This is a genomic window from Pasteurella canis, from assembly GCF_900454865.1.
Classification (GTDB): domain Bacteria; phylum Pseudomonadota; class Gammaproteobacteria; order Enterobacterales; family Pasteurellaceae; genus Pasteurella; species Pasteurella canis.
On record NZ_UGTV01000015.1, the window covers coordinates 2,066,714 to 2,182,056 of the forward strand.

General features: G+C 36.4%; 113 protein-coding genes, 1 tRNA gene, 1 pseudogene and 1 other annotated feature (1 of these 116 cut by a window edge). Of the genes and pseudogenes, 36 read left to right on the forward strand and 79 right to left on the reverse strand.

Annotation, left to right across the window (positions count from 1 at the left end):
* Positions 1-110: 110 nt before the first annotated feature.
* Entirely contained in the window at positions 111-980 is an 870-nt protein-coding gene (locus DYE19_RS10365; RefSeq protein WP_115323478.1) for a pirin family protein, read from the reverse strand.
* 212 nt (positions 981-1,192) lie between these two features.
* On the opposite strand from DYE19_RS10365, the gene rsmE reads away from it, so the two are divergent.
* The 6 genes from rsmE to DYE19_RS10395 all read left to right on the forward strand — a co-directional run bounded on the left by rsmE (position 1,193) and on the right by DYE19_RS10395 (position 5,223).
* A complete protein-coding gene (rsmE, locus tag DYE19_RS10370) occupies positions 1,193-1,927 on the forward strand; it encodes a 16S rRNA (uracil(1498)-N(3))-methyltransferase (RefSeq protein WP_115323479.1) in 735 nt (244 codons plus the stop codon).
* 8 nt (positions 1,928-1,935) lie between these two features.
* Positions 1,936-2,493, forward strand: coding sequence for a YqgE/AlgH family protein (locus DYE19_RS10375; RefSeq protein ID WP_115323611.1), 558 nt, complete (start codon positions 1,936-1,938; stop codon positions 2,491-2,493).
* The gene (gene ruvX / locus DYE19_RS10380; RefSeq protein ID WP_049214705.1) at positions 2,493-2,924 is read left to right on the forward strand and encodes a Holliday junction resolvase RuvX; all 432 of its coding nucleotides are present in this window, start codon (positions 2,493-2,495) and stop codon (positions 2,922-2,924) included. The genes DYE19_RS10375 and ruvX overlap by 1 nt, the downstream gene beginning before the upstream one ends.
* Before the next feature lie 132 nt (positions 2,925-3,056).
* The gene (locus DYE19_RS10385; protein ID WP_115323480.1) at positions 3,057-3,812 is read left to right on the forward strand and encodes a cytolethal distending toxin subunit A/C; all 756 of its coding nucleotides are present in this window, start codon (positions 3,057-3,059) and stop codon (positions 3,810-3,812) included.
* Between the two features lie 15 nt (positions 3,813-3,827).
* A complete protein-coding gene (locus DYE19_RS10390) occupies positions 3,828-4,670 on the forward strand; it encodes a cytolethal distending toxin subunit B family protein (protein WP_115323481.1) in 843 nt (280 codons plus the stop codon).
* 10 nt (positions 4,671-4,680) lie between these two features.
* A complete protein-coding gene (locus DYE19_RS10395) occupies positions 4,681-5,223 on the forward strand; it encodes an RICIN domain-containing protein (RefSeq protein WP_115323482.1) in 543 nt (180 codons plus the stop codon).
* 188 nt (positions 5,224-5,411) lie between these two features.
* On the opposite strand, the gene eno is transcribed toward DYE19_RS10395, so the two are convergent.
* Positions 5,412-6,713, reverse strand: a complete 1,302-nt coding sequence (gene eno / locus DYE19_RS10400; RefSeq protein ID WP_115323483.1) for a phosphopyruvate hydratase — start codon at positions 6,711-6,713, stop codon at positions 5,412-5,414.
* Between the two features lie 307 nt (positions 6,714-7,020).
* Positions 7,021-8,649 carry a glutamine hydrolyzing CTP synthase gene (gene pyrG, locus DYE19_RS10405; protein WP_115323484.1) on the reverse strand — a complete coding sequence of 543 codons (1,629 nt, stop codon included), beginning with the start codon at positions 8,647-8,649 and terminating at the stop codon, positions 7,021-7,023.
* A gap of 307 nt (positions 8,650-8,956) precedes the next feature.
* Between pyrG and brnQ the strand changes: the two genes are divergently transcribed.
* Positions 8,957-10,264: a branched-chain amino acid transport system II carrier protein gene (gene brnQ, locus DYE19_RS10410; RefSeq protein WP_115323485.1), complete on the forward strand. Its 1,308-nt coding sequence runs from the start codon at positions 8,957-8,959 to the stop codon at positions 10,262-10,264.
* 304 nt (positions 10,265-10,568) lie between these two features.
* Here brnQ and zipA read toward each other — a convergent pair whose 3' ends face one another.
* A complete protein-coding gene (zipA, locus tag DYE19_RS10415; RefSeq protein WP_115323486.1) occupies positions 10,569-11,603 on the reverse strand; it encodes a cell division protein ZipA in 1,035 nt (344 codons plus the stop codon).
* A 323-nt stretch (positions 11,604-11,926) separates the two neighbouring features.
* Here zipA and cysZ point away from each other — a divergent pair, with 323 nt between their 5' ends.
* Both cysZ and cysK read left to right on the forward strand, forming a co-directional pair.
* On the forward strand, positions 11,927-12,742 hold the full coding sequence (gene cysZ / locus DYE19_RS10420) for a sulfate transporter CysZ (protein WP_049214697.1): 816 nt from the start codon (positions 11,927-11,929) through the stop codon (positions 12,740-12,742).
* 112 nt (positions 12,743-12,854) lie between these two features.
* Positions 12,855-13,805 carry a cysteine synthase A gene (gene cysK, locus DYE19_RS10425; RefSeq protein WP_049214696.1) on the forward strand — a complete coding sequence of 317 codons (951 nt, stop codon included), beginning with the start codon at positions 12,855-12,857 and terminating at the stop codon, positions 13,803-13,805.
* An 80-nt stretch (positions 13,806-13,885) separates the two neighbouring features.
* Here cysK and hemB read toward each other — a convergent pair whose 3' ends face one another.
* From hemB to murJ, 31 genes are all read right to left on the reverse strand, one after another.
* Positions 13,886-14,911, reverse strand: coding sequence for a porphobilinogen synthase (gene hemB, locus DYE19_RS10430; protein ID WP_115323487.1), 1,026 nt, complete (start codon positions 14,909-14,911; stop codon positions 13,886-13,888).
* Positions 14,912-14,955: 44 nt separating this feature from the next.
* On the reverse strand, positions 14,956-15,702 hold the full coding sequence (gene tatC / locus DYE19_RS10435; RefSeq protein ID WP_115323488.1) for a twin-arginine translocase subunit TatC: 747 nt from the start codon (positions 15,700-15,702) through the stop codon (positions 14,956-14,958).
* Complete coding sequence (gene tatB / locus DYE19_RS10440; protein WP_115323489.1) at positions 15,702-16,265, reverse strand: Sec-independent protein translocase protein TatB; 564 nt, start codon at positions 16,263-16,265, stop codon at positions 15,702-15,704. The genes tatC and tatB overlap by 1 nt, the downstream gene beginning before the upstream one ends.
* A complete protein-coding gene (gene tatA, locus DYE19_RS10445) occupies positions 16,265-16,489 on the reverse strand; it encodes a Sec-independent protein translocase subunit TatA (protein ID WP_049214692.1) in 225 nt (74 codons plus the stop codon). Before tatA ends, tatB begins: the two co-directional genes overlap by 1 nt.
* A 106-nt stretch (positions 16,490-16,595) precedes the next feature.
* Positions 16,596-18,179 (reverse strand): ubiquinone biosynthesis regulatory protein kinase UbiB, encoded by a 1,584-nt coding sequence (gene ubiB, locus DYE19_RS10450; protein ID WP_115323490.1) that lies wholly within the window; start codon positions 18,177-18,179, stop codon positions 16,596-16,598.
* A 3-nt stretch (positions 18,180-18,182) separates the two neighbouring features.
* Positions 18,183-18,824, reverse strand: a complete 642-nt coding sequence (locus tag DYE19_RS10455) for a ubiquinone biosynthesis accessory factor UbiJ (protein WP_167409476.1) — start codon at positions 18,822-18,824, stop codon at positions 18,183-18,185.
* Between the two features lie 12 nt (positions 18,825-18,836).
* Complete coding sequence (gene ubiE / locus DYE19_RS10460) at positions 18,837-19,640, reverse strand: bifunctional demethylmenaquinone methyltransferase/2-methoxy-6-polyprenyl-1,4-benzoquinol methylase UbiE (protein ID WP_115323491.1); 804 nt, start codon at positions 19,638-19,640, stop codon at positions 18,837-18,839.
* 318 nt (positions 19,641-19,958) lie between these two features.
* The gene (gene nhaA / locus DYE19_RS10465) at positions 19,959-21,143 is read right to left on the reverse strand and encodes a Na+/H+ antiporter NhaA (RefSeq protein WP_049214688.1); all 1,185 of its coding nucleotides are present in this window, start codon (positions 21,141-21,143) and stop codon (positions 19,959-19,961) included.
* Positions 21,144-21,318: 175 nt separating this feature from the next.
* Positions 21,319-23,268 (reverse strand): LTA synthase family protein, encoded by a 1,950-nt coding sequence (locus tag DYE19_RS10470; RefSeq protein ID WP_049214687.1) that lies wholly within the window; start codon positions 23,266-23,268, stop codon positions 21,319-21,321.
* Positions 23,269-23,475: 207 nt separating this feature from the next.
* The gene (locus DYE19_RS10475) at positions 23,476-24,837 is read right to left on the reverse strand and encodes a sulfatase family protein (protein WP_115323492.1); all 1,362 of its coding nucleotides are present in this window, start codon (positions 24,835-24,837) and stop codon (positions 23,476-23,478) included.
* A 9-nt stretch (positions 24,838-24,846) separates the two neighbouring features.
* Positions 24,847-26,346: a tripartite tricarboxylate transporter permease gene (locus DYE19_RS10480; RefSeq protein WP_115323493.1), complete on the reverse strand. Its 1,500-nt coding sequence runs from the start codon at positions 26,344-26,346 to the stop codon at positions 24,847-24,849.
* 8 nt (positions 26,347-26,354) lie between these two features.
* On the reverse strand, positions 26,355-26,807 hold the full coding sequence (locus DYE19_RS10485; protein WP_049214684.1) for a tripartite tricarboxylate transporter TctB family protein: 453 nt from the start codon (positions 26,805-26,807) through the stop codon (positions 26,355-26,357).
* A gap of 64 nt (positions 26,808-26,871) precedes the next feature.
* Positions 26,872-27,831, reverse strand: a complete 960-nt coding sequence (locus DYE19_RS10490; protein WP_115323494.1) for a tripartite tricarboxylate transporter substrate binding protein — start codon at positions 27,829-27,831, stop codon at positions 26,872-26,874.
* 126 nt (positions 27,832-27,957) lie between these two features.
* On the reverse strand, positions 27,958-29,049 hold the full coding sequence (locus tag DYE19_RS10495; protein WP_115323495.1) for an anaerobic sulfatase maturase: 1,092 nt from the start codon (positions 29,047-29,049) through the stop codon (positions 27,958-27,960).
* Positions 29,050-29,184: 135 nt separating this feature from the next.
* On the reverse strand, positions 29,185-30,492 hold the full coding sequence (gene paeA / locus DYE19_RS10500) for a polyamine export protein PaeA (RefSeq protein ID WP_115323496.1): 1,308 nt from the start codon (positions 30,490-30,492) through the stop codon (positions 29,185-29,187).
* A gap of 87 nt (positions 30,493-30,579) precedes the next feature.
* Positions 30,580-31,104: a DUF1523 family protein gene (locus tag DYE19_RS10505; RefSeq protein WP_049214680.1), complete on the reverse strand. Its 525-nt coding sequence runs from the start codon at positions 31,102-31,104 to the stop codon at positions 30,580-30,582.
* Positions 31,105-31,134: 30 nt separating this feature from the next.
* A complete protein-coding gene (locus DYE19_RS10510; protein WP_115323497.1) occupies positions 31,135-31,917 on the reverse strand; it encodes a YchF/TatD family DNA exonuclease in 783 nt (260 codons plus the stop codon).
* 7 nt (positions 31,918-31,924) lie between these two features.
* Entirely contained in the window at positions 31,925-32,905 is a 981-nt protein-coding gene (locus tag DYE19_RS10515; RefSeq protein WP_115323498.1) for a DNA polymerase III subunit delta', read from the reverse strand.
* Positions 32,906-33,547, reverse strand: a complete 642-nt coding sequence (gene tmk, locus DYE19_RS10520) for a dTMP kinase (protein WP_115323499.1) — start codon at positions 33,545-33,547, stop codon at positions 32,906-32,908.
* Between the two features lies 1 nt (position 33,548).
* Positions 33,549-34,595, reverse strand: coding sequence for an endolytic transglycosylase MltG (gene mltG / locus DYE19_RS10525; protein WP_049214676.1), 1,047 nt, complete (start codon positions 34,593-34,595; stop codon positions 33,549-33,551).
* Positions 34,596-34,757: 162 nt separating this feature from the next.
* Complete coding sequence (gene serA / locus DYE19_RS10530) at positions 34,758-35,990, reverse strand: phosphoglycerate dehydrogenase (RefSeq protein WP_049214675.1); 1,233 nt, start codon at positions 35,988-35,990, stop codon at positions 34,758-34,760.
* Positions 35,991-36,016: 26 nt separating this feature from the next.
* Entirely contained in the window at positions 36,017-36,676 is a 660-nt protein-coding gene (gene rpiA, locus DYE19_RS10535; protein ID WP_115323500.1) for a ribose-5-phosphate isomerase RpiA, read from the reverse strand.
* A gap of 141 nt (positions 36,677-36,817) precedes the next feature.
* Positions 36,818-37,969 (reverse strand): radical SAM family heme chaperone HemW, encoded by a 1,152-nt coding sequence (gene hemW / locus DYE19_RS10540; RefSeq protein ID WP_115323501.1) that lies wholly within the window; start codon positions 37,967-37,969, stop codon positions 36,818-36,820.
* Positions 37,970-38,293, reverse strand: a complete 324-nt coding sequence (locus DYE19_RS10545) for a YbjQ family protein (protein ID WP_049214672.1) — start codon at positions 38,291-38,293, stop codon at positions 37,970-37,972.
* Between the two features lie 90 nt (positions 38,294-38,383).
* The gene (gene rdgB, locus DYE19_RS10550) at positions 38,384-38,989 is read right to left on the reverse strand and encodes an RdgB/HAM1 family non-canonical purine NTP pyrophosphatase (protein WP_115323502.1); all 606 of its coding nucleotides are present in this window, start codon (positions 38,987-38,989) and stop codon (positions 38,384-38,386) included.
* A 127-nt stretch (positions 38,990-39,116) separates the two neighbouring features.
* Positions 39,117-39,455 (reverse strand): ComEA family DNA-binding protein, encoded by a 339-nt coding sequence (locus tag DYE19_RS11565; protein ID WP_115323503.1) that lies wholly within the window; start codon positions 39,453-39,455, stop codon positions 39,117-39,119.
* A 186-nt stretch (positions 39,456-39,641) separates the two neighbouring features.
* Positions 39,642-40,586 (reverse strand): 4-hydroxy-3-methylbut-2-enyl diphosphate reductase, encoded by a 945-nt coding sequence (gene ispH / locus DYE19_RS10560; protein ID WP_049214670.1) that lies wholly within the window; start codon positions 40,584-40,586, stop codon positions 39,642-39,644.
* A gap of 9 nt (positions 40,587-40,595) precedes the next feature.
* Positions 40,596-41,105 (reverse strand): signal peptidase II, encoded by a 510-nt coding sequence (gene lspA, locus DYE19_RS10565; RefSeq protein WP_115323504.1) that lies wholly within the window; start codon positions 41,103-41,105, stop codon positions 40,596-40,598.
* A 106-nt stretch (positions 41,106-41,211) separates the two neighbouring features.
* Complete coding sequence (gene ileS / locus DYE19_RS10570) at positions 41,212-44,022, reverse strand: isoleucine--tRNA ligase (RefSeq protein ID WP_115323505.1); 2,811 nt, start codon at positions 44,020-44,022, stop codon at positions 41,212-41,214.
* Between the two features lie 35 nt (positions 44,023-44,057).
* Positions 44,058-44,993 carry a bifunctional riboflavin kinase/FAD synthetase gene (gene ribF, locus DYE19_RS10575; protein WP_115323506.1) on the reverse strand — a complete coding sequence of 312 codons (936 nt, stop codon included), beginning with the start codon at positions 44,991-44,993 and terminating at the stop codon, positions 44,058-44,060.
* 88 nt (positions 44,994-45,081) lie between these two features.
* The gene (murJ, locus tag DYE19_RS10580; protein ID WP_115323507.1) at positions 45,082-46,656 is read right to left on the reverse strand and encodes a murein biosynthesis integral membrane protein MurJ; all 1,575 of its coding nucleotides are present in this window, start codon (positions 46,654-46,656) and stop codon (positions 45,082-45,084) included.
* Positions 46,657-46,955: 299 nt separating this feature from the next.
* Between murJ and rpsT the strand changes: the two genes are divergently transcribed.
* Positions 46,956-47,219, forward strand: a complete 264-nt coding sequence (gene rpsT, locus DYE19_RS10585; RefSeq protein ID WP_046339622.1) for a 30S ribosomal protein S20 — start codon at positions 46,956-46,958, stop codon at positions 47,217-47,219.
* An 87-nt stretch (positions 47,220-47,306) separates the two neighbouring features.
* Here rpsT and DYE19_RS10590 read toward each other — a convergent pair whose 3' ends face one another.
* Positions 47,307-47,993: a YtjB family periplasmic protein gene (locus tag DYE19_RS10590; RefSeq protein WP_115323508.1), complete on the reverse strand. Its 687-nt coding sequence runs from the start codon at positions 47,991-47,993 to the stop codon at positions 47,307-47,309.
* Positions 47,994-48,071: 78 nt separating this feature from the next.
* Here DYE19_RS10590 and serB point away from each other — a divergent pair, with 78 nt between their 5' ends.
* Positions 48,072-49,025, forward strand: coding sequence for a phosphoserine phosphatase (gene serB / locus DYE19_RS10595; RefSeq protein WP_115323509.1), 954 nt, complete (start codon positions 48,072-48,074; stop codon positions 49,023-49,025).
* Between the two features lie 6 nt (positions 49,026-49,031).
* On the forward strand, positions 49,032-49,523 hold the full coding sequence (locus DYE19_RS10600; RefSeq protein ID WP_115323510.1) for a YajQ family cyclic di-GMP-binding protein: 492 nt from the start codon (positions 49,032-49,034) through the stop codon (positions 49,521-49,523).
* Between the two features lie 55 nt (positions 49,524-49,578).
* Here DYE19_RS10600 and DYE19_RS10605 read toward each other — a convergent pair whose 3' ends face one another.
* The 5 genes from DYE19_RS10605 to rpsU form a co-directional block, all read right to left on the reverse strand.
* Positions 49,579-49,842, reverse strand: coding sequence for a GlsB/YeaQ/YmgE family stress response membrane protein (locus tag DYE19_RS10605; protein ID WP_049214662.1), 264 nt, complete (start codon positions 49,840-49,842; stop codon positions 49,579-49,581).
* 409 nt (positions 49,843-50,251) lie between these two features.
* Positions 50,252-50,328 (reverse strand) — tRNA-Ile (locus DYE19_RS10610).
* Positions 50,329-50,459: 131 nt separating this feature from the next.
* On the reverse strand, positions 50,460-52,328 hold the full coding sequence (gene rpoD / locus DYE19_RS10615) for an RNA polymerase sigma factor RpoD (protein WP_115323511.1): 1,869 nt from the start codon (positions 52,326-52,328) through the stop codon (positions 50,460-50,462).
* Between the two features lie 75 nt (positions 52,329-52,403).
* Positions 52,404-54,152, reverse strand: a complete 1,749-nt coding sequence (gene dnaG / locus DYE19_RS10620; protein WP_115323512.1) for a DNA primase — start codon at positions 54,150-54,152, stop codon at positions 52,404-52,406.
* 120 nt (positions 54,153-54,272) lie between these two features.
* A complete protein-coding gene (gene rpsU, locus DYE19_RS10625) occupies positions 54,273-54,488 on the reverse strand; it encodes a 30S ribosomal protein S21 (protein ID WP_005717672.1) in 216 nt (71 codons plus the stop codon).
* A 217-nt stretch (positions 54,489-54,705) separates the two neighbouring features.
* Here rpsU and tsaD point away from each other — a divergent pair, with 217 nt between their 5' ends.
* Genes tsaD through DYE19_RS10640 form a run of 3 tightly spaced genes read left to right on the forward strand, consistent with a single transcriptional unit; the run spans position 54,706 to position 56,585 of the window.
* The gene (tsaD, locus tag DYE19_RS10630) at positions 54,706-55,743 is read left to right on the forward strand and encodes a tRNA (adenosine(37)-N6)-threonylcarbamoyltransferase complex transferase subunit TsaD (protein WP_115323513.1); all 1,038 of its coding nucleotides are present in this window, start codon (positions 54,706-54,708) and stop codon (positions 55,741-55,743) included.
* Between the two features lie 17 nt (positions 55,744-55,760).
* A complete protein-coding gene (locus tag DYE19_RS10635) occupies positions 55,761-55,994 on the forward strand; it encodes a hypothetical protein (protein WP_115323514.1) in 234 nt (77 codons plus the stop codon).
* A 15-nt stretch (positions 55,995-56,009) separates the two neighbouring features.
* The gene (locus DYE19_RS10640) at positions 56,010-56,585 is read left to right on the forward strand and encodes a thymidine kinase (protein ID WP_049214657.1); all 576 of its coding nucleotides are present in this window, start codon (positions 56,010-56,012) and stop codon (positions 56,583-56,585) included.
* A gap of 100 nt (positions 56,586-56,685) precedes the next feature.
* On the opposite strand, the gene gorA is transcribed toward DYE19_RS10640, so the two are convergent.
* The 3 genes from gorA to DYE19_RS10655 all read right to left on the reverse strand — a co-directional run bounded on the left by gorA (position 56,686) and on the right by DYE19_RS10655 (position 61,633).
* A complete protein-coding gene (gorA, locus tag DYE19_RS10645) occupies positions 56,686-58,041 on the reverse strand; it encodes a glutathione-disulfide reductase (RefSeq protein WP_049214656.1) in 1,356 nt (451 codons plus the stop codon).
* A 109-nt stretch (positions 58,042-58,150) separates the two neighbouring features.
* Positions 58,151-58,996: a 23S rRNA (adenine(2030)-N(6))-methyltransferase RlmJ gene (locus DYE19_RS10650; protein WP_115323515.1), complete on the reverse strand. Its 846-nt coding sequence runs from the start codon at positions 58,994-58,996 to the stop codon at positions 58,151-58,153.
* A gap of 69 nt (positions 58,997-59,065) precedes the next feature.
* Positions 59,066-61,633, reverse strand: a complete 2,568-nt coding sequence (locus tag DYE19_RS10655; protein ID WP_115323516.1) for a penicillin-binding protein 1A — start codon at positions 61,631-61,633, stop codon at positions 59,066-59,068.
* Positions 61,634-61,768: 135 nt separating this feature from the next.
* Here DYE19_RS10655 and DYE19_RS10660 point away from each other — a divergent pair, with 135 nt between their 5' ends.
* The 8 genes from DYE19_RS10660 (at position 61,769) to DYE19_RS10695 (ending at position 68,083) form a co-directional block, all read left to right on the forward strand.
* Positions 61,769-62,554, forward strand: coding sequence for a type IV pilus biogenesis protein PilM (locus DYE19_RS10660; RefSeq protein WP_115323517.1), 786 nt, complete (start codon positions 61,769-61,771; stop codon positions 62,552-62,554).
* A gap of 18 nt (positions 62,555-62,572) precedes the next feature.
* Positions 62,573-63,088 carry a hypothetical protein gene (locus DYE19_RS10665; RefSeq protein ID WP_115323518.1) on the forward strand — a complete coding sequence of 172 codons (516 nt, stop codon included), beginning with the start codon at positions 62,573-62,575 and terminating at the stop codon, positions 63,086-63,088.
* Positions 63,089-63,095: 7 nt separating this feature from the next.
* Positions 63,096-63,623, forward strand: coding sequence for a hypothetical protein (locus DYE19_RS10670; RefSeq protein ID WP_049214651.1), 528 nt, complete (start codon positions 63,096-63,098; stop codon positions 63,621-63,623).
* Between the two features lie 5 nt (positions 63,624-63,628).
* Positions 63,629-64,018, forward strand: a complete 390-nt coding sequence (locus tag DYE19_RS10675) for a pilus assembly protein PilP (protein WP_049214650.1) — start codon at positions 63,629-63,631, stop codon at positions 64,016-64,018.
* 9 nt (positions 64,019-64,027) lie between these two features.
* Positions 64,028-65,338 carry a type IV pilus secretin PilQ gene (locus tag DYE19_RS10680; protein ID WP_115323519.1) on the forward strand — a complete coding sequence of 437 codons (1,311 nt, stop codon included), beginning with the start codon at positions 64,028-64,030 and terminating at the stop codon, positions 65,336-65,338.
* A 216-nt stretch (positions 65,339-65,554) separates the two neighbouring features.
* A complete protein-coding gene (gene aroK / locus DYE19_RS10685) occupies positions 65,555-66,082 on the forward strand; it encodes a shikimate kinase AroK (RefSeq protein WP_046339606.1) in 528 nt (175 codons plus the stop codon).
* A 15-nt stretch (positions 66,083-66,097) separates the two neighbouring features.
* Positions 66,098-67,186 (forward strand): 3-dehydroquinate synthase, encoded by a 1,089-nt coding sequence (gene aroB / locus DYE19_RS10690; protein ID WP_049214648.1) that lies wholly within the window; start codon positions 66,098-66,100, stop codon positions 67,184-67,186.
* Positions 67,187-67,189: 3 nt separating this feature from the next.
* Positions 67,190-68,083, forward strand: coding sequence for a Dam family site-specific DNA-(adenine-N6)-methyltransferase (locus DYE19_RS10695; protein WP_049214647.1), 894 nt, complete (start codon positions 67,190-67,192; stop codon positions 68,081-68,083).
* Between the two features lie 62 nt (positions 68,084-68,145).
* On the opposite strand, the gene DYE19_RS10700 is transcribed toward DYE19_RS10695, so the two are convergent.
* Positions 68,146-68,451 (reverse strand): DciA family protein, encoded by a 306-nt coding sequence (locus tag DYE19_RS10700; RefSeq protein WP_115323520.1) that lies wholly within the window; start codon positions 68,449-68,451, stop codon positions 68,146-68,148.
* A gap of 92 nt (positions 68,452-68,543) precedes the next feature.
* On the opposite strand from DYE19_RS10700, the gene secM reads away from it, so the two are divergent.
* From secM to mutT, 3 genes are all read left to right on the forward strand, one after another.
* Entirely contained in the window at positions 68,544-68,855 is a 312-nt protein-coding gene (secM, locus tag DYE19_RS10705) for a secA translation cis-regulator SecM (RefSeq protein WP_255313151.1), read from the forward strand.
* Positions 68,856-68,945: 90 nt separating this feature from the next.
* On the forward strand, positions 68,946-71,639 hold the full coding sequence (gene secA / locus DYE19_RS10710) for a preprotein translocase subunit SecA (RefSeq protein WP_115323521.1): 2,694 nt from the start codon (positions 68,946-68,948) through the stop codon (positions 71,637-71,639).
* A 94-nt stretch (positions 71,640-71,733) separates the two neighbouring features.
* Positions 71,734-72,144 (forward strand): 8-oxo-dGTP diphosphatase MutT, encoded by a 411-nt coding sequence (gene mutT, locus DYE19_RS10715; RefSeq protein WP_115323522.1) that lies wholly within the window; start codon positions 71,734-71,736, stop codon positions 72,142-72,144.
* A 92-nt stretch (positions 72,145-72,236) separates the two neighbouring features.
* On the opposite strand, the gene DYE19_RS10720 is transcribed toward mutT, so the two are convergent.
* From DYE19_RS10720 to mtr, 27 genes and pseudogenes are all read right to left on the reverse strand, one after another.
* The gene (locus tag DYE19_RS10720) at positions 72,237-72,503 is read right to left on the reverse strand and encodes a DUF5339 domain-containing protein (protein WP_049214642.1); all 267 of its coding nucleotides are present in this window, start codon (positions 72,501-72,503) and stop codon (positions 72,237-72,239) included.
* Positions 72,504-72,649: 146 nt separating this feature from the next.
* Positions 72,650-73,717: a DNA polymerase III subunit delta gene (gene holA / locus DYE19_RS10725; protein WP_115323523.1), complete on the reverse strand. Its 1,068-nt coding sequence runs from the start codon at positions 73,715-73,717 to the stop codon at positions 72,650-72,652.
* Positions 73,717-74,220: an LPS-assembly lipoprotein LptE gene (locus tag DYE19_RS10730; RefSeq protein ID WP_115323524.1), complete on the reverse strand. Its 504-nt coding sequence runs from the start codon at positions 74,218-74,220 to the stop codon at positions 73,717-73,719. Before DYE19_RS10730 ends, holA begins: the two co-directional genes overlap by 1 nt.
* A gap of 57 nt (positions 74,221-74,277) precedes the next feature.
* A complete protein-coding gene (gene leuS / locus DYE19_RS10735; RefSeq protein WP_115323525.1) occupies positions 74,278-76,860 on the reverse strand; it encodes a leucine--tRNA ligase in 2,583 nt (860 codons plus the stop codon).
* A 265-nt stretch (positions 76,861-77,125) separates the two neighbouring features.
* Positions 77,126-79,771: an autotransporter outer membrane beta-barrel domain-containing protein gene (locus tag DYE19_RS10740; RefSeq protein ID WP_115323526.1), complete on the reverse strand. Its 2,646-nt coding sequence runs from the start codon at positions 79,769-79,771 to the stop codon at positions 77,126-77,128.
* 217 nt (positions 79,772-79,988) lie between these two features.
* Positions 79,989-80,604: pseudogene (locus DYE19_RS10745) on the reverse strand (HI_0552 family protein).
* A 34-nt stretch (positions 80,605-80,638) separates the two neighbouring features.
* Positions 80,639-80,941 (reverse strand): heavy-metal-associated domain-containing protein, encoded by a 303-nt coding sequence (locus tag DYE19_RS10750; protein WP_115323527.1) that lies wholly within the window; start codon positions 80,939-80,941, stop codon positions 80,639-80,641.
* A gap of 11 nt (positions 80,942-80,952) precedes the next feature.
* Positions 80,953-81,306, reverse strand: a complete 354-nt coding sequence (locus tag DYE19_RS10755) for a hypothetical protein (RefSeq protein ID WP_115323528.1) — start codon at positions 81,304-81,306, stop codon at positions 80,953-80,955.
* Positions 81,281-82,384 (reverse strand): transglutaminase-like domain-containing protein, encoded by a 1,104-nt coding sequence (locus DYE19_RS10760; protein ID WP_115323529.1) that lies wholly within the window; start codon positions 82,382-82,384, stop codon positions 81,281-81,283. Before DYE19_RS10760 ends, DYE19_RS10755 begins: the two co-directional genes overlap by 26 nt.
* Before the next feature lie 184 nt (positions 82,385-82,568).
* A complete protein-coding gene (locus DYE19_RS10765; protein WP_115323530.1) occupies positions 82,569-83,138 on the reverse strand; it encodes a DUF3885 domain-containing protein in 570 nt (189 codons plus the stop codon).
* Positions 83,131-83,955 (reverse strand): bis(5'-nucleosyl)-tetraphosphatase (symmetrical) ApaH, encoded by an 825-nt coding sequence (apaH, locus tag DYE19_RS10770; RefSeq protein WP_115323531.1) that lies wholly within the window; start codon positions 83,953-83,955, stop codon positions 83,131-83,133. The genes DYE19_RS10765 and apaH overlap by 8 nt, the downstream gene beginning before the upstream one ends.
* A 20-nt stretch (positions 83,956-83,975) precedes the next feature.
* A complete protein-coding gene (gene rsmA / locus DYE19_RS10775) occupies positions 83,976-84,842 on the reverse strand; it encodes a 16S rRNA (adenine(1518)-N(6)/adenine(1519)-N(6))-dimethyltransferase RsmA (RefSeq protein WP_115323532.1) in 867 nt (288 codons plus the stop codon).
* Between the two features lie 84 nt (positions 84,843-84,926).
* Entirely contained in the window at positions 84,927-85,856 is a 930-nt protein-coding gene (locus DYE19_RS10780) for a peptidylprolyl isomerase (RefSeq protein ID WP_049214630.1), read from the reverse strand.
* A gap of 75 nt (positions 85,857-85,931) precedes the next feature.
* Positions 85,932-86,477, reverse strand: coding sequence for a bifunctional pyr operon transcriptional regulator/uracil phosphoribosyltransferase PyrR (gene pyrR / locus DYE19_RS10785; RefSeq protein WP_115323533.1), 546 nt, complete (start codon positions 86,475-86,477; stop codon positions 85,932-85,934).
* 152 nt (positions 86,478-86,629) lie between these two features.
* On the reverse strand, positions 86,630-87,247 hold the full coding sequence (hisIE, locus tag DYE19_RS10790; RefSeq protein ID WP_115323534.1) for a bifunctional phosphoribosyl-AMP cyclohydrolase/phosphoribosyl-ATP diphosphatase HisIE: 618 nt from the start codon (positions 87,245-87,247) through the stop codon (positions 86,630-86,632).
* Positions 87,247-88,020, reverse strand: coding sequence for an imidazole glycerol phosphate synthase subunit HisF (hisF, locus tag DYE19_RS10795; RefSeq protein ID WP_115323535.1), 774 nt, complete (start codon positions 88,018-88,020; stop codon positions 87,247-87,249). The genes hisIE and hisF overlap by 1 nt, the downstream gene beginning before the upstream one ends.
* On the reverse strand, positions 88,002-88,751 hold the full coding sequence (gene hisA, locus DYE19_RS10800; RefSeq protein WP_115323536.1) for a 1-(5-phosphoribosyl)-5-[(5-phosphoribosylamino)methylideneamino]imidazole-4-carboxamide isomerase: 750 nt from the start codon (positions 88,749-88,751) through the stop codon (positions 88,002-88,004). The genes hisF and hisA overlap by 19 nt, the downstream gene beginning before the upstream one ends.
* Before the next feature lie 43 nt (positions 88,752-88,794).
* Positions 88,795-89,385 carry an imidazole glycerol phosphate synthase subunit HisH gene (gene hisH / locus DYE19_RS10805; RefSeq protein WP_115323537.1) on the reverse strand — a complete coding sequence of 197 codons (591 nt, stop codon included), beginning with the start codon at positions 89,383-89,385 and terminating at the stop codon, positions 88,795-88,797.
* Positions 89,382-90,332, reverse strand: a complete 951-nt coding sequence (locus DYE19_RS10810; RefSeq protein ID WP_115323538.1) for an acyltransferase family protein — start codon at positions 90,330-90,332, stop codon at positions 89,382-89,384. Before DYE19_RS10810 ends, hisH begins: the two co-directional genes overlap by 4 nt.
* Positions 90,333-91,424, reverse strand: a complete 1,092-nt coding sequence (gene hisB, locus DYE19_RS10815) for a bifunctional histidinol-phosphatase/imidazoleglycerol-phosphate dehydratase HisB (RefSeq protein ID WP_115323539.1) — start codon at positions 91,422-91,424, stop codon at positions 90,333-90,335.
* A 36-nt stretch (positions 91,425-91,460) separates the two neighbouring features.
* Complete coding sequence (hisC, locus tag DYE19_RS10820) at positions 91,461-92,516, reverse strand: histidinol-phosphate transaminase (protein WP_115323540.1); 1,056 nt, start codon at positions 92,514-92,516, stop codon at positions 91,461-91,463.
* A 2-nt stretch (positions 92,517-92,518) separates the two neighbouring features.
* Positions 92,519-93,805, reverse strand: a complete 1,287-nt coding sequence (gene hisD / locus DYE19_RS10825; protein WP_115323541.1) for a histidinol dehydrogenase — start codon at positions 93,803-93,805, stop codon at positions 92,519-92,521.
* 78 nt (positions 93,806-93,883) lie between these two features.
* Entirely contained in the window at positions 93,884-94,123 is a 240-nt protein-coding gene (locus DYE19_RS10830) for a recombinase RecA (RefSeq protein WP_115323542.1), read from the reverse strand.
* Between the two features lie 2 nt (positions 94,124-94,125).
* Entirely contained in the window at positions 94,126-95,025 is a 900-nt protein-coding gene (gene hisG, locus DYE19_RS10835; RefSeq protein WP_115323543.1) for an ATP phosphoribosyltransferase, read from the reverse strand.
* Between the two features lie 36 nt (positions 95,026-95,061).
* Positions 95,062-95,189 (reverse strand) — a sequence feature (His leader region).
* 100 nt (positions 95,190-95,289) lie between these two features.
* Positions 95,290-96,045 carry a class I SAM-dependent DNA methyltransferase gene (locus DYE19_RS10840; protein WP_115323544.1) on the reverse strand — a complete coding sequence of 252 codons (756 nt, stop codon included), beginning with the start codon at positions 96,043-96,045 and terminating at the stop codon, positions 95,290-95,292.
* A gap of 1 nt (position 96,046) precedes the next feature.
* Positions 96,047-97,696 (reverse strand): bifunctional UDP-sugar hydrolase/5'-nucleotidase UshA, encoded by a 1,650-nt coding sequence (ushA, locus tag DYE19_RS10845; RefSeq protein WP_115323545.1) that lies wholly within the window; start codon positions 97,694-97,696, stop codon positions 96,047-96,049.
* A gap of 88 nt (positions 97,697-97,784) precedes the next feature.
* Positions 97,785-99,047, reverse strand: a complete 1,263-nt coding sequence (gene mtr / locus DYE19_RS10850) for a tryptophan permease (protein WP_115323546.1) — start codon at positions 99,045-99,047, stop codon at positions 97,785-97,787.
* Positions 99,048-99,260: 213 nt separating this feature from the next.
* On the opposite strand from mtr, the gene ppa reads away from it, so the two are divergent.
* Together ppa and DYE19_RS10860 are read left to right on the forward strand one after the other, a co-directional pair.
* Positions 99,261-99,788, forward strand: a complete 528-nt coding sequence (ppa, locus tag DYE19_RS10855; RefSeq protein WP_049214615.1) for an inorganic diphosphatase — start codon at positions 99,261-99,263, stop codon at positions 99,786-99,788.
* Positions 99,789-99,857: 69 nt separating this feature from the next.
* The gene (locus tag DYE19_RS10860) at positions 99,858-100,631 is read left to right on the forward strand and encodes a M48 family metallopeptidase (protein WP_115323547.1); all 774 of its coding nucleotides are present in this window, start codon (positions 99,858-99,860) and stop codon (positions 100,629-100,631) included.
* Positions 100,632-100,804: 173 nt separating this feature from the next.
* Here DYE19_RS10860 and DYE19_RS10865 read toward each other — a convergent pair whose 3' ends face one another.
* The 5 genes from DYE19_RS10865 to DYE19_RS10885 all read right to left on the reverse strand — a co-directional run bounded on the left by DYE19_RS10865 (position 100,805) and on the right by DYE19_RS10885 (position 104,833).
* Positions 100,805-101,602: an energy transducer TonB family protein gene (locus DYE19_RS10865; protein ID WP_115323548.1), complete on the reverse strand. Its 798-nt coding sequence runs from the start codon at positions 101,600-101,602 to the stop codon at positions 100,805-100,807.
* On the reverse strand, positions 101,599-101,988 hold the full coding sequence (exbD, locus tag DYE19_RS10870; protein WP_115323549.1) for a TonB system transport protein ExbD: 390 nt from the start codon (positions 101,986-101,988) through the stop codon (positions 101,599-101,601). The genes DYE19_RS10865 and exbD overlap by 4 nt, the downstream gene beginning before the upstream one ends.
* 8 nt (positions 101,989-101,996) lie before the next feature.
* Positions 101,997-102,452 (reverse strand): TonB-system energizer ExbB, encoded by a 456-nt coding sequence (gene exbB, locus DYE19_RS10875; RefSeq protein ID WP_115323550.1) that lies wholly within the window; start codon positions 102,450-102,452, stop codon positions 101,997-101,999.
* A gap of 217 nt (positions 102,453-102,669) precedes the next feature.
* Positions 102,670-103,929 carry an HlyC/CorC family transporter gene (locus tag DYE19_RS10880; protein ID WP_049214610.1) on the reverse strand — a complete coding sequence of 420 codons (1,260 nt, stop codon included), beginning with the start codon at positions 103,927-103,929 and terminating at the stop codon, positions 102,670-102,672.
* Positions 103,930-104,029: 100 nt separating this feature from the next.
* A complete protein-coding gene (locus tag DYE19_RS10885; protein WP_115323551.1) occupies positions 104,030-104,833 on the reverse strand; it encodes a cytochrome C assembly family protein in 804 nt (267 codons plus the stop codon).
* A gap of 139 nt (positions 104,834-104,972) precedes the next feature.
* On the opposite strand from DYE19_RS10885, the gene ffh reads away from it, so the two are divergent.
* Positions 104,973-106,349, forward strand: a complete 1,377-nt coding sequence (gene ffh / locus DYE19_RS10890) for a signal recognition particle protein (RefSeq protein WP_049214608.1) — start codon at positions 104,973-104,975, stop codon at positions 106,347-106,349.
* Positions 106,350-106,439: 90 nt separating this feature from the next.
* On the opposite strand, the gene plsB is transcribed toward ffh, so the two are convergent.
* Positions 106,440-108,869, reverse strand: a complete 2,430-nt coding sequence (plsB, locus tag DYE19_RS10895; protein WP_049214607.1) for a glycerol-3-phosphate 1-O-acyltransferase PlsB — start codon at positions 108,867-108,869, stop codon at positions 106,440-106,442.
* A 403-nt stretch (positions 108,870-109,272) separates the two neighbouring features.
* Between plsB and lexA the strand changes: the two genes are divergently transcribed.
* From lexA to rplI, 5 genes are all read left to right on the forward strand, one after another.
* Positions 109,273-109,911, forward strand: coding sequence for a transcriptional repressor LexA (gene lexA / locus DYE19_RS10900; protein WP_115323552.1), 639 nt, complete (start codon positions 109,273-109,275; stop codon positions 109,909-109,911).
* Between the two features lie 230 nt (positions 109,912-110,141).
* Complete coding sequence (gene rpsF, locus DYE19_RS10905) at positions 110,142-110,519, forward strand: 30S ribosomal protein S6 (protein ID WP_046339564.1); 378 nt, start codon at positions 110,142-110,144, stop codon at positions 110,517-110,519.
* Positions 110,506-110,832, forward strand: coding sequence for a primosomal replication protein N (gene priB / locus DYE19_RS10910; RefSeq protein ID WP_115323553.1), 327 nt, complete (start codon positions 110,506-110,508; stop codon positions 110,830-110,832). Before rpsF ends, priB begins: the two co-directional genes overlap by 14 nt.
* Positions 110,833-110,844: 12 nt before the next feature.
* The gene (gene rpsR, locus DYE19_RS10915) at positions 110,845-111,072 is read left to right on the forward strand and encodes a 30S ribosomal protein S18 (RefSeq protein ID WP_005717555.1); all 228 of its coding nucleotides are present in this window, start codon (positions 110,845-110,847) and stop codon (positions 111,070-111,072) included.
* 19 nt (positions 111,073-111,091) lie between these two features.
* Complete coding sequence (gene rplI / locus DYE19_RS10920; protein ID WP_049214604.1) at positions 111,092-111,541, forward strand: 50S ribosomal protein L9; 450 nt, start codon at positions 111,092-111,094, stop codon at positions 111,539-111,541.
* Positions 111,542-111,870: 329 nt separating this feature from the next.
* On the opposite strand, the gene glnA is transcribed toward rplI, so the two are convergent.
* Positions 111,871-113,289: a type I glutamate--ammonia ligase gene (gene glnA, locus DYE19_RS10925; protein WP_115323554.1), complete on the reverse strand. Its 1,419-nt coding sequence runs from the start codon at positions 113,287-113,289 to the stop codon at positions 111,871-111,873.
* Between the two features lie 110 nt (positions 113,290-113,399).
* Between glnA and DYE19_RS10930 the strand changes: the two genes are divergently transcribed.
* On the forward strand, positions 113,400-114,383 hold the full coding sequence (locus DYE19_RS10930; protein ID WP_255313152.1) for an alpha-2,3-sialyltransferase: 984 nt from the start codon (positions 113,400-113,402) through the stop codon (positions 114,381-114,383).
* 123 nt (positions 114,384-114,506) lie between these two features.
* A protein-coding gene (gene typA, locus DYE19_RS10935; protein ID WP_115323555.1) for a translational GTPase TypA crosses the window boundary here: on the forward strand, positions 114,507-115,343 show its beginning. The gene runs 1,014 nt beyond the window's last position; 837 of the gene's 1,851 nt are visible here — the first part of the coding sequence; it begins with the start codon at positions 114,507-114,509; its stop codon lies off the right edge, out of view.

Sequence of the window (115,343 nt, forward strand, 5' to 3'; positions counted from 1 at the left end):
ATTTTATCAGATTTTTGATTACTCTTTTTACTCTTTATAATTTATTTTCATCATCAAAAGATAAAAAAAGTGCGGTAATTTATACCGCACTTGAGTTTATTAGATAAGCGTTAATTAATTTTACCAAATTGACCATTTTGTACATCATACATTGCCTGTATAAGCTCATCGTTTGTGTTCATCACAAATGGGCCATAGCCAGCGATAGGTTCATTAAGTGGCTCACCTGTTAAAATGAGTAGTTTCACATCATTATTAGCTTCAATATGTACATTCTTGCCACCTCGCTCAAACGTAATTAATTCACCACGACGTGCTATATCCTCATTATTTACTTGTATTGTGCCATCAAGTACCAAAATAATCAGGTTATGGCTTTCTGGTACATTATAAGTGTAAGCTTTGCCTGCATTCATTTTTACATCCCACATATTGATTGGGCTAAAAGTTGTAGCAGAACCAGTGACATCATTTAATTCTCCCGCAATAATACGAACATAGCCTGCATTATCAGCCAATTCAATAACAGGAATATCTGTAGATTTAATTGCTTGATATTTAGCGGGGGTCATTTTATGTTTCGCAGGTAGGTTTACCCATAGCTGTACCATTTCAAACATTCCACCTTCACGTGAGAATTTCTCGGAATGAAATTCTTCATGCATAATGCCGGCACCAGCTGTCATCCATTGGACATCTCCTGTCTCAATGATACCGCCACCCCCAGTAGAATCAGCATGTTGGACTTCACCTTGATAAGCAATGGTCACTGTCTCAAATCCTCTGTGTGGATGTTCACCAACACCACGAAAATCACTTTTACGTCCACCATCAAAATAACGTGGAGGGTTATAATCCATTAATAAAAAAGGATCTACATTTTTTTCTTTATCTTGATAACTGAACATTGATTGGACATGGAAACCATTACCAACCCAATGTTTTGCTGGTGCATAGTGAACTTGTGCAACTTTTTTCATTTTGTCCTCTCTTAGTTAAGTCATTAATTTTTCTTAGCGATTTCGCATAAGTGTGGTTATTATATATTTTCATTTTTATTTATAAATGGCATATTTGTTTAAATATTATTAACAAATAGTTGATTATTGTGTGGGATATACACGGATTTATCTGACTGAAAATAGGCTTTTCTGATATGATAGCTAACAAGATAATTTAACGAATTAATATTATGAGAATACCAAGAATTTATCACCCAACTTTATTACAACAAGTGAAATATTGTACATTAAGTGATGATGCTGTTAATCATGTTAGTCGAGTTTTACGTATGCAAGTTGGTGAGCGGTTAGAATTGTTTGATAGCAGTAATTATACTTATGCGGCTGTTATCACTCAGTTAAGTAAAAAAATGGTGGAAGTTGAAATCTTAGATCAACAGTTAGATGATCGTGAAAGCCCTCTTAAAATTCACTTAGGACAAGTTATTTCACGAGGTGAGCGAATGGAATTTACCATCCAAAAATCTGTTGAGTTAGGAGTAAATATTATCACACCGTTATGGTCCGAACGCTGCGGTGTGAAGTTGGATGCCGAACGTATGGATAAAAAAATTCAACAGTGGCAAAAAATTGCAATTGCAGCTTGTGAACAATGTGGACGTAACATTGTGCCTGAAATTCGCCCAATGATGAAATTACAGGATTGGTGTGCAGAAAAAGATGGGAGTTTAAAGTTGAATTTACATCCCAAGGCCCAATATTCAATTCGTACTCTACCTGAAATCCCAGCAGAAGGCATACGGTTATTGATTGGGGCTGAAGGTGGATTATCTGCACAGGAAATTAGGCAAACTGAGCAACAGGGGTTTACTCAAATATTATTAGGAAAGCGTGTATTGCGTACTGAAACAGCTGCATTAGCAGCGATTACTGCATTGCAAATTTGTTTTGGTGATTTAGGATAAAAGAGATGATGGAATTACAAGACCATTTTTTAATTGCTATGCCACAAATGGAAGACGATTATTTTTCTCATTCTGTGGTCTATATTTGTGAGCATAATGAGCAAGGTACAATGGGGTTAGTTCTTAACCAACCCACTGATCTCAGTATTGCAGAACTTTGTGCCAAGATGAATTTTATGATGAAAACTAACCGCACTTATGGTGATGATTTAGTGTTAGCTGGAGGACCTGTCAATATTGAGCGTGGTTTTATTCTACATACTCAAGCTGGGCAAGATTTCAAACATAGTTATAAAGTAACAGATCATTTATCGCTCACTACTTCTGCTGATATTATTGATACTTTTGGTACACAAAATGCACCTGAAAAATATTTAGTGGCTTTGGGTTGTGCTAGTTGGACACCAAACCAGTTAGAAAATGAGATTGCTAATAATGATTGGTTAGTTGTCCCTGCTAATGATCGTATTTTATTTGACGTACCTTATGAAGAAAGATGGTTAGAGGCTAATTTGTTATTAGGTATTCGACATCATAATTTAGTCTATCAAGCGGGACATTGCTAATGGCGATTACTGCACTTGCATTTGATTTTGGTACAAAAAGTATTGGTTGTGCGGTAGGGCAAAGTATTACTGGCACAGCACAAGCATTACCTGCATTTAAAGCAAAAGATGGGATTCCTAATTGGCAACAAGTTGAACAGTGTTTAATGGAGTGGAAACCTAATATTATTATTGTAGGTTTACCCCTAAATATGGATGGTTCAGAACAAGATCTCACGCTAAGGGCAAAAAAATTTGCTAACCGTTTACATGGGCGATTTGGTATTCGAGTCGAATTACAAGATGAGCGTTTAACCACGGTACAAGCGAGGGCTGAAATTTTTGAGTATGGAGGTTATCGAGCATTAGATAAAAGCAAAGTCGACAGTATTTCAGCCTGCCTTATTTTAGAGAGTTGGTTTGAAGAAAATAATAGATTAAATAAAAATTAATCTTTAACTCATCGTACCTTTAATAAAATTGCTTCTTTTTGTCTATATTTTATCTAACTTTGGTTGATTTTATCAAAAAAAATTATAAAATTTGCGCCCCTTTAAGTTTAAGGATAAATATAAGGAGATGCAATGAAAAGGTTCTTACCTAGTCTTTTATTGTTGGGACTAGTAGCTTGTTCATCTAATCAGCAGATGTGTAATTGTCCTCAATCTGAATCTCAAACTCAAACTGATTTAGCTACACCATCTTCAACAGCAATACAATTTAAAACGTTACTCTCAAATATACCTTCAACACCATTTAATGTACTTCATTCATCTTATTCAGATGAACAACAGAAAGAAAAAACACCAGAACCTAGATTATTGAGTGGATTGACTCAGCCTGCTCCTCGTTCTAAAGGAGGGGATACGTTAGTATCGCCATCAGATTCATCAAATTTTATGACACTTATGGGGCAAAATGGCACCGTATTAACAGTGTGGGCTTTGGCAAAACGTAATTGGCTATGGGCATATGCCAATATAGATTCACAAGATTTTGGCATGATTCGCAATTGGAAAATGGAGCATGCTAAACATCGAGAGTTTTTTCGTTTTGTTAACCAATCTTTAGGTACATGTATAGAAGCTTATCAGAATGGTCTTATTCATGATACATGTAATCTCAATAAACTCGCTCAAGAGTTTGAGTTGTTGCCGACAGATAGTGGTGCATTTGTGATAAAAAGCGCGGCGCAAGGAAATTGTGTTACTTATAATCCAGTCAGTACAACAAATTATTCCACTATCACTTTATCAAAATGTGATGGTTCAACAACACCATTACGAGATCAAACATGGTACCTAGCTCCCCCGCTATTAAATGCGACTGCGATTAATTAAAACTAAGGAGTTAATATGCAATGGATAAAGCAATTAAGCCTCATTTTTTGTACTGTCTTAGTGAGTTTTTCAAGTTATGCTAATTTAAGTGATTTCAAAGTAGCGACTTGGAACTTACAAGGGTCTTCTGCCGCAAATGAAAGTAAATGGAATATCAATGTTCGTCAGTTATTATCGGGTGAACAGGGAGCTGATGTTTTAATGGTCCAAGAGGCGGGTACTTTGCCGAGTACCGCTGTTAGAACCTCTAGAGTGATTCAGCATGGAGGAACTCCGATCGATGAATATACTTGGAATTTGGGTACAACTTCTCGTCCAAATACAGTTTATATTTATTATTCTCGTCTAGATGTTGGTGCAAATAGAGTAAATTTAGCTATAGTATCTCGTCGTCAAGCAGATGAGGCTTTTGTTGTACATTCAGATTCTTCAGTGCTTCAAGCTCGTCCAGCAATTGGGATTCGTATTGGCACGGATGTCTTTTTTACAGTACATGCTTTAGCTACAGGTGGCTCTGATGCTGTGAGTTTAATTCGTAATATTTTTACCGCCTTTAATCAAACACCAGAAAGACGAAGATATAGTTGGATGGTTGTTGGTGATTTTAATCGCGCACCTGTTAACTTAGAGGTTGCCTTAAGACAAGAACCTTCAGTAAGTGAAAATACTATTATTATTGCACCAACAGAACCAACTCATCGTTCTGGTAATATTTTAGATTATGCGATCTTACATGATGCAAACCTACCACGTAGGGAGCAAGCTCGTGAGCGTATTGGTGCCAGTTTAATGTTAAACCAGCTACGTTCACAAATTACCTCTGATCATTTTCCAGTGAGTTTTGTTCGCGATCGTTAAGGTGGATATGATGAAAAAATATGTATTGAGTTTACTATTAAGTATGATATTTGCATTGCCAAGTTATGCAGAGTCTAATCCTGATCCGACAACTTATCCTGATGTAGAGTTATCACCACCTCCACGTATTAGTTTGCGTAGTTTATTTACGGGAGAACCAATTAGTAATGATCATTATGGAAAGAGTAGTCCTTTGAATAAACACTGGGAATTAGTGGATTATACAGGTACAGCTTATGAGAAACTACGGGATGGAGGAGTATTAGTTCAATTCAAAGTAGTTGGTGCAGCGAAATGCTTTGCTTTCCAAGGTGTAAGGAATTGTACAGATAAAGATAATACCGTATTCAGCCTTATTCCGACGAATACAGGTGCGTTTCTCATTAAAGATGTGATATTAGGATTTTGTTTAACAAGCCGAGATTTCGCTGATCTTAATCTTGAGCCATGTGGTCGCTCCGTGCGTGATCAATCTTTTTCATTAGCTTATCAATGGGGATTATTACCACCTTTTGGACCAAGTAAAATTTTAGTACCGCCTGTAAAGAAATAGCAGAATAAGATTTTTGATATGACTTTATTTCTTCAACTTAAGTGTTCAGTAAGGGAGTATCATTAAACAGTTTTGCGTACTTCATTTTGTTTTTAGTAACAAGTCACAAGGAAAGTGGATTGAAGTAAGTAAAAAAACACCGCACTGAAAAGTGCGGTGTTATTTTTTATCATTTTCTTAGCAATAAATTATGCTTGACCTTTAACTGCTTTTAATCCCAAGAAAGGTGCTTTATCGCCTAATGCTTCCTCAATACGGATTAATTGGTTGTATTTTGCAATACGATCTGAACGGCTCATTGAACCTGTTTTAATTTGACCAGCGGCAGTACCTACTGCTAAATCTGCGATTGTCGCATCTTCAGTTTCACCAGAACGGTGTGAAATAACAGCTGTGTAGCCTGCATCTTTAGCCATTTTGATTGCTGCTAATGTTTCTGTTAATGAGCCAATTTGGTTAAACTTGATCAAAATAGAATTTGCAATACCTTTTTCGATACCTTCTTTTAAGATTTTGGTATTAGTTACGAATAAGTCATCGCCTACTAATTGTACTTTATCACCTAATACTTTAGTTTGATATGCAAAACCTTCCCAGTCCGATTCATCTTGACCATCTTCGATAGATACGATTGGGTACTCTTTGCATAATTCTTCTAAATAGTGGGTGAACTCTTGAGAAGTGAATGATTTACCTTCACCTTTCATTTCATACATACCATTTTCTTTGTTGTAGAATTCAGATGATGCACAGTCCATCGCTAAAGTTACATCTTTACCTAATACATAACCTGCTTTTTCAACGGCTTCTTTGATACAAGCAAGTGCTGCAGCGTTTGACTCTAAGTTAGGCGCGAAGCCACCTTCGTCACCTACAGCAGTGCTTAACCCTTTGCCTTTTAATACTTTAGCAAGGTTATGGAATACTTCTGCACCAATACGAAGAGCTTCTTTTAATGTTTTTGCACCAACTGGTTGAATCATAAATTCTTGGATATCAACGTTGTTGTCTGCGTGTTCCCCACCGTTGATGATGTTCATCATTGGTAATGGCATAGAATATTGACCTGGAGTGCCGTTTAATTCAGCAATGTGAGCATAAAGAGGTAAACCTTTAGAGGCAGCTGCTGCTTTTGCGTTTGCTAGTGAAACTGCTAAGATTGCATTTGCACCAAATTTAGATTTGTTATCTGTGCCATCTAAATCGATCATGATTTGGTCGATTTCAGCTTGGTTTGATGCATCTTTCCCAACGATAGCTTGCGCAATTTCATTGTTAACTGCTGAAACAGCTTTTAATACACCTTTACCTAAGAAACGTGCTTTATCACCGTCACGTAATTCTAATGCTTCGCGTGAGCCTGTTGACGCGCCAGATGGTGCAGCTGCAAGACCAACAAAACCACCTTCTAAATGTACTTCAGCTTCGACAGTTGGATTACCACGAGAATCGATGATTTCACGACCAATCACTTTAACGATTTTTGCCATTTTGATTTTCCTCTTTAAATGAAAATTAAATTAAAACGAATATTTCTTATCTTAAAATAATTCATTTCGTTTGTCTTCTGGAAAATGCGGATTAATTGATTTACATCTAGTTTTTTATTTGAAAAAGAATAAGCAAAACATAATTTAAATGTTTATGCTGAAATCAGCTCATATAGTAAGAAGCTAGTAGTTATCACCTGTATTTTTTATAAAATAAACGGTTAGGAATCCATCTGATGAAATGATCTTTTATTACATAAAAAACCCTACAAAAATTTGTAGGGTTAATTTTATAGTATATAAAAATCTATTTTTTTTGATTTTCTTTTGCAGCTTTAATAAACCCTGCGAATAATGGATGACCATCACGAGGTGTTGATGTAAATTCTGGGTGGAATTGACATGCAATAAACCAAGGATGATTTGGCACTTCAATAATTTCCACTAATTTCTTATCCGCTGATAGGCCAGTAATTTTTAAACCTGCCTTTTCGATTTGTGGACGTAATACATTGTTTACTTCATAGCGGTGACGGTGGCGTTCTTCAATGGTTTCTGTGCCATAAAGCTCATATGCTTTGCTACCCTCAATTAGATGACATTGCTGGGCGCCTAAACGCATTGTTCCACCTAAATCAGAAGTATCTGAACGTGTTTCAATATTGCCCTCTGCATCTTGCCATTCTGTAATTAAACCCACGACAGGATAGTGACAAGTGCGGTCAAATTCAGTTGAGTTTGCATCAGCCAAACCTGCGACATTCCGTGCGTACTCAATGTAAGCGACTTGCATACCTAAGCAAATGCCCAAATAAGGTACATTATTTTCTCGTGCATATTTCGCGGTTAGTATTTTCCCCTCTACACCACGATGGCCAAAACCACCTGGTACTAAAATTCCATCGACACCCGATAAGACTTCTGTACCTTTTGTTTCGACATCTTGTGAATCAATATATTTGATATTCACGTTTAAACGATTCTTAAGGCCAGCATGTTTTAAAGCTTCGTTGACAGATTTATATGCATCAGGCAATTCAGTATATTTGCCGACCATCCCAATAGTAACATCACCTGTTGGGTTAGCTTCTTGATATAAGACTTGTTCCCATTCAGAAAGATCCGCTTCAGGACAATCGAAATGGAAACGTTGGCAGATGAAGTCATCTAAACCTTGCGATTTTAATAATGCAGGAATTTGATAAATTGAATTAACATCTTTTAATGAAATGACGGCTCTTTCTGGCACATTACAAAATAAAGCAATTTTAGCTCGTTCATTTGGTGGGATCATTCGATCTGAGCGACAAACTAATACATCGGGTTGAATGCCAATAGATAACAGTTCTTTTACAGAATGTTGCGTTGGTTTCGTTTTAACCTCACCAGCAGTTGGGATATATGGGACGAGTGTTAAATGCATAAATAAAGTGCGTTCACGTCCTACTTGCACTGCTAATTGACGCAAAGCTTCTAAGAAGGGTAACGATTCGATATCACCAACAGTCCCACCAACTTCAACAATTGCAATATCATGTCCCGCGGCCCCTTCAATAACACGGGATTTAATTTCATTAGTAATATGTGGAATAACTTGAATTGTTGCACCTAGATAATCGCCACGACGTTCTTTCCGTAATACTTCAGAGTAAATTTTTCCTGTCGTAAAGTTATTACGCTTTGTCATTTTTGTACGAATAAAACGCTCGTAGTGGCCTAAGTCTAAATCTGTTTCTGCACCGTCTTGAGTAACGAAGACTTCACCATGTTGAGTGGGACTCATTGTACCTGGATCCACATTAATATAAGGATCTAGTTTTAGCATGGTTACATTTAAACCACGAGCCTCTAAAATTGCTGCTAATGATGCCGCTGCAATACCTTTACCTAGGGAAGATACAACACCACCCGTTACAAAAATATAATTTGTAGCCATATGAAACCTAATTGTTGAGATGGAAAATAGATTGAATGAGTAATCAAGACGGGAGAGTAGTTTACAGTAAAGGCTACATTAACTCAATCGTTGTAATGTGTTTTCTCTTAAGTTGTTGTTTGAGGAAATAGAATAAACATCTTATTTTTACTGCTTATCTAGAGTATGTTCAAATATTTGAGATAATTTAAGCATATATATTTTAGTGTATTTTATAGGTTGTGGCTATTTTTTATAGTATAATCGAAAGTTTTTATATTCTATATAGATTAAAAGGCTTTTCTTTTTTATACGTTTGAGGTTTTATATGAACAAAAACACATTTATAGTTGGCTTTATGTTATTTGCCATCTTTTTTGGTGCAGGGAACTTAATTTTTCCACCTAAGTTAGGGTTTGAAAGTGGCTTAGGGTTTTGGCCTGCTATTTTGGGTTTTGTAACAACAGGAGTAGGGCTTCCATTATTGGGTATTTTAGTTGCAACTCGTTATGAAGGTGGATATAAAAAAGCGTTAGAAGATATTCATCCTTGGATTTCCATCTTATTATTAGGTGCAATTTATTTAACGATTGGTCCTTTTTTTGCTATTCCTCGTACAGCAGCCACAGCATTTGATATGGCAGTGATTCCTTTTATTGGGGGGGCTGACACTGTTGCGTTATTCCTTTTTACCCTCGTTTATTTTGGTATCACATTATGGGTTAGTTTAAACCCAACCAAAATGGTTGATCGTATCGGTGCTATTTTAACACCAGTACTGTTAATCGCTATTATTGCTCTTGTTGTTCGTATGGCAACAATTTTAATGGGAGGAGAATATATAAATACTTCAACAGGTATGAATAATCCATTAGTAACAGGTTTTATTGAAGGTTATCAAACAATGGATGTATTAGCCTCTTTTGCTTTTTCTGTTGTTGTTATGAATGCAATTCGAGCGAAAAGTGATAAAAACAGTAGCTTTATTAAGCAAGCAACATTAGCAAGTATTGTTGCAGCCATGGCACTTGCTTTCATCTATATTGCGATTGGTTGGATTGGTAACAACATGCCTCTAAGCACAGAGACTCTGGCTGAAGTATCTGAGAAAGGGCAAAACTTAGGGGTATTTATTTTAAATGAATCTACAACTCAATCTTTTGGTGCTTTAGGTCGGAGCTTACTTGGATTGATCGTAACTCTTGCTTGTTTAACCACTGCAATTGGTTTAGTTGTTGCGACGTCATCTTATTTTAATAGTATTTTCCCAAGAATTTCTTATCGTAATTATGCTATCTTATTTACATTAATTGGTTTTGGTCTAGCTAATCAAGGATTAAATGCAGTGATTAGTAAGTCGGTACCAGTATTACTTGTGCTTTATCCGATTTCTATGACAGCCATGTTGTTATTATTAGTTAATTTAGTAATGCCATTACCAAAATTAGCTAAAGGTTTGTCAATTGTACTTGTAGCCATTATTTCTATTCTTTCTGTGATGGGATCTCCATTAATCGACAATTTACCGTTAAAAGCTTATTCTATGGAATGGCTACCATTTGCTATTTTAGGCTGTGTGATTGGTTTGATTATTGCAAAAGTGAGAGCTAATCAACCATTAAATAAGGCTGTTTAAAATAATTTCTTTTTGATAAGAGTCATAATCTGCACTTTAAAGTTTCACTGTTAATTTGAGTGCAGATTTTTTATTCTGATTAAATGCTGAGCAGAATTAATAGTTTCACTACATTTTAGTCACAATAACACCGAAATGACCTGAGTTTGTAAGTGAATAATGAAATAATTTAAACAGTTATTCATGATGACCATGAATATAAAGTGGAAAATTAAAAAGGAGTAAATTTGATATTTTATCAAATTTACTCCTTTTTATTATGTCTGATGAAGGAAAGAGAGGTTACTTGTAGCACATTTCGTGCTTATTTCACTCGTGCTAAATAAGCTTTTTCTGCTTGCTCATCGAATATTTCTTGTTTATCAGTTAATACAAATCCCTCTAGTTCTTCTGCGATACTTTTTGCTGCACGAATCATCATACGCAGATTCATCAAATCATTTCCCTCAGAAGGAAGCTGCATAAATAGTGCAATCCCAACAGTTGAAAAATCATACATATTATAATCAAAAGTACCTGGTTGTTGGATATTCGCAACACTAAACAAGACTGGGCTATTTACACTTAAATCAGAATGACGATGGTAAATGTTATGTTCACCAAATAAAAATCCTAATTCATCAAGAATTTTTGCTAATTTTGCACCCTGAAATACATAATTTTCAGGTGCAACAACATACATCATTACAAAAGATGATTGTTCGTTTATCTCTGCGTTAGATTCGATTTTTTTCGCCTCATGTCGTTTTTCCTCTGCGATTTCACTTTCTTCTCGTAATGATGCAAGCGTGACAGAAGGCGATTGTTGTGCTAACTCAGCTAATTGTTGGCGTAATTCATCAGAGTGAGTATCAATGCCATCTTCTTGATCAGCATAGCTTTCAGCCTCTGCAATGGTCGTTAAAACGGGTGAGGGTGTTTGGGAAACAGGTTCAATACTCGCTTGATAAATAGGTTGTTCTATATTTGGTAGACTGATTTTAATGTTTTCAAGAGCTTGTTCAACAGCTTGTTGTTCATGTACAAGTTGCTGTTCTGCTTCAAAAGTAAAAGTATGCTGTTGTGGCTCTGGCGCTGTTTGGGTAGATAGATTATAAGTTTGTGTCTCTGGCGAAGGAGATTGAACAGATACAATTGTGTTTGACTCTGTAGCACTTATTTCTGATGTATTAGGTGCTTGGACATGTGCGGGCGGTTCTCTTAAACGAGAATCCCGAGTAAAGGTATTGGCATTTTTAAAGTATTGTGATTTTTCACGACGGTTTGCCCATAGCCCATGTACCACTAAGATAATTAAAGCGATAATACCTAAAATAATTAAAATTGTATTTAAATCCATTACCCATTCCTCGCCATTATTAAAGGGATAAAATCCGCATAAGCTTATCATATTTTCTAAAGCTTGTTTAACATTTGTTATCTGGATATTTTCATCTAAAAATAAACAGATTATCTAGTTATAGCGAGGATGTGAAAATAAGGTGAAGAGCAAGATGTATTTTGTATTCTGGAGAATGTGATGAGCTATTTATAGGAGATTAGAGGACTATTTTAAATCTTCACTATAGTGTGATATTTGTATCGATTAAGAAGCATGAGAAAATTGATTTTTTAAAGCGCACTTTGTATCCTAACTGCTTTGTGTATTTACGGGGAGCAATAATGTTACAACAATCTGAAGTTAAACAAGGGTTCCATTATTTTATGATGGGGTGGCATTTAATTACTCAAAAGGGGCTACGTCGTTTTGTCGTGATGCCAATTTTGTTAAATGTTGTATTACTAACAGGTCTATTTTGGCTATTCATTACGCAAATTGAGCGTATGATTGATAGCGTAATAAGTTACATTCCAGAATGGTTAAGCTGGCTGAGTTCGATTTTGCTAGTTTTATCTATTTTGATGATTTTAATTTTCTTCTATTTTATTTTCACAGCACTATCAGGTTTTATTGCTGCACCATTTAATGGCTTATTGGCTGAAAAAGTAGAAAAAATGCTTACTGGTGAGGTTGTTATTGAAGGAAGTATCTGGGATTTTCTCAAAGATATTCCTCGCATGCTCGCACGTGAATGGCAAAAGCTAACGTATAGTTTACCTAAGCTGATCGTTTTGTTTTTATTAGGACTTATTCCTTTTTTAGGACAAAGTATTATTCCTGTGATAACCACAGCTTTTACAGCTTGGATGATGGCTATACAGTATTGTGACTACCCATTTGATAATCATAAAGTCCCTTTTTTTGTGATGAAAGAAGAGCTTGCTACTAAGCGGACATTAAGTTTAACGTTTGGTGGTTTAGTTATGTTGTGTACATTTATTCCATTAGTGAATTTAGTCGTTATTCCTGTGGCTGTTTGTGGTGCTACAGCTATGTGGGTTGATAACTTTCGTGAGCATTTAGGATTGCATAAACAAATATTACCAACGAATACAGTGAGAGCTTTAAGTAAGGCTAGTTCAGAAATCGTAAAATAGTATTTAGTTATAAAATATAGCAAATGACTATTTTTTCTAGAAGTTAACTTATGTTAGAAATAACTTACTTAACATGTAATTTGCAATGGATTGAATCTAAAAGGAAAATAAAATGACTATTTATGCAGATAATTCTTATTCTATAGGTAATACCCCATTAGTACGACTAAAACATTTTGGTCAAAATGGCAATATTGTTGTTAAAATTGAGGGACGAAATCCAAGTTTTAGTGTCAAGTGCCGTATTGGTGCGAATATGGTATGGCAAGCAGAAAAAGATGGGTTACTTACAAAAGAGAAAGAAATTGTTGATGCAACTAGTGGTAATACAGGAATAGCATTAGCTTATGTGGCTGCTGCACGTGGTTATAAGCTCACATTGACTATGCCAGAAACGATGAGTACTGAACGTAAGCGTTTATTGCGTAGTTTAGGTGTAAATTTAGTACTCACTGAAGGCTCTAAAGGAATGAAAGGTGCAATTGAAAAAGCTGAAGAAATTGTCGCCTCTGAGCCTCAGCGTTATATCATGTTAAAACAGTTCGAGAATCCTGCTAATCCAGCAGTTCATCAACAAACAACAGGACCAGAGATTTGGCGTGATACTGAAGGTAAAATCGATGTATTAGTTGCAGGTGTCGGCACTGGTGGGACAATTACAGGTACTAGTCGTTATATTAAATTAGAACAAGGTAAACAAATTTTATCTGTTGCAGTTGAGCCTAAAGAATCACCTATCATTACTCAGGCGTTAGCAGGTGAGAGCTTACAACCCGGTCCACATAAGATTCAAGGCATTGGAGCAGGCTTTATTCCTAAAAACCTAGATCTTTCTTTAATTGATTTAGTTGAAACGGTGAGTAGTGATGAAGCTATTGCCACTGCGCGTCGTTTAATGGCAGAAGAAGGGATTTTAGGAGGCATTTCTTCTGGTGCAGCAGTTGCGGCAGCAGATCGTTTAGCTAAATTACCTGAATTTAAAGATAAATTGATTGTTGTTATTCTTCCATCTGCTTCAGAGCGTTATTTAAGTACAGCACTATTTGAAGGGATAGAGAGCTGATTTAATATTATCCTATCATGATAAGAGCGGTCGAAGTTTAACAAAATTTAGCCGCTCTTTTTTAGTCGAAATACTTGAATCTATTTATTCTGATGTTCTAAATAGAGCCATTCTGCAACTTGTTTTGCATAGTAAGTTAAGATTCCATCAGCACCTGCGCGTTTGAAGCAAAGTAATGACTCCATGATACATTCTTTTTCTTTTAGCCATCCATTTTGGATTGCTGCTTGGTGCATAGCGTATTCTCCAGATACTTGATAAGCAAAAGTTGGTACGCCAAAATGTGTTTTTACACGGTAAACTAAATCTAAATATGGCATACCAGGCTTCACCATCACCATATCAGCGCCTTCTTGTAAGTCCAAAGCAACTTCTTGTAGTCCTTCATCGCTATTAGCAGGATCGAGTTGATACGTTTTTTTATCGCTACCTTTTAAGTTAGCTGCTGAGCCGACCGCATCACGGAATGGTCCATAGTAGTGAGAGGCATATTTAGCAGAATATGCCATGATTAGTGTGTTAGTGAAACCATTATCTTCGAGTGAATGACGAATTTTTCCAATTCTTCCATCCATCATATCACTTGGTGCAACAATATCTGCGCCAGCTTGGGCATGAGAAAGTGCTTGCTTAACTAATATATCGCTAGTGATGTCATTTAGTACATAACCATTTTCATCAATAATACCGTCTTGACCATGAACAGTATAAGGATCAAGTGCGATATCAGTTAACACGCCTAGTTGTGTTGGATATTTGGCTTTTAAAGCTTTTACTGCGCGTTGTACTAATCCATTTGGATTGTAAGCCTCTTCTGCCATTAAGGATTTTTTAGTTTGCTCAATAACGGGAAAAAGAGCGATAACAGGAACGCCATATTTGACTAAAAAGTCAGCTTCAAGCAAAAGTTGGTCAATAGTTAATCGTTCAACGCCTGGCATAGAGGAGACTGGTTCACGATAATTCTCACCTTCAAGAATAAACACTGGATAGATGAGATCATCAGCAGTTAATTTATTTTCTGCCATCAAGCGGCGACTAAATTCTTGTTTACGCATACGACGTAATCGGCGTTGTGGGAAGCCTGTAAAAATTTGTTTAGTCATATTTATTCCTTACTGATGAGAAAAAGGGGCTGTTTGCCCCTTTGCTAATTTATTGATTGATCTTCAGTTTCATCTTTTGGACGGTAAAAACGTGCAAAAATAACACCTAGCTCAAACAGCAACCACATTGGTATAGCAAGTAGAGTTTGTGAAAAAATATCTGGTGGTGTAAGTAGCATACCAATAACAAATGCAGCTACGATAATATATGGGCGTTTTACTTTTAAATCCTCTGGAGTAGTGACACCTGTCCAACAAAGCAAAATGATAGCGATAGGGACTTCAAAACAAACACCAAAAGCAAGAAAAATTGTCAATACAAAATCTAAGTAACTACTGATATCTGTTGCAATAGCAACACCCGCAGGGGCCGTTTTTGTTAAAAAGCCGAATACTAATGGAAAGACTATATAATAAGCAAAAGCCACACCTAAATAAAATAACAATGTACTAGAAAATAGGAGTGGATAAATAAGACGCTTTTCATGTTGATATAAAGCGGGCGCAACAAATGCCCACAGTTGATATAACAAATAGGGTACAGAAATAAAGACTGCAACAACGGCTGTTAATTTTATTGGAGTAAAAAAAGGTGTTGCAATATTAGTTGCTATCATGCTGGCACCAGATGGCAACACATCGACCAATGGTGAGGCAACAAAGTTATAAATATCATTAGCAAAATAAACTAACCCACAAAATACGACCGCCACAAAGATAATAGATCGTAATAAACGATCACGTAATTCCATTAAATGGCTAATTAGGGGCTGAGATTCTTCAACGCTCATTATATTTTCTTATCTTGAATTTCAGTTTGAGGTTTAAGTTCAGTTGCAAGTATAGACGCATCATAATCATCGGTATAGTACTGTTGAATATGTGCCATTTCATCATGTTCTTCAGCTAACTCTGCTTGCTCTGCTGGAGAGAGCTCAGCAAATTGTTCCTTTTCTGCAGACTCAATATTGTTTGGTTCTGAAGATGGTATTGATTGCTCTGCCACTGTTTTCATTTGTTTGATTTGTTCTTCAATTGTCGTATTCGTTTCTGCTGCTTTTCGTTCCAGTTCTACACGCATTTTTTCAGCAGAAGCTTTTAGATCTTCGACCGTTTGACTTAAATCAGGTGAGAGTTGTTTTAAATTAAATTCTTCCGCCTTTTTTATGCTTTCTTGTAATTCTTGCAATTTGAGCTCTTGTTTAAGTTCATTTTGCACATTTGACGCTAAACCACGGATAGTTGCAACCCACCCCATCACTGTTCGAATTGCAACAGGCATACGTTTAGGACCAAGTACAACTAAGCCTATTATAAGAATCAGAAAGAGTTCAGAAAAACCAATGTCAAACATTATACTTGTTCTTTATCTTTTACTTTTTCTGTATTTGTCGCAGTTTCACTTTCGTCTTTTAAAGATTTGAATTCTGCATCTTTTGGTTCATCCGCCATTGCTTTTTTGAAACCTTTTACAGATTCGCCTAAATCAGAACCAAGAGTTCTTAATTTTTTTGTGCCAAACAATAAAACGACGATCGCGACAACGATAAGGAGTTGCCAAATACTAATGCCACCCATATTTTTTCCTTCTTTTGTTTTAAAAAATAACCGTTCGTGAATATAGCGGTTTTAGCGCTTTTGAACAATAGTCAATTCACATTATTTTATATTTTGTTGAGTTTGATCAGCTCAATATAGTTGTAAGTAGCCAAAATGCTATGCCACAACTTAAACCGAGTAAAAAGAATTTTAATCGACCGTTTTGTTGTTTTCGCATTAACGTTTGGTTAATTGAGGTTAACTGTTTGGCGATAATTTTTTGTTGTTGTAATGCCTCCATGATATTTTCAGGAAGATCAACAACATGCTCACGCCAATAAGGTAGCTTTTGTCTGACTGACTTTGCAAAAGCTTTAACTCCCATTTGCTCATCTAACCATTTTTGTAAAAAAGGTTTGGCAGTGTCCCATAAATCAAGTTGTGGGTAAAGTTGTCTGCCTAACCCTTCAATATATAACAAAGTTTTTTGTAACAGTACTAATTGTGGCTGAACCTCCATATTATATTCTCGCGCAACATTGAATAGGTTTAACAGTACATGTCCGAAAGATATTTCTGACAGAGGCTTAGCAAAGATAGGCTCACATACTTCACGAAATGCTTGTTCGAAATGATCAATGTTGGTGTCTTTAGGTGTCCAGCCTGATTCAACATGCATTTGTGCTACACGACGGTAATCACGGTTAAAAAAAGCCACAAAACTTTCTGCTAAATAGCGTTTGTCATGGTCATTTAAGCGCCCGACGATACCACAATCAATACCGATATATTGCGGATTTTCTGGATAATTTGGATTAACAAAAATATTACCAGGATGCATATCTGCGTGGAAGAAACTATCCCGAAAAACTTGGGTGAAGAAGACTTGGACACCGCGTTCAGCAAGCAGTTTCATATTTGTCCCATTTGCTTGCAATTCAGCAATATTTGACACAGGGATGCCATAAATACGTTCCATAACAATCACATTTTTATGGCAGAATTGTTGATACATTTCTGGTATATATAACATAGGACTATTTTCAAAATTTGCTCGTAGTTGAATTGCATTTGCCATTTCACGTCGTAAATCGAGTTCATCGCGTAATGTCTTTTCATATTCTCGTACTACTTCTACTGGACGCAAGCGATGTCCTTCGGTATTTAAACGAGGGATCCAACTCGCGAGCTTATACATCAAGCTAAGATCAGAGTCGATCATTTGTTGAATATGAGGTCGTAGTACTTTGAGTACGACTTCTTTGCCTGCGATATGCGTATTTAAGTACGGTCCGTTTTGTTTAAATTTCGCAGTATGAACTTGTGCAATTGATGCAGAGGCTAACGCATTTTCATCGAAATGCTCAAACCAAGTTTCTAATGGTGCGCCTAGTGCTTGTTCAATTTGAACACGTGCAATTTTGCCATCAAAAGCTTCAACTTGATCTTGTAATAAAGCCAGTTCATCAGCAATTTCAGCAGGGAATAAATCACGGCGGGTAGAGAGCATCTGTCCTAATTTAATCCAGACTGGGCCGAGCTCTTGTAGTGCTAGGCGTAAACGTAATCCAAAGGATTTTTCTTGGTGTTGATTGCGTAGCCAAAATAAGCTTTTGCGCCAACAACGAATGGGACGAGTGTAGTGATTTTGTGGTAATGCCTCATCAATACCATAACTTAAGAAAGTTTTGATGATTTTATATAAGTGTTTGATGTCATTTAAGTGCATTATTTATCCATTTTTCTGTGCGTTTTGTGCATAGAGTTTGTTAATTTTTTGCTCTAAAAGTATAGTATCTTTTTCTAACGTGTTAACTTGGTCACAAAAATCGGCAATTGCTAAACTTGGTGAGACAACTTGCCACTCTTCCGTTAAACGCTCGCTCCAAAATTGTTGGCTTTGTGATAGTTTATGTTGCATGATTTGGTGTAATTTTTTAAAAAAATCTACCGCACTTTGTGCTGGGACATCGCCAATATAGCGTGATAACAATTCAGCGGGATCCTTTTCTAAAAATTCAATGAGTGCAACGAAGTCTTGTAATACTTGTAAATCACCTTGCAACAAAATTGATTTATCATTGATAAATTGGCTGAGTTGAGATTTCTTGGGCAAATGTAGGAGTAAACTTGGTGCAATATTAATTGCACAATCGCTTTCTCCCTCATACTGATTGAGTAAATCGATCCGTTGTAATGAGAAGAGGAAATAGATAGGTAATTCTAATTTTTGTAATTTGACTTGTAATACTTTGTTATTAAGCTTGCGCAAATAAGGCTCACATTGGGTGGTATGTTGGATAAAGTGGTTTAATACACTTTCTAATGTGCCATTAATCAGTTGCGGTAGCATGAGTTGTTGTAAAAACGTCATTCATCCTCCAGATTAAAATTTATAGCCTCGATGTAAGGCAACAATTCCAGCACTTAGATTGTAATAATTTACTTGTTCAAAACCTGCCTCAGTCATCATTTGTTTGAGTATATCTTGTTCAGGATGCATTCGAATAGACTCTGCTAAGTAGCGATAACTCTCACCATCATTTACTACAACTTCGCCAATTTTAGGTAGAATATTGAAAGAATAAAAATTATAAATTTTGCTCAATGGATCCAAGATTGGTTTTGAAAATTCGAGGACTAATAAGCGACCACCTGGTTTTAATACGCGAAACATGGAACGTAGTGCTTTGTCTTTATCTGTTACATTACGTAAACCAAAGCTGATGATGACACAATCAAACGTATTGTCAGGGAAGGGAAGAGCTTCAGCATTAGCTTGAACATAATTCACATTACCAACTACGCCGAGATTACGTAGTTTTTCACGTCCAACGCGTAACATCGAGTCATTAATATCAGCGAGTATGACTTCCCCAGTGTCCCCCACTATACGTGAGAATTTTGCAGTAAAATCACCTGTACCACCTGCCAGATCTAAGACTTTATGGCCTTTACGAACACCACTACAATCGATCGTAAAGCGCTTCCAGACACGATGAATACCGAAAGAGAGTAAGTCATTCATCAGATCGTATTTACCTGCAACAGAATGAAAGACATTTGCGACCATTTTTTGTTTTTCTGATTTTGCAACAGTTTTAAACCCAAAATGGGTCGTTTCTTCATTGCTATCGAATTGTGGTTGTTGACGCGGCTGATCTTGTTCTAGATTTGTTTGGTTTGTCATAAATATTGTCCATAGAACTGAAAATTGTTCTAAGGATAGCAAAAAATAGCAGATAATGCCGCTCTTTTTCTATTCTCTATGCACATCGTATTAGAGTATGTAACATTTCATTTACGAATGTTTACTACAATAGTTCTAATAATGACATTATGAGCGTTTTTTTAACGAAAAATATTGTTTGAGATAGCCTAAAGTTAGCTTATATAGAGTTAAATTTTCCTGAAAGAAGAAATTTTGATGTTATAAGTGAAAGTTTGGGAGGATAAGCCGCCATAAGACTTTTTTATGGCGGCGATAGTAATTAAATAAAGTGTTGAACTAGACTTCTGCTTCAGAAGTATTCTTAGTACATAATTTTAATAAGAAATAGCCTAAAAGTGCAGAGAGACCTGAGCCCATCAGAATACCTAGGCGGGCTAATGCAGTGACATTTTCATTACTTGTTTCACCGCCAAACGCTAGCCCTGCAAGGAACATTGACATTGTGAAACCAATACCACAGAGTACGGAAACTGCAAAAATTTGCTTAAAGTTAATACCTTCTGAGAGTTTCGCAATACCAAGTTTTACCGCAATAAAACAGAATGAGAAAATTCCTAATGGTTTACCTACTAAAAGACCTAGTGCAATGCCTACAGGTAATGTTGATGTCAGATTATCTATGCCCATGCCTAGTAGGGAAACACCAGCATTACAGAAAGCGAATAATGGTAAAATAGCAAAAGCACTCCAAGGTGAAAGGGTATGCTCAAAGTCATCTAATGGACGCTCACCTTTTTTACCATTAAGCGGAATACAAAAGCCGATGATAACACCTGCTAATGTGGCATGTACGCCTGACTTTAATACGGATGCCCAAAGGATGATGCCTACAATGCCATAAGCGGACAGAGCAGTGATTTTTAAACGATTCATTGTAATGAGGATGGCGACAGCAATACCAGCAAAGAGAAATGCCTGTGGACTTAAATCATGAGAGAAGAATAGGGCGATCACAACGATTGCGCCTAAGTCATCAATAATTGCTAACGCAAGTAAGAAAATTTTCAGTGCTAAAGGAACGCGTTTACCTAATAACGCGACTACACCTAAAGCAAAGGCAATATCTGTTGCCATTGGGATAGCCCAACCTTCTTGATATTCTGGATGCCCTGAATTGAATAAAACAAAAATAACTGCTGGAATAACCATTCCGCCAATAGCAGCAATGGCTGGGAAAATTGCACGTTGGTAGCTTGATAATGATCCCTCTAGTAACTCACGTTTAACTTCCATTCCAACTAACATGAAGAAGATTGCCATTAAACCATCGTTTACCCACATAAGTAATGGCTTATTAATAATGAAGGTGCCTATTTGTACACTGACAGGAGTTTGTAAAAAACTAAAATAAAGATCGCTTAAAGGCGTATTAGCTAAAATAATCGCTAATGTTGCAAAGATAAAAAGTAAAATGCCTCCCGCGGCTTCTTGTTTTAAAAAATTATGGATTGGTGTTAACATTTTTCCCTCTTGTTTTATTTGTAATCTTGTTATTTATATCACTTTTTGTGCTGAAAAATGAAATAAAATAACCTGCAATTGCCTGATTATTTGTAATTTTATCCATTTATTTTAATTTTTTGTACATAATTCAATCTTTTAAGTTCGTAATAAGTAAGATTGTTCCTATTTTAAGTTATTTTTTATCTTCCGATTTATATAACCGATTCTTATATAAATAACTACCTAATAATGCATGAGCTAATGCTTCTTTTTTTAGTTCATCAGGAAGAGATTTCTCGGTGAATTCAGCTGTGTGGCGATCATAGTGGTAGCCTCTAGGTTCTGTTTTAGGTGTTAAAATCACAACATCTGAACCTTTCATCATCGCTTGCGTTTGATCATATTGCATGAAAGCTCGATTTGGATTGACATCTTTTGTTAAGTCATAGCCAATCATTGGGTAATTTCCACTAATACCAGCAAGTGAAAGTAGTGTTGTTGGCATATCAATTTGGCTGACTAAACGAGGATCACGTTTTGTTTCAATGCCTTCACCAATGAATAAAGCAGGAATATGGAAATGTTTAATTGGCACTAATGCAGCGCCACCAACGCGTGAGTCATGGTCTGCAATAACTAAGAACAAAGTATCTTGCCAATAGTTAGATGGTTTGGCGAGACGGAAAAAATGACCTATCGCATAGTCTGCATATTTGGCTGCATTTTTGCGTGTTTGCTTTGGTTGCTCATAAAGTTCTATTTTACCGTCTGGAAATTCAAAAGGATCATGGTTACTTGAGCTAAATACTAAACTAAAAAAAGGCTTGCCTTCATTGTGTAGCTTTGTGAAAGTCTCATGTGCTTTATCAAACAGATCTTCATCACTCATTCCCCATGTCGCTTGGAATTTTGGATTGACATAATCTTTTTCATCTATGATTTCTTGGAAGCCATTACCATAAAAGAAGCTTGCCATATTATCAAAATGTTTTTCTCCACCATAAATAAAAGACGTGTGATATCCTTGTTTTGATAATAATTCTGCAATTGTAAAAAATCCATGTTGGCTATTACTCAGTTTTACCACAGCTCGAGCTGGTGTGGGGGTGAATCCAGCCGTGATTGCTTCGATACCACGCACTGAACGTGTGCCCGTAGCGTATAAATTTTCAAATAACCAGCCTTCTTGCACAAGTTTGTCAAATTCGGGGGAAAGCGGTAATCCCCCTAAACTACCAATAAATTGTGCACCGAGACTTTCTTCTAAAATAATCACAATATTTTTAGGTTTACCTTGATAGGTCGCTTGGTTTGTCGTTAGAGTAGGGATTTGTGATGAAATATAATCACTTTCAGGTCTTCCTCGACTTTGTTTGACGATACGTAACATTTCTTCTATATCCATCTTTCCATAAAGGGCAGATGAATTATCTTCATCTTTAAATTGTTGAGCCGCGTAAATGACGGAATAGCCTGAATTTAGAACTAACGAATTGACTAAAGCATCTGAGGAAAACGCAACCATTGCTGGATTGATGCCTCTATGAGCAAAGGTCGATCTTGCACCAATAAAAGAAATAGCTATCACTAGCAATGCAATAAATGGTCGGAATTTCCAACTTGGTGAATAAAGACGTTGTACTGCCCATCCTGCTAATTTCCAGTAAATAAGGGTTGCAATTGTTGTGATCGTTAATGTGAGGAGCATAGCGAGTAAATGACCCTCCATTAACATACTAAATACTTCTTTAGGATAAATTAAATATTCTATGAATAAGCGATTAGGACGAAAGTCGTAGGTTTCAATAAAAGCAGGTGTTGCAATTTCCATAAAAAGAATAAAAACACTGCCAAAAGTAAGCCAAACTCTGAGTATTTTTTGCCAAATATATCCAAGTGAGTTGTGATGATAAAGTAATACCGTGAGTAAGGCAGGTACACCAAATAAATAGCAAAGAGAAACGATATCAATACGAATACCTTGTAAAAATAATGTTAACCAGCCATCTACTGCGTTAACTCGATCCGCTTGCCATAAGGCAAGTCCTAAGCGAGATAAGCTGAAAATAAGTAAGTTAATGGCAATGAAAAAGAAAATAGGGAAGAGTAAAGTGCGGTTGTTTTTTGCAGAATTTGAACACATATTAGTAGCCTAATTGAAAATAAGAATTAATTAATAGAGATTAGACAGTACTTTTAAAAAATAATTTCTTTATTCTCATTCTATTTTCATTAAGGTTGTGAAAACACCCTATTAAGTTATCTTTTTTAGTTAATTTGTTTTAATAAAAAATCACTCTCTATTATCATGCATGTTAGATGAGAACAGAGAGTGATAGTGATTTACATCTTAACTAGCAGGTAAAATTGTAGGACGTGTTTCTTTTGCTTTTTCCATATGTTGGCAAAGTTTTTCACGCAGCTCAATTCTCACTGGCTCATAATTAGGATCACGCACTAAGTTATTTAATTCATAAGGATCTTTCTCCAAATCATAGAGGAAGTCTTCTTGATAAACATCGCTACTTGCATGCTGTCCTCCATGTTTGTTGGGTGCAAAAACACTGTAGAGGTATTTTTCTGTACGTATACAACGTCCTACACGACTCTCACTGATTTGAGCGAATACTTCATTGACACGGTTTGGAATTTTATTTTCTACTACATCCTGTAGGTTTTCACCAATCATAGCATCACCGACATCAATACCTGCCATAGCAAGAAACGTTTTTGGTAAACTCGCGGTGCTGACAAGATCTTTTACTCGTTTTCCTCCTTTAAATGCTCCTCCTATAATGACAAGAGGAACATGTAGTGCAGAAGAATGGCAAGAACGTTTATAATCATCATAACCATTTAAGTTTTCATCTGTATTACGAGTCATAAAATGTGAACCATGATCGGATGCAAAGACAATAATCGTATTGTCATACAGATTTTTTTCTTTCAGTTTATCGACGAGACGAGCAAGATTATCATCTAAACTACGGCAACATCCTAAGTAATCAGGATACATTTCTTCAGCATTACCTTGTAGTTCAGCTAAGTCTTTTGGTAATTCAAAATTTTTGAAGCGAACTTTTGAACCATGTGGTCCTTCGTAACGATGATGATCATTTTGGTGATGGGGTTCAATATGTGAAATAGTCATGAAGAAAGGCTTCTCGCCTTGATATTGGTCAAGATATTCCAGTGCAAAGTCAGTGATACAATCCACTCGATAACCTTTAAATTCACATTTATTCATATTCTCATCGAATACATAGCCATCGTAACCATGTGATGTAAATTCTAAAACATCTGATGCACGCCAGAAACCTTTATAACCACCACGACGCTCTGGTGGAATAGCTGATATTGTGTAATCAATAATAGGTTCCTCTTCTAACTCACCATCGCTAGCTAAATGCCATTTACCAATATAAGCAGTCTCATAATTATTTTCATTGAAGTAATCAGCAAGTGTTTTTACGTTTGCAGGTAGTGCGATGTTATTGCGGAAACAGCCCGTTTCTGTTGGATATAAACCTGTTTGAAAAATAGAACGGCATGGTCCACATACAGGTTGAGATGAATAAGCTTCCTCGAAAACAACCCCGTCTTCAGCTAATTTATCTAAAGTTGGAGTGATATCAAGAGGTTGCCCATAAGTGCCTACGGTATCCCAGCGTTGTTGGTCAGTAAAATAAAAAATAATATTAGGTTTATTCATGATATTTCCTTATTGATTAGACTTTTTCGCCTTTTTGTAATTATTGAATACAATACTGACGATAGTCGCTAAAATTAATAGACAGAATGCCAGTGAAAATGGTCTTTCAATAAAAATACTCCAGTCACCATCAGATATCAGTAAAGCGCGACGCAGATTTTTTTCAGTTAATGCCCCAAGTACTAATCCAAGTAATGTTGGGACAGCAGAGAAACCTAGTTTATCCATAATGTATGCGATAACACCAAATACAACTGCAGTTCCTACATCGAACATTGATTCTTTTAGTGAATAAGCGCCTGCGAAACAGAATACTGCAATAATAGGAATGAGAATTTGCTGTGGAATCTTAACGACTTTTGCAAAAAACTTAAGCAGGTATTTTCCTTGTATTAACATGAAAATATTGACAAAAATGAGTCCTATCATAATAGCATAGACGGCAGGACCATGATTTTGGAATAAATTTGGTCCAGGAGTTAATCCGTTAATCATTAAAGCACCGAGCATTAATGCAACGGCGGCATCGCCAGGTATACCGAGTGTTAGTAATGGAACAAGTGCGGTGCCTGTAATCGCATTATTAGCACATTCTGCGGCAGCAATACCTTCTACAGAGCCTTGACCAAATTCTTCGGGTTTTTTAGAAACTTTGCGAGAAAAGTCATAACTGAGGAATGAAGCAATAGAGGCGCCTGTACCTGGAATAATGCCGACAAGAATACCTGATAATGATCCTATCGTAAGTGGTTTTGGTAAGCGTAGCCATTCGCTTTTTGACACTGTACCTTTATCAAGCTTAGGAGCCTCTATATGTTTAGTATGTTGGCTTTTTAAATCTCTGCCCTTATTCACGATTTCAATGAGAGCAAATAATCCTATTAATACAACAACTAAGTCGAATCCACTATATAAGTTGATGTTTTCAAAGGCAAATCGCATTGTACTGCCGCTAATTAAATCCATTCCAACAAAAGAAAGAAATAGCCCTAAGCAACCAGATATAATCCCTTTTATTAAACTTTCTCCACTGACTCCTGCGATGATCGTGAGCCCAAATGCACAAATGAGGAAATATTCTGGCGAGCCCATTTTTAAGGCTATTTTGGCAACTTCAGGGGCGAGAAAGAGGAGGACTAATGAACTGACTATTCCACCAAAGAAAGAAGCATAAAGTGCGACATTAAGTGCTTTTTGTGCCAGCCCTCGTTTGGCGAGAGGATGCCCATCTAACATAGTTGCGGCAGCATGAGGTGTGCCTGGGGTTTTAATTAAAATTGCAGAAATTGAGCCACCATAACTTCCAGCACAGTAAATACCTAACAGAAACATAAAAGAATGGATCGCATTCAGTGTGTATGTGACTGGTAAGAAAAGAACTAAACAAAGCATGACAGTGAGTCCCGGTACAGAACCGAAAACAATGCCAAGAAATAAACCTAGATTAATATAGAGGAAACTTCCCCAATTAAAGAATTCGTTAAATCCCGCTATCATTTGATCAAACATAAGTACTCCTAGGGTAACGAAATGTGTAGCAAATGCTCAAAAATAAGCGCAATAGAAATAATGACACTGGCAACAATAGCGTAGTATTTCCAATTGTGGCAGCGAAAGAAGAGTAGCATTAAGAAAGCAAAAATAATCGAGGAGACCATAAAAGGTAACCAATGAAGCATTAGCCAATAAAGTGCTAATAAAAATATGACAATTAAGGAATTAAGTTCATCAGTTAGCTGGATAGTCACCATCTTACTTGGTTGTTTACGTAAGATTTTGATGATTTCTTTTATCAGTAAAATAACACTACAAAGTGCCATCAAACCAATAATGAGGCGAGGAAATGTTTGAGCAGTGATCCCCTCATCTTCATCAATTATAATTTGTAATGGAATTAACAACCATAATGTGATGGATAAAATAAGAAACACGACTGCACCGATTAAATCTTGGCGAAAGGTTATTTTCATCACAATATCTCCGAGGAATAACCAGCACGATAGGAGAGTATTATACCATGCTGGTTATAGTGGGCTATTTCACTAATTTAGAATATTTAGAGGCTTTATCCATAGTTGAATCGATATAGGCTTTTACTGCTGCACCATCTTTAATATCTAAACGAATACCAATATTTTTTGCGGTTTGCTGTAATTTAGGATTTTCTAAGATATTTTTGAGTGCAGTGTAGTTTTTATCAATGATTGCTTGGTCTGTACCTGCACGGATAAATACAGCACAAGTATTTATCATCCAAGTATCATAACCATGATCGACCACACTATCGAGATTATAAACATCATCAATCAATTTTTTCTCATCGAAAGCGACAACAGCCTTAGCATTTCCAGCTTTCACAAATTCTTTAGCTAAAGAGGCATGTGTCGTTGCAAAATCAACTTCGCCTGAGATTACTGCTGTTAATGCTTCATTGGCACCATCATAAGGAATAATTTGGTATTTCGCTCCCATTTCATGGAAAAGCGCAGCAGATTGAAGTGCTTCGGAAGAGTTTGTTCCATTAGTAGCAATTTTAATTTTTTTACCTTTAGCAATATATTCTTTTAGTGTCGGAATATTTTCTACTTTTGTTTTAGGGTTAGAAACTAACACAAATGTTGATGAGTAAATGTTAATGACTGGAACAAAGTCTTCAAATTTGTAAGAAACTTTCATTGTTAAAGGAGCAATAGCAAAGCTACCCTCTCCACCTAAAATGAGTTTATGTGTATTCGGTTTCTCTTTTGTGTATTCAGTTAAGGCTACGGCACCACCTGAGCCTAAAATATTATCAGCAAGGAGAGGTTGACCATATTGCTCTTGGCCATATTCTGACATCGCACGGTTAATTTGATCCGCAAGTCCCCCTACTGCCCATGGTGTAATAATGGTGACTGGTCCAGTTGGCCACGTTGGTTGAGTAAAAGCAGATACTGAGACTAAGCTAAGTAATCCAACTAAACTTGCTTTGATTGTTGATTTCCAGGTTTTCATTTTGCTTCTCCTTACATAGTAGAGTGAGATCAGAGATCATGATTGAAAGTCATAGATAGCATATAAAAGAAAATATAAAGTTTGTATGATTGTTGTCATATTGTTGAGGTGAACTGGATCACAAAACTATAACAATTTTTGCTTTTGTTTTAAAAAAATCGCTAGTTTCTTTAAATTAGGTGCCATATGAGAAAGGGCATTATAATATGCTTCACATAAGATGTTATGGGGTTCTCCAAAACCTTGTATCGTTCTATGTTTTGGGCAACCACCATGGCAAGCAAAATAAAATTCACATTTTTGACATTTTTCCGATACTTTTTCTTTACTTAAACCGAATTGTTGCTGTTTGGCTGAGTAAACAATATCTTGTAATGGTGTATTAAGAATATTTCCGATTTTGTAATGTGGGTAAACATAATGATCGCAACTAAAAATATCACCATTTTGTTCGATGATCATTTGATCCCCACATGTTTTTCGGAATATACATAAACTGGGTTGAAGTCCTAAGAATGCCATTAACCATTGTTCAATAAATTGTACACCAATTTTTCCAATATCATTGGCATACCATTCATCAAAAATATCTATCATAAATTGACCGTAATCTTTGGCACTGGCTTGCTGTTCCCACTCTCCCATGAGTGGAATGAACTGCATATAATTAGAGCCAATTTTTTTTAGGAATTGGTATATTTCTTTACCAAATAATACGTTTTTTTTGTGTATTACAGTGAGCGTGTTAAACGAAACATTATGAGCAATGAGGTTTTCTAAACCTTTCATAACTTGATGAAACGTGCCTTTTTGACTTTTTGTTAAACGATAAATATCATGCAAATGCTCAGGACCATCAATAGAAAGGCCAACTAAAAAATTATTTTTTTTCAAAAATTGACACCATTGTTCATCTAATAATAGACCGTTAGTTTGTAAGGCGTTGTAAATTTTTTTCCCATTAGCATACTTTTCTTGGAGGGCTATGGCTTTTTGATAAAAATCAAGCCCAGCAAGGGTAGGCTCTCCTCCTTGCCATAAAAACGTCACTGTTTTTTGTGGTGTAAACTGCAGATAGTTTTTTATGTAGGTTTCGAGTATTTCATCATCCATTGCTCGTTGCTGTTGGTGGGGTTTTTCTAGATAAAAGCAATATTTACAATCCAAGTTACAAAAAGAGCCTGTTGGCTTTGCCATAAGTTGAAAAGGTGTTTGCATGATTACTCCTTACATAAATATATATCCATAATACAAAGCGCTATTTGTTACTATTATGATAGTGATCATAATAAATAAAAAAAGCCTTACTGTAATACAGTAAGGCATAAAGCGAAGCAATGTATAACTGCTCTTTTATTCTAGGGGAACTGGAAGATCCTTCCTAAGGGAAACTAAAAGTTGATCTATTTTGAAGTTTTCAGTATCAATAATTTCAAATTTATATTTATCATACAGAACGAAGTCAGTTTTTTTAGGAATCTTACGTAACATATACATCATAAAGCCACTAATTGTTTCATAATTTTCTTCACCAGGGAAACTGGTTAAATTCAAAGCCCGCATTACATCTTCGAGTGGTGTCGCGCCATCAATTAGCCAAGAGTCTTCATCTCTGCGTACAATTTGTTCTTCTTCATTTGAGACTAATTCACCCATGACAATACTCATCACATCATTTAATGTGATAAGACCAACAACGAGAGCATACTCATTGACAATCACTGCAAAATCTTCCCCAGTAGATTTAAATAATTCTAAGACTTCGAATAAAGAGAGTGTATCTGGTACAAATAATGCTTTCCGTAGTAGACGGCTATCAGTCAACGAAACTCCCTTTTCTACTTGTAAGTACATAGTCAATAAAGTATGAGACTCAACATAACCTAAAATACGATCTAGACTGTTATCACAAATCAAGAGTTTCGAGTGTGAGTTTTTAGTGAGTGTATCAAGGACAGCTTGGCGATCAAAAGCACGGTCTAAAAATACGATATTTTCACGTGTAGTCATCGTAGACGTAACGGTTCTTTCTTGCATATCAAAGATATTTTCAATCAGATAATGTTCTTGTGCTTTGACTACGCCTGCTTCTGCACCAGCACCAACTATCGCTACGATATCTTCTGGTGTCATATTTTCTTCGCGGATAGTGGAGATACGAAATAATTTGAAAAAACTATTTGCAATAGAGTCAAAAATCCACACTAATGGTTTCAAGATAAATATGCAAACAGCCATAATACGTACTGTGCGTAATGCGACTTTTTCAGGATTAATCATAGCAAGGCGTTTAGGAACAAGATCAGCTAATAAAATAAAAGCTGAAGTGACAATTGCAAAAGCCAGCCAAGAAGCAGTCGTCTCTAACCATGCAGGCGTAATTTGAGTTGCTAATGTTTTTTCTAAATACGGACGGATGGCACTTTCGCCAATAATCCCACCTAAAATGGCGACCATGTTTAAACCAATCTGGACAACAGTAATGAAACGGCCAGGTTGGGATTGCAGATCAAGTACTAATGCAGCACGTTCATCTCCCTCATTCACTAAACTTTGTAATTTTAGTTTTCGTGCCCCCGCAAGAGACATTTCAGCAGCAGAAATGACTGCACTAATAATAATTAATATACTTAAACTTAAGATTGCCTCAAATAAACTCATAAAATATCTCTGTTTTGATAATTTAAAATAGAACTAGGAAAGCGCGGTTTAATTAAGTTTAAACCGCGTAGAGAAAGGTGAGATTAGTTAGTTTTCGCTATCAAACCAGCCACGTACAAACTGGATAGAGAAGAAAAGCGTAATAAGCAATAAAAAGTATAATACATAGGCTAAAATAGGATGACTTGGACTTTCTGTCTCATCAATTGCCTTTATGTTTACTGCATTACGAAATTCATCAAACATGACTAATCGCCAGCCATAATATTTAATTTGAACCGTTTTGTTTTCTTTCCCTAAAGCTTCAGCCTCTGCATGTAAATTGGCTGAACCAAACTTAAAGTAAAATGGAAAGCCCCAACGCGTGTCTTCATTACGATAGACCATAATTTTTCCGTCTTGATGCTGAGTATTAATGAAATAAACATCACGTGTTGGACCATCAGCAGGATTTGCTTTAGTAATTGGGCCATCTTTATCAACTCGTTTCACTTCAACACCAGTAACTTTTGTTACATCATAGCTTGGCGTAACAAAATTGACTGCCGCAAATAAAAATAAGTGAAAAATAAAAATCACTGTGAGAAAAAAGAATTTAAAAAACTTTCGCATCATACTTTCCTTAACGAGTAAATAGCTTATTTATTGTACATTAATTTTGAATAAACGTTCAAAGTTTTGTGTGGTAATTTGGGCAAATTTTTCAAAAGATATGCCTTTCAAGGTTGCCACATATTGGCATACTTCTCTCACATAAGCAGGTTGATTTTGCTTACCACGATAAGGTACAGGTGCTAAATAAGGTGAGTCAGTTTCCACGAGTAAACGATCTAATGGGACTTGGCGTGCAACTTCACGTAGTTCCTCTGCATTTTTAAAAGTAATAATGCCTGAAAGTGAAATATATAAACCAAGATCTAAGCCTTGTTTAGCCATTTCCCAATTTTCTGTGAAGCAATGTAATACACCACCACATTGCGTTATTCCATTTTCAGTCAAGATCCTAATAGTATCTTCGCGAGCACTACGGGTATGTACAATCACGGGCTTGTTTAATTGATTAGCAATTTGAATTTGTTGTGCAAAGACTTCTTGTTGTAAGGTCTTATTATCATGACTGTAATAATAGTCTAATCCTGTTTCACCTATTGCAATTACTTTAGGATCTTGTGCTAATTTGAGTAACTTATCATAATCAAAAGACTCTTCATCTAAATTAAGTGGGTGTACCCCACAAGCTAAAGAGACATTATTAAATTTAGCTAACTCAGCATAAATTTGTTCGAAGCGGGTTAAAGTAACCCCAACGGCAAGTAAATGTTTAACATCACGAGCGTTAGCTTTATCTACAACATCAGTAATATTTTTATGTAAATTTTCATAATCTAACGCATCTAAGTGGCAATGAGAATCAACAATAAACATCTTGTTTTTATCCTTCAAATACATCGGTAATGAGTCGAGTTAAGCCATCAAGTAAAATTAACTCTTGGTTAACTGCATTAATTTGTGTTAAGTCAGTGCGTACTTTTTGTATAATCTGGTTTGCTTTTAATAATGCTTGTGGACTATGTTGCGCACTAAATTGGGTAATGCCTGCTGCTAAGTCTTGGCAGATCCAATGTTGATTAACTTTTAGTTTGGCTTTTAGCGCATCCATTAAAAAAGCTAAAAGCCAGTCAAGTTGTTGGAGAGTCAGCTCTTTTTCAAAATAAGGCAACAGCTCAAGAGGCGAACATTTACGGTAGAATAGCCAAAATTGGCGTAAAAATTCTTTTCGTTTCTCTAATAATCCTTGCTCTAAAACTGTTAATGCAAGTAATGGGCGACCATAACTGATTCGAAGTGCGGTCTGAATTTCTATAATATCGGCCTCACTTTGTTGCTGTAACCAATTCAGTGCTACTTCTGTAGCAGGTTGGTTAATTAGATGAACTTGGCAACGGCTATAAATTGTTGGCATAATTGTCGCTGTAGCTTCTGCTTGTAATAAAAAGTAAGTTTGTGGACGAGGCTCTTCAAGCGTTTTTAAAATAGCATTAGCTGCTGCTTCGGTTAAGCGTTCTACTCCTTTTATGTAAACTAATTTATTACCATTTTGCTGTGCATGTTGATTAATTTTTTCGCTCACCTCACGTACTTGATCTACACCAATATCTTTATTTTCAATAGGTTCTAGAGTGTAAATGTCAGGATGATGGTTTGCTTGAAATAATCGGCAGCTATGACAATTTCCACAAGGTTGTTGATCTTGTGGTTGCTGACACATGATCCATTGACCCAGTCGGGATAAAAGCTGCTCGACACCTAACCCTTGTTCTGCTTTGAATAGTAGTGCGTGATGCCCATGCTGTTGTTGGAATGCACGAATAATCTGCTGATAATCGGGTTCAAGCCAAGGATAATGAGTCATTTAACTGCCTTTTTCTTGTGAAATTAACCAATTTTTGACCGCACTTTCTACCGCCATGCTGACTTGAGTAATATCTTGTGAAGCATCGATCGTAATTGCTTTAGGATTGTGTTCAACGAGTTCTAAGTAACGTTGACGCGTACGTTGGAAGAACTCAAGATTTTGCTGTTCGATACGATCGAGCGCACCTCGTCCTTTTGCTCGACTTAATCCTAGTTCAGGGGCTATATCTAAATAAATCGTTAAATCAGGTTCAAATGTGCCTAATACAGTTTGTTTTAAGGTAGAAAGCAATGTCTTATCAAGTTGTCGACCGCCGCCTTGATATGCTTGTGATGACATATCATGGCGATCTCCAATCACCCATTTGCCAGCTGCTAATGCAGGTTTGATTACATTTTCTACTAGTTGAATGCGTGCTGCATATAGCATTAATAACTCAGCTTTATCTGTAACAGTCTCTTCGGTTTCATGTTTAATCAGTTGGCGTAATTTCTCTGCTAATGGTGTGCCGCCTGGCTCACGTGTAAACACAATATCTCGAATGCCATGAGCATTCAGGGCAGTGACAATACTGTCACGTGCTGTTGTTTTGCCTGCACCTTCTATCCCTTCCAGCACAATAAATTTACCTATTTTCATATTATTTTCCATTTTTCTGACTACGATACCAACGTAAGTATTCTTGTACTGCGCGATTATGTTCTGATAAAGTGCGGCTGAATTTATGCCCGCCTGTACCATCGGCAACAAAATATAAAAAATCCGTCTTTTCTGGTTTAGCAACTGCCATTAACGCACTTTCACTTGGCATGGCAATCGGGGTTGGTGGCAAACCATCAATCAAGTAAGTATTATAAGCAGTTGGCGTTTCTAAATCTTTTTTACGAATATTACCCTCATAATTCTCTCCCATACCATAGATGACTGTAGGGTCAGTTTGTAAACGCATTTTTTTATTCAAACGATTAATAAAGACAGAGGCAACTTTACCGCGTTCAGCTGCAATAGCCGTTTCTTTTTCTACAATCGAAGCCAGAATCAACATTTCATAAGAGTTATTGAGAGGTAAGTCTTTATCACGTTGTTGCCATGCTTGTTCAAGGGCTTTTTTCATGCGATCAGCTGCACGTTTTAATAAGGCTAAATCAGTTGAGTTTGGTGTGTAGTGATAAGTATCAGGATAAAGCCAGCCATCAAGATTACGCCATTCATAAATTGCTTTAGTAGAATCAGGAATGTCTAACAAATTAAATATTTCATCATTACTTTTATTTGTTAATGTTTGAACTAAGTGTGGCGCTTTTTCTAATGTTTTACGCCAGATTTTAAAAGTATCGCCTTCGATGAATTGAATGCTTAATTGAGCTTCTTTACCTATATTCAACACATGTAATAAGTCTTTTACTGTTTTGACTTCATTTAAAGCATAAGTACCCGCTTTTATTTTATTGAGCTGTGGATTTAATTTTAATAAGTAAGGCAATAGACTGGCGTCTGCTAGCAGTTTTTCTTGCTCTAGAAGCTGGGCTAGTTTTTGTCCAGTTGTGCCGCGTTGCACCGAAAGTAATTGATCTTGTTGGACTTGAACTGGCTTGTTGGCAAACTGTTCAAGCTGATAATAAAAATAAAAACCTACACCAGAAGCAATCAAAGCGAGTGTAAATAACAAGCTGAAAAATTTCTTCATCAATATACCTTGCTAAAACTGAGTCACATACTAACAGACAAAACTGTCATTGATTATAGCATAGAATCTCAAATAAACCGCAAACTGAAGGTGAATGTGAACTTTTGAAAAGTAAATAGGGCAGCTTAAAACAGCTGCCCTGGGATTGATTAAAAAAATAATTTAAAATAATACACGTGCACGGATTGTGCCTTCAATATCTTTTAGCTGATTTAATAATCCACTCGTGTCTTCAGTTTCAACATCGATGACGACATAACCAATAGTGGGATCAGTTTGTAGATACTGTGCCGCAATGTTGACATTAGCCTCTACGAATACTTGGTTAATTTTATTTAACACACCTGGCCGATTATGGTGAATGTGTAGTAAACGTTTTGTTCCACTATGTTCTGGTAAAGATACTTCAGGGAAATTAACCGCTGAAAGTGTTGAGCCATTATCAGAGTATTTGACAAATTTACCAGAGACTTCAGCGCCAATATTTTCTTGTGCTTCTGAAGTAGAACCACCAATGTGTGGGGTAAGAATGACATTATCAAAAGCACGTAATGGTGAAACAAATTCTTCTTGAATTGATGCGGGTTCTTCTGGGAATACGTCTAGTGCAGCGCCTCGAATTTTGCCAGTGCTTAATGCTTGTGCTAAAGCATCAATATCTACTACAGTTCCTCGGGCGGCATTAATAAGAATTGAGCCTTCTTTTAATTGTGCAATACGCTCAGCACTAATTAAATTCTTAGTTGACGCATTCTCTGGTACATGCAGTGATACGACATCACTCATCGAAAGGAGCTCTTCTAGTGTACGAACTTGTTGCGCATTTCCTAATGGGAGTTTGTTTTCAATATCATAGAAGAAAACGCGCATCCCTAATGATTCAGCAATAATACTAAGTTGAGAGCCAATATGTCCGTAACCGACAATACCTAATTTTTTACCTCGTACCTCATGTGAGCCTGCCGCTGATTTATTCCAAATGCCACGATGAACTTCAGCGTTGGCTTGTGGAACGTTACGCATTAATACCAGAATCTCACCTAAGACTAATTCAGCGACAGAACGTGTATTAGAGAAAGGTGCATTAAAAACTGGAATACCTCGTAATTTTGCGGCATTTAAATCCACTTGGTTAGTGCCAATGCAGAAGCAACCAATAGCAATTAATTTTTGAGCATGCTCAAGCACATCGGCAGTTAAAAATGTGCGTGAACGAATACCAACGAAATGTGCATCTTTAATCGCCTCTTTTAGTTCGTCATCATCGAGAGCTTTCTTGTGATACTCAATATTGGTATAGCCAGCTGTTTGTAATACTTCGACCGCACTTGGATGCACACCCTCTAGCAATAAGAATTTAATTTTTGATTTATCAAGTGATACTTTATTTGTCATATTTGCTTTCCTTTTTTATTTCTTTGTTATTCGACAATTTTCGTGCCATCGGGTGTACCAACAATGATGACATCAGCTGGACGGAGGGCAAAAATACCATTTGTTACTACACCAGCAACGTTGTTTAATTCTTTTTCCATTGCCATTGGACTCATGATTAAAAAATGGTGTACATCTAAAATAACATTACCATTATCAGTCACTACACCTTCACGGTATTCAGGTGAGCCACCTAATGCGACTAATTTACGTGCAACTTGGGAGCGAGCCATTGGAATCACTTCTACTGGGAGTGGGAAAGTTGAACCTAAGACATCTACTTGTTTACTTTGATCTACAATACAGATGAATTTTTTAGCAAGAGCGGCAACAATTTTTTCGCGAGTAAGTGCTGCACCACCACCTTTAATCATCATTTTTTGCGGATTCACTTCATCAGCACCATCCACATAGATATCCAACTCTGATACTTCATTCGCACTAAAGACTTCAATACCTTGTTGTTGTAGTAATTCTTCGGATGCTTTAGACGCCGCAACAGCACCTTTAATTTGGTATTTCATCGAACCGAGAGCCTCAATAAAACAATTTACAGTTGATCCACTGCCAACACCTACAATTGTATCTGGTTTCACATATTGTAGAGCCGCTTTTGCTGCTTGTTTTTTCATTTCAAGTTGATTCATTTTTAATCCTTTTTATTACAAATAATTAATTTAATTTGTTGTAATGAATGAGCCTTTTGACATGCTGTAGCATGTTGCGTAATCGTTTGCGTATCTTATAATAACGCTCTACTTTAATCCTATTCATGAGGATTAACAAGCTTATTGAGGTAAAAATTGCTCCAATAAGTCATTTAAGAATAATTTACCTTGTTCTGTAATTTGCCAGTAGTCAGAGGACTGTTCGATGTAATGTTTAGCAAGGGCCCAGTTTATTTGTTTTTCAACAGTACTTTGTGGTAATCCAGTAAACTGTTGAAAAGCAGTTTTAGGCACTGCCTCTAGTAAGCGAAAACGATTCATGAAAAATTCGAATGCACGATCTTCAGCTTCAATATATTTCTCATCATACAAATATTCGCCTCGCATGTAGCCTTTAGGATGTTTAGTTTTAGAATAACGAATAATATCACCATGCTCAAAACTGACTTTACCATGTGCGCCACAGCCGATAGCTAAATAATCACCAAAACGCCAATAATTTAAATTATGTTTACATTCGAATCCTACCTTTGCATAGGCGGAAGTTTCATATTGTGTATAACCTGCAGCAATTAATAATTTATGCCCTTGCTCAAAAATATCCCAGAGCTCATCATCATCAGGTAAAACTGGTGGACGATAAGCGAACATCGTATTCGGTTCAATAGTGAGCTGATACCAAGATAGATGGGGGGGAGCTAACGTGATAGCTTGTTTAAGATCATCGAGAGCTTCTACTAAACTTTGATTTGGTAAGCCATGCATAAGATCAAGATTGAAACTCTTGAGCCCCGAAATTTTGGCAAAATGGACCGCACTTTTAGCTTCAGCAGAATTATGGATTCGCCCTAAACGCTGTAATTTATCGTCATTAAAACTCTGAATCCCCATGGAGATACGAGTTACTCCAGCTTGTACATAGCCCTGAAACCGTTCTGCCTCTACGGTCCCAGGATTCGCCTCTAAAGTGATTTCAATATCTTGTTCAAATGGAATACGCTTTTTGATTTCACTTAATAAATAATGGATACTTTGTGCTGAAAATAAGCTCGGTGTACCACCACCGATAAAGATAGAATGTAATTGACGTTGTTGAATGCCTGCAGAAAAACGAACAAGATCTTGACTGAGATCTTGTAATAAATGTTGTATGTATTCCTGTTCAGGAATTACACCTTTTTGGGCATGCGAATTAAAATCGCAATAGGGGCATTTCTGTACACACCAAGGAATGTGAATATACAGGCTTAGTGGCGGGAGCGTCAGATTCACTTAACGTACCACTACAGCTGTACCACTGGCAACGATCATAAACATACTTTTACCATCACCATTAATTGAGGTATAGTTTACTTCCACACCAACGATTGCATTTGCACCTAAATGTTTTGCATGTTTTTGCATTTCCTCAAGAGCTTCTTGGCGCGCTTTAGTGATTTTAGATTCGTATGCGCCAGAACGACCACCTAAAATGTCTGTAATACCCGCAAAGAAATCACGAATAAAATTTGAACCTGCGACAACTTCACCAAAAACTACTTGTTTATATTCTACAATTTGTTTGCCTTCTACATTAGGTGTTGTTGTAATAATCATATGTTATTTCCTTAATTAATTTTTAAGATGAGGTAAAATAGAAAAAATAGTAGTAAAGAAAATTACTATTTTTGTATATATTCTTATCGCTTAAGCTCGTATAGCAAGTTTATTCTTTAATACTGATAAGGCTTTTGCTCGGTGAGAGATTTTTTTCTTTTGTTCAGTCTCTAATTCAGCAAACGTGCAATTGACTTCTGGGCTAAAAAATATGCTATCGTAGCCAAAACCATTGTCTCCTTTCTCTGCTAATGCAATTTCACCAAAACATTCCCCTTCAGCGATAATTGGGGATGGATCTGTTTCATGTTGTAGCATAACTATACAGCTAACAAATTTAGCTTGACGTTCAGTTGGTGCGACATGTGCGAGGTCACTTAACAATTTAGCACGATTTTTAGCATCAGCAGTATTGTCGTCTACACCAGCATAACGTGCAGAGTATAGACCTGGTGCGCCTGATAATGCTTTAACTACTAACCCTGAATCATCGGCAATTGCTGGTAAACCTGATATTTTGCTGGCATAGCGTGCTTTTAGTAAAGCATTCTCAATGAAAGTAAGTCCAGTCTCTTCTGGACTTTCAATGTTTAAATCTGTTTGTGCTATGACATCAAAGCCAAAATCTGCTAACACATCTGCCATTTCTTTGACTTTACCTTGATTTCCTGTTGCAAGAACTACTTTTTGTTTCATTTAATATCCTAGTATTTAAGAAAAACTGGGGAAATTATACGCTTTTCTATTTAATAAGCCAAAATCATAAATAAGCGGAATTGCTGGATTCCGCTTACTATATAATATTTAAATGATAAAGAAAAAATTAGAAGATTAAACGATCTTTATTTTTTTCTAAAATAACATTACCAATACCCTGTACTTCAAGTAATTGCTCTATCTTTGTGAAAGGACCATGTGCTTCACGATACTGGATAATCGCTTCTGCTTTTTTAGCACCAACTCCAATTAAGTCATGTTGTAATTCGGCAGCTGTCGCATTATTTATATTGATTTTTCCTATACCTGTAACAGATTCAGTTGAAACATAGTCTACTGCGATAAGTGGTGTGTTTGTAGTGTTTGTTGAATTAGCGAATAGATTTGTGCTAGTAAAAATTGAGCTTAAAGTTAAAATGGCAATAATAACTGAATTAAATGTCATAAATTTTCCTTCAAATAGTTAAATTAACAATGAACTGTTGAGTTGTCTCAACGGAAAGTTATTTTGGTGAAAATAGGAAAACTTACAAAAAATTGACCGCACTTTTACGATCTGGATCGTAGAAAATAGCTTTAATAAGTAGAAAAGATAAAGAAAAAAAGCTAGAAAACCATTCTAGCTTTATACTTAATTGACTTCTTTAATACGTAATTCTTTCGGTACTTCAAATATCGTATTTTCTTCACAGCCTTGCAGCTCTTCTACACTTGTTACCCCTAGTTCTTGTAATCGATTTACGACTGATTGGACTAACACTTCAGGAGCGGAAGCGCCCGCAGTAATACCAATTGTTTTTACATTATCAAGCCATTTAGGGTCGATGTCATCAGCATCATCGATTAATTTAGAATTAACTCCCATCCGAGAAGCAAGTTCAGCTAGTCGATTTGAATTTGAAGAGTTTTTTGAGCCGACTACAATGACTAAATCAGATTGTTGAGCAAGTTCACGTACTGCTTGTTGACGGTTAGTTGTAGCATAACAAATATCATTTTTACGCGGACCCTGAATAGCAGGATATTTTTGTTTTAAAGCTTCAATAACCTCACTAGTATCATCAATCGATAATGTCGTTTGAGTCATAAAAGTCAAATCTTCATCGTTTTTTAAATTTAACTTAGCAATATCCTCTACACTTTCGACTAAAAAAATGCCGCCTTCTTGATTGTCATATTGCCCCATAGTTCCTTCTACTTCGGGGTGTCCTTCATGCCCAATCAGAATTGCTTTTGTGCCTTTACGGCTTGCACGAGCAACTTGCATATGTACTTTCGTAACTAACGGACAAGTGGCATCAAAGACCTTAAGGTTACGCTTTTTGGCTTCTTGACGAACAGCCTGTGAAACGCCATGGGCAGAGAAAATAACAATGGCGCCATCTGGTACCTCATTTAACTCTTCGACAAAAATTGCCCCTCGTTCGCGTAATCCATTGACGACAAAGCGGTTATGTACTACTTCATGACGTACATAAATAGGTGAGCCGTGAATTTCTAATGCAGATTCGACAATGCTAATAGCGCGGTCAACACCTGCACAAAACCCTCTCGGATTAGCTAAAATAATTTTCATTATTTTCCCTTATTTATCTTCTTGTTTCGGCTTGTGTGCCGATTCATTGCGATTTTTGAACGCATCCAATACTAGAAGACCAGCTCCTATTGAGATAGCCACATCAGCAACATTAAACACAGGATAATGGTAAATATCCCAATAAAAGTCAAAGAAGTCGACTACAAAACCATGGTAAGTACGATCAATCATATTTCCAAGTGCCCCTCCAATAATTAAGGCATAAGCACTGTTTTGTATTTTTTGTCCGACATCATTTTTGTATAGAAAATAGATTAGCATTAAAGAAATGACACAAGCTAATATAATAAACAGATATTTTTGCCAGCCACTATGTTCAGCTAAAAAACTAAATGCAGCACCATAGTTTCGTACATAAGTTAAATTAAAGAAAGGAAAGATGTTAATACTCTCATATAAAGTGAAATTTTGTACAACAAGATATTTTGTGCTTAAATCGAGTATAAAAGCAATTACACTTAGCCATAAAAAAGAAAGACCCGTTCTAGTTTGTGTCATAAGTACCTTTAAACATTTTCAAAATTGTATGGGCGAACTACTGTTCGCCCTAGAAGAGATTAAACAAATTTTATAAAGGGACGTTTAATGAACGTCTTGGCTTTATTTAAGCGAATTTTCTGATTTCACCCTCACCTTCCACATTCTCAATACAGCGTGAGCAAAGCGTTGGATGATTTGAGTTTATGCCAATAGTATCGGAATAGTGCCAACAACGTGGACATTTCTCTGCAATAGAACGAATGACTTTAACAGCTAATCCTTTAACTTCTCCTTCTGGCACATCTGATTCAGCTAATGGTTTGACTTCGGCTTTTGACGTAATCAACACAAAACGTAATTCATCTTGTAATTGCTTTAATAATTCAGCAGATTTCTCATCTGCGTAAATAGTAATCTCGGCTTCTAATCCTGCTCCAATAATTTTGTCATTACGAGCTTGTTCTAATACACGATTAATTTCGTTACGCAGCGTAATGATTTGTTGCCAATAAGCATCATTCATCATCTCGTTCGTATTTAACGCGAACAGCCCATCGTAAAATTCTTCAGTAAAGACAAATTCGGCACGTTCACCAGGTATGTATTGCCAAATCTCATCGGCTGTAAATGATAAGATTGGTGCAATCCAACGAACTAATGCCTCAGCAATATGCCATAAAGCAGTTTGACAACTACGGCGAGCCAGACTATCTGCTTTAGTCGTATATTGACGATCTTTAATGATATCTAAATAGAATGATCCCATTTCGATAGAACAGAATTTCATCAAACGTTGGACAACTGTGTGAAATTGATAGTTATCGTAGGCATCTTTAATTTCATTTTGCGCTTGTAATGCACAGTCTACTGCCCAGCGATCTAATACGATCATATCTTCTGGTTTGACTAAGTCACGTTTAGGATCAAAGCCATTTAAGTTAGCTAATAAAAAGCGAGCGGTATTACGGATACGACGGTAAGTATCACCTGCACTATTTAAGATTTTGTGTGAAACAGCAATTTCACCTGTGTAATCAGTTGAGGCAACCCATAAACGTAGGATATCCGCTCCGTTTTTATTCCAAACCTCGCTTGGTAGAATCACATTACCAAGTGATTTAGACATTTTGTAACCTTTTTCATCCACGGTGAAACCATGAGTTAACACTTGTTTATAAGGTGCTTTATTATCAGTCGCAGTGGAAAGCATAAGGGATGACATGAACCAACCTCGATGTTGATCAGAACCTTCTAGGTACATATCTGCTTCATTATTGTTAAATTCTAGACGATCTTTGACAACTGAGAAATAAGTGGAGCCAGAATCAAACCATACATCTAACGTATCTGGTACTTTTCTATATTGCTCAGCATCTGCCCCAAGTAATTCTTTTGGATCAAGATCCCACCAAGCTTGAATGCCTTTTTCTTCAACACGTTTTGCAACTTCTTCTACTAATTCTACAGTACGAGGATGTAATTCTTCAGTTTCTTTATGAATAAATAATGCGACAGGCACACCCCAAGTACGTTGACGAGAAATACACCAATCAGGACGGTTTTCAACCATTTTTTCAATACGTGCTTGACCCCAGCTTGGAATCCAGCGTACTTTCTGAATTTCGTTTAATGCTTGTTGGCGTAATCCTTGTTTTTCCATACCGATAAACCATTGCGGTGTAGCACGGAAAATAATAGGTGTTTTGTGTCTCCAGCAGTGTGGATAACTGTGTTTGATTTTACTGAATTTCAGCATGGCTCCGACTTCTTGTAGTTTCGTAACGACAAGATCGTTTGATTCAAAAACACCTTTGCCAGCAAAGAATGGCACATCCTCTTTGAATAGACCATTATTACCAATTAATCCAGCCATCTCAATGCCATTTTTCATTGCGATAACATAGTCATCATGACCATGATCTGGTGCGGTATGAACCAAACCTGTACCACCATCTGTTGTGACGTGATCACCTAAAATAAAGGGGACATCATATTCATAGAATGGGTGATTGAAACGTAACCAGTTCAAATCTACGCCTTTGGCCTCACCTAGCACTTCGAACTGCTCAACACCAACTGCTTTAGCAACATTTTCCACTAAATCTTTCGCTAAAATGACACGTTCATCAGCAAATTGAACAAGCTGGTAATCTAAATGTTCGTTAATCGCAATTGCACGATTTGATGGCAATGTCCAAGGTGTTGTGGTCCAAATAATGGCAGAAAGTTTGCCAGAACCTTTTCCCTCTGCATTAAATTTTGTTTCTACTGCAATCTGATCTACTGCATTAAAGCGCACATAAATTGATGGAGAGACGCGATCTTCATATTCTACTTCTGCTTCAGCTAAAGATGAGGCACAATCTAGACACCAATGAACAGGTTTTGAGCCTTTATATAAATGTCCATTTTCTACAGCTTTACCAAAAGCACGAATAATATTAGCTTCGGTATGGAAATTCATAGTGAGATACGGGTTATCCCAATCTCCTAATACGCCCATACGAATAAAGTCTGCTTTTTGCCCTTCTACTTGCTCTGCTGCATATTTGCGACAAGCTGCACGGAACTCAGCTGCCGAAATTTTTTCATTTGGTTTACCTACGATACTTTCGACTTTTAGTTCGATTGGCAAACCATGACAATCCCAACCAGGAATATATGGGGAATCATAGCCTAAAGCTGTTTTGGATTTAATAATAATATCTTTTAGAATTTTATTAACAGCATGACCTAAGTGAAGTGAACCATTTGCATAAGGAGGACCATCATGCAAAATAAAAGATTTCTTACCTTTTGAGGCATGGCGAATTTTTTGGTAAAGCGCTTTTTCATACCAGTTTTGCAACATTTGAGGCTCGCGTTTCGCAAGATCTCCACGCATAGGGAACCCTGTTTCAGGTAGGTTTAAGGTATTTTTATAATCAACTGTCATTATGATATTCCCAATTAATAAAATTAATTAATCTGTTACTTATTGTTTATTCTAAAAAATAACTTTGCTGTCTCCACATCTTGAGCAATTTGTTGTTTTAATGCATCGAAAGATGGGAATTTAAATTCATTACGGATTTTATGGCAAAACTCAACTTCAATACATTGTCCATAAATATCACCTTTAAAATCAAATAGATGTGTTTCTAATAACTGTACTGCACCATTGATAGTCGGTCGTTTACCAATGTTTGCTACCCCGAGATAAATCTCATTATTTTTTAACCGCACTTTAACGGCATATACCCCTTTTACAGGATTAACTTGGCGGTGTAATGGTATATTTGCAGTGGGAAAGCCGATAGTTCGTCCAAGTTTATTACCATGTGCCACTCGACCTAAAATACTATAGGGTTTACCTAGTATTTTTGTCGCATAAGTTAAGTTATCATTAGCTAAGGCTTCTCGAATGGCTGTACTGCTGATACGTAATTGCTCGACACAAAAACTGTGGTTATCTTCAACAATAAAACCAAATTTTTTACTCGCTTGTTGTAATAAAGCAAAATTACCTTGGCGTTTTGCACCAAAGCGAAAGTCATCTCCAATACTTAAAAATTTCACATTCAATTTTGCTACTAACCAATCTTCAATAAAGACTTCAGCTGATTGTTGAGCAAAGGATTGATTAAATCGAATACAAATAACGTAATCTACACCTAAAGTGGCAAGATGATGTAATTTATCACGCAAACGCATTAAACGAGCAGGCGAATCCGTATCAGTGAAATATTCGCGTGGCTGAGGTTCAAATAACATAACAACAACTGGTAAATTCAATTCGTCAGCTTTTTGGCGTAAATGACGTAAAATAGCTTGATGGCCTAAGTGAACACCATCGAAATTGCCAATTGTTAGTGCACAACCTGATAAATTTTTAGGTAAATTATGAATGCCACGAATTAGTCGCATTGAAATTGTTATCCGTTCGAAATTTATAAGTCAAAATATCCGAGCATTATAAGCATAAATTCACTAAATAGGCGATATTTTTTTATACTTATCCTTTGTTAAATAAATCTTGTTTGCGAATACCCACAAGAATGAGTGAGCCAAAATAAACAAGGATAGCTAAACCAATTAACCACATTAGCCAATGTATACGAGTTAAGAAGCTCATTGCATACCATTCAAGTAGGTTTGGTGTGTTATACCAAACTAATCCTCCCATCATGGCGGCAGAGAAAAAAACTTTAGCAAAAAAGACCGCACTTTGACGGCTGAAATGATAAACGTCTTGTTTCACTAAACCATGATAGAGTAAGTAGGCATTTAATGTAGCCGACATAGCCGATGCCATGGCGAGTCCCACATAACTAAATGGAATCGCTAATAAGTTGAATAGCATATTGCTGATCATTGCAATAATACCTATTTTAACGGGTGTCTTTGTATCTTGACGTGCGTAATAACCGTTTGCGAGGATTTTTATTAACATAAAACTTAGTAATCCTGCATTAAAGGCCCATAATGAAAAAGATGCTGCTTGAACATCATTTAGACCGAAATTGCCACGCATAAAAAGGACTAATAACAGAGGTTGTGCCAGAATAGCGATACCTACCATCGCCGGGATACCAAGCAATAAGATCATTCGTATCCCCCAATCCATTGTATTGCGGAAATGTTGGTTACTTTGTCCATCGTTTTTGTCGCGATTAACATGATGACGCGCTAATGTTGGCAGAATGACAGTAGAAATAGCGATACCAAATAGTCCTAATGGAAATTCTAATAAACGATCAGAATAGTAAAGCCAGCTGATGGAACCTGTCATTAAAAAGCTTGCGATTAAAGTATCTAATAATAAATTGATTTGACTGACAGAGACACCAAACAAAGCAGGAATCATCAATGTGCGAATCTTTTTTACTCCTTCATCATGCCAAGCCCATTTTGGCTTTACCAAGAGACCTGCTTGTTTTAAAAAAGGAATTTGAAATAAAAATTGCAGTAAACCACCGATAAAAATACCAATTGCTAATGCTAAGTCAGGATTTTCTATGCGAGGGGCAAGGAAAAGAGCAGTACAAATCATAGCAATATTGAGTAAGACAGGTGAAAAAGACATTACTCCAAATTTGCCAATAGTATTCAGAATTGCACCAGATAAAGCAACAAAAGTAACAAACCACAAATAAGGGAAAGTAATTTTTAATAATAATGAAGCTTGTTCAAATTTGACTGCGTTGGGTCCATCATTGAGCCAATCTAAAAACCAACCTGTACCAAAAATAGCTGCAACAATCGGTGAGAAAATCATCGCAAATAGAGTGACTAACGACACGAGCACTCCTAATGTACCTGATACTTTTCCAATAAACTCTCGTGTTTTATTAATATCACCAGATTTTTGGTATTCAGCAAGGACTGGAACGAAGGCTTGCGAGAATGCTCCTTCTGCAAAGAGCCGACGTAGAAAATTAGGGATCTTATTGGCGAATAAAAAGACATCTGCTGCAACACCTGCACCTAATAAATTAGCAATTACTACATCTCGTATTAAGCCTAAAATACGTGATAATAACGTCATTGTACTGACGACAATACCTGATTTTAATAATCCTTTGCTCAAAATAATGTACTCGGCTTGGTTGTTTGAATAAATTTTACTTAATTGTATAGAAATTTCGTTTTTACGCTATATTCTACGTAAAAAAACTGCTAAAATCTCGCCCACATCGTTTGGTGAGTGACCTTTGACGTGCTTAATTGATATAACGATGCGAAAATTTTCGGTTGTGTCTCACCGAAATCAATAACAAATTTTCAGTGACAATGCCGAATTAGTCATTGACAAAAGCATAGAAAATAGGCATATTTTACGCCTTTAATTTATCTCGTTTACTAACAAATAATTTTAGGAGTTTGACCTTGGCTAATATCAAGTCAGCTAAAAAACGTGCGATTCAATCAGAAAAACGCCGTCAACACAATGCAAGTCAACGCTCAATGATGCGTACTTACATTAAAAAAGTTTACGCAGCAGTAGCAGCAGGTGATAAATCAGTAGCAGAAGCAGCATTTGTAGAAATGCAAAAAGTAGTGGATAGAATGGCTTCTAAAGGTTTAATTCACGCAAACAAAGCAGCAAACCATAAAGCTAAATTATCTGCACAAATTAAAAAATTAGCGTAATTTTGACTTTTAAATAATATAAAACCGCACTTTTGTTAAAGCTGCGGTTTTTTATTGCTTTTTTACACTTGAATAAGGTGTTTTATTTTATTTATTAAAGCGTTTACGTCTACGGTGATAAGTTAATGTATTTTTAATTGGTTTTAAGCTACGAGTAGTTGGAGTAGTTTCAATTTTTGTACGATATGCTCTACGGTAGTGACTTAAAAAATAATGTACTGAGCTAGCGAGTAATACACCAGCGAGAAATACAATAATGAGTTCGCCGTAAAGTTGGTGGAAAATTTGATTGATTTTATTTTGTGTAGTTTTGCCATATTTTACATCAAAAGTCACACGCAGAAAACCTTCAAGACCATTAGAAGAATAAATAGGTTCAACAATTTGTTGCGTATTGTTGTCCTCTTTTGTTTGTGTTTGAATAGCTAGCCCTAAAGTTGAGCGTAAATTTTTAGATTGGTTAGTCTGTGCTAATAATTCCCCATTATGAGCATAAATAGAAGCATCAAGAACAAATTCCTCTTTAGCAAAAGAATTTAAATTTTCGCTCAGTTTTTCTGTACTCGCATTGTTGACTAACAACATAGAAAATAAGTTAGCTTGTTGACGGACTAATAAATGCGATAGATTAGATACTTGATTAACACTGGCTAATTGTGAGCCAATTTTAAATTGCTGTACGCCAAATAAAATGACAGCAATAGTCGCAATACAAAATAAAATGATCGAGATGATCATCGTCAGTTTAATCAGTTTTTCTTTGGCTAAATGCAAGTTCTTTTTTCCTAAAGCTAAGTAAATAGGCTAGAATACAACCTACTTTATTTTAAATCACAATTTACAGGATTTTCTATGCAAACACAAAATCTTGCAAGTATTACTCATTATTTCCCTCAATTTCCAAACACATTGTTACCTAATGAAGCACCAACTCAAGGAACAGTAAAATTCATTTTGTATGGAACAGATTTAAATTATGTAAAGTTACAACAATTTCAGCAAAAGTGCGGTGAAAATTTTATTATTCTAGATGGATGGACTGTTTTATACAATACAGTCGTGTTGTTACAAGGAACGTGGCAAGCAGAATGGTTAACTTATGCACATGAACTAAGAGTAGATATCGCGCAAATTGATTTTGTTCCCCGCTTAAAACAATCTGGGCTATTAGTAATGGATATGGATTCTACTGCAATTCAAATAGAATGTATTGATGAAATAGCAAAATTAGCTGGTACAGGTGAGCTTGTTTCTTCCATCACTGCACAAGCAATGCGTGGAGAATTAGATTTTGAGCAAAGTTTACGTCGCCGAGTAGCTACTCTACAAGGTGCCCCCGAGCATATTTTGGCGCAAGTGAGAGAAAACCTCCCTTTAATGCCTGGATTAGTAGAAACGCTAAAACAATTACAACAATATAAGTGGAAAACTGCGATTGCATCAGGTGGATTTACTTATTTTACTGATTATTTAAAAGAGTTTCTAAAGCTCGATTATGCAGTCTCAAATCAATTTGATATTCAAAATGGAATATTAACTGGTGAGATCAAGGGTGATGTGGTTGATGCAAAATATAAAGCGATAACATTACAACAATTAGCACAAGAATATGGGATTAAGCCAGAGAATACCGTCGCTATTGGTGATGGTGCAAATGATTTAGCTATGATGAAGGTTGCTGGGTTAGGTGTCGCACTACATGCAAAGCCTAAAGTACAACAACAAGCACAAATTGTGGTAAACTTCGCAGACTTTAGTGCACTTTTATGCTTATTGAGTGCAAATGAGCGATTAACTAAGGAGTAAATAATTATGCCTTCTTTTGATATTGTATCTGAAATTACCTTACATGAAGTACGCAATGCCGTGGATAATGCAAATCGTGATTTAACAAACCGTTGGGATTTTCGTAATGTGCAAGCTGCAATTGAGCTAAATGAAAAAAATGAAACGATTAAAGTATCTAGTGAATCTGATTTTCAGGTTGAGCAATTAGTTGATATTTTACGCAATGCTTGTATTAAGCGTGGAATTGATTCTAGTTCACTTGATATTCCATCTGAATATGAACATAGTGGTAAAACGTATAGTAAAGAAATCAAGCTAAAGCAAGGTATCGAAACTGAGATGGCAAAGAAAATCACGAAGTTGATTAAAGAATCCAAATTAAAAGTTCAAGCTCAGATTCAAGGTGAGCAAGTACGTGTCACAGGCAAATCAAGAGATGACTTACAAGCGGTAATTCAATTAATCAAAAGTGCAGAATTAGGGCAGCCATTCCAATTCAATAACTTTAGAGATTAATTGCAAAAAAGCCGAAGCAATGTTTCTTCGGCTTTTTATGTATCCTTTTGAGTATTTATTTACTCATGATTTTTAAATATCTTAGAATAAAGATAAGTAAACTTGCACCTAGTACACCAAATAATAGACCTGCGAAAGAAAAACTTCCTGCTGACTGTGCAGAACCAATTTCTAAAATGTCACCAAAAATCCAACGACCAAGTGATGAACCAATAATACCGATAATGATATTCATAAGCAGACCCATGTCACTTTTCATGACTTTTTCTGCAATCCAACCTATTAAAGCACCTACAATAATAGCTGAAATCCAACCCATATTTTTCTCCTTATGAGTAGTCAATAAAAAATTAAAATCAAATTATGATTTTAAAAAGCGTATTGCAGATAAGTAATGTGAGATGTTTCTCATCTAATAACACATTTCTTATACATACAGGAAGTACCATAACAGAATTTAACACAAATGCAACAATATTGGTTTAAATATGTACAGAATGTCTTCAGTTGCTGTTATTTTAATCACAATTTGGTTTTATTATATTAATTTTAGAGAATGGATTTCATTAATATTTCATGATTAATTTATGAAGTGAATCAGAATATCTGGTATTTTTTAGCTATTATATAATAAAGCAAAAGACAGTATAAAAATGCTTAAATAGCTCGATTTTTAAAGCAATTTGAGATGGTTTGGATTCAGAATAAAGCTGGGTGAATTGGAAAGGTGGTGCCCCCAACAGGACTTGAACCTGTGACCAATCGATTATGAGTCGACTGCTCTGACCGACTGAGCTATAGGGGCCGATCTTATTAAATAGAAAACTCGGGAATTATAGAGAAATATTATAATAAAGTCTAGGAATTATCTTTTAGATGTTTCAAATTTAAGCAAAAAGGCTGCTAATATTATTAACAGCCTTTGAGTGTTTGAAACTATTCGTCTAAAAAGCTTCTTAATGTTTCTGAACGGCTTGGATGACGGAGTTTACGTAGTGCTTTAGCTTCGATTTGACGAATACGTTCACGTGTTACATCAAATTGTTTACCAACTTCTTCTAAAGTATGGTCTGTATTCATGTCTATACCAAAGCGCATACGTAATACTTTAGCTTCACGTGGAGTTAAGCCTTCTAGCACTTCATGTGTTGCGACTTTTAGACTTTGCGCAGTAGCAGAGTCTAATGGTAACTCAAGTGTAGAGTCTTCAATAAAATCGCCTAAATGTGAGTCATCATCATCACCAATTGGAGTTTCCATCGAAATTGGTTCTTTCGCAATTTTCAGTACTTTACGAATTTTATCTTCAGGCATTCCCATACGTTCAGCAAGTTCTTCTGGTGAGGCTTCTCGTCCCATTTCTTGTAGCATTTGACGTGAAATACGGTTTAATTTATTAATCGTTTCGATCATATGTACAGGGATACGAATTGTTCTAGCTTGATCTGCGATAGAACGTGTAATTGCTTGACGAATCCACCAGGTTGCGTAAGTGGAGAATTTATAACCACGACGATATTCAAATTTATCAACAGCTTTCATTAATCCAATGTTGCCTTCTTGAATTAAATCTAAGAATTGTAAACCTCGGTTAGTGTATTTTTTAGCAATAGAAATCACTAAACGTAAGTTAGCTTCTACCATTTCTTTTTTAGCACGACGTGCTTTTAGTTCCCCTGCTGCAATATGCTCACAGACTTCACGGATTTGTTGTACACTTAAATTGGTTTGGCGTTCAATCTCTAAGATATTTTGAATATGGTAACGGATTTCTTCTTCGTATTTAGCTAATTTTTCTGACCAATTTTTACCTGATGATATTGCTTTAATGAGCCAAGTATCTTGATTTTCATGTCCAATGAACATTTTTTGGAACTGTTCTTTTGGCATTTTTGCTTTATCAACAACAATTTTCTGAATACTACGCTCTTGTAAGCGAACAGAACGCATCATGTTACTCATTAAATTTACAAGTGTATCGAATTGTTTTGGCACTAAGCGAAATTGAGTGAAGACATCAGCTAATGCTTGGATTTGCTCTTTTGATTTTTTGCTTGTTCGACCATGTTTTTCAATTATCGCTATAGTTTTACTATGTTGAGTTCTTAGTTCTAAGAATTTTTCACGAGCAACTTCTGGGTCAATTGAGTTATCAGAATCGTTGTCATCGTTTGAGCTCGACTCTTCGCTTTCTTCTTCCTCTTCTTCATCATCATTGATATCCACTACAACGTTACTTGATTCCTCATCTTCATCATAGGATTCTTCAATTTCGGGAACATCTGCTTCTGCAATTGCATTAGGATCAACAAAACCTGTAATCAAATCCGCTAAACGAACACCACCTTCTTCAACGAGATCATATTGTTCGAGTAAATAGCTAATCGCTTCAGGATAGAAAGCAATTGCACTTTGTACTTCATTGATGCCTTCTTCAATACGTTTTGCAATGTCAATTTCGCCTTCTCGAGTAAGAAGTTCAACACTCCCCATTTCACGCATATACATACGTACAGGGTCAGTTGTACGCCCAATTTCAGCTTCAACACTAGATAATACCTGTGTTGCTTCTTCTACTGCATCTTCGTCAGCAATCGCTTCATTTAGCATTAGATCATCGGCATCTGGCGCAGTTTCTAATACTTGAATGCCCATATCGTTGATCATCTGAATAATATCTTCAATTTGTTCAGCATCCACGAGCTCTTCTGGGAGGTGATCATTCACCTCTGCATAAGTGAGATAGCCTTGTTCTTTGCCTTGTGCGATTAACAATTTCAATTGAGATTGTGGATTTTGATCCATAATAATATATCCGCCTTGATTGAGTAGTTATGAAGATAAAATACGACTGATTTTATCATTGTTATAATAGATTAACTATGCCTTTTGTTGTTTTTTCACTAATAATTGCGTTAACTTTTGTCGCTCATTTGGATTGAGTCCTGTTGAACGATCTTTCGCAATTAAAGCATCTATTTCGCGTTCAATAAGTTGGAAATAGAAATAACGTAATGTGTCTTTAAAGGTTTCTTCGATTTTTTCATCTTCTACAAGATGATCCCAAAATGCCAAAATTTCAAGAGCTTTACTATATTCTGTATCTCGCCAATACTCTAAGATCTGTCCCGTTGTAACACCAATTTTTTCTTGACAAAGTGCGGTCAGTTTTTCAAATAATTCAAGACCAGATTCATTCAGTACTCTTAATGGGGTCAAATTCGGTACGAGTTGGGCGAGTTCTGGATTTTGTAGTAATAATCCAATGAGTAAACGCATTGGAGTATGTTTAACTGTTTGTGCTTGATGGTGGATTTTCACTTCGCTATAAGTTGGAATAATGCTTTCCAATTGTGCTTGGTCTAAAATCCCTAGCTTTTGTGCTAAGGTGTTACGTAACGATAAACGTAACATTTCACCTGGAATTTTTTTGATTAAAGGTATGGCTAATGCAGCGAGTTTGGCTTTACCTTCTTTCGTTGAAAAATCGACTTGCGGTGTAAGACTTGAGAATAAAAACTCACTCAGTGATTGCGCCTTTTTGATATAGTCTTCAAAACCTGTTTTTCCATATTGGCGAATAAAAGAGTCAGGATCTTCGCCATCAGGTAGGAAAATAAACTTAAGTTGTCTGCCATCTTCTAAATAAGGTAAAGCATTTTCAAAAGCCCTCCAAGCAGCCTCACGTCCAGCGCGGTCTCCATCATAACAGCAAATAGCCTGCTCAGTTGAGCGAAATAATAGTTGAATTTGTTCTGCAGTAGTTGCTGTACCAAGAGATGCGACAGCGTAATCTATTCCAAATTGGGCTAATGCCACAACATCCATATAGCCTTCGACAACAAGTAACATCTCTGGGCTTTCATTACATTGTAATGCTTCAAATAAGCCATAAAGCTCGTTGCCTTTATGGTAGGTAGCACTTTCTGGTGAGTTTAGATATTTAGGTTTGTCATCATTTAACACTCGCCCGCCAAAAGCAATAGTTCTACCACGACGATCACGAATTGGGAACATTATACGATGACGGAAACGATCATAAATATCACCACGATCATTACGTGATAGCATCCCAAGATCAAAGAGTTTTTGTTGATCGTCTTTTGTTTTCACAAAATGCTGTAAAATCGAATCGAATGTATTTGGTACAAAACCAATTTGGAAACGTTCGATGATCTCGGAAGAGAGACCACGTTGTTGTAAATAACTTTGAGCTGGAATGTGCAGTGTTAATTGTTGTTGATAGAATTGTGCAATTTCCTGCATTAATTCATACAAGTTGCGTTTAGTTTGATAGCCTATTTGCTTACCATGAAATTGAGCTTTATTTTCACGTGGTATTTCAAGGCCTAGCATACCCGCTAACTCTTCAATCGCTTCTACAAACTCTAATTTATCATACTCCATTAGAAATGAAATTGCGTTGCCATGAGCCCCACAACCAAAGCAATGATAAAATTGTTTTTTTTGACTAACGGTAAACGAAGGCGTTTTTTCATGGTGGAATGGACAACAAGCTTGATAATCACGACCTGCTTTTTTGAGCTTCACTCGAGCATTAATAAGCTCCACAATATCTGTTTTAGCTAACAGATCATCAATGAATGTGCGTGGAATTGAGCCTTTCATCAAGTGTATGCCCTTTTAGGTAAGTAGTAAAAAATAGGAGCTTATTGAATGAAACAAAACCGTGATACCTAGAGGTTTCACGGTTTGTATAACTCGAGTTTTTAAATACTGTATTAAGTATTAGTATAAACGTGTATTACGTGCATTTTCACGAGCAACGCGTTTTGCATGACGTTTAGCACGAGTTGCGTTTTCACGTTTACGGATAGTCGTTGGTTTTTCATAAAATTCACGGCTGCGAACTTCTGCTAAAATACCAGCTTTTTCGCAAGAGCGTTTAAAACGACGTAATGCAACGTCAAATGATTCGTTTTCACGTACTTTAATTACAGGCATAAGCCAATCACCTCAATGGAATTAATTTTGCAATTGCTAATTTATTTTACCGTTTGGAATAAACGGCTTATTCAATAAAGGTCGCAATTTTAATCTACTTTTTGTTTAAAAGCAAAGGGAAGTTTGATCTTTTCTATAAAAATCGTTGTGTAAACTGGTGAAAGAATAATAAACAAGGTAAAATCTCGCGATGAAAATAATCAGAAAGGAAAAGTGAATGCGAGTATTAGGCATTGAAACATCTTGTGATGAAACTGGTGTTGCTATTTATGATGACGAAAAAGGATTAGTGGCCAATCAACTTTATACTCAAGTTGCATTACATGCAGATTATGGTGGGGTTGTCCCTGAACTGGCATCGCGCGATCATATCCGTAAAACAGCCCCTTTAATTCAGGCTGCGTTAGCAGAAGCAAACCTAAATGCAGAAGATATTGATGGTATTGCTTATACTGCAGGTCCAGGATTAGTGGGGGCATTATTAGTGGGATCTACTATTGCAAGATCCTTAGCTTATGCGTGGAATCTACCAGCTATTGGTGTTCATCATATGGAAGGGCATTTATTAGCACCAATGTTAGAAGAAAATGCTCCACGTTTTCCTTTTATTGCATTATTAGTTTCAGGCGGACATACTCAGTTAGTGAAAGTGGATGCAGTCGGACAATACCAACTATTAGGTGAGTCTATTGACGATGCAGCTGGCGAGGCTTTTGATAAAACAGCAAAATTGTTAGGATTGGATTATCCTGGTGGTGCGGCACTTTCACGTCTAGCGCAAAAAGGAAATCCTGATCGTTTTATTTTTCCTCGTCCTATGACAGATCGACCTGGTTTAGATTTCAGTTTTTCAGGATTAAAAACTTTTGCAGCAAATACGATTGCACAAGTAATTCAACAAGAAAGTGAGTTAACAGAACAAACTAAAGCAGATATTGCTTATGCTTTTCAACAAGCTGTTGTAGAAACACTGGCAATTAAGTGTCGCCGAGCGTTAAAAGAAACAGGATTGACACGTTTGGTTATTGCAGGTGGCGTGAGTGCAAATAAACAATTACGTCAACATTTGTCCGAATTAATGCGGCAGCTCAATGGGGAGGTTTTTTATCCACAACCTCAATTTTGTACTGATAATGGTGCGATGATTGCTTATGCTGGATTGTTACGCCTAAAACAAGGTGAGCAGCAAGATCTTGCAATCGAAGTGAAACCTCGTTGGCCTATGACGACATTATCGCCAATTGTTACAAGCTAGCTCTCAAGGAAATGAATATGGAACAACATAAATTAAAAGCGATGCGTGCAGCAGGTGTAGGTTGTGTTTTCATGTTAGCATTAATTGCAATTGCTATTTTTATGATACCAACAGAACAACTTATAGATTATTTAACCGAGGCTGGGCGTTTCGTAGGTGGTGGAACAACTTTTGGTATTTTGATGTTAGCTGCATTACCTCCTCTAACGGGGGCAATTTTTTATTATTTCTTTAAATGGGCACTAAAATAAAAAAACAGGAATGATATGGCAAAGCTCTATTTTTATTATTCAACAATGAATGCGGGTAAGTCCACAACATTGTTGCAATCTTCGTATAACTATCAGGAGCGTAATATGAATACGCTTGTTTATACTGCTGCAATTGATGATCGTTTTGGTGTGGGAAAAGTGACTTCTCGTATTGGCATTAGCCAAGATGCACGGCTTTTTCACAAAGAAAGTAATTTATTAGCAGAAATAGAGCAGCATGTAATGCATGAAAAGTTAAATTGTATTTTAGTAGATGAAGCACAGTTTTTGACCAAATCCCAAGTCTATCAACTTAGCGAAGTTGTGGATAAGCTGAATATTCCAGTATTGTGTTATGGTTTACGTACGGATTTTCAGTCTGAGTTATTTGAAGGAAGTCAGTATTTACTTGCTTGGGCAGATCAATTAGAAGAGCTTAAAACTATTTGTTATTGTGGTCGTAAAGCGAATTTTGTGTTGCGTTTAAATGAACAAGGAGATGTTGTGCGTGATGGTGCCCAAATTCAAATTGGTGGTAATGACAGCTATTTATCTGTTTGTCGCCAGCACTATAAAGAGAAGATTGCGTGATTTTGTTCACTTAAAGTGCGGTCAGCTTTGACTAAATTTGATCAAAAAAGGCGATATTTTGTTTCTTTATATCGCCTTTAAATTGGAGTCCTACTTTAGGTTAACGCATTGTCACAAATTCTTCCGATCCTGTTGGATGAATAGCTACTGTGTTATCAAAATCTGCTTTAGTTGCACCCATTTTAATTGCCACAGCAAATCCCTGAATCATTTCATCTACCCCAAAACCAATCCCATGTAAACCAACGATTTTCTCTTCTTTACCTGTACAAACTAGCTTCATTTTACACGGTTGGCGATGTTGTGTCACAGCACTATACATCGGTGTGAAAGCAGATTTATATACTTTCACATTTTCTGCACCATATTGTTCAATCGCTTGTGGTTCTGTGAGTCCTATTGTACCAATTGGTGGATGGCTAAAGACAACTGTTGGGACTAAATTATAGTCTAAATGTTCATTTGGTTTATTATTAAATAGGCGCTCTGATAAACGACGACCGGCAGCAACTGCAACTGGAGTTAACTCAATACCGCCTTCAATAATATCACCTACAGCATAAATACCTTTTATATTTGTATTTTGATATTTATCTACTTTGATAAATCCACGCTCGTTCGTTTTTACACCTGTAGCTGCTAAGTTGATGGTATCTGTAGCAGGATGGCGACCAATCGCCCAAATTAAGCAATCGACTTCTTGTGTACGTCCGTCTTCAAGCTGTAAACTTAATGAGCCATCAGCATTTTTTGTCACTTGTTTTGGAATAGCATGAGTATGCAAATGGATACCATCTTGCGACATAACGTCTAATAATGTCTCTACAATTAATGGATCAAAATTGCGTAACGGTGCATGTTGACGAACAAACAAATGAGTTTCAACACCGAAACTATTCATGACGCCAGCAAGTTCAACGGCAATATAGCCTGCACCAATAACAGCTACACGTTTTGGTAATTGTGTGAGTTCAAAGACACCGTCAGAGTCAATACCATATTCTGCACCTATAATATTTGGACGGCTTGGGCGTCCGCCTGTTGCAATTAAAATATGGTCTGCTGTAATGTGTTCGCCATTTACTTCGACAGTATTCGTATTAACAAATTTAGCGAATCCTTGAATAACATCAACATTATTTTTGGCTAAAACGTTATTGTAGGAAGTATGAATGCGACTGATATAAGCTTGTCGATTTTCGACCAATTTAGAAAAGTCAAACTGGCTCACATTCACTTCAAAACCATAATCTGGAGCATAAAGATGAATTGCCTCAGCTATTTGTGCGCCATACCACATGACTTTTTTGGGCACACAGCCTACATTAACGCAAGTACCACCTAAATGTTTCGCTTCGATGATAGCACATTTCTTACCGTAGCTTGCAGCACGATTAATTGAGGCAATGCCACCGCTACCACCACCGATAGCAATATAATCATAATGTTTTGTCATTGTTGTATTCCTTTTAGATACACATAATTACAATAAATTTGTCGTTATTTTGCCGAATAAATAAACATAAAGCAAAACGATATCATAACTCAGTTTAATGAGTAATAGATTATTCAGGTACTACCCATTTAACTGACCAATTTCCCGTTCCTTCTGGAACTAGGGTTTGGGTTAAATAAGGTAGAATTTTTTTCATCTGTTGCTCAAGTGTCCAAGGAGGATTAATGACAATCATACCACTGGCAGTCATCCCACGTTGTTCACTATCTGGATGTACAGCTAATTCAATTTGTAAGATTTTACGAATTCCTGTGTTTTCAAAGTGACGTAGCATCCGTTTGATTTGTTGGCGCAATACAACAGGATACCAAATGGCGTAAGTACCCGTAGCAAAACGTTTATAGCCATCTTCTACTGCTTGTACAACTAAATCATAATCTTCTTTTAATTCATAAGGTGGATCAATTAAGATAAGTCCACGCCGTTCTTTGGGGGGTAAGGTTGCTTTTAATTGTTGGAAACCATTTTCTCTCTTACTTGTTACATTTTTAAATTCTTTGAAATTGTTACGTAGTAATGGGAAATCACTTGGGTGGAGTTCAGTCAACAAAGCACGATCTTGTGGACGTAACATTGTTGCAGCAATTAACGGCGAGCCTGCGTAATAACGTAATTCTTTACCACCATAATTGAATTTTTTTATTAATTGAATATAACGTGCAATTTCTTCGGGCAAATCATCACGTTGCCAGAGACGTCCAATACCTTCTTCAAACTCTGCTGTTTTTTCTGCTTCTTCGCTAAATAAGCGATAACGTCCCACACCTGCATGTGTGTCTAAATAATAGAAGCCTTTTTCTTTTAATTGAAAGTTTTCAATAATAAGCATTAATACGATATGTTTTAACACATCGGCATGATTACCTGCATGAAAACTGTGACGATAACTAAGCATAAATATTGCCTTTAAAATAGAAATTATAAAAAAGAGACCGCACTTTTATGATCAAAAGTGCGGTGGATTTTAGAAGAGTTCTTCTCGGTCGTCTACTGATGAATTACTATCAGGGTTAGTAAAGTCAGATGGTATATAATAGCCTTGTTCTTCAACATAAGTACGTTTAGGCTCAGTACCATTGATAAAATATTCTATTCGTCCGCCACTGTTCGTTAATAAACCAGATCCTGTATCAATACGTTTTTCTACAATATTAGGTGGTGGAGCTAATTTACGTTCAGGAATGTCAGCTAAACTAGTTAACATATAAGCTTGCCAAGCTGGCATTGCAGTTTTGGCTCCAGCTTCTCCACGGCCTAAATTGCGTTTATTATCATCAAACCCCACGTAAACAGCCGTCGTTAAATGAGCACCAAATCCAGCATACCAAGCGACTTTAGAGTTATTTGTTGTTCCTGTTTTACCGCCAATATCCTGACGTTTGAATGCTTTTGATAAGCGCCAACTTGTTCCAACCCAGCTTTTACCTGCTTCACCATAAATTGCTGATGTTAATGCGCTACGGACTAAAAAAGCCAGTTCACCACTGATAACTCGTGGTGCATACTGTGTTTCTGAGTTATCTGTTTTTGCAGCAGCCATGAAATGTAAATGACTTTCATCAATTGGGTTAGTATTGATCGGTTCTAGATCTGGGATATCAGGGATAATATCACCTAATTCATCACTGCCTTCATCAGATACATCAATATTGAGATTTTCAGTTAGACTTAAATCATAATTTTTAAATGCATCTAGTTTTTCTGTCTCACCATATAACACAGGAATATCATGACAAGTAATACAAGCAATTTTGGGATTAGCAAGGAAAACTTCTTTACCTGTGTTATCTAAAATACGGTTGATAATAAAAGGTTCAATTAAAAAACCACCATTATCAAATACAGCGTAACCTCGAGCCATTTCTAATGGTGTGAATGATGCAGCACCTAATGCTAATGCTTCACTAGCAAAAAATTGTTCTTTTTTAAAACCAAAACGTTGTAAAAACTCAGCGGTAAATTCCACACCAGCCATTTGCATTGCTCGAATAGCAATCATATTTTTGGATAAGCCTAGACCTACTCGCAAACGCATTGGGCCATCAAAACGGTTTGGTGAGTTTTTAGGAGCCCACGGTTTTTGTCCCGCTTTTTTTAAAACCAAAGGAGAGTCTTGTAGCACACTAGATAAAGTAAGCCCTTTTTCTAGTGCAGCAGCATAAATGAAAGGCTTAATTGAAGAACCAACTTGTACTAAAGATTGTGTTGCACGATTAAATTTACTTTGTTCAAAGCTAAACCCCCCAACTAAAGCTTCAATAGCACCATTATCACTATTTAATGAGACTAAAGCAGAATTGACTTCTGGTAGCTGCGCTAAAATCCATTCGCCATTGTCACGTTGGCGAATCCAAATTTGATCACCTACTTTAGGTGTTTTTTTCCCTGCCCAACGCATTGCATTATTTGACAAGGTCATTTTTTCGCCTGATGATAGTAGTAATTCAGCGCCAGTTTTATTTGTAGCCAGTACTGCTGCAGGTAAGAGCGGTTCAGAATTGGGGAGTTTTTTTAAGAAACCAATAATACGATCTATCTCCCAAGGTGTTTCCTCTTTTTGCCAGAGTGGTGCACCTCCACGGTAACCATGGCGCATATCATAATCAATCAGATTATTACGTAGTGCTTTTTGTGCTTCAGCTTGATCTTTCGATAACACAGTCGTATAAACTTTAAAACCACTCGTATAGGCTTTTTCCTCACCAAAGCGTCTTACCATTTCTTGGCGAGCCATTTCAGTGACATAATCGGCACGGAAATCAATTTGCGCACCATGATAGCTAGCTACGATAGGTTCTTTAATTGCTGAATCATATTCTTCTTGTGTAATGTATTTTGTCGTCAGCATACGTCCTAACACAATATTACGTCGTTCTGTGGCTCGTTTTAATGAATAAATTGGATTCATTGTAGAAGGGGCTTTAGGTAAACCAGCAATTACAGCCATTTCAGATAATGTCAATTGCTCTAATTCTTTACCAAAATAAGTTTTTGCGGCAGCAGCAACACCATAAGAACGGTAACCTAAATAAATTTTATTTAAATACAATTCTAAAATTTCGTTTTTAGTTAATGTATTTTCAATATCAATGGCTAAAACAGCTTCTTTTGCTTTACGTTCAATTGATTTTTCAGGTGTTAAGAAGAAATTACGTGCTAATTGCTGTGTAATTGTACTTGCCCCTTGAGATGCACCGCCTTTAGTAATTGCCACTGTAATAGCACGAGCAATACCAATAGGATCTAGTCCATGATGATCATAGAAACGACTGTCTTCTGTTGCGAGAACAGCATTGATAAGAGGTTGTGGAATTTGTTCTAATGGCACAGGAATACGGCGCTGCTCCCCAACTTCACCAATAAGTTTGCCATCAGCTGTATAAATTTGCATAGGTTGTTGTAACTCAACCGTTTTAAGGCTTTCTACATCAGGTAAATCTGCTTTCAAATAGATATATACCGCACCTACCGCGACACAACCCAATACAATTAATGTTAATAGGGTACTTAATATTAATTTTGCGATCCGCATCGAAAAATTCTCTCTTGGTTAATGCTTGTTTATTAAAAAACTCAAAAAATTATTCACAGTATAAAGATAACAAGACTAAATCCAAAGCTAAAAGTTCAGCAGAAATGTAAATAATCAGTAAATAGGAGACATCAAATGTGGCAACTTTCGATGACTTTAATTCAAGTAGGTGTGTGGCGACGAGGACAAAATATTGAATTTGTTTGGTTAGATATGGAACATAAACCGCAGAAGTTCTGTACAACAATAGAGATGTTAGCAGAAGCTAAAAATAAGATCCTCATTTGTTTAGCAAGCAAACAAAAAATACACTTATCTTTTATTACTGCAATTTCACCTCATCAAATTTGGACTAAAAGTATATTGCTGCCTCAACAATTAAATGAACAAGAATGTGAGCAGCAATGTCAATTTATCTTAGAACAAGAATTATCTATCCCTCTATCTAATCTTTGGTTTGATTATTATGCAGATATGGTACAACAAGGTTTCCAGATTACGCTTTTTGCTGTTCAAAAGTCGATTGCACAACAATATTTAACAGAATTATCTGTATTAAATATTGATGTATTAGACAATTTAGCACATAGCATTTTACGTGCTTTCCAATTTCTTATGCCTACAGTGCAAAGTATAAATACATTGTTTTTATATCAAGATGAACAAAGTTGTATCGCACTTGAAGAACAACGATATCAATTACTCGTCTTACAAAAAACGCATTCAGATTTGACTGCACTTTATACTCAATTTTGTCAACGTTATGAACATCAACCTAAGCAAGTTATTGTTTACCGTATACACGCGCAAGATGTTTTACCGCCAGACTGGACTGAGTTACACACAACTTTACCAATCATTGCTTTAGGTAGTGCATTATGGCGAAAAAGATTATCAAATGAGCTTGGCGATGATAAATAAGCTTAGTGAGATACAAAAGTGACATATCATTTGAACTTATTGCCTTGGCGGCAGAAACAACGTCGGCAGCGTTTAATTCTTTTTACTATTCAGTGCTGTATCGCGTTAGTTTGCTTCATTGTGGGTAATTTTGTGTTACTGGTATTCTCTGAGTCCCTGACTCAGCAAAAAATATTAAAGCAGACAAATCTACAGCAAATTACTTCTAATTTACAGCAAGTTAACCACCAAGTTTCCGAATTAAGAAAGAATTATCTTGTACAAGAAAAAATGTTTTTATTATCTACAAAAACATTGAATATCCTTTTGGACAGTATAACCACATTACCTTTACAACGAGGTGAGTTAGCGGAACTTAGTTGGGATTCTGGGTTAGTCATTTTGAAGGGATATGTGGAGACACAAACAGAATTTGAACAATTAAATCAGTTTCTTACTTCTAATAGATTATTTCAAGAAATCAAATTAACGCATTTTCAATTAGAACTACAGCATATTTCTTTTCAATTTGAGTTGCAATTAGCAATGGGGTGAATTATCGATGCTAAGTTATCTCAAGAATCCAGATTCCTTACTTAGTAAGTTATCAAATTTACCTTTTATACAAAGAATAATTTTATTTGTCATAGTAATGAGTTTGGGATGGTCATACACAATTTTTCAAATGATTCAGCAATACCAACAAATAAGACAAATTGAAGAGATGCTAGTCTATGAGAAACAGGACTTACAGCATAATCAACAGATTTTCGAACGTTTAAAACAACATATAACACAGTCTGCTTTGACCCCAACTTTAACGAGTCAGATGACAAAAATCAATCAATACATTCATCAGCATTCACACAAAATAGTATTACAGTCTACTGAATGGACATTTCACTCTTTTCCACTACTGAATTTACAATTTCAAAGCTATTTTGCTGATTTTCATAACTTTTTAACGACACTTTTAACTCAGTATCCACAATTAAAGCTTAGTAAATTGCAATTATTGAAAATAGCAAATATAGAGGGTGTATCAGTACAGGTAGATATTTTGTTGCAGCTGCAACCAATAGAGGAGTGAAAATAATGCAAAAATTGACCGCACTTATTTTATTTAGTTTAACACTGAGTGTACAAGCAGATCCCTTTGATCGAACTCAACGACAAACCCAATCAAATGCTTTAATGAAAAACGAAAAAATAATGTCCTTGACATCTTGTCATGCTTTAGAGTCAGCACTTTTTCCAATGAATGATTTAAATGAGCTGAAATTAATTGGTGTATTACAGCAACAATCAGAATGGTTAGCATTTTTTATGAATGAAGAAAAGCAGATTCAGAGTGCCTCTCTTAATCAATTGTTAACAGCAGAAGGCTTCCGTATTCAACAAATTAGTAGGCAAGGTATTACTCTAGCTTATTGGAAAAATAAACAAAATTGTACGGAAAATAGCACATTATTTATTAAACTTTAGGATGAAGGTATGCAAAAAGGGGTTAATTATTGTATTAAGTGCGGTCTATTATGGCTTAGTTTTGTTTGTTGTGTGCTAGCGCAATCTAGTGAGACGTTTTCTATTCGCTTAAAGCAAGCGCCACTAGTTGAAATTTTGCAACAATTAGCGTTACAACAAAACAAAAGTTTAGTCATTGATAATGAATTAGATGGTATGTTATCACTGCAATTAGAGCAAACTAGTTTTGAGAAATTGTTATATGCCGTAGCTAAGATTAAACAATTAGAGCTACACAAAGAAGGTCAATTGTATTATTTGAGTAAAGGTTTTAAAGCGGACAAAATAAAGAGTGAAAGTAGTCAGCTAAGTCCTAATTTAGTAACAGACTCAATAAAATTACAATTTGCTAAAGCAGAAGATGTGATGAAATCATTGACTACTGGTAATGGCTCTTTATTATCGGTAGATGGGCGTATTAGTGTAGATGTACGCAGTAATTTATTGTTAATTCAAGATCAAGCTGAATCAGTCCGAAATATTAAAAAATTAATATCAGAAATGGATAAACCTGTTGAACAAATCGTGATTGAAGCGCGAATTGTCACTATGACTGATGAAAGCCTAAAAGAGCTGGGCGTTAGATGGGGAATGTTTGATCCTACTTCTCATAAACATACTTTATCAGGTAGTTTAGAAAGTAATGGCTTTTTGAATATTCAAGATCATCTCAATGTTAATTTTGCAACTAATGTAACGCCTACAGGAAGCGTTGCATTACAACTAGCAAAAATTAATGGTCGCTTATTAGACTTGGAATTAACTGCACTTGAACGAGAGAATAATGTTGAAATTATTGCTAGCCCACGTTTGTTAACGACGAATAAGAAAAGTGCCAGTATTAAGCAGGGAACAGAAATACCTTATATTGTGACGAATGGTAAAAATGATACACAATCTATTGAATTTCGTGAAGCAGTACTAGGTTTAGATGTTACACCACAAATCTCAAAAGATAATACTATTTTATTAGATATGGTGGTTAGTCAAAATTCATTAGGACCGAGAGTGACTTATGATAAAGGCGAAAGTATTTCAATAGATAAGCAAGAAATTAATACTCAAGTTTTTGCAAAGGATGGTGAAACTATTGTTTTAGGCGGAGTATTTCATGATACGATAATGAAGGGCGTAGACAAAGTGCCTCTGCTTGGTGATTTACCTGTATTAAAACATCTATTTAGTAAAGAAAGTGAACGTCATCAAAAGCGGGAGCTCGTTATTTTTGTGACACCACATATTTTAAAGCAGAATGAAATAGTCGCAAAATCAGAGCAGTAGTGCCTTAGTATAAGCTCTTAAAATAGCGCTCGCTTTTGTTCCCACTGAGTAAATATCACAAATAAATCGCCTGTTAAGGTTGAAAAATAGGGTGATTTATTGCGATAATCGCAATTATTTTTTGGGTGATCTTTTTGCGACCGATTCAGGTCGCTTCTCTATTTTACAAAAGATCATGATTATCAATATATTAATGAACAAGAAGAAAAATTAGAGATGGCAGAAAAGCGTAATATTTTCTTAATCGGTCCAATGGGGGCAGGAAAAAGCACAATTGGTCGTCAATTGGCACAGCTATTAAATATGGATTTTGTCGATTCTGACGGTGAAATTGAGCAACGTGCTGGTGCAGATATAAGCTGGATTTTTGATGTTGAAGGTGAGGCTGGTTTTCGTAAGCGTGAAGAGCGCATTATTAATGAGCTAACACAAAGACAAGGTATTGTACTTTCAACAGGTGGTGGTGCAGTATTATCAAAAGAAAATCGTAATCATTTATCGGCACGTGGAATCGTGATTTACTTAGAAACGACAGTTGAAAAGCAATATCAAAGAACACAGCGTGATAAAAAGCGCCCATTACTACAAGAAGTAGATGATCCTCGCCAAGTATTGGAAGATTTAGCGAAAATTCGTAATCCTTTATATGAAGAAATTGCGGATATTACTTTGCCAACAGATGAACAAAGTGCAAAAGTAATGGCAACACAAATTATGGATTTAATTGATAATCTTAATGGCTGAAAAATAGGATAAATCATGCAGTGTGTAAATGTTGAGTTAAAAGAACGCCGTTATCCGATATATATTGGAGCAGGTTTATTATCTGATGAAAATTGTTATCCATTGAAATCGGGTGATAAAGTCATGATCGTTACTAATCCAACAGTTGCACAATACTATCTTACCCCAGTAACAGATACCTTAGAAAGAAAAGGATGCTTGGTTGAACATGTATTATTGCCTGATGGAGAAAAGTACAAGACTTTGGCATCATTGGACTTGATTTTTACCGCACTTTTACAAACTAATCATGGGAGAGATACTACGATTATTGCCTTAGGTGGTGGGGTTATCGGTGATATAGCAGGTTATGCTGCAGCCAGCTATCAACGAGGTATTCGCTTCATTCAAATCCCAACAACATTGTTAGCACAAGTTGACTCATCAGTGGGAGGGAAAACAGCTGTAAATCATGAGTTAGGTAAAAATATGATTGGTGCTTTTTACCAGCCTTGTTGCGTAATTATTGATACTTTAACTTTAAAGAGTTTACCTAAACGTGAAGTAAATGCAGGATTGGCTGAGGTAATTAAATATGGAGCTATTCTTGATAAAGATTTTTTTAGTTGGTTAGAGCAACATATCGATAATCTTGTTGCTCTAGAGCAGGTTTATTTACAGCAATGTATTTCACGCTGTTGTCAAATTAAAGCAGATGTTGTTGCAAACGATGAAACAGAGCAAGGTGATAGGGCATTATTGAATTTAGGGCATACTTTTGGTCATGCGATTGAAACCCACTTAGGTTATGGGAATTGGCTACATGGAGAGGCTATTGCTGTTGGTATGATGATGGCAGCAGTGCTTTCAGAAAAATTAGGCTATTTAACGTATGATGATGTTGGTCGTCTTGAAAAATTACTTGCAAGAGCGAATTTACCAACGGTTTCACCAGATAGTATGCAAGCAGAAGATTATTTGCCACATATGATGCGAGATAAAAAAGTCTTAGCTGGAAAATTACGTCTTATTTTACTCAAAGCATTAGGTCAAGCTTATGTTGCAACAAATACTGATCAAGAAATAGTGTTAGATGCTATACGTTCTTGTACTCAGGTTGATTAATTAATGCCTCCTCGTCGAAAACAGCCTATTAAATCAAAGCAGTTAGGCTTCAAAAAAAAGACTAAATTACCCATGATAAAATACCGCCCATTTTTAAAATGGGCCGGTGGTAAGTTCCGTTTGACTGAGGAGCTTAATAAAGTTCTACCTAAAAAGAATACGTGTTTAGTTGAGCCTTTCGTTGGTGCTGGCGCAGTATTTCTAAATACAAATTTTGAGCGTTATATCTTGGCAGATATTAATCCAGATTTAATTAATTTATTTAATTTTGTTAAGTCTGATGTAGAACGCTATATTGAAGCTGCCAAAGCCATTTTTTTTCATCCAGAAGCGAATACTAGTCAGTATTATTACACACAAAGAGAACAATTTAATCGTTCGTCAGATACATTTGAGCGTTCAGTGATTTTTTTGTATCTTAATCGTTTCGGCTTTAATGGATTATGCCGTTACAATTCCAAAAATGAATTTAATGTGCCATTTGGCTCTTATAAAAGACATTATTTTCCTGAGGCTGAATTACGTTATTTTGCTCAAAAAGCACAACATGCAGAGTTTATTTGTGCTGATTTTCAACATACTTTCTCTTTAGCGGATGAAAAATCTATTATTTATTGTGATCCACCTTATGCTCCTTTAATACAAGAAAGTAATTTTACCAGCTATGCTGGTAATGAATTTTCTGCTCAACACCAAAAAGTATTAGCTGATTTAGCAAGTTATACTGCAGAAGAACGCCATATTTCCGTTGTTATTTCAAATCATGATACTGCATTTACACGTGATATTTATCAGAAAGCTAAGCTAAAAGCCATTCAAGTACAACGGTCAATTAGCCAGCAATCAAACAGACGAATCAAAGTGACGGAATTAATTGCAGTCTTCAATGCGAAATGAAATTGGGTGAGTAGATAAACAAGAGTAAACTGAATAGCTTAGTGAATTTTACATATTTTATATCACACGGACAGATTGGGATTAATATAGAATTTGATGTGCTTTACCTCGGGGTAATTTGTTTTTATTAATGCGAGTAAGTGCTTTTGTTGAAATAAAAGCGCTTGGCGAACAATCGCATTAGCAACTTCTAAATAAAGTGTATCTTGCTCTAAATTAGCAACTTTGTACAACCCTTGATATTGTTTTGGAAAGCTTTGTTGTAAGTGTAAATTTAGCTCGTTTAAAAATAATCCTTTTTTCATTATTTTGGCTAAACTAGAGTTTTCTAATAGTTCTACTACATTAACTGGTTTTTCGTATCTCATTGACTTGTTTTCTCACTTTTCACCTCAATATCTATGACATTGTAGCTAATTTCCGCTACAATACGAGAGATTTTTGAGTGATAGGGATGATTATGATTTTAACAAAAGGTAAGCATAATTTTTGGTCGCAATTATTATTAAGTATGATTGCGATTTTGGCGTTACCTGAAGCTCAGAGTCTAACAAATCAGTCCAATGTTGCTAATGCTAGTTATCAAAATCCACATTTTATTCAACAACAAATATCACATGTTGTTGCATTAGTTCAGCAAGTTCAACAACAGCAGCGTAAAGCTACTGCTATTCCTTACCAACAATACTATCTTTTCAAAAGTGAGCCACACTTGGATACTGGTATTGTTTCTTTCGTTCCGCCGATTAGAGCAGGGCCTTATTTTTCTTAACTTTCGTTTTTGTGTTACGAATTCTGTTTTTTATTTATAAAATAAAGCAGAATATTTTTATTGTTTATTTTTAAATTAGAAGAAAAAGTTATGTTTAGAAGTGTTCTCACAAAAATTTTTGGTAGTCGTAATGATCGTATTTTACGCCGTTTAAATAAAATTGTTGTTAAGATTAATAAATTAGAACCTGAGTTTGAAGCATTAAATGATGATCAATTGAAAGCAAAAACAACAGAGTTTAAGACTCGTTTAGAACAAGGGGAAACGTTAGAGCAAATTTTACCAGAAGCTTTTGCTACAGTGCGTGAAGCCAGTAAGCGAGTGTTAGGTATGCGTCATTTTGATGTGCAATTATTAGGCGGAATGGTGTTAACGAATCGTTGTATTGCTGAAATGCGTACAGGGGAAGGGAAAACATTAACAGCAACATTACCATGTTATTTAAATGCATTAACTGGTAAAGGTGTTCATGTAGTGACAGTGAATGATTATCTTGCTCGTCGAGATGCTGAAACTAATCGACCTCTATTTGAGTTTTTAGGAATGACTGTAGGAGTCAATGTACCAGGATTATCGCCAGAGCAAAAACGTGAAGCTTACTCGGCTGATGTCACTTATGCAACTAATAGTGAATTAGGGTTTGACTATTTACGAGATAATTTAGCCCATAGTGCAGAAGAACGTTTCCAGCGCTATTTACATTATGCTTTAGTGGACGAAGTTGATTCTATTTTAATTGATGAAGCACGTACGCCATTGATTATTTCAGGACAAGCAGAAGATAGTTCAGAGCTTTATATTACTGTAGATAAGTTAATTCCAAACTTAATCAAGCAAGACAAAGAAGATAGTGAAGAATATCAAGGCGATGGTGATTTCACGTTAGATCTAAAAACTAAACAAGCACACTTAACTGAACGAGGTCAAGAAAAAGTCGAGCAGTGGTTGACGGCACAGGGACTAATGTCAGCAGAAGAGTCTCTTTACTCACCATCTAAAATTTCTTTACTGCATCATGTTTATGCAGCATTACGCGCTCATACATTATTTGAGCGTGATGTTGATTATATTGTCAAAGACGGCGAAATTGTCATTGTTGATGAACACACTGGTCGCACAATGGCTGGACGTCGTTGGTCTGATGGGCTACACCAAGCTATTGAAGCGAAAGAAGGTGTACGTATTCAAAGTGAAAACCAGACTGTTGCGTCAATCACTTACCAAAACTACTTCCGTTTATATGAAAAATTAGCAGGGATGACAGGAACAGCAGATACAGAAGCTTTTGAATTTCAACAAATTTATGGTTTGGAAACTATTGTTGTGCCGACGAATCGTCCAATGATTCGTGATGATCGCACTGATATTATGTTTGAAAATGAAGAATATAAATTTAATGCGATTATAGAAGATATCAAAGATTGTGTAGCGCGTAATCAACCTGTTTTAGTAGGAACCGTTTCTATTGAAAAATCAGAATTACTCTCTAATGCGCTTAAAAAAGCGGGGATTAAGCATAATGTATTAAATGCAAAATTCCACGCACAAGAAGCTGAAATTGTTGCTAATGCAGGCTATCCAGGTGCTGTGACAATCGCAACTAATATGGCAGGGCGAGGTACGGATATTGTTTTAGGTGGTAACTGGAAAGCGGAAGTTGCTAAGTTAGATAATCCAACACAGGAACAAATTGATGCTATTCATACAGCATGGCAAGCACGTCATGATGTTGTGAAGGAAGCTGGTGGTTTGCATATCATTGGCACAGAACGTCATGAATCACGTCGTATTGATAATCAGTTACGTGGTCGTTCTGGTCGTCAAGGTGATCCAGGATCATCTCGTTTCTATTTATCGCTGGATGATGCCTTAATGCGTATTTATTTAAATGAAGGTAAATTAAACTTAATGCGTAAAGCATTTAGCACAGCAGGCGAAGCAATGGAGTCAAAAATGTTGACGAAAGTAATTGCTTCCGCGCAAGCTAAAGTAGAAGCTCATAATTTCGATGGGCGTAAGAATTTACTTGAATTTGATGATGTTGCAAACGATCAACGTCATGCGATTTATGCACAACGTAATAGTTTGTTAGATAATGAAAATATCTCAGAAACGATAGATGTGATACGTGAAGATGTATTTAATCAAGTTATTGATCAGTATATTCCACCACAATCGTTAGAGGAAATGTGGGATATTCCCGCCTTAGAACAACGCTTGAAACAAGATTTTGCTCTAGATTTACCATTAGCCAAATGGTTGGAGGAAGACAATCATTTTGATGAAGATGCATTACGTCAACGTGTATTAGATGCGGCGATTGCTGAATATAAGCAAAAAGAAGCTATTGTTGGTGAGCAAACGCTGAGACATTTTGAAAAAGGTGTTATGCTGCAAACATTAGATGAACTTTGGAAAGAGCATCTTTCTTCAATGGATCATTTACGTCGAGGTATCCATTTACGTGGTTATGCACAAAAAGATCCAAAACAAGAATATAAGAAAGAATGTTTCCAGATGTTTACAGATATGCTTGATGCTCTTAAATTGAGTGTTGTCACTACATTAAGCCGAGTTCAAGTGAGAACTCAGGAGGAAGTCGAACAAGCAGAGCGTATGCGTCAGGAAATTGCTCGTCGCGAAAATGCGGCTATGCATTATAATTCTGAAGATAATCAAGGCAGTGAAGTAGTAGGTGAGCGCCGAGTTGGTCGCAATGAGCCTTGCCCTTGTGGTTCTGGCAAGAAATATAAACATTGTCACGGTAGTAAAGCTAAATATTAATTTCATTATTTCAACGTTAATTAAGATGAAAAGTGCGGTCTGATTTTGAGGTTTTTTGCAAATGATGCTGCGCTTTTTAGTTTAAGGATTGGCTATGACGAAACCAGTTGTTCAAGTGGCGGCAGGTATTATTCGCAATGAATTTGGTCAAATATATTTGACTCAGCGTTTAGAAGGGCAAGACTTCGCTCAATCTCTAGAATTTCCAGGTGGTAAAGTTGATCTCGGAGAATCACCTGAGCAAGCATTAAAGAGAGAATTAGAAGAGGAGATAGGTATTCATATTTTGCATGCTGAATTGTATGAGCGTTTTCAGTTTGAATATCCGACTAAAGTTATTTCTTTCTATTTTTATTTGGTCGATGAATGGTTTGGTGAGCCTTTTGGACGTGAAGGACAAGAGGGTTTTTGGGTAGCGCAAAGTGAATTAGATGCAGGACAATTTCCTCCTGCTAATGCAAGACTGATCCAACGCTTATTAGCTGAAAGTCTGATAGAAAATTGAGATGTCTCTAAAAATAAACCCCGCCAAGAGCGGGGTTTATAGTTATCCTATCAAAAAAGAATACGTTATATTACAGTAGCTCTTTTGATAAATTATTTTTGTCCCATTGCAGCTTTCATTTGTTTAAGCTGCTCAATAGCTTGATTACAAGTTTGCTCTTGCATGTCTTTTGGCATTGCAGCAAATTGCTGTTTTGCTGCATCATATTGTTGTTTTACCATAGCCGCTTGTTCAGCTGGTACATTTTTAAGGAAACCTTCATATTCTGTGAAATATTTTTCACAAGCTGGCGCTAAATCAGCAGCAGAAACAGTCATTGCAAAGCTTGATAAAGCGATTACAGAGAATAATTTTTTCATAAACTCGTCCTTTATAAATAGTTTAACTTTGTATAAAAAATGCCAAAAGGCAATTCATTATACTCTTGCTACTGAATAAATAAACAATTTGATTTTAATTTTATTAATTCAAATTTTATCTTAAGTGAAAGGGAGAGGGAGTGAAATTATCTTGACTGAGAGTACAATCCGATGTTGTTTGGTTGACAAATTATAATACTAAGCTCTGCTAATCTATCCCAAATATCTAGACTGAATTCTTTTTTTGTTGCATATTCAAGTTGAGCAAGTTGTTGGAAAATAACATAAAGCTGTTTATAAGTTAAACGCTGGAAAGCTTGGCTAAATAGCGGTCGACGATTCTGCCAAACCTTTAACTGATCAAATCGCTCTCGTAATTGTTGGATGGGGAGGTTTGAATCAATTGGTGTTTTATGTAGTGGCTTTGATAAGGCTAATAATGTCATTAAGTCACGTTGTAAAGTTCGCAATAAGATAACAGGTTGTATATCTTCAGCTTGTAATCCAAACAAAATTCGCTGCGCACGTTTTAGTTTACCTTCCAATAAAGCATCAACCCATTGAAATACTGTAAAAACTGAAGACTGCTCGACAGTTGTTTGTACTCGTTGGTAAGTTAATTTACCCTCAGGATAGAGTAAAGCAAGTAATTGTAGACTTTGTTTTAAAGCTAATAAATTATTTTCGTAGCTATAACAAAGTAGCTGTGTTGCTTGTTCTTCAATTGTTAGTCCCATCGATTTCGCTCGATTACTGATCCAACGGGGTAGCTGTTCAATATTGGGTGTTTGGCAGTTGACTAAGACCGCTTTTGGCTCGTAATCAATACTTTGTATAAACCACTTTTGTTTTTCTGTTGCTTTTGCTAACTTAGTTAATTGTAAAATAAGTAATATATCTTCATTTAGCAGCGAGATCAGTTCTTGTAAATGCTGTTGCAATGTTACAGTAAGATTATCTGGTAAATTGAGAAAAATAATTTGTTTATTAAAAAATAATCCTATGGATTGACAGCGTTCAAATAAACCATTCCAATCTGTATTGTTATCTACAGAAATGATATTTTTCTCATCAAACCCTTGTTTAAAAGCCATCTGACTAATGAGATCTTGACTTTCACTAAGCAATAAAGGATCTTGCCCCACTAGATAATAGAGTTTTACCAGTCTATGCTGTAGAGTTGCCTCCAGCTGCTCGGTGAAAATGCGATTCATTATTTCGTTTGGATTTGATGTTGTAATGCGACCATTTTTGTAATTAACTGACGAGCTGCTTGTTCGCGCATATCATGCCAAATGACTTCTTTTTCAGCAGATTTAGCTAACGCAGCACGTGAGTTATCAAAGAAAGTGCGATTCACTTTTGCCGAAATTGGGAATGATGCATAGTTAGGCAATTTTACCATTGCCTCAACTTCTAAAATCAGGACTTTTTCTGCTTCGCGACCACGTTTAAAAATTGATGCAACTTTATCATCCATTGTAATTTTATTTAAGCGTAATACTGGGATTGTCTGCTGAGAATCAACCAAGTTAACATTGTTCATCTGTAATTGCTTTCTTAATACAATAGTCATTTCACTATAAGGATCACTACTTTCTAGTGTCAGTGTTTGTAATTCTTGTGGGATTAGCCCACCATTTTGGAATTTAAAGCCACAAGCGCTGATTAGACAGACACTTGTTATAAGTAAAAGATGTTTTAGTTGTTTCAACATAGGCAGATCCTTCGTTTCCCTCTGAGGGCAGAGGGAAAATTTAAGACAAATTATGAATTATTTTGCAACAAAGCTAAATAATTTACCAGGTACATAGATGGTTTTCATGATAGTTAAACCTTCTAAGTGCTTACTTACATTGCTATCTGATAAAGCGACTTGTTTAATATCTTCTTCACCCATATTCGCTGGTACAGTAATTTTTGCACGTACTTTACCATTTACCTGTACTACGACTAATTTTTCATCATCAATCATCGCATCTGCATCTGCTTCTACCCAAGGGGCAAAGTCAATTGCCTCTTGATTACCCAGCTCTTTCCATAATTGGAAACAAATATGTGGTGTGATTGGATAAAGCATGCGTATTACAGCGCTTAATGCTTCAGCCATAATGGCACGATCTTGATCATTTTCTAACGGTGCTTTCGTTAATTTATTCATTAACTCCATAATTGCAGCGATTGCAGTGTTGAATGTCTGACGTCGACCAATATCATCGCTCACTTTGGCAATCGTTTTGTGTACATCACGACGCAATGCTTTTTGGCTGGCTGAAAGTGCGGTCGGTTCTACAGCCGTTTTTGCTGGGTTTTTATTATATTCAAACGCCAGATTCCATAAACGAGCAAGAAAGCGTTTAGCCCCTTCTACACCAGACTCTTGCCATTCAAGAGTCATTTCTGCTGGTGAAGCAAACATCATGAACAAGCGTACTGTATCCGCACCATATTTTTCTACCATTTCTTGTGGGTCAATACCGTTATTTTTGGATTTTGACATTTTGGTCATACCTGAATGAACAAGCTCACGACCTTCCTTATCGAAGGCTTTTAAGATACGACCTTTTTCATCACGCTCAAGTGTGACTTCCGTTGGCGATACCCAAATACGCTCATTCGTTGGTGATGTGTAATAGAATGCATCTGCTAGCACCATACCCTGACACAATAATTTGTCTGCGGGCTCATCGCTTGTGACAAAGCCAGCATCACGTAATAATTTGTGGAAGAAACGGAAATACAGTAAGTGCATTGTTGCGTGTTCAATACCACCGATGTATTGATCCACAGGTAACCAGTAATTTGCTTCTTCTTTATCTAACATTGCTTCTGCAAATGTTGGTGAGGTGTAACGTGCATAGTACCAAGAAGATTCCATAAAGGTATCAAAGGTATCTGTTTCTTTTAATGCAGGTTGGGCGTTGTACGTGGTTTTTGCCCATTCAGGATCTGCTTTGATTGGGCTTTTCACACCGTCCATTACCACATCTTCAGGCAATACGATTGGTAAATCTTGTAATGGTGCAGGCACGACATCGCCATTTTCTAAGGTAAGCATTGGAATTGGTGCCCCCCAGTAGCGTTGACGAGACACGCCCCAGTCACGTAAGCGATAATTCACTTGTTTTTTACCCACACCTATTTGTGCCAATTTATTCGCAATACCATTAAAGGCAGCCTCAAAATCTAAACCATCAAATTCTGCAGAATTAATCACACGACCATATTCAGTGAAAGCCGCTTTTTGAAAGTCCCACTCGCTACCATCAATAGGTTCAACCACTTGTTTGATGGTTAAATGATATTTAAGTGCAAATTCGTGATCACGTTCGTCATGTCCCGGTACTGCCATAACCGCACCAGTACCATAATGCATTAACACAAAGTTAGCCACCCAAACTGGTAATTTTTCCCCAGTTAATGGATGAATAACGAATAGTCCAGTTGGCATACCTTTCTTTTCCATTGTCGCAAGTTCAGCTTCTGCCACTTTGGTGTTTTTGCATTCTTGGATGAATTGGGCTAATTCTGGGTTATTTTCCGCCGCCTTTTCTGCTAAAGGATGTGCTGCTGCAACAGCAACATAAGACACACCAAAGAAGGTATCTGGGCGTGTGGTATAAACAGTTAAGCTATCTTCAGAATTGTCTAGTTTGAATGTGATTTCAACCCCTTCAGAACGACCGATCCAGTTACGTTGCATGGTTTTTACTTGGTCTGGCCATAATGGAAGGTTGTCCAAATCACCTAATAATTGCTCTGCATAATCTGTGATTTTAATAAACCATTGTGGAATTTCTTTTTGTTCCACAGGGGTATCACAGCGCCAGCAGCAGCCTTCGTGCACTTGTTCATTCGCCAATACGGTTTCATCGTTTGGGCACCAGTTCACCGTAGATGTTTTTTTGTACACTAAACCTTTTTTGTATAACTCAGTGAAGAACCATTGTTCCCATTTGTAGTATTCAGGTTTACAGGTGGTCACCTCACGCTCCCAATCAAAGCCAAAACCCAAAATTTTGAGTTGGTTTTTCATATAATCGATATTTTCGTAAGTCCATTTTGCAGGTGCAGTCTTATTTTTGATCGCAGCACCTTCAGCTGGCAAACCGAATGCATCCCAGCCCATTGGTTGTAAGACATTTTTCCCGTTCATACGTTGATAGCGTGAAACCACATCACCAATAGTATAGTTACGCACATGACCCATATGCAGACGACCTGATGGGTAAGGGAACATTGAGAGGCAGTAATATTTCGGTTTATTAATATCTTTAATCGCTTTAAATGTTTTATTTTCTTGCCAATATTGTTGAACTTCTGGCTCAATCAAATCGGGACGATATTGTTCTTGCATAGTGTTACCTTACGATTTTAACCGCAATTTGCGGAGAGAATTTATTTGAGAAAATACCGTATAGAATAGCGTAAAATGGGGGAAATTGACAGCTTAAATACTGAAAAATAGTGAGATAGAGGAGGTGCTTGAGTAAATAGTTTGCTTGTTTTATATCTTATAATGCGTGGTATTTTTTCTTAATTGACAAGAAGATTTTTAAGATAGAGTATAAGGACTCCCTATTATTTTATTAAAGAGTAGAGAGCCCTTAATCGCCAATTTATTACCAAGTATAGCGAATACCTAAGTAGCCATTGTAAGACTCACGTGAAAGTGTTGAATTGCGATAGACTTGATTACGATCTTGAATACCTAATACATAATGTACATTCGCGTGAAGAGTGAGATTTTTTGTCAGTGGGAGTTGTCCTCCAAGACCAAATTCTGCGGCTAAATCACTAAAATGTTCACTTGCTATTTGGTTATCAATTTTTATTTGGCTTTTTTCACCTTTTAACATTTTAAGTAAGTTAGCACTAATATAAAAAACAGGCTCATGGTTTTGTTTATTGTTATTCCATGTGACACGTGTACCAATCCGAGCTACCCAACTATCTTGGTGGTTTTTCTGTATTGCTTTAATGCCATCGTTAAAACTTTTTAGCCATACAGATTGATAGCTGATTTGAGCTTGTGGTTCAATGGCAATATTTGGATTAAGTAGTGGAAATGGTTTACCTATTTCTATTGATGCGCCAAAAGCATAACCATTTTGTTTAGTTTGCGTATTTTGGCTACGATAACGGTTTTGTAGCCAAGAAATTTGTCCAACAGTATCAATGTATAAACCCGTTGAACTATAGTAAGTATGATAGCTACCAAGTGAGAACATGTCTGTTCTGGCACTACCAGTAAACTTATTCGATGTAACGATAGCATTTTTTGTACGATATTTATCAAAGAAACTATTTTTTGCCCAGCCATAAGTCAATGTAATACCTGTATATTGCCGTGTTTTGTCTTCACTTAGCTTGAAAATTAAGTCTTGACCAAATTGTATAAAACCAGATTGTGTTTTGGTAGCAAAGCGTTTTTTACCTTGGAACATATCATAGCCATAACGTACTCGAGTCCAAATTCGTTTGTTAATATCATTTTTATCAAACAATAAATGAGGTTGTTCCCCAATACGTTCATGTAATTTACCAAGTTGTGAGTATATCATTTGGCGATTAACGAATGGCTGTTGTATATAACCGACAACAGGTTGGTTGATGATTTCTATATTTGGTAAAGATTGTAATGTCCAATGATAGTTATTACCATCACGTTTAAGTTGTGCCTCATAGGGACCATAGGTTTCAGCTGTCCCAATAAATAAATTACCGCTGTGATCGTTTTCTACTTCAATCACGTTTGTTGAAAATTGCTGTTGATTTTTTGCAGTAATATTACCTATTTTATTGCCATGAATTTTAATCGTAGTAATAGCATTGCCATCAATCGTTTTAATTTTTAGTACATCTGTTTTTGATATCCCATTTAGTGTATTGCCTAAATCATCCCAATGGGAATTGATGATCAAAGTACCACCTCCACTATAGTTATCTGCTGTAAGTATAAGTGGTTGATCATTGCTAGGAGAAATAAATGTAATTGTACCTGTATTAACTAAATTATCTAATCTAGAGTTTGCAGTATTATACCAACTTCCAGTATTCATGAGATTGAGAGTATCGGTATTACTACTCACTAAAAAGCCTGTTAATATATTCGAATTCGTCACATCGATATGACCATTTTGTGTATTTTGAAAAAGTGCGGCTGTTGAAGATAAATTACCTTGGTTATTAATGACTAGTTTTCCTGCACCATCATTAACAATGATTTGCTTATTAGTATTTATATTACCTTGAGATAAATTATTGAAAACAGCTGTTCTATTTTCTTCTGGTATAGCGTGAATAGTAATACCATCTTTACTTGTTACTGATAATTGACCATTATTTTCGAAAGTTGCGTCACTATAGAGCCTGATCGCATCAGCATTTGGCGTGTTAAAAATACTATTGCCGTTCATAGTGGTTTTACCATTACCTAAAGTAAAAATTTCATTATCATTTGGGTTCGTAATAGTAAATTGATTAAATATAATTGTTGGTGTAGCAGTAGGTGGAATATACAAGAACGTCTTATCGTTCATAATAGTTGTTTTTCCTTGAAACAAGAGCTGACCTGATGTATTTTCAAAAACTTTAATTGTCCCTCCTGTTGAATTTAATGAGACATTTTTATTAAAAACATACTTACCGTTGCCCATCCGAATAAAACTGGCTCCTGCAGTGTCTGCTATAACGTTACCTTCAATAATCATTGATGTATCCGTACGAGCATTACCCCAATCACCATCTCCATTTAAGGCAAATAATGAACCACCATTGACACTTTCTGCATGTGAAATATTAAGATTACCTTTAATATGTAAGTGATTCCCTCCACCAATGATGATATCTCTAGGGTATCGAGAAGATGTTGCTTTATGCACTGTAACATCTCCTTCAAAAATAGCAGTATTAGTTAAATCCTGCTCTGGGCGTAAAAAAATAGCTGCATAAGTACCATCACTCGTGCCATATCTAATTTTATGTAAATCAACATGGGGTGCAGTGAAAGTCGCTGTACCGCCTTTACTTATATCAATTACTGCATTGTCTCGGTTTTTATCTTTAAAATTATCGCCTGTATAATTACAGATGCCGCCAGATTGTACTACGGCACTGCCTGCTATTGGAGTCGGACAATTGGCATAAGCTATGTGAGGTAAAATAGCTATGTTAGAGAGAAGAATCGCTATTGTAGAGAGTTTCTGTGTATGAGTTTTAGGTAATAATAATTTAGATATAAAATGAGTTTGATTTTGCCTTTGCATAAAATTTGTCCTAATTATATAAGTTAATATAGATATTTTTTTGAGTATAAATGAATATTTTTAGGTTGTTAAATAACCAATTATTGCTTTTTTATAACTCAAGTCTAGCGTTTTTTGTTTTTTTAAACAATTTTATTGACATATAACTGATTATACTGGTAGTTAAACGATTACATAGTTTGTATGGTGTTAGAAGGGAAATATATTCTGAGTATTATTAGTGATAGCGATCATATAAAGGCAATAATTCTTTAATAGTTTTAGTACTAAACTGAACAATATCAATCTAATCTAGCTGTTGCTGTTCAATATTTTTGCCAATACACCAAAAATCGTTGACATGGCGTAATGTTAGCTCCTGTACTTGAAATTCAGGAACTTTTTTGAAATCAGCATATTCACTTTCATCACTATGCCAAAGCTGAAAATGGCTGTGTTTTTGAATCTTGATAGCCTCTAGCTATTGATTGGATTATTCAATTTTCATTTGTGAACGATCTGCTCGATAGTAATGCTAATCTAGACTAATAGAGAGGCGATGTTGATTTAAGATAATCGATAAAATCGACGCGGAGTTTTGTTGATATTCATATTTAAAATTAGAGAAAAAATATGCTTGAACTCGCCAGCCATTGCTCCACTTTTGCAAAAGGTACACCTAAAGTATTAGGTATTTGCAAGAGAATATATTTCTACTTTTCCCATTCTTCTTTGTCATTCCTTTTAATGTGATCAATATCTGCAGGACAAAACTTTTTCATCTGTGCAAATTGATAAAAGAGAATTTTGAGCACATCACAAGAAGAGGAGTTGATTAATGCTGTTTGTTGCATAAAATTTTACAAATCCTGACCGCAGTTTAAGCTATTATTGGTTTTGTATAATATCTGGCGTATATTCCAATTTTTTAATTGCTTGTAGCAAGCGCTGATTGTCTAGATCTTTTTTCGCTACAACATTGACAATGCGATCTTTAAAATTCGCTTTAGTCGATATAACTCCGTCAATACTACGTAGCTCTTTATTGACTAAATAAACACAAAGTTGGCATGTCATTTCTTTAATATGAATAGAGACCTGCTTTTCGTCTGTATTTATGTTAGGCATTGATGCATAGCTGATATTGAACAAAGAAAAAAAGAACAAAAATGCACAGACTATTTTTTTCATAACACACCTTTTTATTCAAGGAAGTAAGGTAACAGTGTTGGATAAAGTAAGAAAAATAGCATTACGACGAACACAATGGCATACAATATAATCAGATTTTTACGCGATACATATTTTGTGCAGATGATTTTTTTTGAAAATGTGAGTAACCAAAATCCATAACTAAATGCCGCTAGAGATAAAATGAGCATCGGGATGCGTAAATAATCGTATTCGTGTAAGCTGACTAGCCAAGTAGATGAAATACCAAATACCAGATAAATTAATGGTGCAATGCAACACAATGTAGAAGTTACTGCGGCAATTACCGCAGTAACACAAGTTGCAATAAAACTTTTGTTATAGTTCTTTTGCAGTGAATTCATAGCTGAACTCTTTTGGGTCAAAGAAGTTTAACGGATCGCCACCAATCTCTGCATATGGATAACCAAAGTTATTTAATGGTGCGACTTCTGGCAGTGGATAAAGCTCGAAATCACGTGCGTGATTGTAGCCCATCCAGTTCATTTCCCAGTTGCCAAATAAGTAATCAGACACCGCTTGGGTATCAGGGTCATTCACCGATTTTTTCTCAGCTAAACGCATTTTTGTGACATCCGCCGAATCTACAGGCACCCAGCCAAACCCTGCTAAATAAAATTCAGCACGGCAATGTTGTCCACCACTGACATTCGCAAATTTATTCGCATCAGCACTGCCAAATGCACCTTTAGAATATTTGCCCATTTTCACGGCTTGTCCTAAGCGGATACCAAAAATTTCGCGTGCCGGAATATTTGATGCACGAGCTAATGCTACAAAAACAGAGTTAATATCTGTACATTTTCCTTTTAGTACCCCTGTGGTTAAGATTTTTTCTACATCTCCATCGCCACAGCCTAATACAGAGTTATCTCGCTCCATATTATTCACAATCCATTGGTGGATTAACTCGGCTTTTTTCAGTGGATTAGTTTCTTTACCTACAATTTTGTCTGCATATTCTTTCACAATACCGTCAGTTTTGATGTGTGTTGTCGGTTTTAAATATTCTAAGACATCAACAGAATACTGAATTTTATTTGGCACTTGGTAGTCTTTTAATGCACCTTGCAACATAGGTTCGCGATCTTTGGTTTGAATCACCAATTGGATTTTTAAATCGCGTTTATCTGCATTTTCGTCCCAATTTGCAAACAGAGTTTTAGCTCCATATTGATTGTTCTCAGTAATATAGGCATCTTTATAATTGCCTTCAAATTGGATAGATTTGACTTCCTGATATTCATTGTTAAATGGCAATGGTACCCATAAATTAGTTTCACCTTTAGAGCCTTTTGGTACAGCCAAATTAAAAGATTTGGTGAGCTCGTAAGTATGTGTGTCAGTGAGTGTATTTGGAATTGAAGTGGCAAATGCGAAAGTAGAGCAGCCTGCAAGCAGGGCGGTGAGTAATTTTTTCATTAGATTGTCCTGTGTAGATAAATAAACATAACATGTTATATGCATCCCTGTTCATTCATTTTTTTTATGTAATGAACGTCACACAGCTTACCTGAAAATGGATGGAAAATAAACAGATATTTTGAACTTATATTTATAAATAATTTCTGAAATCAGTCAGTTTGATAGTCGCAGGAATGTGTGATTATAACCCATCACTTCTATGAGAGAGCCAGTCTTGATATCGTTTTTTGTATAAATTTCGCTCTTTTGGGGTTGCGAAAATAATATCTATACCTCCATCATAAGGGGCAATTAGGATATTTTTTGTAAAAGAAACAAAAGTTGCTCTTGAATTATCATTGGCAATATCTAATAACATTTCATCATAATTATGGTCTTGCCAGTAATGTAGTGAAAATAAACAAGTGTAATGAGATGTTTCATCATATTCTGTAGGGAATTGTTTTGATAAATCAATTTGGGTAAATTGTTGAAAATCATATTGAGAATACACTTTACCCACTTTTTGACTGTCAAATAAACCAACGACAATAAAAAACGCATTATTGCTACCAATTAAATCGTTGAATAATTGATTCTGTCTAGCTAATAAAAGCTGTTCTTCATTTTTATTAGTCGGATAACGTTTTGAACTGGGAAGACTATGAATACGCAGCCAACGAGTTGGGTACTGTATTTTATATAAATGCGTGATAGGAACTAAATATGGATAAGATAAATCCCATAACTTTTTAAACAGTATGCTATTCATTATAATTTTTTACAGCAGGTTGAGTGAAATATTGCTTATCTTCCCAGCGTAACATTGTCATACGATTACCCCATACGCAACCTGTATCAAGCGCATAAATATTCGTAGGTGTTGTGGTATCAACTAAACTTGCCCAATGCCCAAAGATAATAGGCATCGTCTGATAAAGTGGATTATCTAAGTTAAACCAAGGGGTGAGCTCTTCTGGTGCAGATTCTGGTGGTTGTTTGCAATCGAAATCTAAACGATGATCCCAATAGCAAAAACGCATACGGGTGAACACGTTGATGCTGTAACGTAGACGATCTAAACTTTGCAGATTTTCATCCCAACGATTGGGGTGATTTTGGTACATATTTTCGATTAGGTGATGATAATTGCCGTTGCGTAGCACTTCTTCCACTTCGTTAGCGCATAGCTTAGCAGTCGCAAGATCCCAATCAGGAGAAATGCCAGCATGGGTCATCACAAAATGGTGTTGTTCATGGTGGATAAGTAATGGCTGGTGGCGTAACCAGTCGATTAACTCGTCAAAATCAGGAGCCTCAAAGATTGCATCAACACGATCGCGTGGTTTTATTTTTTTAATACCGAGTGCTGTAGAGATTAGATGTAAATCATGATTTCCTAACACAGTTTGAGCTGCGGGTCCCAATGATTTAACAAACCGTAGGCACTCAAGAGACTTATCTCCTCGAGCGACTAAATCTCCTACGAGATAAAGTTGGTCGTCTGTTGGATTGAATGCTACTTTTTCTAACAAAAGCTGTAATTCATCATAACAGCCTTGTAAATCACCAACTAGATATGTTGCCATTTCACACCGCACTTATTCCATTAATCGTCTAAATTTTCAATCACTTCGTCTTTGTTGATATCTGCTGGTGGATTGTCAGCTAACCAGTTCGCTAAACGTGCATAATCCGCAATCGATAAGTTTTCTGCACGTGCTGTTAGATCAATGCCTAATTCAGTCAGTTGTTCAGCAGTGAATAATGAGGATAGAGCATTGCGTAAGGTTTTACGGCGTTGATTAAATGCTTGGCTACAGACACGATTCAACCAATATAAATCTTTGACAGGATATGGTAATTCTTTGTGAGGAATCAAACGAACTACGGCTGAATCTACTTTGGGCGCTGGTTTAAACGCAGTTGGTGGCACTTCAAGTACAGGCATTACTTGACAGAAATATTGCGCCATAATAGTTAAACGCCCGTAAGCTTTGCTATTTGGACCTGCACATAAACGTTTTACCACTTCTTTTTGTAGCATAAAGTGCATATCTTGAATGCAATCATGATATTTAAATAAATGGAACATCAATGGAGTAGAAATGTTGTAAGGCAAGTTACCAAACACACGCATTTTTTGATTTTTTTCAGCGAGTTTTGCCTCTTGATAGAGCTGAGCAAAATCAAATTGCATGGCATCTGTTTCAATTACTGTAATTTTATGATGCAAAAAAGGGTGATGACGTAAACGTTCAGCTAAGTCACGGTCTAATTCCACTACGGTTAGGTGATCAACTAACTCACCAACAGGCTCCGTTAAAGCCCCTAAACCTGGACCGATCTCAACTAAAAACTGATCTTTTTGTGGATAGATTGCGGCAACAATGCCTTGAATGACATTGTCATCGTGTAAAAAGTTTTGTCCAAAACGCTTGCGAGCGGTATGACCTAAATGTTTTTTTGAATTCATATGATCTGATTAATTAACAAAAGTGCGGTTTATTATAAAGCAAAATCCCAGCTTGTGTGCTGGGATTTATGGATTAATTTATTTTTACTTTAAGTAGCGAATATCTGCATGTTTACGTAATGCTTTTACCCAATCTCTTTCAACATCTTTCACTTGTTCATTCACTAACTGTTCGTAGGCTTTTTGTCTGTAAGCATCAACAGTTCGATCACTTTCACGTGTATCTGTTACTTCTAAAATATGCCAACCAAATTCTGTTTTAAATGGTGCTGAAATTATCCCTTTTTTGCTGCTTAGTATTGTTTTTTGGAATGGACCAACATAGCTTTCAGGGAATGCAAAGCCTAAATTACCACCATTAGCACCAGATAAGTAATCTTTTGAATATTTTAGTGCAGCATCAGCAAAAGTCGTTTTACCTGATAAAATATCAGCACGAATTTGTGTTAGCTGTGCCTTCGCTTGTGTATCACTTAATAGTGGGTTTAATTTTAATAAGATATGACGAACTTCATATTGTTTAGCAGATACTTTTTTTTCTGTCCCTTTTTCTTTTGCTTGTTGTAACAATTGCTGACTTAAGGCTTCTACTTGTTCTCTTGTCACATCAATACTTTGCCCAATTGCTTGATTACGCACTTCACCCATTAGAAGTTGATTGGCAATTTGTTGACGATAAGCATTATAACTAATTCCTTGATAGTCTAATGCATCGAGTAATTGACCATAAGTTAAGCCATTTTGTGCCGCAATACCTTCAATAATTTGATCCACTTGTGCATAGTTGATTTTGATACCTGAATTATCAATGGCTTGCTGTACTAATATGTCATCTATTGCTTTGTCTAGCGCAGTTTGACGATCGCCTTTTTTACCCATATGTTTTTTTACTTGGCTTTCTAAAACAGGTATACCATTGACTGTTGCGACGATACGCTCGGCTGCTTGTGTCGTTGAAACTGCAAATAATCCGATGACAGCTAAAAAAATAGACTTCATATTAATGATCTTCATTATCTATTCCATTATTTTAAATAAGTTAAAAATTACATTGGTTAGAGTATCAATTTTGTAAAAGGTTCACAAACTTTATTTAGTCGGTGAAATGAGCGCTACCTCATAGCAATTATCGAATTTTATCGTACGGACTTGGACTTTTTCTTTGCGGCTTGTCGGTACATTTTTTCCGACATAATCAGCACGGATAGGCAATTCACGATGTCCTCTATCAACAAAAATGACTAATTCAATTTTAGCCGCTCGTCCAAAGTCAACTAATGCATCAAGTGCGGCACGAATGGTTCGACCTGTATAGAGAACATCATCAACCAGAATTACTTCTTTATTATGAATATTAATGAAATTTGACGCACCACTATATGTTGGGCTTTGAGAATTAGGTTCCGCATATTCGAGGTCATCTCGGTAGAACGTAATATCTAAATCGATAGAAGGTAGTTCTACTTTCGCTAAATCAGCGATTTTTTTCTTAATCAACTCTGCAATTTCAGCACCACGGCGTTTAATCCCCACAATGACTACATTATCTAAGTTTTGATGTTTTTCAATGATTTCATGTGAAATACGAGAGATAGTGCGCAGAAATTGGTTTTCATCAATAATGATTTTTTCCATGATAATTGACCTAAATAACTAAGAAATTTAGGGGTTAAAATAGCATAAAAGCAAGTAATATCATATAGGAAATAAAAAGTTGAACATGGAAATTCTGAAAAAACGCACCACACTTTTATCTTATTTGCTATAAAGTGCGGTGAGTTTTTTGATTATTTTGAATGACGTTCTTTAAGTTTTCCAATCACATCTGCCCAACTTAAATCGGCATCTTGTAATAATACCGTCAAGTGATAAGCCAAATCCGCCGCTTCACAAATGGTTTCATTACGATCTTTAACTGTGGCTGCAAGCGCGGTTTCCACGCCTTCTTCGCCAACTTTTTGTGCAATACGCTTAGTCCCTTTGGCATACAGCTGAGCGGTGTAAGAGCTTGTTGGATCAGCACCTTTACGTTCAGCAATCAAACGTTCTAACTTACTAAAGAAAATCCAATCAGGCTGAGTTGCATTGTCAAATTGATAAAAACAGCTTTCTGCGCCTGTATGACAAGTTTCACCGATTGGATTGACTAAAATCAGCAACGTATCATTATCACAATCCAAGCTCATATCTACCACATTTAAAAAATGTCCAGAGGTTTCACCTTTTGTCCATAAACGGTTTTTCGTACGTGAAAAAAAGGTCACACGTTTTTCCGTGAGCGTTTTTTCTAACGCCTCTTGGTTCATATAACCAAGCATCAACACTTCACAAGTCGCCGCATTTTGGATAATGACAGGCAGTAGGTTATCGACTTTTTGCCAGTTGATTTGTTCTCTATTTAACATTACGCTCTCACCTCAATATTCTCTTGTCTCAAATATGCCTTCAACTCCCCAATATCAATAATGCGTTTATGGAACACGCTGGCGGCAAGTGCACCATCAACATTGGCTTCGATAAAGGCATCGCGGAAATGCACCATTTCACCTGCACCGCCTGAAGCGATTAGAGGAATGTGGCAAACTTCACGTACTAATTTTAATTGGGCGATGTCGTAGCCTTGGCGGACACCATCTTGATTCATCATATTTAATACGATTTCACCTGCACCACGTTTCTGCACTTCTTTTACCCAGTTGAGTAATTGCCAGTTTGTTTGGCGAGTGCGACTTTCATCGCCAGTATATTGATTGACCCAGTATTTGCCTGTTTCTTTTTCAAACCAGCTGTCGATGCCTACCACAATGGCTTGCACGCCAAAGCGATCGGCTAAGCGGTTGATTAAATGAGGATCGGCAAGTGCGGGTGAATTTATAGAAATTTTATCTGCGCCAAAGGCAAACAGTTTTTCGGCATCTTCGACACTTTTAATGCCTCCCGCCACGCAGAATGGAATATCAATCACTTGTGCCACACGTTCTACCCAGCTTTTATCAATTGTTCTGCCGTCCGAAGAAGCGGTAATATCGTAGAAAACTAGCTCATCTGCACCTTCTTCCGCATAGCGTTGAGCAAGTGGCACAATATCGCCAATAATTTCGTGGTTGCGGAACTGGACACCTTTCACTACTTGTCCATCACGCACGTCTAAGCAAGGAATTATGCGTTTTGCCAACATTCAATCGCCTCCTGCACATTAAATTTGCCTTCCAATAAGGCTCGACCAACAATCACACCAGACACACCAGTGTCCTTTAATGCTTCCACATCTGCCAGAGTGCCAATTCCCCCTGATGATTGGAATTGAATATGTGGGAATTGTGCGCAGATTTCTTGATAAAGTGCTACATTTGAGCCTTGCAACGTACCGTCTTTGGAAATATCTGTACATAACACGTGTTGCAAGCCTACTTCACTAAAATCCGCAATGAGCGCTTCTAACGAAACACCGCTATTTTCTTGCCAGCCGCTTACGGCAATCTGTTTCTCGCCTTGTGCATTAATGTTCACATCTAACGCTAACACAAATTTTTCGGCACCATATTTTTTAAACCATTGTTTGACCATTTCAGGCTGTTTGACAGCAGTCGAACCAATGACGACGCGGTTCGCTCCAACGGCTAATAAATCTGCGACATCTTGTTCGGTGCGAATGCCTCCACCTATTTGAATCGGGCAATTTACCGCCTTGATAATCTCGCCAATCAGTTGTGTTTGGCGTTTATTCGGATCTTTTGCTCCGGTGAGATCCACTAAATGCAATTGTTTTGCCCCTTGCGTCACATAGGTTTGGAATTGGGCAATCGGATTATCTGAATAAAGGGTTTTCTGCCCGTAATCACCTTGATACAGACGTACCACCTGACCGTCAATCAGATCAAGTGCGGGGATAATTTGTGATGTTTTCATTGTGTTTCCTGTGTTTGCAAAATTTTCTTAAAATTGACCGCACTTATTTAATCTTTTCGACAAAGTTACGCAAAAATAATGCGCCAGCCTTACCTGAGCGCTCTGGGTGGAATTGTGCGCCGTAAAAATTGTTATGTTGGATGACTGCAGAAAACGGCACGCCGTAATCACAAGTGGCAATGGTGTATGAGTTTGGCAACACGCCATAGCTATGCACAAAATAGAAATAGCTGTCTTGCTCAATGCCTGCAAATAACGGGTGTTCGGCGACATAATGCACCTTATTCCAGCCCATATGGGGTAATGGCAACTGACAATCTGGCAATTTTTCGGTTTTGCCTGACATCAGTTTTAATAAGTCCAAATTGCCTTCTTCGGAATATTCCGTCATTAATTGCATTCCCAAACAAATTCCTAAAACAGGCTGGGTTAAGTTTTGAATAACCTCAATTAAGCCTAAATCTGCCAGATTTTGCATTGCTGCTTTTGCTGTACCGACACCGGGTAGAATCAATTTCTCGGCAGAGCGAATTTGTTCAATATTATCGGTAATTTCTGCGTGATAACCCAAACGATCAAAAGCAAATTTGACTGAGGAAAGGTTAGCGCAACGGGTATTGATGATAATATTCATTTTGTTATCTCCATACTATTTTTTCCATAGATTAACTTATCTATAAGCCTATTTTTTCCTTCTGCTTTTATTATACTTATCAGAAATAATATTAATATAATATATGTAGATATATAATATAGGGTTTCATTAATATTTAAAGATTGTAATATTTTTATAGGCAAGACGTGCCATAAGTATAGAGGTAAAGATAGTTTTCCTAAAATAGATAGTAAGTTGGTTTTTTCATGTTTTTTTTCTTGGTTTTTAAATATGTATATCATTATATATATAATTGATGCGTTGGCTATTGTTTTACCAAATCCTATCATTAGTTTAAATTCTGATAGAATATAAATTAAAATTCCTATATTTAATAATATGATTGCCTTTTTGATATGTTTTTTTATATCTATTCTAGAAAATAAATATCCCAGATAAAAATAAATAAAATAATAATAAAATCTTTTATCTCCTAACTTTCTATAAATATAGTTATCTGAAAGTTGCCATTGGCTATAACTTTCAAAGAAAATAGTGGCTATTATAAAGAATGTTAATAGTGTAATATAAATTATTTTTTTTTCTTCTTTAATTTTTAATAGAGCTCTCAAGTATAATATAAAAAGTAGCATTGCAGGTATATACCATAAATGATAGTATGGGTATGTTATAGAATATTTAAAGAATATACTATAAAATATAAAAGCTATAAAATATGGTATTAATATACTATCTTTATATTTTTTTAGTATTTTACTTATAGGCATATCTTTTATGGTTTCTTTTATAAAAAATCCTGTAATCGCAAAAAATAATGGCATGTGAAAGAAATATATAGTTTCTCTCAATATACTATTTTCTATTTTTTCTAGAGATACATGACCAATAATAACTAAAATAATTAATATTCCTTTTATTTGATCAATTATTTCTATTCTATGTTGCTTATTAGCATTATCGCTCATTTATAAGATCCCTTTACTACTCGGCAATTCATTCCCTTCCACTTTAATACACTGTCTTAACGTGCGTCCAAACACTTTAAACAGGCTTTCAATTTTGTGGTGGTCGTTGTCGCCTTTGGTTTTTAGGTGTAAGGTTGCCATTAAGGTATAAGCGATAGATTGGAAAAAATGCTCCGTCATTTCGGTGCTGAAGTCGCCCACTTTATCGCGTTTAAATTTGGCTTTGAATTTGAAATAGGGGCGACCTGACAAGTCCATCGTACATTCTGCCTTGCATTCGTCCATTGGTAACACAAAGCCAAAGCGTTGAATGCCTCGTTTATCGCCAAGGGCTTGTTTTAATGCGGTACCGAGGGCGAGGGCAGTGTCTTCGACGGTGTGATGTTCGTCGATCCAAAGATCGCCTTTACAACTTACGTTCATTCGGAAACCACCGTGGGTGGCGATTTGATCGAGCATATGATCGAAAAAGCCGACACCGGTTTTAATCTCGTTTACGCCGGTTTCATCTAACCAAACTTGCACTTTAATATCGGTTTCTTTGGTGGTACGTACCACTTCGGCATAGCGCGGTTTACGATCAATAAGTGCGGTCTGTTTTGGCAACAATTTTTCCACAATCAGATCCCAATTGAGTTTCTCTCGATCATATTGCAACGCACGAATACCGAGATTTTCTGCCAGTTGCACATCGGTGTATCGGTCGCCAATCACAAAGCTGGTGGCTGGGTCGAACAGTTTTTTATCAATATATTTTTTCAATAATTTGACTTTAGGCTTACGGCAATCACAGTTGTCTTCTGGTTTGTGTGGGCAAATTAACACTTCGTCAAACTCAATACCTTGAGATTTAAATAACGCCATCATTGCATTGTGCGGTTTGTCAAAATTCTTTTGTGGGAAAGATGGCGTGCCTAAGCCATCTTGGTTGCTGACCATCACAAAACGGTAAAAAGGTTTGAGTTTCAACAGCGCTGGAATAACATTTGGCTCAAATTGTAATTTTTCTAAACTGTCGATTTGAAAATCGGTTTTAGGCTCATCAATTAACGTGCCGTCGCGGTCGATAAAAAGAATAGATTGTTGTGTCATATTGTTATCCTGTTTGTCTTTTGTTCTGTCTGTATCTTATGCAATTTGACGAATAGCTTCAATCACTTGGCGGTTTTCTTCCGCAGTACCAATCGTGATACGAATGCAGTTTTCTAACATCAATGCGCTGTGTTGGTTACGCAAGATAATGCCTTGCTCCCAAAGGGCTTTAAATACCTTTTGCCCGTCTTTAAATTTCACTAAGACATAGTTGCCATCGCTTTCGAAGACGTTTTCAACGCAAGGCAATGTGCGGAGTTCGGTTTCAAGTGCGGTGCGATTTTGCAAAATTTCTTGTACTCGCTGTTGCATCATTTGTAAGCTATCTTTTTGCAGGGCTTGAGCCGCAATATCCGCCACAGGCACAGGCAATGGATAAGGCGCAATGACTTTTTGTAGCACGTCGATTAACTCTTTGTTTGCAAGGGTAAAACCACAACGCAAGCCCGCCAATGCAAAGGCTTTGGATAGGGTGCGGATAATCGCTAAGTGTGGGTAATTTTTTAGCTCCGTAACCATTGTCGCTTGTGGGCAAAATTCAATGTAAGCCTCATCCACCACCACAATGGCTTTATCTCTCGTCATTTCTAATAAGGCTAACAAATCTTCACGATTCACTAACGTACCCGTTGGATTATTCGGGCTACACACAAATACGACTTTTACGCCTGCAAGATTGCGTTCAATTTCAGATAAATGCAGCTGAAAATCAGCGGTTAAAGGCACAGTTTTCAATGCAATGCCACAGGTTTCAGCACTCACGGAATACATTCCATAGGTTGGCGGGCAGTAAAGCACGCTATCTTGCGCCTCACAAAAAGCACGGATGATCAGTTCGATACTTTCATCGCCGCCTCGGCTGACTAGCACGTTTTCAGGTTTCACCCCTGCATAATTGGCATAGCCTTCAATTACCGATTGCGGTTGAGGTTCAGGATAACGGTTAAACGTGCGGTGAGTTAAATCAAAATTTGGCGAAGTCGGATATTCATTCGCATTCAACCAAATATCGCCTTTCCCACCTAAACGACGCGCGGATTGATAGGGCGTTAGGGCTTGAATATTTTTACGTGAAAGTGATGCAATTGACATAATTACTCCTGTTCCAATTTAGCTAAGCGGATTGCCACCGCTTGTTTGTGCGCTTCTAATTGTTCTGCTTCTGCCATTAACATCACTGTATTGGCGAGATTCTTAAAGCCCAGTGGGCTAAGTTCTTGTACGGTCATTCGTTTACTGAAATCAGCTAAACCTAGGCTAGAGTGCGTGCGAGTGTAGCCGTAAGTTGGCAGTACGTGGTTAGTCCCACTGGCATAGTCACCCATACTTTCAGGGGAATAAGCGCCTAAAAAGATCGAACCTGCATTGTCTAGCAATGGCAATAAATTACGGGCGTTTTCCACTTGTACGACTAAATGTTCAGGCGCATAAGCATTACTGATTTCAACACATTGTTGTAGATCTTCTGCGATAAACGTGCGGCTGTGTGCAAGGGCTTTGCGTGCGGTTTCCGCTCTTGGTAAGCATGTAAGTTGTTGTTCAATGGCAAGTGCGGTCTGTTTTGCTAAACTTTCGCTATTTGTCACTAAAATTACTTGGCTGTCCGCACCGTGTTCTGCTTGGGAAAGTAAATCACTCGCCACAAAATCAGGATCGGCAAATTCATCGGCAATCACCAACACTTCTGAAGGGCCAGCAGGCATATCAATTGCAGTACCATTCATCATCACTTGGCGTTTGGCTTCAGTAACAAAGGCGTTGCCCGGTCCGAAAATTTTATCCACTTTTTGTACACTTTCTGTGCCATTTGCCATGGCAAATACTGCTTGAGCGCCACCGACGGCATAAATGGTTTCAACGCCACATAAGTTTGCAGTGTAGAGAATTTCATCTGTAATCGGTGGTGGTGAGCAAAGTACAATAGTTTTGCAGCCTGCTATTTTGGCAGGCACTGCGAGCATTAACACCGTAGAAAAGAGAGGAGCAGAACCACCTGGAATATACAAACCTACTTTTTGAATTGGGCGGGTTAACACTTGGCAACGCACGCCTTCTTGTGTTTCGATATCAACACTTTGATTTTTCTGTGCTTGGTGAAAGCGCTCAATATTACCTTTCGCTGTTTGAATGGCTTGTTTCAGTTCATCAGAAATTCGGCTGCTTGCTTGTTCAATTTGCGCTTTTGAGATAACCAAGCTTTCTAATTTCACTTTATCGAATTTTTCAGACAGCTCAAATAACGCCTGATCGCCATTTTTAAGCACATTCGCCTTAATTTCATTGACCGCTTGTGTAATTTGCTCACCAATCGCTTGCGCTGGGCGTGAAAGTGCGGTTTGTTTTTCTTGATCATTTAAGTTATTCCAAATTAGTGTTTGCATAATTTTTTCTCATATTGCACAGTAAATTCATTAATAAAAAATACAAGCGGTCAGTTTTAAAGCATTTTTTGCAATATATTAACTGTTTTGTGCCTTAGCCCAATTAATTGCAGTCTCTATTACTTTACGAGCTTGCGGGCTATTTCGCCAACAAGTTGAGCCTGTAATTTCTGAACCGAGTTGTAAGATAAAGTCAGGGGTAGAATTTGCTAATTGATTCACATCATCTAGCCCCATTTCAGCTAAACGTTTCAAAATAGTTGGACCAATGCCTTTTTGAGCGAGTAAAGATTGTTTTTCAGTTTCTGTGAATGCCATATTTACTCCATCATTTTCTCAATTGGTAATACCAAAATTGAACTTGCCCCAATCTCTTTTAACTGTTCCATTGTTTCCCAAAATAGTACTTCTTGGCTAACAACGTGCATAGCGACTTTTGAATCATCGTGTGCCAATGGCAAAATGGTTGGGTTTTCCACGCCTGGTAAAAGTGCGGTAATTTCTTCTAATTTTTCTTTTGGTGCGTGGAGCATAATGTATTTGGATTCTGCTGCTTGTTGTACGCCTTGGATACGGGTGAGTAACTTATTCACTAGGGCTTGTTTTTCTGGGCTAAGTTCTGCGGCACGTTGAATTAAACAGGATTTTGAGCGGTAAATGACTTCCACTTCTTTTAAGCCGTTGGCTTCAAGTGTGGCACCTGAAGAAACTAAATCACAAATGGCGTCGGCAAGTCCTGCACGAGGTGCAACTTCGACTGAACCTGTGAGTGAACAAGTTTTGAAATCTACACCTTGTTGTTGCATATAGCGTTTTAGTAGATTTGGGTATGAAGTCGCGATACGGGCATTTTTAAGATCGCTTACATCGTTGTAGTTTTCATCTTGTGGAATAGCGATGGATAAACGGCAGCCACCAAAGTCTAAACGGCGTAATTTTTTATAATTGACGCTTTCGCCAGCAGCTTGACGAGCCAATTCCTCTTCTTCTAAAACATTCTCGCCGATAATGCCAAGATCAACGACGCCATCAAAGACTAAACCAGGGATATCATCATCACGAACACGTAAAATATCAATGGGCATATTTTCAGCGTAAGCAATTAAACGTTGTTCTTGTAAATTTATTTTTACACCACATTGTTTTAGTAGCGCTTGAGATTCTTGGCTTAAACGCCCTGATTTTTGCATCGCAATGCGTAGTCTTTTACTTTCAATCATAATGTTATCCTGTGTTTGATGTTGTGAATTTTAGTTATAAAAAAAGCCTCTCGAGTGGTTCCGAGAGGCTTTTTTGTTGTTTCTATCGCACTGCTCGGAAGATTTTCTATCTTCCAAGCACCACTAAACGCCCGAAAGATAATCAGGAGTGATGGTGGTGATGATGAGCAATGCGGTTAAAATTCATTTTGTCTTCCTTATTGGTTAATTGCTATTCAAATTACTGTAAAAAAAATAAACTGGCAAGTGTTTTTTACAAAAAAGTTAAATTTTTTTTGCTTTAATAAACAACAGCACTGGGCGGTGTTGCAGATCTTTAAATTCCTTTTGCCATTCAGGTTGATCGGCAAGCATTGGTTCTGCCATTTGTTCAATTTGGAAACCTGCTTGGATCAAATTATTAATAATGGTTGCGGTAGTGCGGTGATAGGTTTTAAACGGTTGTTTAAACCAGTTACGATCACGTTCGCCTTCGTCACGATAATGATTTAAGCGGTACGCTACTTGCTGTTTATTTTCATCTTTTTCCCAACGATCGCCGCCTTGATAACATGTGACGATTGGATGTTCTTGCGAGAAAATTAAATAACCATTCGGATTTAATTTTTGATGAATAGCGGATAACAACTGCGGAAAATCTTGCACATAATGAAACGCAAATGAGCTTGTGATGACATCAAAATGGCTTTCAGGCAGAACACTGAGTTGTTCCATAGAAAGCTGATACAAGGCAAAGTGCGGTGCATTTTGGGAAAATTTTGCTAAGTCTGTTTCTGCCTGTTTTAGCATATTTTCAGACAGATCAATGCCCACGACAAAGTGGGCATGACGTTGTAAATAAAGTTGTAAGTGCCCACCACAACCACAGCCCAGATCTAACAGTTTTTTGCCTGTTAAATCGGGTAGTAGGGACAACATTGTCGGCTTTTCTACCACTTCATTTAAGCTGATTGGATTTTCCCGCAATTTTAAATAAAGCTCGAAAAATTGCGGGGCATCATAGACGCTTTTTTTAGTCATCTTATTTGAAGATGATGTCGTCTTTTGGATCGTATTTAGAGGCGTCTAATACTTTGTTTTCTTCAAAGTATTTTTTCAACATTTCAGCATCGATGAAACCAGTGTTCACATAGCTTGGGTGTTTTTTCAAGACTGGATAGCCATCACCACCACCTGCGCAATAGTCTGGTACAGAGACTTTATATTTTTTGTTTAAATCAAGTGCTTTACCACCTACTTTTACATCAGACACTTTTTGGGCAGTACGATCAACGACCATTGAAAGACCTGCAAATTGTGGATATGCACCACTATCAACTTGTTTCATTGCAACCACGTTGAGGTAGTCTAAAAGCTCTTGACCTGTTAAATCGACAGTTGCGATCATATTACCGAAAGGTTGTACTGTAAGTAGATCTTTATAAGTTGTTTCGCCTTCGTTGATATCCGCGCGAATACCGCCAGAGTTCATAATACCAATATCTGCTTTGACACGCTCCATTTGTGATTGAGCAATTAGGCGACCTAAGTTAGTTTGTTCGAAACGAATAATTTTACGATCACCGACAAATTTTCCTTTCACTTCACCTACTTTCACGCCTAATAAGCGATCGCCTTCGTCTTGATAAGTTTTTAAATGTGCAAATACAGCAGGATCTTCTGCTATCTCAGCTTGATAGAGTTTGTAGTCCGATTTACCGTCTTCTAATTTGATTTTTTGTTTTAAGTTAATTGGGATTAACTCATATTTCACCAATTTAGTTTCACCATTTTTGAATTCAAAATCAGCACGACCAATATATTTGCCCCATTCGCCCGCTTGAACAATCCAAGTACCGTTTTGGAAGTCTGGTTTACATTCTTCACCTGGCGAGTATTTCGCTTTGAATTGGCCTTGTTCATCAATACAAACCGTATCATGTGTGTGTCCGCCAATAATTAAGTCAAATGCACCTTTATCTAGAGTACGTGCCATCGTGACATCACCAGGTGCATTTTGACCGTGTTGACCGTCAAAATAGTAGCCCATATGGGTCAGCGCAATGCGGATATCTGGTTTTTCAGTTTTATTGATTTCAGCAAGTGTTGTTTTTGCTGTTTCAATCGGATTTTTGAAGATAACGTGATCAACTACATCTGGGTTACCTAATTTTGCGGTATCTTCAGTTGTTAAACCTACAACTGCGATGTTTAAGTCCTCTTTTTTCAACATCACATAAGGTTGAACTAATGGTTTATTGGTTTTTTTATTAATTACATTCGCCGAAATTAATGGGAACTTAGCCCATTTTTCTTGCATTTCGAGCAGTTGTACTGGGAAATCAAACTCATGGTTACCGAGTACAGCTACGTCATAACCAATCATATTCATCCCTTCAATATCAGGTTTTGCATTCAACATATCTGATTCAGGTACACCTGTATTGAAATCACCTGCATGAAGTAAAACAACTGATCCGCCTTTGCTTTCCACTTCTTTACGAATATTGTCAATTAATGTTTTGTGTGCAGCAAAACCGTACTCACCTTTACTATTTTTCCAAAAATGACCGTGTGTATCATTTGCGTGTAAAACCGTGATATTGTAGGTTTTGTCTTGAGTATAAGCATGTGCTTGACTGATTAAACCTAATGATAAAGCAATAGCGCTCAATTTGATTATTTTTTTCATTATGAACCTCTTAAGATTGAAAAATCAGCTAACCTATATACCTAAAATTTTATATCAAGCCAAGCGTTTTGCATTAAATTTGTGATGGCTAGCCCAAAAAAGTAGGCAAGATGTTAAATTGTGCAGCAATTTGTATCAAAATATTTAACACACCAAAGAGAATCACAAAATAAATCATAAAGTTACCACCATAAACTTGATATGAGCTTGAGGTGAATTTTTGACGAGTTGCCTTTGCGAGTAAGGCTGGGACAATAGCTGCCCAAATCGTTGCAGCTAAACCTGCATAGCCAATCGCGATTACAAATCCATAAGGAAATTGTAAGCTTAATAATAATGGTGGTAAGAATGTGATTAAGGTCGCTTTGGTTCTGCCTGATAAGCTGTCATCTAATTTGAATAGGTCAGAAATATAGTCAAATAAACCTAAACTTACCCCTAAGAATGAGCTCGCAATTGCCATATAAGCAAAGAAGTTCAGTACCACACCAATGTAATCTGTTTGGATATATTGTGAAAGTGCGCCAAGTAGTGCAGCAATGTCGCCACCTTTTTCAATCACTGGTACAAATTCAGCGCGTGGCAAGTTTCCTTGCACAGCTAACTGCCATAAAATGTAAATCACTAACGCAATGCCTGTGCCTAAGAAGATCGATTTCATCACGCGTTTGCCATCACGATCGTAATATTTGACAAGGCTTGGTACGTTACCATGGAAACCAAATGACACTAAGCAGACAGGAAGTGCAGTCAAAATATAAGGCAAATATTGTTGTTCACCTTGTGCGATTTGATTGAATAGTACTTCTGTTTTTACTGAGCTAATTAAATCGCTAGTGGAAAGAAAGAAGGCAACAACCATACCTGCGATGAGTACTGTGGTAAAACGGTCGACTGCTTTAGTAGATAACCACACAAAAGAAGCAAGTACAATACAGAAAATCAGTGAGCCAGAACTGCGTCCAATATCGATAGCACTTTCTGGTGAGCTGAATAGCTGATTGAATAAGTTTTGGGTAATACCACCGCCTGATGTAATGTAAGCATAGGTTAAGATATACAGTACAAAAGCCACAGAAAGCCCGTTTATTACATTCCAGCCGTTACCTAATAAATCTTTCACAATGGTGTCAAAGCTTGCACCAGTTGGATAATGCAAGTTGGCTTCAAGTATCATTAAGCCCGAAGTTGTCATACAAAACCAAGTGTAGGCTAAAAGAAGAATCGAACCTATAAACCAAACCCCTGAGGTCGCTGTTGGGTTTGCTAACATACCAGCGCCAATCGCTGTTCCTGCAATAATCATTGCTCCGCCTACTAGAGAAGGTCGTTTTTTTAGTGTTGTTGTCATATAAAGTACCACTTCAGTTGTTATTATTTATTTCAAACTTGTACTATTTTAATAGTGCAAAAATAAAAATCAAATATTTTTTCTCTTTTTGTGTATTTATTTTTTAATCCTGTAATTAGGTCACGATAACCCACAGTATCTCGACAAATTGCGTAATTTAAGGCTATAATTGACTGCTTTTATTTATAATTAACTTGAAATAAGGAATAAAAAATGGGTTTAGAAAACGTACCAGCAGGTAAAGAATTACCAGATGATATCTATGTTGTAATTGAAATCCCTGCAAATTCAGATCCGATAAAATATGAAGTCGATAAAGAAAGTGGTTCACTATTTGTTGATCGTTTTATGGCAACGGCAATGTTTTATCCTGCCAACTATGGTTATGTTAATCATACTCTTTCTTCTGATGGTGATCCTGTGGATGTTTTGGTTCCAACACCGTATCCATTACAACCTGGCTCAGTGATTCGTTGCCGTCCTGTTGGTGTGTTAAAAATGACAGATGAAGCAGGTGGTGATGCTAAAGTTGTTGCTGTACCACATAGCAAATTAACAAAAGAATATGACCATATTAAAGATGTGAATGATCTCCCTACATTACTAAAAGCACAAATTCAGCATTTTTTTGAGAGTTATAAAGCTTTAGAAGCAGGTAAATGGGTGAAAGTTGAAGGCTGGGAAGGCGTTGAAGCTGCACGTCAAGAAATTTTAGAATCATTTGAACGTGCCAAAAAATAAGTATTATGTTATAAATGCCGCTGTAAAGAGCGGTATTTTTTTATCTAATTTACAGTGAGTGAGAATGTTATGATTAAATTTATTAAAAAAATATTCCTAATTTCTTCTGTTGTGATGCTATTAAATGCCTGTGCTGATTCTGCCAGTATTAATCAACAATCAGCTGCTTCTTATTTACAAGTTGTCAATAAAGCGCGTAGTGAAGGCGTATTAGATACGACATCCGCGACAGCTAAACGGATTCATGCAGTATTTAACAAAATGGTGCCTTATGCCAATGCAGAAAATAAAACAGGACAACCTTTTAACTGGCAAATTAGCGTAATCAAATCAAAAGAGCTAAATGCGTGGGCAATGCCTGGTGGTAAAATGGCATTTTATACAGGTTTAGTCGAGAATTTAAAGTTAACTAACGATGAAATTGCAACCGTGATGGGGCATGAGATGGCACATGCCTTAAAAGAACATGGTAAGAAAAAAGTCAATTTAGGACAGTTTACGAATGTACTAGCAGAAGTCAGCCATGTGGCTCTTTCAAGTGTTATTGGAACAAATAGTAGTGCTTTAGTTGTGACACTAACTAAAGATTGGGCATTGGATAAACCTTATTCACGTAGTAATGAGACAGAAGCCGATGAAGTTGGCTTAATGCTCATGGCAAAAGCTGGTTTTAATCCTGAAGCAGCTCCAAAATTGTGGGATAAAATGCAACAGGCATCCTTGGGATCAAAAGGTGTATTAGCCGCATTATCTTCTACACATCCAAATGATGCTGATCGTCAACAAAATTTATTACGTTTAATGCCTGAAGCAATTGCAATTTATCAACAATCTAAACAGTAATAAGATTAAAATCAATGATATAAAATGGAGCTAAAGTGAATCGCTTTAACTCCATTTTTTATGTTGTTAATCTTTATTGCAAAACGACTTACTAAAAAATCGTGATAAGTTGGCGTGTATCGTTATTGCATTCATGTAACAAAAAGTGCGGTGACGTTACCGCACTTTTTCGATTAGTTAGTAATTTTAAAGCTGACTGGAACACTGACATCATTTCCCATGCCCGAAGGGAGTGGTCCAATAGGGCGAGCATTATTTACTGCCGTGAGAGCAGCGTTATCAAGTTCTTCAGAGCCAGATGATTTTGTAATTTTTGCATTGCTAATAATTCCTGCGTTATTGATATGAAACGAGACTGTTACAACACCTTGTTTACGCATCATTTTAGCACGATTTGGGTAACGTTTATGCTTTTCAATCTCACGACGGAGAGCTGAACGATAAGCATTGATTTCATTTGTACTGCTTCCTTTTCCAACGAGATTAGGATTACTACTTGTCACGTTACCTGTTGTTGTTGCTTGTTGATTTATCGACGAATCAGAATTAATTTCACGATCTGATTTTGGTAAATCTTTTTGCACTTTCTTTGGCTTTTTAGGCTTTTCTTTTGGTTTCTCTTTCGGCTTTTCTTTTGGCTTTTCAGGTTCTTTCGGTTTTTCTGGCTCTTTTGGCTTCTCAGGTTCTTTTGGTGGTTCTGGTTTTACTGTTGGATCCGCCACTTCTTCTTTGGGTAGTTCAGGTTCTACTACTGGTTGTGGCTCTGTTTCTGGTTCTGGTTCTGGCTCTGGGTCATTGAGTATTGTTGCCGCAAGCATTTCCATTGAAATATGTGTGCTGATAATATCAGCAGCAAAGCCATTTGCGCTTTCATCGTCTTTTTGAACAGACCAATATAAGAACCAAACAAAGCTCACGTGAAACAGCAAAGAAAAAGCAAATCCAACCAATGAGCGATTTTTTTCTATCATTGAGCGGCCTTTTCTTTCACAGTAACAATAGCGACATTACGAATTTCGTTTTTGGCCATCATATCAGTAATTGAAACAAAATCTTGGAAGGTCGATTTCGCATCTACTTTAAGAGTCACTTTTTGATCTTTAGGCCAGCTACTCATTTCCTGCTCTAAGGCTTCTGCAGTGATAGGTTTATCATTAAAAAAGATTTCACCTGTTTCTGTGACTGTCAGTAGTTTAGCTAAATCATCAGATTTAAAGGCAACAGTAGAACTCGCTTTAGGGACATTGACTTGAATTTTACCTTGGGAAATAAATGAGGCAGTAATTAAGACAATCGCCAGCAATACCAACATAATGTCGATAAAGGGAATAATGTTGATTTCATCAAACTTTTTCACGTTATCACCTATGCTTGTTTTGCTTTTTTCTCATTTAAGGCAAACCATTTCAAACGATTCACTTCGATTTTTCGGCCTAATCCGTTGTAGAAAACCATTGATGGAATAGCAACTAAGATACCAACGGCAGTAGCTTTTAGGGCTAAAGAAAGGTGTACCATGATTGATGCAGCATCAATTTCACCACCAGAATGACCTAATTCAAAGAACGTCAGTAAGATACCGATAACTGTACCTAACAGACCAACATAAGGTGCATTTGAGCCGATAATAGCGATTGCGGTAAGATTACGCTGTAAATCAATATCAAGTTCATGCACAGTATCATAATTTTCTACATTCACTTTACTTAAGAAAATGAAACGTTCTACAACTAGCCATACCATAATAAAGCTCATTAACGCAAGTAAACCAAGAATGATATAGTCGATATAGTTTTGTAAAAATTGAAACAACTGTGGCATAAAAAAGTCCTTTAATTTGCAGCGAAAAATAAGTTTTGCATTATACGCTATTGAGAATTAATTTCAATTGCAAAATTTTAGCAAAAGCGCTAATTGAGGTAAATAAAAAAGACGATAGATTTATGAACAAATCAGATGGGAGATTGGGAGAAATTAAAAAAGTATATGAGTGTAATATAAAAGGCGATGATATCAATTCATCGCCAATCAAAATGTATTAAAGTTTCACAACCTGTGCTTGTTTTATCATGTTATCACTGACTTCTAGAATAGTGATTTGTAAGCCATTAATTTCACATACAGTTCCTTCTTCTGGAATCTCTTCGAGATGCTCAAGAATCAATCCATTAAAAGTTCGAGCTTCTTCTGTATCTAGATTCCAATCGAAAAGTTTATTGAGGTCACGTAAATTAGTTGAGCCTTCAATAATCATCGAACCATCTGATTGTGGGATGACTTCTTCTTCAATAGAAGGGGCAGTTGATGTTGTAAACTCACCGACAATTTCTTCTAAAATATCCTCTAAAGTGACTAATCCTTTGATATCGCCATATTCATCAACTACTAAACCAATGCGTTCTTTATTATTACGAAAGTTTAATAGTTGAGCATTCAATGCAGTACCTTCAGGAATAAAATAGACTTCATCAGCCGCCCTGATTAATGTTTCTTTACTAAATTCATTTTTATCTAACATTAAACGATAAGCTTCTCGGACACGTAGCATACCAAGAATATTTTCATCCATACTACTTTTATATAATACGACACGCCCATGAGCTGCATGATTAAGTTGGCGCATAATTGATTTCCAATCATCATCAATATCAATGCCACCAATATCATTGCGTGGGACCATAATATCGTCCACAGTAACTTGCTCTAAATCTAAAATAGACAGTAACATTTCTTGGTGAGCGGATGGAATAAATTTGCCTGACTCATTCACAATAGAACGTAGCTCTTCTGGACTTAATGAGGGGGATTTATTGTCTGATTTTAAACGTAATAAAGCTAAGATCCCTTGAATAATGAGATTTATTAAGTACACCAATGGTGTAAAGAGGCGTAAGAAAATCGCTAGAAGATGGCTTGAGGTAAAAGCAACCCTCTCTGGATAACGTGCCGCGATTGTTTTGGGTAAAATTTCAGCAAAAATTAACATAACAAATGTGAGTGCGCCTGTTGCAATCGCTACACCTGCATCACCGTATATACGCATACCAATAATAGTTGTAATTGCCGAAGCAGTAATATTGACTAAATTATTACAGATTAAGATTAAACTGAGTAACACATCTGTTTTTTTCAATAATTTTTCTGCTTTTTTAGCACCGCTATGCCCTTTTTCAGCAAGGTGGCGAAGGCGATAACGATTAGCGGAGAGTAAGCCTGTTTCTGAACCCGAAAAATAAGCTGAGATGATCAATAAAATGATAAGTGCAATAAATAAGGTACTAAGGGGAATACTGTCCAAAATGCATCCTTTTGTGAGTTAATCAAAAATTGAAAAGTGCGGTCAATTTTTACTTGTTTAGACCGCACTTTTACTGTGTATAAGAATAAATAAAAATTGTTTATATTTCAAGCATTACACGACTACCGAAATACGCAATACTAAGTAGTATTAGTCCTAACATGGCATATATTACTATTTTCTTGCCACGCCAATGAAGTCGCCAATGTCCTATGAGTCCAAATGCAAAGACTAGCCAAGCCAAAAAAGAAAATACCGCTTTTTGAATATCTTGTGGTGCAAAGTCCTTGGCTAGATGAAAAGAGCCTGATATGAGCACAATCGTAAGCAGGATTTCTCCTGTGAGCATAAGGCGAAAAAAGTGACGTTCAACTGTCATTAAAGGAGGAATTATAGGAGAAAAAACTAGTTTCTTATTTTTTAAACTATTATCAATCCAAAGCAGTTGAATTGAATAAAGTGCAGTCATTAAACAAATTGAATACGTAAATAACGATAAACCAACATGAAAGAAAAGTGCAATATTTTGACTTAGATGATACATAAAATGTGTTGGAAGCAATGTAGTTAAGATTAAATTAATGATAGTAAAGGAATAAATAATAGGTAATAAAAACCACAGAGTACGTACATGAAAAAAGAGCGCAAAAGTGGCGAGTGATGCAGTAATGACACTAATTAATGAGCTAATTTCCATGACAGTAAAATTCTGTCCGCTAGTTAAATTATTAAAAAGCGGGATTAAGTTAACAAAATGGAGACTAATAGCGATAAGTGCGGTTGCAAAAAAGAGAATTTTGTTAGGAGACGATGCTGGTTCACCTGCTTGGATTTTTAATAGCATAGGCGTAATTAGCAATACACTAGAAAGATAAAAAAGCATTGAAAGAATTGCAAACCACATGGAAATTTCCTCATATCAAGAATTGATTTATTCTAGCTTTCTCCGCGTTAAATCGCCATTAATTTATTTCAAGGGGTGAAAATCTATCTGATTTCAGTATAATTGATACAATTTTTGTTTGTGTAATTAGGAATAACTCATGTTTGAGAATTTATCAGAACGCCTGTCTAAAACGTTACGTAATATTAGTGGGCGTGGTCGTTTGACAGAAGATAATATTAAAGACACCTTGCGTGAAGTGCGTATGGCATTATTAGAAGCAGATGTCGCTTTACCTGTAGTACGTGAATTTATTAATAAAGTCAAAGAACGAGCAATTGGTGTTGAAGTCAATAAAAGTCTTACACCAGGTCAAGAGTTTGTCAAAATTGTTCAAGCTGAACTTGAAGTGGCAATGGGAGAAGCAAATGAAAGCTTGAATCTTGCAACGCAACCACCAGCAGTCATTTTAATGGCAGGTTTACAAGGGGCGGGTAAAACAACGAGTGTCGGTAAGCTGGCTAAATTTTTAAAAGAGCGTCATAAGAAAAAAGTATTAGTCGTATCCGCTGACGTTTATCGTCCCGCCGCAATTAAACAATTAGAAACACTTGCACAAACCGTTGGTGCTGATTTTTTTCCATCGGATGTGAGTCAACGCCCTGTTGCTATTGCTCAAGCAGCTTTAACTGAAGCAAAATTAAAATTCTATGATGTATTAATTGTGGATACCGCAGGTCGTCTTCATGTTGATGGCGAAATGATGGATGAAATTAAACAAATTCACGCCGCACTTAACCCAATCGAAACGCTTTTCACGGTGGATGCAATGACAGGTCAAGACGCTGCAAATACCGCAAAAGCTTTTAATGAAGCTTTACCTTTAACAGGGGTGGTGTTAACCAAAGTAGACGGAGATGCGCGTGGTGGAGCAGCCTTATCTATTCGTCAGATTACAGGGAAGCCAATTAAGTTTTTAGGGGTAGGTGAGAAAACTGATGCTTTAGAACCTTTTCATCCAGAACGTGTTGCATCACGAATCTTAGGTATGGGAGACGTGCTCTCTTTAATTGAAGATTTGGAGCGTTCAGTTGATCGTGAAAAAGCTGAAAAAATGGCCCAAAAATTCAAGAAGGGTGATAATTTTACTTTAGAAGATTTCCGAGAACAGTTAATCGAAATGAAAAAAATGGGCGGGATGATGTCCATGTTAGATAAGTTGCCTGGCGCAAAAAACTTACCTGATCATGTCAAAAATCAAGTTGATGATAAGATGTTTAATAAAATGGAGGCTATTATTAATTCAATGACGTTTAAAGAACGTGCAAATCCAGATATTATCAAAGGATCTCGCCGTCGCCGCATCGCCATGGGTTCAGGCACTCAAGTACAAGATGTGAATAAATTGCTTAAACAATTCGACGAAATGCAACGTATGATGAAGAAAATGCGCAAAGGTGGAATGGCAAAAATGATGCGTGGTATGCAAGGCATGATGGGCGGGCTTGGCGGTTTAGGCGGAATGTTTAGACGTTAACTCAGTCTTCAGTTATGGGAAAGAACGAGTGCGGTCAAAAAAGTAAAAATTTTGACCGCACTTTTGTTTTATGAGTGTCTTTTCAAAAGATTACTCTTCTTCAATTTTTGCAATCGCACCTTTGATTGTCAAAGTCACCTCAGTTGAAATTACTTGGTTTAGAATTTCGATAATCTCACTGAGTTTTTCTGTATTTGCAATACCTTCATCATTAAAATAGCCTTCCTGTTTCAAGCTGGCAATAAATGCAGAGAACACAGCTTTATCAAAAAACTCTGGCGCATTAATACCATGTAATACAGACAAACGCTGTGCAACAGATTGGCTATCTTTTTCTAAGCTTGCACGGGGTGTCGCAGGGTCGTTTTCTAGAATACTCACGGTGATGTAGTAACGTTGTAATATTTCACGTATACCCGAAGACCAAAGCTGTAACATTCTAACTCGAGATTTATTGATAGAAAGCATATTGGCATTGCACTTAATTATTTCTTGACGCTCAAATTCAGTAATAATTTGATTGATTCGCTCTTGTAGAGCCTCTTGTGAGAAAGACAAGAAAAGTTCATTTCTCAAGAATGGATAAATTTTACTAATAGCATCATGAACTAATGGTTTTTGAATTGCCTCGTAATGCAGTACGATACTTGCTACCAATGATGGTAATACAAACAAATGTTGAATATTATTACGATAATACGTCATTAAGACAGCAGCATTACGTTCTAAACGTACGATTTCACCAAAATTATCTTTTTCAATAATGATTCCCACTCGCTCTAGTTTGAGTATATGCTCTAACATCGTTTCAGGTGAATCAGTTGGTACTACAATATCTTGTGAATAAGGCACATTTTGTAAAAACTGTTGATAGCTACCTAATTGTTCTAATAATTGCTCACGCGATAGCGCACGCTGACGAGAGGATAATAATGCGGTTCCAGTTAAATTCATCGCATTGACTGCTGCAGCATTGTTGATATTTATCATCACTTGGTTTGAGACACTATCGACGGCTTGATTAAACCATTGTGGACGATCTTCGTTATTAATATTTTCTTTCCATTCAGGATAGTGTTTGTTTAAGAAATTACTTAATGTAATTGGCTCACCAAAGTTCACATAGGCTTTACCTAAATTACGTAGTTTTTTAATCACACGTAATACTAAACCTGCGTTTTCTTTTTCTTTTGCCGCACCACGTAATTCCTTAGCGTAAGTATCTACTTCTAAAACGTGTTCATAGCCTACATAGACAGGTACCACGGAAATTGGACGTGTTTGCCGTTGTAAAAGTGCTTGTAATGTCATTGACATCATACCTGTTTTAGGTGCAAGTAATCGACCAGTACGAGAACGACCACCTTCGATAAAGTATTCGACAGGATAGCCACGATGGAAAAGCTCTGCGAGATATTCGCGGAAAATAGTCGAATATAAGCGATTACCTTTGAATGTGCGGCGAATGAAAAATGCACCACCTCGACGAAACATCGCTCCTACAGGCCAGAAATTAAGATTAATTCCTGCTGCAATATGTGGAGGGACTAAGCCTTGATGGTAAAGTAAATAAGAAAGTAATAAGTAGTCAATATGGCTACGATGGCAAGGGACATAGACAATTTCATGTCCATCTAAAGCCAGTTTACGCACACGATCTGCATTCTGTACATCGATACCTTGGTAAAGTTTATTCCACAACCAACGTAAAAAACGATCTGCTACGCGTAAACCCTCATAATTAACGTTTGCGGCAATCTCATTGAGGATTTTTTTTGCTTCTTCTGCTGCTTTTTCTTCACTAATATTTTTTGACTTTGCCTCATCTTTGATAGCTTCTAAAATCGTTGGTAATTCAAGTAATTTATTGAACATCGCCTGACGATTAGGTAAGCGTGGTCCTGTTGCGGAAATACGCTGCTTAGAGAAGTGCATTTTGGCAACGCGGGCTAATTTATGCGCAATAGCTTCATCAAAGCCATGTTCATTCACCATATAACGTAAAGAAACAGCTTGTGAGAAACGAACAAAAGTATCACGACCAAACCAGACTGCGGCAATAACTTTTTGAATACCGCTTAATAAGCGTAGTTGTGGTAAGTCTGACTTATTTTCATGACCTGGCGAACGTCCCCATAATACTGAACCAGGAATTAGCTGAACATCAAGGGTCGGAGATGTGTGGTGTAGCTCTAAGTATTTATTAAATATATTGATAGTCTCTTGTTTTGCTCCTTTTGATTTAAAGAATCGACGCCCTTCATCTAAAAAAACAAAACGAGGTAAAGTTTGGTTATTAATTTCATTTTTTTCAAAAGGGTCTGGTAAACCTACACTGAGACAGTTTTTGCGGAAAATAACTAAATCAGTCTGTGAAGTGTAGGGCAAGACATAAACGACAGGTTGGGTAGTATCAAGCTTCAATTCTTCGATAGGATTATGGGGAATTGGATTGTTTTTAACTAAGAAGGATAAAGGCAACTCCAATACTTTGCGATACATATTTAGAAAACTAAACATAGTGAATTTCCGTTTTTTATCAGTTTATTAGAAATAATTTACGTTATTTTACCATAAAAATTCAAAAACGTGAGTTGTTGAATAAAAGAACTATATAGACTTTTAATATATAAAGTAGTGAATACTAAAATAGAATGTGAACCTAAATAATAGCATCATGTATAAAAATTTAGTCTGTAGAATAGAAAATACGATAAAAAAACAATGAAGGATAAAGTTAAGTATTTTAGTATTTAAACTCAATATCATTATTTTAAATCTATTGAGTGACTGAGTAATTCAGATTAAATCCATGTTCCTTTAAACTGTTGCCTTAAAGAAGAATATTAAAAATAAAAGATTGCAATATTAGAATACATGTATACAATAACAGTTGTTATGTATATAAAAACAGGGGTGAATTATGAAAGCATTTAAAGCACTAACAGCACGCCAGCAGGAAGTATATGATTTTCTAAGACATCATTTAGACACTACAGGTATGCCCCCAACACGCGCAGAAATATCAAAAGAACTTGGTTTTCGTTCGCCTAATGCAGCCGAAGAGCATTTAAAAGCATTGGCAAGAAAAGGGGTGATTGAAATCCTTTCTGGTACATCACGTGGTATTCGTTTATTGCTTGAGGAAGATTCTGTCAGTGAAGAAAATAATGGTCTTCCTTTAGTTGGGAGAGTCGCAGCAGGTGAACCAATTTTAGCAGAACAACATATTGAAGGCACTTATAAAGTCGATGCAAATATGTTTAAACCACAAGCTGATTTTTTATTGAAAGTTTATGGGCAATCGATGAAAAATATTGGTATTTTGGATGGTGATTTACTTGCCGTGCATAGCACAAAGGATGTACGTAATGGACAAATCGTTGTTGCCCGTATTGAAGATGAAGTAACCGTAAAACGTCTAGAACGTAAAGGCGCAGTTGTTTATCTCCATGCCGAAAATGAGGATTTTGAACCAATTATCGTTGATTTAAACCAACAACCAAATTTTGAAATTGAGGGTATTGCAGTTGGTATTATTCGTAACAATGCGTGGATGTAAATAGGCTATTGATTAAGAGAACCGCAACTGAATGTGCGGTTCTTTTTTGTATAATTTAGCGAGTATAAAAGCAGAATATTTTTAGAAAACAGACTGTGCTTTATCTTGCAAAACCGCTAATTATATGTATAATTCACCACCTTACAGCTACATTGAATTTTCGTTCCTTGCTTCTGCAGATTGGTAGCTGGTCTAACAGTCAGAGGCTGATTAACCCGTAAGGAGCAGTAATGCGACACTACGAAATCGTGTTTATGGTTCACCCGGACCAAAGCGAACAAGTACCTGGCATGATTGAACGTTACACAGGTTCTGTAAAAGAAGCTGGCGGTCAAATTCATCGCCTAGAGGATTGGGGTCGCCGTCAATTAGCGTACCCAATCAATAAATTACATAAAGCACATTATGTGTTAATGAATGTAGAAGCGCCTCAAGAAGTCATCGACGAGCTAGAAACAACTTTCCGTTACAACGACGCAGTTCTTCGTAACGTAATCATTCGTACTAAGCACGCCGTAACAGAAGCGTCCCCAATGGTTAAAGCAAAAGACGATCGTAAAGCTTTAGCTGAAGTTGAAAACAACGATTTTGAGGATGCTGAAGAGTAATTTAAAAATTGATAATCGTTTTTCATTGATTGGTCAAGTTGCGAGTCAATTAAAACGAATAAAAAGCCCGAATGGTATTGAGCATTGCCAATTTTTGTTAGAACATCGTTCTATACAACAAGAAGCGGGACTAAGCCGACAGGCTTGGTGTAAAATGTTAATCCAAGTAAGTGGTAATCAATTAATAGAAAAAACTCAAAGCATTACGGTCGGCAGTCAGCTTTTGGTAATGGGCTTTGTAAGTTCACATAAAACTGTAAATGGTTTAAGCCAATTAGTATTACATGCCGAGCAAATCGAATTTATAGATTAGGAGACTAGCCAAATGGCACGTTATTTCCGTCGTCGTAAGTTCTGCCGTTTCACAGCGGAAAATGTAGTTGAAATCGATTATAAAGATGTTGCTACATTAAAGAACTATATCACAGAGAGCGGCAAAATTGTTCCAAGCCGTATTACCGGTACTCGTGCGAAGTATCAACGTCAATTAGCTCGTGCTATCAAACGTGCACGTTATTTAGCGTTACTTCCGTACACTGACAACCATCAGTAATTAAAGAGAGGATACGGTAATGCAAGTAATTCTTTTAGATAAAGTGGTTCACCTTGGAAATATTGGTGATCAAGTAAATGTTAAATCAGGTTTTGCACGTAACTTCTTAATCCCACAGGGTAAAGCAGTCATGGCAACCAAAGCTAACATTGAGCATTTCGAAGCACGTCGTGCAGAATTAGAAGCGAAAGCAGCAGAAGTTTTGGCAGCAGCCCAAGCGCGTGCAGCGAAATTAACAGAGTTAGGTTCTGTAACTATTACATCTAAAGCAGGTGATGAAGGTCGTTTATTCGGTTCTATCACAACTCGTGATGTTGCAGATGCAGTGACTTCAGCTGGCGTTGAAGTGGCTAAAAGTGAAGTTCGCTTATCAACAGGTCCACTTCGGACTTTAGGCGAGCACGAAGTTAAGTTCCAACTTCATGGTGAAGTATTTGCAACTGTAAATGTTATTATTGTTGCTGAATAATTCGCTAGATTAAAGATAAAAAACCCAGCTATTTGCTGGGTTTTTTGTTATCTGGCTTTGTTAGATATCACATTTGTGAAAAATATACTCAAATCTAACTGTATTGATACTCTTGAATCAGCCCTAACTTATGTTTGATAAAGTATCTAATAATCGTTTTAATTAGCATTATTAACACAATTTTTTATTATAGAAATCAGTCACCCATTAATACGAATCTAATATGTAAGATGAATTGTAAAGGATAAAATATTTGAAATTTACACATTACTTATTCGTTTTTCAAGTACTCGCAAAGAGTACTTGGACGATAATTAGGATGACTGGTCTTATGCATAATACATTTCAAATTCAACGGGGTGTGGCGTCATATTTAAACGCTCAACCTCTTTACGCTTTATAGCGATAAATGCATCAATAAATGCTTTAGTGAATACGTTTCCTTTAGTTAAAAATTCATAATCATTGGCTAATGCATTGAGTGCTTCTTCTAATGATGTTGCGACAGCAGGAATATTTTTTAATTCTTCGGGAGGTAAATCATAAAGATTCTTATCCATTGCATCACCTGGATGAAGTTTGTTTGTGATACCATCTAGCCCAGCCATTAAGAGTGAAGCAAAGGCAAGATATGGATTTGCCAATGCATCAGGGAAACGGGCCTCAATTCGGATCGCTTTTGGATTCGTAACTGCAGGAATACGGATAGAGGCTGTACGATTGCTCGCAGAATAAGCTAATAAGACGGGGGCTTCAAAACCTGGTATTAGGCGCTTATAAGAATTTGTTGTTGGGTTAGTAAAAGCGTTTAATGCTTTAGCATGTTTGATGATACCGCCAATAAAGTAAAGTGCAGTGTCTGATAAACCAGCATATTTGTCACCTTGGAAGATATTTTTACCAGATTTACTTAATGAGATATTACAATGCATTCCTGAACCATTGTCACCTGTAATTGGTTTTGGCATAAAGCAAGCTGTTTTACCATGTTCATAAGCAACATTTTGTACAACATATTTATAAATTTGAGTTTCGTCAGCTTTCTTAGTTAATGTATTAAATTTAGTTGCGATCTCATTTTGACCTGCAGTAGCAACTTCATGGTGATGAGCCTCAATGACCAATCCCATTTCTTCTAAGATTAAGCACATCTCAGAACGAATATCTTGTGCGCTATCAATAGGTGCAACAGCACAATATCCTCCTTTCTTTGAAGGGCGATAACCATTGTTACCATCTTCATAGCGTTTATGACTATTCCAACTTGCTTCAATATCGTCAACTGAATAAGAGTTACGATGCATTGAAACATCAAAACGTACATCGTCAAATAAGAAAAATTCAGGTTCTGGACCAACGAATGCTTCATCGGCAATGCCTGTTGAACGCATATAATTTTCGGCACGAATAGCAATAGAACGAGGATCCCGATCATAACTTTGCATAGTGGTTGGTTCATAGATACTACAGCGAAGAGAAAGGGTTGGGATTTGAGCGAAAGGATCGATAACAGCAGTTTCTGGGATTGGCATCAATAACATATCGGCTTTATTTATTGCTTTCCACCCTTCTACTGAAGAACCATCAAACATTTTTCCATCTTCAAAGAGATCTTCATCTACTAGGCTTATTGGTAAAGAGACACCATGTTCTTTTCCTTTAATATCAGTGAAGCGAAGTAAGACAAATTTAATATCGTATTCTTCAATTAGTTTGAATACATTGGAGATGGCAGTAGCGTTTGGCATATGATCAATCCTTAAATTTCGAGTAGTACTGGAAATTTATGAATATAATAAAAGTTACGATATAAATCTAGCTTTTTTATTCTTCTTTTTATAAAGTGTGAGTATAATTTATGTCTATTATTAGTAAATTTAGTGGACAATCAGAGAATATGGATAAATGGGGGGGGGAAGAAATGACATTGAAGATAAAATCGAAGGGAATTGATAGGAATAATGTAGAGTCTGTTGTTATTGCTGGTAATGGGAAAAGCCTGTCTAAAATTGAATATAGCGTGCTTCCAGAAAGATATGATGTTTTTCGTTGTAATCAATTTTATTTTGAGGATAAATATTATTTAGGAAAAAATATAAAAGCAGTATTTTTTAATACTGGTGTTATTTTGGAACAGTATTACACACTATATAATTTGGTTAGAAATAAAGAATATATATGTGAAAATATAATATTATCTTCTTTTAATACTAATGAATTTGAGTTTAATGAAAATAAGAAATTAATGAATGTGTTTATTGGAGTGACCAATGGATATGAAGAATATTTATCTAAATTAGAAAAGCTTGATAAATATCTTCGTTTTAGGGAGGTTTTTGAGGGTAAAAGAATTACTTCAGGTGTTTATATGGCAGCTGTTGCAGTAGCAGCGGGATATAAGGATATTTATTTAGTAGGAATAGATTTTTATACAGAAGAACAAACAAGCTATGCTTTTGAACATAAAAAAAATAATATTTTAAAATTAATACCTAGTTTTAATAATAGCATCAGTCAAGCTGGATTTCATAATGAAAATACTGATATAGACGCATTACTTTTTTTAAAAGAAACTTATGATGTGAATTTCTATTCTATATCAAGTCATAGTCCAATGTCTAAGTATTTTCCACTGCCTGATTTTAAGAATGATGTTTGTTATGTTCCAGATAAAAAAATTAATTATATTGATGATATATTATTACCACCAAAATTTGTGTATAAAAAACTAGGAATACTAAGTCCCAAGAAAAAAGCTCTTTATTCTAATGTTGCATTTCGATTTTTTAAAGATTTATTAAGATTACCTAGTGCTATTAAGCATTACTTGAGAGAAAAATAGTCATTTTTTTAATGACTATGAAGGGTTTTTATAATAGAATACCGCGCCTTTCCCACATTTTTTACTAGAAGTGCGGTCAGAAAAAAGAACTTTTCCTATTTTCAATACATAAGATTTTTCTCAATGACAGATAAAATAGATATCAATAAATTGCGTAACATCGCAATTATCGCTCACGTTGACCACGGTAAAACAACCCTTGTTGACAAACTCTTACAACAATCAGGCACATTAGAGGCATCGCGTAATGACGGTGATGAACGTGTAATGGACTCTAATGATATTGAAAAAGAACGTGGTATCACGATTTTAGCTAAGAATACAGCAATTAACTGGAATGACTACCGTATTAATATTGTTGATACACCAGGGCACGCCGATTTTGGTGGTGAGGTAGAACGTGTAATGTCAATGGTTGATTGTGTACTATTAATTGTTGATGCTTTTGATGGTCCTATGCCGCAAACACGTTTTGTGACACAGAAAGCCTTTGCGCATGGTTTAAAGCCGATTGTCGTTATTAATAAAGTTGATCGTCCTGGCGCTCGTCCTGATTGGGTAGTTGATCAAGTTTTTGATTTGTTTGTCAATTTAGGTGCGACAGATGAGCAATTAGATTTCCCGATTATTTATGCCTCTGCATTAAATGGTGTAGCAGGTTTAGAGCATGATCAGTTAGCGCCTGATATGACACCATTATTTGAAGCTATCGTGAAATATGTTGAGCCGCCAAAAGTAGAACTTGAACAACCTTTCCAAATGCAAATTTCACAGCTTGATTATAATAATTATGTTGGTGTTATTGGTATTGGCCGTATTAAACGAGGTTCAGTAAAACCCAATCAAACAGTGACAATTATTGATACCGAAGGTAAAGCACGTACTGGGAAAATTGGGCAAGTACTAGGTCACTTAGGTTTACAACGTTATGAAACAGAACGTGCTTATGCTGGTGATATT

Excerpts from the sequence above, each read along its gene's own strand:
- DYE19_RS10365 (WP_115323478.1), bottom strand. The coding sequence starts at position 980 with ATGAAAAAAGTTGCACAAGTTCACTATGCACCAGCAAAACATTGGGTT.
- rsmE (WP_115323479.1), top strand. The coding sequence starts at position 1,193 with ATGAGAATACCAAGAATTTATCACCCAACTTTATTACAACAAGTGAAA.
- DYE19_RS10375 (WP_115323611.1), top strand. The coding sequence starts at position 1,936 with ATGGAATTACAAGACCATTTTTTAATTGCTATGCCACAAATGGAAGAC.
- ruvX (WP_049214705.1), top strand. The coding sequence starts at position 2,493 with ATGGCGATTACTGCACTTGCATTTGATTTTGGTACAAAAAGTATTGGT.
- DYE19_RS10385 (WP_115323480.1), top strand. The coding sequence starts at position 3,057 with ATGAAAAGGTTCTTACCTAGTCTTTTATTGTTGGGACTAGTAGCTTGT.
- DYE19_RS10390 (WP_115323481.1), top strand. The coding sequence starts at position 3,828 with ATGCAATGGATAAAGCAATTAAGCCTCATTTTTTGTACTGTCTTAGTG.
- DYE19_RS10395 (WP_115323482.1), top strand. The coding sequence starts at position 4,681 with ATGAAAAAATATGTATTGAGTTTACTATTAAGTATGATATTTGCATTG.
- eno (WP_115323483.1), bottom strand. The coding sequence starts at position 6,713 with ATGGCAAAAATCGTTAAAGTGATTGGTCGTGAAATCATCGATTCTCGT.
- pyrG (WP_115323484.1), bottom strand. The coding sequence starts at position 8,649 with ATGGCTACAAATTATATTTTTGTAACGGGTGGTGTTGTATCTTCCCTA.
- brnQ (WP_115323485.1), top strand. The coding sequence starts at position 8,957 with ATGAACAAAAACACATTTATAGTTGGCTTTATGTTATTTGCCATCTTT.
- zipA (WP_115323486.1), bottom strand. The coding sequence starts at position 11,603 with ATGGATTTAAATACAATTTTAATTATTTTAGGTATTATCGCTTTAATT.
- cysZ (WP_049214697.1), top strand. The coding sequence starts at position 11,927 with ATGTTACAACAATCTGAAGTTAAACAAGGGTTCCATTATTTTATGATG.
- cysK (WP_049214696.1), top strand. The coding sequence starts at position 12,855 with ATGACTATTTATGCAGATAATTCTTATTCTATAGGTAATACCCCATTA.
- hemB (WP_115323487.1), bottom strand. The coding sequence starts at position 14,911 with ATGACTAAACAAATTTTTACAGGCTTCCCACAACGCCGATTACGTCGT.
- tatC (WP_115323488.1), bottom strand. The coding sequence starts at position 15,702 with ATGAGCGTTGAAGAATCTCAGCCCCTAATTAGCCATTTAATGGAATTA.
- tatB (WP_115323489.1), bottom strand. The coding sequence starts at position 16,265 with ATGTTTGACATTGGTTTTTCTGAACTCTTTCTGATTCTTATAATAGGC.
- tatA (WP_049214692.1), bottom strand. The coding sequence starts at position 16,489 with ATGGGTGGCATTAGTATTTGGCAACTCCTTATCGTTGTCGCGATCGTC.
- ubiB (WP_115323490.1), bottom strand. The coding sequence starts at position 18,179 with ATGCACTTAAATGACATCAAACACTTATATAAAATCATCAAAACTTTC.
- DYE19_RS10455 (WP_167409476.1), bottom strand. The coding sequence starts at position 18,824 with ATGACGTTTTTACAACAACTCATGCTACCGCAACTGATTAATGGCACA.
- ubiE (WP_115323491.1), bottom strand. The coding sequence starts at position 19,640 with ATGACAAACCAAACAAATCTAGAACAAGATCAGCCGCGTCAACAACCA.
- nhaA (WP_049214688.1), bottom strand. The coding sequence starts at position 21,143 with ATGTTAACACCAATCCATAATTTTTTAAAACAAGAAGCCGCGGGAGGC.
- DYE19_RS10470 (WP_049214687.1), bottom strand. The coding sequence starts at position 23,268 with ATGTGTTCAAATTCTGCAAAAAACAACCGCACTTTACTCTTCCCTATT.
- DYE19_RS10475 (WP_115323492.1), bottom strand. The coding sequence starts at position 24,837 with ATGAATAAACCTAATATTATTTTTTATTTTACTGACCAACAACGCTGG.
- DYE19_RS10480 (WP_115323493.1), bottom strand. The coding sequence starts at position 26,346 with ATGTTTGATCAAATGATAGCGGGATTTAACGAATTCTTTAATTGGGGA.
- DYE19_RS10485 (WP_049214684.1), bottom strand. The coding sequence starts at position 26,807 with ATGAAAATAACCTTTCGCCAAGATTTAATCGGTGCAGTCGTGTTTCTT.
- DYE19_RS10490 (WP_115323494.1), bottom strand. The coding sequence starts at position 27,831 with ATGAAAACCTGGAAATCAACAATCAAAGCAAGTTTAGTTGGATTACTT.
- DYE19_RS10495 (WP_115323495.1), bottom strand. The coding sequence starts at position 29,049 with ATGCAAACACCTTTTCAACTTATGGCAAAGCCAACAGGCTCTTTTTGT.
- paeA (WP_115323496.1), bottom strand. The coding sequence starts at position 30,492 with ATGAGTTTATTTGAGGCAATCTTAAGTTTAAGTATATTAATTATTATT.
- DYE19_RS10505 (WP_049214680.1), bottom strand. The coding sequence starts at position 31,104 with ATGCGAAAGTTTTTTAAATTCTTTTTTCTCACAGTGATTTTTATTTTT.
- DYE19_RS10510 (WP_115323497.1), bottom strand. The coding sequence starts at position 31,917 with ATGTTTATTGTTGATTCTCATTGCCACTTAGATGCGTTAGATTATGAA.
- DYE19_RS10515 (WP_115323498.1), bottom strand. The coding sequence starts at position 32,905 with ATGACTCATTATCCTTGGCTTGAACCCGATTATCAGCAGATTATTCGT.
- tmk (WP_115323499.1), bottom strand. The coding sequence starts at position 33,547 with ATGAAAATAGGTAAATTTATTGTGCTGGAAGGGATAGAAGGTGCAGGC.
- mltG (WP_049214676.1), bottom strand. The coding sequence starts at position 34,595 with ATGAAGAAATTTTTCAGCTTGTTATTTACACTCGCTTTGATTGCTTCT.
- serA (WP_049214675.1), bottom strand. The coding sequence starts at position 35,990 with ATGACAAATAAAGTATCACTTGATAAATCAAAAATTAAATTCTTATTG.
- rpiA (WP_115323500.1), bottom strand. The coding sequence starts at position 36,676 with ATGAATCAACTTGAAATGAAAAAACAAGCAGCAAAAGCGGCTCTACAA.
- DYE19_RS10545 (WP_049214672.1), bottom strand. The coding sequence starts at position 38,293 with ATGATTATTACAACAACACCTAATGTAGAAGGCAAACAAATTGTAGAA.
- rdgB (WP_115323502.1), bottom strand. The coding sequence starts at position 38,989 with ATGAAACAAAAAGTAGTTCTTGCAACAGGAAATCAAGGTAAAGTCAAA.
- DYE19_RS11565 (WP_115323503.1), bottom strand. The coding sequence starts at position 39,455 with ATGACATTTAATTCAGTTATTATTGCCATTTTAACTTTAAGCTCAATT.
- ispH (WP_049214670.1), bottom strand. The coding sequence starts at position 40,586 with ATGAAAATTATTTTAGCTAATCCGAGAGGGTTTTGTGCAGGTGTTGAC.
- lspA (WP_115323504.1), bottom strand. The coding sequence starts at position 41,105 with ATGACACAAACTAGAACGGGTCTTTCTTTTTTATGGCTAAGTGTAATT.
- ileS (WP_115323505.1), bottom strand. The coding sequence starts at position 44,022 with ATGACAGTTGATTATAAAAATACCTTAAACCTACCTGAAACAGGGTTC.
- ribF (WP_115323506.1), bottom strand. The coding sequence starts at position 44,993 with ATGCGACTAATTCGTGGCATTCATAATTTACCTAAAAATTTATCAGGT.
- serB (WP_115323509.1), top strand. The coding sequence starts at position 48,072 with ATGCAAACACAAAATCTTGCAAGTATTACTCATTATTTCCCTCAATTT.
- DYE19_RS10600 (WP_115323510.1), top strand. The coding sequence starts at position 49,032 with ATGCCTTCTTTTGATATTGTATCTGAAATTACCTTACATGAAGTACGC.
- DYE19_RS10605 (WP_049214662.1), bottom strand. The coding sequence starts at position 49,842 with ATGGGTTGGATTTCAGCTATTATTGTAGGTGCTTTAATAGGTTGGATT.
- rpoD (WP_115323511.1), bottom strand. The coding sequence starts at position 52,328 with ATGGATCAAAATCCACAATCTCAATTGAAATTGTTAATCGCACAAGGC.
- dnaG (WP_115323512.1), bottom strand. The coding sequence starts at position 54,152 with ATGAAAGGCTCAATTCCACGCACATTCATTGATGATCTGTTAGCTAAA.
- rpsU (WP_005717672.1), bottom strand. The coding sequence starts at position 54,488 with ATGCCTGTAATTAAAGTACGTGAAAACGAATCATTTGACGTTGCATTA.
- tsaD (WP_115323513.1), top strand. The coding sequence starts at position 54,706 with ATGCGAGTATTAGGCATTGAAACATCTTGTGATGAAACTGGTGTTGCT.
- DYE19_RS10635 (WP_115323514.1), top strand. The coding sequence starts at position 55,761 with ATGGAACAACATAAATTAAAAGCGATGCGTGCAGCAGGTGTAGGTTGT.
- DYE19_RS10640 (WP_049214657.1), top strand. The coding sequence starts at position 56,010 with ATGGCAAAGCTCTATTTTTATTATTCAACAATGAATGCGGGTAAGTCC.
- gorA (WP_049214656.1), bottom strand. The coding sequence starts at position 58,041 with ATGACAAAACATTATGATTATATTGCTATCGGTGGTGGTAGCGGTGGC.
- DYE19_RS10650 (WP_115323515.1), bottom strand. The coding sequence starts at position 58,996 with ATGCTTAGTTATCGTCACAGTTTTCATGCAGGTAATCATGCCGATGTG.
- DYE19_RS10655 (WP_115323516.1), bottom strand. The coding sequence starts at position 61,633 with ATGCGGATCGCAAAATTAATATTAAGTACCCTATTAACATTAATTGTA.
- DYE19_RS10660 (WP_115323517.1), top strand. The coding sequence starts at position 61,769 with ATGTGGCAACTTTCGATGACTTTAATTCAAGTAGGTGTGTGGCGACGA.
- DYE19_RS10670 (WP_049214651.1), top strand. The coding sequence starts at position 63,096 with ATGCTAAGTTATCTCAAGAATCCAGATTCCTTACTTAGTAAGTTATCA.
- DYE19_RS10675 (WP_049214650.1), top strand. The coding sequence starts at position 63,629 with ATGCAAAAATTGACCGCACTTATTTTATTTAGTTTAACACTGAGTGTA.
- DYE19_RS10680 (WP_115323519.1), top strand. The coding sequence starts at position 64,028 with ATGCAAAAAGGGGTTAATTATTGTATTAAGTGCGGTCTATTATGGCTT.
- aroK (WP_046339606.1), top strand. The coding sequence starts at position 65,555 with ATGGCAGAAAAGCGTAATATTTTCTTAATCGGTCCAATGGGGGCAGGA.
- aroB (WP_049214648.1), top strand. The coding sequence starts at position 66,098 with ATGCAGTGTGTAAATGTTGAGTTAAAAGAACGCCGTTATCCGATATAT.
- DYE19_RS10695 (WP_049214647.1), top strand. The coding sequence starts at position 67,190 with ATGCCTCCTCGTCGAAAACAGCCTATTAAATCAAAGCAGTTAGGCTTC.
- DYE19_RS10700 (WP_115323520.1), bottom strand. The coding sequence starts at position 68,451 with ATGAGATACGAAAAACCAGTTAATGTAGTAGAACTATTAGAAAACTCT.
- secM (WP_255313151.1), top strand. The coding sequence starts at position 68,544 with ATGATTTTAACAAAAGGTAAGCATAATTTTTGGTCGCAATTATTATTA.
- secA (WP_115323521.1), top strand. The coding sequence starts at position 68,946 with ATGTTTAGAAGTGTTCTCACAAAAATTTTTGGTAGTCGTAATGATCGT.
- mutT (WP_115323522.1), top strand. The coding sequence starts at position 71,734 with ATGACGAAACCAGTTGTTCAAGTGGCGGCAGGTATTATTCGCAATGAA.
- DYE19_RS10720 (WP_049214642.1), bottom strand. The coding sequence starts at position 72,503 with ATGAAAAAATTATTCTCTGTAATCGCTTTATCAAGCTTTGCAATGACT.
- holA (WP_115323523.1), bottom strand. The coding sequence starts at position 73,717 with ATGAATCGCATTTTCACCGAGCAGCTGGAGGCAACTCTACAGCATAGA.
- DYE19_RS10730 (WP_115323524.1), bottom strand. The coding sequence starts at position 74,220 with ATGTTGAAACAACTAAAACATCTTTTACTTATAACAAGTGTCTGTCTA.
- leuS (WP_115323525.1), bottom strand. The coding sequence starts at position 76,860 with ATGCAAGAACAATATCGTCCCGATTTGATTGAGCCAGAAGTTCAACAA.
- DYE19_RS10740 (WP_115323526.1), bottom strand. The coding sequence starts at position 79,771 with ATGCAAAGGCAAAATCAAACTCATTTTATATCTAAATTATTATTACCT.
- DYE19_RS10750 (WP_115323527.1), bottom strand. The coding sequence starts at position 80,941 with ATGAAAAAAATAGTCTGTGCATTTTTGTTCTTTTTTTCTTTGTTCAAT.
- DYE19_RS10755 (WP_115323528.1), bottom strand. The coding sequence starts at position 81,306 with ATGAATTCACTGCAAAAGAACTATAACAAAAGTTTTATTGCAACTTGT.
- DYE19_RS10760 (WP_115323529.1), bottom strand. The coding sequence starts at position 82,384 with ATGAAAAAATTACTCACCGCCCTGCTTGCAGGCTGCTCTACTTTCGCA.
- DYE19_RS10765 (WP_115323530.1), bottom strand. The coding sequence starts at position 83,138 with ATGAATAGCATACTGTTTAAAAAGTTATGGGATTTATCTTATCCATAT.
- apaH (WP_115323531.1), bottom strand. The coding sequence starts at position 83,955 with ATGGCAACATATCTAGTTGGTGATTTACAAGGCTGTTATGATGAATTA.
- rsmA (WP_115323532.1), bottom strand. The coding sequence starts at position 84,842 with ATGAATTCAAAAAAACATTTAGGTCATACCGCTCGCAAGCGTTTTGGA.
- DYE19_RS10780 (WP_049214630.1), bottom strand. The coding sequence starts at position 85,856 with ATGAAGATCATTAATATGAAGTCTATTTTTTTAGCTGTCATCGGATTA.
- pyrR (WP_115323533.1), bottom strand. The coding sequence starts at position 86,477 with ATGGAAAAAATCATTATTGATGAAAACCAATTTCTGCGCACTATCTCT.
- hisIE (WP_115323534.1), bottom strand. The coding sequence starts at position 87,247 with ATGTTAAATAGAGAACAAATCAACTGGCAAAAAGTCGATAACCTACTG.
- hisF (WP_115323535.1), bottom strand. The coding sequence starts at position 88,020 with ATGTTGGCAAAACGCATAATTCCTTGCTTAGACGTGCGTGATGGACAA.
- hisA (WP_115323536.1), bottom strand. The coding sequence starts at position 88,751 with ATGAAAACATCACAAATTATCCCCGCACTTGATCTGATTGACGGTCAG.
- hisH (WP_115323537.1), bottom strand. The coding sequence starts at position 89,385 with ATGAATATTATCATCAATACCCGTTGCGCTAACCTTTCCTCAGTCAAA.
- DYE19_RS10810 (WP_115323538.1), bottom strand. The coding sequence starts at position 90,332 with ATGAGCGATAATGCTAATAAGCAACATAGAATAGAAATAATTGATCAA.
- hisB (WP_115323539.1), bottom strand. The coding sequence starts at position 91,424 with ATGACACAACAATCTATTCTTTTTATCGACCGCGACGGCACGTTAATT.
- hisC (WP_115323540.1), bottom strand. The coding sequence starts at position 92,516 with ATGTCAATTGCATCACTTTCACGTAAAAATATTCAAGCCCTAACGCCC.
- hisD (WP_115323541.1), bottom strand. The coding sequence starts at position 93,805 with ATGCAAACACTAATTTGGAATAACTTAAATGATCAAGAAAAACAAACC.
- DYE19_RS10830 (WP_115323542.1), bottom strand. The coding sequence starts at position 94,123 with ATGGCATTCACAGAAACTGAAAAACAATCTTTACTCGCTCAAAAAGGC.
- hisG (WP_115323543.1), bottom strand. The coding sequence starts at position 95,025 with ATGATTGAAAGTAAAAGACTACGCATTGCGATGCAAAAATCAGGGCGT.
- DYE19_RS10840 (WP_115323544.1), bottom strand. The coding sequence starts at position 96,045 with ATGACTAAAAAAAGCGTCTATGATGCCCCGCAATTTTTCGAGCTTTAT.
- ushA (WP_115323545.1), bottom strand. The coding sequence starts at position 97,696 with ATGAAAAAAATAATCAAATTGAGCGCTATTGCTTTATCATTAGGTTTA.
- mtr (WP_115323546.1), bottom strand. The coding sequence starts at position 99,047 with ATGACAACAACACTAAAAAAACGACCTTCTCTAGTAGGCGGAGCAATG.
- ppa (WP_049214615.1), top strand. The coding sequence starts at position 99,261 with ATGGGTTTAGAAAACGTACCAGCAGGTAAAGAATTACCAGATGATATC.
- DYE19_RS10860 (WP_115323547.1), top strand. The coding sequence starts at position 99,858 with ATGATTAAATTTATTAAAAAAATATTCCTAATTTCTTCTGTTGTGATG.
- DYE19_RS10865 (WP_115323548.1), bottom strand. The coding sequence starts at position 101,602 with ATGATAGAAAAAAATCGCTCATTGGTTGGATTTGCTTTTTCTTTGCTG.
- exbB (WP_115323550.1), bottom strand. The coding sequence starts at position 102,452 with ATGCCACAGTTGTTTCAATTTTTACAAAACTATATCGACTATATCATT.
- DYE19_RS10885 (WP_115323551.1), bottom strand. The coding sequence starts at position 104,833 with ATGTGGTTTGCAATTCTTTCAATGCTTTTTTATCTTTCTAGTGTATTG.
- ffh (WP_049214608.1), top strand. The coding sequence starts at position 104,973 with ATGTTTGAGAATTTATCAGAACGCCTGTCTAAAACGTTACGTAATATT.
- plsB (WP_049214607.1), bottom strand. The coding sequence starts at position 108,869 with ATGTTTAGTTTTCTAAATATGTATCGCAAAGTATTGGAGTTGCCTTTA.
- lexA (WP_115323552.1), top strand. The coding sequence starts at position 109,273 with ATGAAAGCATTTAAAGCACTAACAGCACGCCAGCAGGAAGTATATGAT.
- rpsF (WP_046339564.1), top strand. The coding sequence starts at position 110,142 with ATGCGACACTACGAAATCGTGTTTATGGTTCACCCGGACCAAAGCGAA.
- priB (WP_115323553.1), top strand. The coding sequence starts at position 110,506 with ATGCTGAAGAGTAATTTAAAAATTGATAATCGTTTTTCATTGATTGGT.
- rpsR (WP_005717555.1), top strand. The coding sequence starts at position 110,845 with ATGGCACGTTATTTCCGTCGTCGTAAGTTCTGCCGTTTCACAGCGGAA.
- rplI (WP_049214604.1), top strand. The coding sequence starts at position 111,092 with ATGCAAGTAATTCTTTTAGATAAAGTGGTTCACCTTGGAAATATTGGT.
- glnA (WP_115323554.1), bottom strand. The coding sequence starts at position 113,289 with ATGCCAAACGCTACTGCCATCTCCAATGTATTCAAACTAATTGAAGAA.
- DYE19_RS10930 (WP_255313152.1), top strand. The coding sequence starts at position 113,400 with ATGTCTATTATTAGTAAATTTAGTGGACAATCAGAGAATATGGATAAA.